We start from the raw sequence: 115343 nt of genomic DNA, 5'->3' as shown, positions 1-115343 counted from the left end.
TTTACTGAAAAGGCATCATCGGCAAAAATAAAATCAATTCGCACAGGAAAAAATTTAAAATCGTAAGTGCGTCCGAAACCATTTCCAGCTTTCTTAAAAGTATCGTTTAAGTCTCCTTTAATTTTCCGATAAACATAAGAGAATGCCGTATTATTAAAATCGCCACAGATTATCATTTTATATTTGCATTGCGATTTATGCATCAAAAAAAGCTCGGTTTGGAATTGTTGCATCTTAAATGTATTACCCACTCTTTTAAAAAGACGCTCAGAATCTTCTTTTTTTAAACTTTCAACGTTGGCGTTAATATGTAGTGATTCTAAGTGAATATTATAAACCCTAATCGTATCTGTATTCTTAAGTATATCTACAAAAACAGCATTATTTCCTGTATTTGGAAACTCAATAGAACCACTATTAACTATTGGAAATTGAGAAAAAATAGCTTGACCATACTTTGTTTTTTTTCCAGATAATTTTTCGAATTTATATTTAAAAAAAGATAAATCGATATTACTATGAGGATGATATTCCTGAATACTAAGAACATCGGGGGCTTCAGTTTTTATTAAATCAATAATTTTAGTTTCAACACCCTTCTCTGGAATCCAATCGTATAAATTAAATAGGCGCACATTATAATTCATTACTTTAAAATTACCGGCGCTTTCAATGTTTTCTGAAAGAGAAAATTTATATAGTGAACCAAAGAAAAAGTATCCAATTAAAAGTATCACAAATGATAGTATCAATTGCTTCTTTAGTTTTACCAACCAATAAACAAAAAATAAGACATTAGTTATAATAAGAAATGACACACCTAAATTAAGAACAGAAAGAACTGAAAAGGTCTTAGGTGGCAAGAAAGGCAGTGCATAAGACAATAATAATAAAATGGCAACACAAGCATTAATACTATATATAATTTTGTTTATGAAGCTTAATTTTTTCATGGTACTACTTACCTGCTTTAAACAAAAACTCCTTTTCTTCAGCAGTTAAACTATCATAACCACTTTTACTTATTTTGTCTAAAATAACATCAATTTTCTTTTGGTTATTAAACTCGTTAAAATCAGCTTTATTATAACCACCTACTTTACTTTTATTTTTATGAACTGTTTTTAATGGTCCTTTTTTGGATGTTTTGAAGAAGTTTGCAATTTTATCCATAAAACGTTCAAAACCTTTACCTATATCATTTCCTTTAATTAATTGTTTGGCATAAAAATATCCCAGTACTGCACCTCCCAAATGCGCTAAATTACCTCCAGTGTTATAACCGAAAAGTCCAAACAAATCGATTATAATAATAGCTACGCCAACATACCAAAGCTTTAAGTTAAATGTGAAAAAGCGCATGCCCTGATTTGGCATATAAGCACATAAAAATATTAGCAGCGCACGTACAGATGCGGATGCACCAACCAAGCGCGTTTTACCTAATAAATCTGGAAATAAGCTATACGCAAGTAAGTAAACTAGGCCTCCACAAATAGCTCCAAGAAAATAAATATTTAAAGCCAATTTTGGATTAAATAAATTGAGAAACCATTTCGCAATAACATATAGCCATATCATATTAAGAAGAATATGCAAAAAATCGTAGTGAACAAATGCATAGCTAATTATTGTCCAAGGCTGTATTATAAATTCTCCTAAAGTACTTGGTAATTCCAGCCAGCTAAGATTTGAACTAAATAGCAACCCTAAAACAAAAATCACAACGTTAATTGCGATTATTTTTTCTAAAACATTAAGTCTATTTAACTTATCCTTTATATCATCTGTCAAAGTCATAAGTCCCATCTATTTTTATTAAACTGTTTTTTTTTCCAATACCACATAATTAAAAAACCTGTTAGTGCTCCACCAACATGTGCGAAATGAGCTATGTTGCCGTATCCAAAAATTGATTGCCCGGATATACCCGAAATTAAATCAATTAATATGATTCCTGGAATGAAGTATTTGGCTTTTATTGGGATAGGAAGAAAAATCATCATTAGTTCTGCATTTGGATTCATCATAGCAAAAGCTGCCATAACCCCCATGATACAGCCCGAAGCCCCAACCATTGAAGCAAAGTATATTTCATTGAACTTTTGGCCTATAGCCGTAAAAACTTTTCCATCTTTAAATACATCAATAATTTGCTCATGTGTAGCTCCTAATTGTAGAGCTTGAGCCTCCATTGGAAGATACTGGAAATAGTAATATCCAATCTGCAATGCTACAGCACCCAAACCAGCAGAAATATATAAAAACAAAAACTTTTTGCCTCCAAGATATTGCTCTACAGGTGTGCCAAACATCCATAACGCAAACATGTTAAATAATATATGTGAAGGCCCACCATGCATAAACATATGTGTTATTATTTGCCATGGTTGGAAAGCTTCATTTTTGGGAAAATGCATAGCAAACCAATCATAAAACAATACACCATCTCCTATTGCTATGGTACCAATAAACATAATCACGTTAATGATTAATAAATGCTTAACGGTATCTGAAATTCTCATCATATATTATATAAATTTTTTATCCAACTCATCGACAGTTAATGTTATAAATGTTGTTCGATTAGTAGGTGAAACATTGGGTTCTTTACAGGCAAAAAGCTTGTTAACTAAATGTTCTTGCTCTTCTTTTAAAATAGATTGCCCTGGTTTTATAGCCAAACTTTTAGCCATCGATTTGGCTAACAAATCGGTAGTACTAAAATGACTATCTGGCACTTCATTTTCTATATCACTAATTAGTTGTTCTAATATAATTGATACTTCACTTTCTGGCACACTCAAGGGTACTCCTGTTATTTCAACCGTTTCTTCAGAAATGCTAGAGAATATAAATCCTGTATTCTCTAAATCTTCCTTTAAATTATCTATAATAGTTGTTTCTTGATTGGAAAAATGTAACTCTAAAGGAAATAATAATTGCTGACTAACCGCTTTTTTAACTGTAATATGCTGAAGAAAATCTTCGTACAAAATCCGTTGATGCGCCCTATTTTGATCTATGACCAATATGCCAGATTTAATAGTACTTACTATATATTTATTATGAAGTTGATAGGTGGAATTGCCGTTATCAATGGTTTTATCACTTTGGAAAATTGAAGCAGTGGCTTCTTCAGTTTCAAAATTAACATCTCCAAAGTCACTTTCAATATTATCATTATTAGTATCTAAACCTTGATACAAACTTTCCCACCCAGCCGAAGCTTCTTTCTTATAAGATATGGTGGATGTAAACGATCTTTTTTCCTCTTGAAATGGATTGAATTCTTTGTCAACTTCTACTTTTGGAACAGCGACAGCTCCTTGATTATACTTGTACGGTGTATCTAGAGTATTATCACGCTCAAAATCTAAAACTGGAGCAATATTAAACTGTCCTAAACTATGCTTAACAGCAGAACGCAGTAATGCATAAAGTGTATGCTCATCATCAAATTTAATTTCTGTTTTAGTTGGATGAATATTAATATCTATGGTTTGCGGATCGACTTCTAGGTTCAAAAAATAACTGGCGTGTGTTCCATTTTTCAACAAACCTTCAAATGCTGAAGCAATGGCATGATTTAAATAAGCACTTTTAATAAATCGATTGTTTACAAAGAAGTATTGCTCGCCCCTAGTTCGTTTAGCAAACTCAGGTTTACCCACAAATCCCGAAATTTTAAGCACTTCTGTTTCTTCTTCAACGGGTACTAATTTTTCGTTAGTCTTATTTCCAAAAATATTAACGATACGCTGTCTATAATTGCTAACAGGCAAACTAAATGTCTCACTTCCATTATTGTAAAGCGCAAACTGAATATTAGGATGTGCTAAAGCAACACGCTGAAACTCGTCGATTACATGTCTTAATTCTACAGTATTAGATTTCAAAAAATTACGTCTTGCGGGAATATTAAAAAACAAATTCTTTACAGCGATTGATGTTCCCTTGGGGGTTACAACCACTTCTTGACCTACAACATTACTACCTTCAATTTCTATGTTAGTTCCAACTTCGTCTTGCTCTTGTTTTGTTTTTAACTCCACATGTGCAATGGCTGCTATACTTGCCAAAGCTTCACCACGAAACCCTTTGGTATGTAATTTAAAAAGGTCGTCTGCAGTTCTAATTTTGGATGTCGCATGACGTTCAAAACTTAAACGCGCATCGGTTGTACTCATCCCCTTTCCGTCGTCAATAACCTGAACAAGGGTTTTTCCTGCGTCTTTTATAATAAGTTTAATTGTGTTGGCTCCAGCATCAATAGCGTTTTCAAGTAACTCCTTTACTACCGATGCGGGACGTTGAACAACTTCTCCAGCGGCAATTTGATTTGCAACATGATCTGGTAATAGCTGTATAATGTCTGCCATAAATTACTTAGAAAAGAATATAGATAAATCGAAATCGATTATGAAAAGAAAAACCAAAACTAAAGCAGCGATTATAATTATAATGCGTCTGTTGGCTTCTCTATCTGGGTTGTTTTTTAAATCGTCCAAAGCATTAGTAAACTTTGTTTTAAGTCCGTTATTGCTCCCAACGGTTTTTCTATAGTCATCAAATTTATGCTTGATTTCAAAAGGACTTCCTTCTTCGCTACCTTTATAATAACGCGGTGTATAATTAAATTTTTTGTTCTTACGAAGTTTTAAAATTCCCATGATTTCTAAGCTTTTAAATTAATTGATTTTTGAATCGAGTATAAACATACAAATCAATAATAATACCAAAACAATAATTAACGTCCGCATAGACATACCTCCTCTCCGCTTTCTAGATCTTCCCACTTTCCATCTAGAAACAAAATCTGGTTTATCCTTAGATTCATTTAAGGGGTTGCTTTCTTGATCTTGCGAAAACCTAGGTTTATAATTAAAGGTTTTATGCTTACGTTGTTTAAACAAAGTCTCTAGTGCTTATCTTTCAAAAATACTCAAAAAGGTGTAGAAACAGCGAATTGAAACGCTAAAAATTGTTAACAAAATACTTGAAGTAAATTCCAAATAAAGCAAAGAAGCTCAAGAATATATTTTTAGGATTTTAATAAAGCTTAACTATTTTTCCTTAGCTCTGCCATTTTAATAGCCGCAATGGCAGCTTCGGTTCCTTTATTACCGTGCTTACCTCCAGACCTTTCTTGTGCCTGTTGCAAGGTATTATCTGTAAGAACACAGAATATCACTGGTGTTTCGCGAATAATATTGAGGTCTTTTATTCCTTGCGAAACTGCTTCGCAAACAAAATCGAAATGTTTGGTTTCTCCTTGAATAACACTACCAATTGCAATTACGGCGTTTACCATTTGTTCCTGCATTTTCTTGCTACCATAAATTAATTCAAAACTTCCTGGAACATCCCATCGAACAATATTATTGGGTAAAACCCCATTTTCGATTAAAGTATTGTAAGCTCCTTGATATAGGCCTTCTGTAATGGTATCATTCCATTCTGAAACAACAATCCCAAACCGAAATTTATTCGCGTTTGGGATTGTTGTTTTATCGTAATCGGATAAATTTTTATTTACCGTAGCCATATTATTTATTCGCTAATACTTGCGCTTTTCCTATAAAGACATCAACAGTTGATGCTTCAGTAGAATTTGGAAATTCATCCTTAATGCGCTCAAAATATGCCAAAGCTTTATTTGCTTTTCCTAAATCTAAAGCAATTGTTCCAGCTTTATATAAATACATAGGTGTAGTATATTCGTTACTACGCATTGCAGCTGCTTGATCGTAATAACCTAATGCATCTTCTTGTTGATTTAATTGCACAAAGGCATCACCAATATTTCCTTTTGCCAAAGGCGCCAAAATTTCATCATCGCTTTCAAAATCACTCAAATGAGTAACAGCATTTTTATAATCTTTTAATCTTAAATAAGCAGTACCCGCATAATAACTAGCTAGATTAGCCGATTTAGTACCACCATATTCATTAATAATATCTAGTAAGCCAAATTTTCCTTCACCCCCATTTAATGCTAAATTGTAAAGCGAATCTTTCTCAGTTCCGTTTACAGCTTCATTAAAATATTTCTGCGCTTGGAACATATCGTTCATGGCTTCCACTTGTTTAGGTTTCGCTACATATTCATTATAACCTAAATAGCCTAAAACAATTGCAGCAACAATTCCTATGATAACAAATATATACTTCTGATTTTTCTCAACAAACGCTTCTGTTTTTGATGCTGTTTCGTCAAGTGTGTTAAAAACTTCAGCCGTTGTTGAGCCGGCTTCTATATTTTGTTCTTTCTCACCTTTAGTTTTTGCTTTGTATTTTTTCTTGTAAGTTGCCATTCTATACTTTCTAATTAATGTGGCGCAAAAATATAATTTTTCTTAAGAACTAAAAGGGTATTTATTTGATATTTTTCAATAATTTGCACTTCTTTTTAGGAGTTTAGCCACCAAATACGCTTTAAGTTGTTTTTTGTATGATTTTAAAATCACTTTCATTACTTAATTATAAAAATTTCGATAGTAAATCATTCATTTTCAACGAGAAAATAAATTGTATTGTTGGCAATAATGGTATTGGTAAAACTAATGTGTTGGATTCAATTTATCATTTATCCTTTGGAAAAAGTTATTTTAATCCTGTAGCCACACAAAATATTAAACATGGTGAAGATTTTTTTGTAGTCAATGGTGACTATCAAAAACTTGATAAGGAAGAAAAAGTTATTGTTAGTTTGAAACGAGGTCAAAAAAAAGTGATAAAACGCAATGCTAAAGTTTACGATAAATTTAGCGAGCACATTGGTTTTTTACCATTAGTAATAATATCTCCCGCAGACAGGGATCTTATTACTGATGGCAGTGATACACGCCGCAAATTTATAGACAGTGTCATATCTCAAAGTAACAAAAACTATTTAAGTAATTTAATAAAGTACAATAAAGTACTAGCACAAAGGAATGCTTTACTAAAATATTTCGCATTAAACCACACGTATAATAGCGATACCGTAGATGTTTATAACACCCAATTGAACGAATACGGAACAGAAATTTTTAAAAAGCGTAATGAATTTTTAGAAGCTTTTATTCCAATTTTTAAAATGCGCTATGAAGCGATTAGTAATGGTAAGGAGCTAGTTGATTTAGTTTATAGTAGCGATTTGCTTGAAGACCACCTTGATAGTCTTTTAAGACGTGCAATAAATAAAGACAAGGCTTTGCAATATACCAGTGTTGGTATTCATAAAGATGATTTACATTTTAATATAGGAGGACACCCTATTAAAAAGTTTGGTAGCCAAGGACAGCAAAAATCATTTTTAATTGCTCTAAAGCTGGCACAATTCGATTTTATAAAAGAACAAAGTGGTGTAAACCCTATTTTATTGCTTGATGATATTTTTGATAAGTTAGACGAACAACGTGTTTCTCAAATCATTAAATTAGTGGATGATGAAAACTTCGGACAAATTTTTATAAGTGATACACACGCAGAACGAACTGAAAATGCTGTGAAGCAAGTACATCAGTCTTATGAGATTTTTAAATTGTAATTTAGAATTATGGCAAAACGCAATAACGAACATAGAAGCATCTCTGATGCTTTAAAAGAATTTGTTGAAACCAACAAGCTTGAGAAAGGTTTGAATAAGGTGAATGTTGCAGATGCATGGGTAAAGCTTATGGGCAATGGTGTTAATAATTATACAACAGGTGTTCAATTGGAACGTAACACGCTATACATTCAATTAAGCTCTAGTGTTTTGAGGGAGGAATTAAGTTATGGAAAACAAAAAATTATAACCATGCTTAACGAAGAAATAGGTAAAGAAATCGTTAAGAAATTGATTCTACGATGATTACGAATAAAAAATATTTTTAAAAAAGATACCTAAAAGCGAAAACATATAGTTATTTATAGTACCTTTGCGGCTTAATTATTATTTAATACATATTACAATGAGTAAAGGTACCGTAAAATTTTTCAACGATTCTAAAGGATTTGGATTCATCGTTGAAGATGACAACAACAAAGAACATTTCGTACACATTTCAGGACTTATCGATGAAATTCGTGAAGGTGATGCAGTTGAATTCGATCTACAAGAAGGTAGAAAAGGATTAAACGCCGTAAACGTAAAAGTAATCTAAGATATATACTTTAACAATTACAAATTAAAAGTCTGTCAAATTTATTTGACAGACTTTTTTTTATTTATTATCTTTTCAAAGCATATTTAATGCGAATAATAATTTGGCACTAAGTTTGCAAAGTAATAAGTAATTAATTTAATATTTTTAAAACATGAGTAAAGGAACAGTAAAATTTTTCAATGATTCCAAAGGATTTGGATTCATCACTGAAGAAGGTTCAAGTAAGGAACATTTTGTTCACATTTCTGGATTAATCGACGAGATTCGCGAAGGCGATGAAGTTGAATTTGATTTACAGGAAGGTCGAAAAGGCCTAAATGCCGTAAACGTTAAAGTAATATAATATATATTTTATTTTTATCACTTTATTGAAAAAGAAAAGCCTGCAAATTGCAGGCTTTTTATTATTATTTTATTTCTATTGAATTAAAACATATCTCTTCCAGAAAAATGAAATGCACTTTCAATAGCAGCATTCTCATCACTATCACTACCATGTACCGCATTCTCACCCATAGAAGCTGCAAATAACTTACGAATTGTTCCTTCAGCCGCATCTGCTGGATTAGTAGCTCCAATTAAGGTTCTAAAATCATCTACCGCGTTTTCTTTTTCCAAAACCGCAGCCACAATAGGTCCACGTGTCATATATTCTACTAACTCACCAAAAAACGGACGCTCATTATGTATTGCATAAAATGTTTCAGCATCTGTTTTTGTCATTTGAGTTAATTTCATTGCTACAATTCTAAACCCTGAAGCTGAAATTTTATTTAATATTGCGCCAATATGCCCTTTTTCAACTGAATCAGGCTTAAGCATTGTAAATGTTCTATTTGTTGCCATTATAATTCTATTATTTTTTTGCAAAAATAACTTATTTCACATTATAAACAAGTTTATCCAATTTTAAAAAATTGTATATTCGCCTTCTATGAATACAGAAGAAATAGCAAGTATAAAACAACTACTTTCAACAGAAAAAAAGATAGTTATTGTACCTCATAAAAATCCAGATGGAGATGCAGTTGGCTCTACTCTAGGTTTATATCATTATCTTTTAAAAATCAATCATGACGCCTTAGTAATAGTGCCAAACGATTTTCCAGAATTCTTAAAATGGCTACCAGGAGAAGATTCCATTTTAAGATATGATGCCCAAACTGAAACCTGTGACAGTTTAATTAATGCCGCCGATATTATTTTTACCTTAGACTTTAATGCATTTCATAGAACAGGTAATATGGAGGGAGTATTAAGCGAAAGTAAGGGAATTAAAATTATGATTGACCACCATCAAGCTCCTGATGATTATGCCACTTATATGTTTAGCGATGTAGCAATGAGTTCTACCTGCGAAATGGTATATCATTTTATCCAAATGCTAGAAGATACAAGTAAAATAGATGCTGCAATAGCAACTTGTCTTTATGTTGGAATTATGACAGATACTGGTTCTTTCAGATTTAAATCAACCACAAGTACCACTCATAAAATTATAGCAGAACTTATTGATAAAGGAGCTGATAATACCGAAATCCATAATAATGTTTACGATACTAACGGCTATGAGCGTTTGCAACTTTTAGGATGCGCACTTAATAATTTAAAGGTGATTCCAGAATATAAGACCGCCTATATTTCTTTATCCCAAGAAGAATTGCATCGCTTTAATTATAAAAAAGGAGACACAGAAGGTATTGTTAACTACGGGCTATCACTAAATAATGTAGTTTTAGCAGCCATATTTATTGAAGACAAACAAGAAGGGATTATTAAGATTTCACTACGATCTAAAGGAAACTTCTCGGTTAATGAATTATCCAGAGCACATTTTAATGGTGGCGGACATACCAATGCGGCTGGTGGTAAAAGCTATGAATCGTTAAACAATACAATTGAAAAATTTATTAGTATATTGCCTAGTTATAATAAAGCCCTGAACGATGAATAAACTAATATCCATAGTACTTGTAGCACTTTCGTTAGCAAGTTGTAAGGCTCCTGAAGCACGCAAACCAGTAACTGTTAAAACAGGTTCTTTTATAGATGCCTCTGTGGAAAGAAATATAAAATTAAATGCTCAAGAAAAATCAAGTATAGCAAAAGTAATGGAGCAACAACCAGAAATGGATTTTATAGCTTCAAAAAGCGGTTTTTGGTATTACTATAATTTAAAATCTGAAATTGACTCTTTAAATACGCCAGATTTCGGAGATATCATTGATTATAATTACAATGTTAAATCTCTTAATGGATCACTCGTATATTCCAAAGAAGACCTTCAAACGCAACGCTATGTTATGGATAAGCAGGAATTGTTTACTGGTTTAAGAGAAGGATTAAAACTCATGAAAACTGGAGAAACTGTTACTTTTTTATTTCCTTCTCAAAAGGCATACGGTTACTATGGTGACCAAAATAAAATTGGCAGTAATATGCCTTTAATATGTGAAGTTACCGTACTCGCCATTAAAGAAAATCAATAGATTTAGCATGAAGCATATACAGTGTTCAATAAAATTTTTAGTATTTGCAATCCTTCTAAACCTTACTTCCTGCAAAGCCCAATATCCAGATCTTGAAGACGGTATTTATGCAGAATTTGTAACTACTAAAGGTATAATGGTTGCTAAATTAGAACATGAAAAAGTACCAGTAACAGTAGCTAATTTCGTTTCCTTAGCTGAAGGTACCAATACAATGGTTAACAGCATATATAAAGGGAAAAAGTTTTACAATGGTCTAACTTTTCATCGTGTAATGAATAATTTCATGATTCAGGGTGGTGACCCTTTGGCGAATGGTACCGGAAACCCAGGGTATAAATTTAAAGATGAATTCCACCCCGATCTAAAACATGACAAACCCGGTATCTTGTCAATGGCAAATCCGGGGAAAAACTCTAATGGTAGCCAGTTTTTTATAACTGAAATTCCAAAACCTCATTTAGACAATAGACATAGTGTTTTTGGGGAATTAATAATTGGATTAGACATACATGATTCTATTTCGAATGTTAAAGTAGAACGTGGAAATAAACCAGTCCAAGATATCCTAATTGAAGAATTAAATATTATAAGAAAAGGAAGCAAAGCCAAATCTTTCGATGCTCCAAATATTTTTGAAAATCATTTTGCTGAAGCTGAACGTTTTGAAAAAGAAAAAGCTGAAAAAGCCGCCAATATTCTTAAAACTACCAAAGAAAAATTTATCAAGCAGAAAAATAAATCGATTAAATTACCATCTGGTTTAGAGTATTTTGTTAGTGAAAAAGGAAGTGGCTCTGAATTAAATGAAAGATCGAAAGCTTTGACACATTATGCTGTTTATTTTGAGGATGGCAAACTACTCCAAACTAGTAAATTAGAAACTGCCGAAGCACTTGACGCTGTTAATGAAAAACAAAAAAAAGCTGGTGCCTACAAACCCATTGAAGCAGATTGTGGACCAGACGCTCGTATGATTCCTGGATTTAAGGAAGGACTACAGCAATTACAAGTAGGTGATAAAGCTACATTGTTTATTCCTTATCACCTAGCATATGGAGAAGCTGGCGGCAATGGAATTCCGCCTAAATCCAATATTATATTTGAAGTAGAAATTCTTGAACTTATAAAATAGCTGTAATAAAAAAATTATGTATTTATTAAAATTTGACTGGAATCCAGTAACAGGTATCGACATTGTAGGTAATTTTAAATTACACTTTTACAGCCTTATGTGGGTCATAGCCTTTGTAATTGGTTGGTATATTATGAAGCGTATTTTTACTAAGGAAAAAATATCTTTAGACTATTTAGATCCACTTTTTATTTACACAGTTTTAGCAACTATGATTGGTGCGCGTCTTGGTCATGTACTCTTCTATCAATCAGAATTAATATCACAAGATTTTTTTAGCATCTTCTTACCTTTCAAATTTAGAGGGGGATTTGAATTCACCGGTTTTCAAGGTCTAGCAAGTCACGGTGCAGCCATTGGGATAATTATTGGTATGTATTTGTATAGAAAAAAATATAAATACAAATCATTACTTTGGGTGTTAGATCGCGTTGTTATATCAGTCGCCTCTGGAGCTGTTTTTATAAGAATCGGTAATTTTATAAATTCTGAAATTATAGGAAAAGTAACAGATTCTAATATAGGTGTTCGCTTTATTCAAGATTACTATTATAAAAGCCAAATTACTCAATTAACAGGCATAAAAGATGTACAAAAAGCCTATAATGCTATAACAGATAATCCACAGTTTCAAAATTTATTGGAAGCTGTTCCATTTAGACATCCAGCTCAATTATACGAATCGTTTTCGTATGTTTTTGTGTTTTTAATACTATGGTATTTCTATTCTAAAACTACAAAAAGAGATCAAACAGGTTTTCTTTTCGGCTTATTTTTACTACTCCTTTGGACAGTGCGCTTCTTTGTGGAATTTGTTAAAGAACCTCAAGGTGATGAATATATTAACTGGTTGGGCTTTAATACAGGTCAATGGTTAAGTATTCCTTTTATTATTATTGGATTGTATTTTATGATTGCTTATAAGCCCAAAACAGAATTGAATTAATATGACACATAGAATTTTAAAATTATTTGATTACACACTTATAATAATTATTCTATTTGTATATACTTCATGTAAAGATGATAAAAAACCAATAAAGCAAACCGAAGTTTTCTTTAAAAAAGAGCGTGAGCTTACTTTGTATAAAATAACTTCAGATTCCACACTAATTAATTTAGACCTAGAGATTGCAGACACAGAATTTGAACGACAAACTGGGTTAATGTATCGAAATTCTATGCAAAATAACCAAGGAATGTTATTTGTTTTTGACGATGAACAAGAACGTTCATTTTACATGAAAAACACAAAAATTCCTTTGGATTTAATTTATGTAGATAGTGATTTAAAAATTGTTAGTTTTCAAAAGAATGCACAACCATTTAACGAAAACTCTCTTCCATCTAATGCTCCAGCCAAATATGTTTTGGAAGTTAATGCTGGCTTATCTGATAGTTGGCAGCTCTCTATTGGGGATAGTTTAGATTTTAAGTAAGATTTTATTAAGTTGCAACAGTAAATTTAATAATAGTTTCAAATCTCTTCCACTTTTTTAATTCCTCCTTTTATTATGATAAAAAAATATTGAAATTATTGTAACCGATTTTCTACTTAATTAGTCTTAATTTATAAGCAATTATTATTTCTTATAAATTCATGATTAAACTAAAAATAACTTGGCGCTACTGCTTGGCTTTTTACTGCATAATTATGCTTTATGTGTCATTGCATGAATTAGTTCATCATTTTGCTGGATATTTGATTTGTGGAGATTGGGGGATTAAAACATTTAACTATTTTGAAACAGCTTGCGATGATGAAAAAAAATCTTTTATAGCTACATACATAGGGCCACTATTTACATTTCTGATGATGTATTTTGGTAGGTATTTGCTTAAAGAAAAAAATACAGACTATAAAAAACATCTTGGATTTGCAATGATATTTGCACAATTGCCTTTTCAAAGAATGGTTTCTCCTTTTTTTAGAATGAACGATGAATTCTATGCCTCCTCACATTTATTTGGAAACACCTCTTTTGTTTATTGGTCCGTCATAATTATTATATGGTTAATTTGTTTGCCGCCACTTATCAAAGCTTATAAGGTAATTGGTAATAAAAATAAAGTCCTTTGGTTTTTATTTTATATAATACTATTTCCTTATCTATTATGGGGACCAATTTTTGGCGGACTTGAATATTTAATGGTAGAAAAAAAGTTTTTAGCTCAGTCAGTAATTGGCATAGGCCAATTATTTATCATAAACGAAATTATTACAATTATTGCCTATTACTTCACTAAAAAACAAATAAACCCTAACTCTAGGTATTAATTTTGATTAAATTTATTATTATTAATTTTCTTGCTAACCAACTGTAACAAAAACTAAATAATTTAATCTTTAAATTAAATTACTCGTGGAAACTATGAGTGTAATTATCTATAGCATGCTTAAGAAATTTGTTTTATTAATTAACCTATCGCTATTGGGATGCTTACCTTCTGAAGGCTTACAAGGTTGTAGTTCTTGTTCAGAAATAAAATTAGAATATAATAGCAGTCTAATTTTTGAACAAAATAAGTTACTTCAAAATGAACAAAATGCTATTGAAAGTGTTGTTAAAAAAACCTTATCTCTAGTTAATCAAAAAATGCCTATTGAAAATTTAAAAATTATTATTAGAGATTCACCTTCAAACACCCTCCCCGAAATTGGAATAGGTGGATATAATCCAAATGATCAAGAAGTTATTATATCAATTGACCAAAATTTCCCAAACTTAGAACATTCAATTTCTAATGAGCTTGCTCCAATGTTAGCTCATGAAATACATCATGCTAATCGCAGAAGACATGTAGGCTATGGCTCTACTTTACTAGAAGCATTAGTCTCAGAAGGATTAGCGGATTGTTTTGCAATGGAAGTTATGAATATTGAACCTCCAATATGGTCTGTTGCAATTTCTGGAAAGGAGTTGGAAAGTTGGGTTAAAACAGCAAAAGGTGTTTGGTTAGACAATTCATATAATCATCGTGATTGGTTTTTTGGTAATAGCGCTGAAATCCCTCGTTGGGTCGGTTATTCCATTGGTTACAAATTGGTAAAAGACTTCATGCAGATAAATACTACTAAAAAACCATCAAACCTTTTTAATGAATCTGCTAATTCATTTAAACAATAATTTATTTAAGCAACAAATCCTCCAAAGCAGGTTTTAAATGATGAAATTTAAAATAGAACCCTTTGTTTTCAACCTTTTTAGAGCTTACACGTTGGCTTTCGTATAATAACGCATGCATCTCTCCAAAAATAAATTTCATAAAAAACTTAGGGATGTTGGGCATAAAAAGAGGTCTCTTTAAAACATCAGCTATCGTTTTGGTTAATTCATTATTAGTGACAGGGTTTGGTGCCACACAATTATAAACACCTGATAACTTTTTTTCCAAAACATATAAAAACATACTTGCTAGGTCTTGAATATGTATCCATGATTGCCATTGTTTTCCAGTTCCAAAAGAAGCCCCCATTCCAAACTTAATAGGCTTAACCATTTCCTGTAACGCACCTCCATTATTAGACAAAACAAGCCCAATTCTAATTTTTGTAACAATTATATTTAAATCTGAAAAACCATGGACTGCTTTTTCCCATGAATGCACTACCCTACCTAAAAAAGCTTTACTATAATTATTACAAGATTGATCGTAATAATTGATAAGTGAATCTGGATAAATACCAATAGCACTAGCTGACACAATATGCTTTATGAAATGTGATTCATCTTTTAAACTATTAATTAGAAGTTCTGTTGATTCTATTCTACTTGACAAAATTTCTTTTTTATAAGATGTTGTCCAACGCTTTGAAACACTTGCCCCAGCCAAATGAATAATAGCATCTACGTCTTTAAAACATGTTTTATCTATCTCTTGCCTATTTGGGTTCCAATAAAATCCCTGATAATTCTTGCTTTTATGAATTTTTGAAGATCTAGTTGTTAAATAATTAACCTTAATTTTCTTTGCGTGGCATAGCTTAACAATCTCTTGCCCAACAAGTCCTGTAGCCCCAGTTATTAATACACGCATTTTATTTTTTTATAAAATTACAAAAAGCTGTCTAGGATAACTAACGTTTTATATTAGGTTTAACAGAATAAATAAACTGGTTGTCAATTCCTTAACAATCAAAATTATTATTTATCATTTTATACTATTTTTTGTAGCTCGTAACATTTCTCTCTTTCCTGGTGGACCAGGAAGCTTTTCAACACTAAACCCTACTGTTTTCATAGCACGACGAACACTTCCTTTTGCAGAATATGTTACCAAAATTCCTTTTTGTTTTAATGCATTATGCATCTTTTTAAAAACCGTTTCTGTCCATAATTCTGGCTGCACTCTTGCCCCAAAGGCATCAAAATAGATAATATCAAACTTTTCAAATTCTTCGATGTTATGAAATAATTTCTTTTGCTTTTCTATTGAAAAAAAATTGACTAACTGATGTTTTTCTTCCCAAGATACTTCATGTAAACTTTTAAATAAACCTTGCACCTTATCGTAATTTAATTCTTTAGAGTAATTCAATTGTTCTACTTCCTCCATTGCAACAGGATAGCCTTCAACTCCAACATAATCAATTGCAATCCCTAGTTTTTCAGCTTCAAGCAACGTGATGTAGGCATTTAGTCCTGTACCAAAACCTATCTCTAAAATTGAAACGGCCTCACGAGATTCTAAATCAATTTCAACAACTTTCACAGCAGAATTACAATAATGATTCAGCCCATGTTTTATAAAAACATGATATGCTTCTTGTATAGCTCCATGCTTCGAATGATATTGCTCATCCCATTCTGGCAAATGAATTGTAGAAGAACCATCACCAGTTATAACAATTTTTCGTTCCAAAATTATTGAATTACTAAAACACCATCTGCCTCAAATGAGTAGGTTCTATTTGGTTCTGTGATTTTGGCAATTTCCTCTGCCAATTTACCAGCATCTTCAGCATAATGCCGTTGCTCATCAACAGAAACTTCTTTTACATAAGCCTGTCCGTTTACAATAACTTCTTTACCTGAAATATTCTTCGGAACAAAAAAACCATAATCTTTAAACTTAACCATCACTTCACTCTCATCACCTATACTTAAAATCATCCAACAGCCTTTAACTTGACAAACCTCTTTCACTTTTGCTATCATTTTAGAATTGATACTATCGCCAGATTGCATTGTTTTATAATGTGTAGCCATTGAACTCGCTGCTATCGCATCATCAGCAATAATTGCTTTGCCAAAAGACGTATATTCTATCTTTTCTTCTTCTAGTTCTGCGTCAGTTTTATTAGTGCTTTTGTTTTTGCAAGAATTTAACACTAATACACTGATAATTAATAAGGTAATGCGCTTCATGGTATCAATATTTCAATTTTGAACTATTTATGTAAATATACCCCTTTTTTAAAAACGTTTTTGTATAAATTTGTAGTAATAAATTACTTGGCTTATGAATGCTATAATCAATGACATAGAGGTTATAAAAGCAAAAACTTCCAAAATTACAGAGGTTGACTTTAGCAACCTAAAATTTGGAAATACATTTTCAGATCACATGCTAGTTTGTGATTATAAAGATGGTAAATGGCATGCTCCTAAGGTGATGCCATATCAATCTATTTCTTTAGATCCGTCTGCAAAGATTTTTCATTATGGACAATCGGTTTTTGAAGGAATGAAAGCTTATAAAGATTCTGATGAAAATGTCTGGTTATTTCGCCCGTTAGATAATTTTAAGCGTTTAAATATTTCATCAAAGCGATTAGCTATTCCAGAACTACCTGAAAGTTCTTTTATGGATGGTTTAAAAACGCTATTACAAGTGGATAGTGATTGGATTCCTAAAAATGAGGGAAGTTCGCTATACATTAGACCTTTTGTATTTGCTTCTGGCAATGGTTTTCATGCATCACCTGCTAATGAATATAAATTCATTATTGCCACAGCACCATCTGGAGCTTATTTCTCTGGAAAAGTCAAGGTTTTAATTGAAGAAAAATACTCTCGTTCTGCTAATGGTGGTGTTGGATTTGCAAAAGCCGGAGGTAATTATGCTGGACAATTTTACCCAACACAATTAGCCGTTGAAAAAGGATATCAGCAAGTTATTTGGACAGATGATAATACACACGAATACATTGAAGAAGCCGGAGCTATGAATATTTTTGTTCGCATAAACGACACATTAATTACTGGCCCAACAAGCGATAGAATACTAGATGGGATAACCAGAAAAAGCATTATACAATTGGCAGAATCTGATGGTATTTCTGTGGAAGTTAGAAAACTTTCTGTTCGTGAAGTTGTAGCAGCAGCAAAAGACGGTTCTTTAAAAGAAATGTTCGGAGCAGGAACTGCAGCGGTGATTTCGCCTATTTCTGGTTTTGGCTATAAAGATGAAGATTATGATCTACCAGAATTGAAGGAGACTTATGCTAGTTACTTAAAAAAACGCATTACCGATATTCAAACTAATAAAGCCGAAGATCCATTTGGATGGCGTTATGCAGTTAAATAATTAACTGTTATTAAATAAAAAAAAGAGAAGCCAATTGACTTCTCTTTTTTCATACCTCTAAAATAGATTCGATATTAGGTTTAAAATAATTAGGGCCTTTTAAAACCTTTCCATCTTCTCTATAAATTGGCTGACCATCTTCACCCAATTTACTCATATTACTACGTTGGATTTCATCAAAAACTTCTTCTATTTTATGTTGCATCCCATGTTCTATAATAGTTCCGCACAAAATATAAAGCATATCTCCTAATGCATCGGCTACTTCAACTAAGTCGTTACTACTAGCTGCTTCTAGGTACTCTTCATTTTCTTCGCGCATCAATTTATAGCGTAACATATTTTTTGCCAAACCTAAATCTGCCTTAGGCGTTTCTCTATGTCCAATTTTGAATGCTGCATGAAATGCTTTTACGGCTTCTATTTTGTTCTTCATTAACAATATATTTTTTTCATTTCCTCAAAGAAGGAAATCTGTTTTCATTAAATTTGCATAAAAATAATCATATGTTTAGTAAAGGTCAAATCATTTTTGGAGTTTTATTTTTTATTGCCTTCGCTATAATAATTGCTTTTACTTATCGAAAAGATTTAAAACTACACAAACAGTTCTACGCTGGCAGTGTTTGGGTTCTTATTGCTTTTATTGCTTTTATCTTATTTATAACAGCTATTAAATTTTTCTTCAAATAAATTCTTTACCAATTTCACAATAAAAAGTCAAGTGACCTAGTAGGAGAATTGTTGTCTAAACTGTTATATTATTGTATAACCCTATTAATTAAACGCAACCAATCGTTTTAATTTGCATCTATTTAATCACTAAATGAAACTGGCAATGAAAATATTTTTACTCGTTACGGTACTTATTGTTATTAACCTACTTTTACTTGTTTTTAGCGTAAACAAAAGAACAGATCCTTGATTAAAGGATCTGTTCTTAAATAAGTTTGTAAAGCTATTATTTTTAATTTACCTCAGGTAAAAAATTGTAGTGTTTACTGTAAGCTAACATTTGTCCTGCAAAATTTTCTGGCTGAGTTACTTTTACTCCAATTATTTCTCCCGTATCATTAGTTTCAGGCACTAATAGTGGATTAATAAAACCACTGTAAGGAGGTGATGGGAACTGTTTATTTCTTTCTAAAACTTCCTTATGAATAGCTTGATCTACTTTTACACCATAACCTTCAACTAAGGCTTCAACAGCAGCATAATCGCCTTCAGATTTTATACGCTGTGTTTCACGCAGTAACTGTCCAAATAAATCATGAAGCTTATCATAATCATTAATATTAAAATATGTTTTTCCATCACGTGTAACTTTTTCAATCACATTATCAGCTTTTCCTTTTTCGTAAGCCCATGCAGAAACCCACTGTCTATTTCGCATATGCGCTTCTTCAACATCATCTCCTAAATTTAAACGTATTAATTGCGTCATTAATCCGTTTCTTATATAGCCATCGTAAGCTGCTATTCCAATTGATTTCCAATCTTCAACCAAACCTAACTCTTGAAGCTTAGAATTGTATAAATAATACAAACCAACTAAATCAGCACGTCCTTCTTCTAAAGTTGATGCATAATTTTTCAATGTCTCCTTTGTTTCTCCAACTCCTGGATTTAATTGCCCAGAAGCATGACCAATTACTTCATGCAAAGCAGTATGTAATTTATCTGCTAACTGCCCATGTTTTTCTTCTAATTCAAGCTCCTCTTTATCGTGAACAAACTCTTTAAGACGTCCTGAACTCGAAGCATTATTATAAGCATTTGTTATATTTCCTAAAGAAACTGACTTACTTCCAACAGATTTTCTAATCCAATTGGCATTTGGTAAGTTCACCCCTATTGGTGTGCTTGGTGAAGCATCACCTGCTTCTCCTGCCACACTAACTACTTTATAAGTTACACCAACGACATTCTTCTTTTTATGCTCGTCCATTAACGGTGAGCTATCTTCAAACCATTGCGCATTTTCAGAAAGTACAGCCATTTTTTGAGACATATCAAAATCATTAATCTGCACAATAGTTTCGTAAGACCCTCTATAACCCAATGGATCATTATATACTTCAACAAAACTATTTATGTAATCGATATCACCATCAGTAGCTCTTGTCCAAGCCACATTATAATCATCCCAAGTTTGTAAATCACCTGTTTTGTAATAATCAATTAATAAACCTAATGCATTCCCTTGTGCTTCATTTTCAGCAACGCCTTTAGCCAATTCTAACCACTTCACAACCTCATCAATTGCTGAACCATAAAGCCCTCCAGATTTGTAAACACGCTCTTTTAGCTCACCATTTTCTTTAACCAATTGAGAATTTAATCCGAACGATAAAGGTTTATCTGGATTAGGAGAAACTTTTGCTTTATAAAAACTTTCAACGTCAGCATTTGTAACATTTGGTCCATAAAAGTTAACTGCAGAAAGCGCTACATTATCAACACCTTTGGCTTGATTTACTTTTTTACTATCGGCGTCATTAAAAATAACACCAAACGCATCTCCATCCAAAGTAGTATTTGTCTCGGCTAGTAATTGATTTAAATAATCTGAAGAAAACTCAGGCCTTAATTTATCATTCGAATAATGGTGATGAATACCATTACTAAACCAAACGCGCTTTAGGTAGGTTTCAAAAGCACTCCAATCATCCGAAGATTTATCACCGTTGTAATTCGTATATACATTTTCAAGAGCCTTTCTAATTTTTAAATTGTGTCTATAATTTTGATCCCACATTATATCTCTTCCAGAAAGTCCAGCCTGCGTTAAGTAATAAACAAGTTTTTGTTGCTTCAACGAAAGGTTATCCCATCCAGGAATTTTATAACGTAGAATTTTAATATCGGCAAATTGCTCTACATTATGATTAAATTCGGTAGATTCAGCCATTGCTGGTTCTTCCTGTTTTTTAGATTTATCGTCCACACAAGACGAAAGAAAGATAGCAACTAATAAGATACTTAAGAATGATTTTAGTTTCATAGGAATATTTAATTTAAAGTTCTTCAAAATATGGATGATTAAACGGTTAAAATTATTGATTAATCTAAATTTTAGATGTTTAATTATTGAATATTTATTTTTAGAACAGCAAATGTAATAATTTATTAACGGAAATTTAAAAATGATTATATTTGATTTTACATTTTAACAAAAATAAAACCAAATCATGAAAGCTTTTAAGTACATCCTTTTTTTATTGTTAATTGCTATCATTGGGGGAGCCATTTATGTTGCTGTTCAACCTGATTCTTTTGATGTAACAAGAAGTAGAACTATAAAAGTCCCTGTCTCGGTAGCTTATAATAATATAATTGATTTTAAAAACTGGGAAGCATGGTCGCCATGGGTTGAAAAAGAACCCAGTACTGTCATCACATTAAGCGAGCAAACTAATGGTATAGAAGGCTCTTATACATGGGAAGACAAAGACGGTACAGGTACTATGAAAACTATCGCTTCTGAAGAAAATAAAACAATTACTCAAAAGATGCAATTTGCAGATTTCCCTCCTTCCGAAATAAATTGGACTTTTAACCCTAATGAAGATGGTTCTACTGAAGTCACTTGGAATATGAAAGGTAAAGATTTACCATTTGGCTTTAAAGTCTATACCGCATTTACAGGAAGTATGGACGAGCAGGTTGGTCCAGATTTTGAACGTGGACTAGAAAAATTAGAGAGTCTTTTAGTTGCTGATATGAAAGAATATCGTGTTGAAGTAAATGGAATCACACAACATGGCGGCGGCTATTATTTATACACCACAACCTCGTGTAAAATTTCTGAGTTAGCAAGTAAAATGCAAGAACTAATGCCAAAAGTTGGCCTATATGCTATGGATAATAATATAAAAATGGCTGGTGCCCCTTTTACACATTACCATAAATGGGATGAAGCTAATAATGCCGTCATGTTTTCAGCTTGTGTACCAACTACCGAAAAAGTTATTACTACAGATAGTGAGATATTAACAGGACAATTAGAACCTTTTAAAGCAGTTAAAACAACACTCAAAGGAAACTACGAAAACTTAAAAGAAGCTTGGGAAACAGTGATGAAATATATTCCAGATAATGGATTAGAATTTGCCGAAAATGGACCAATGCTTGAAGCGTATCTTAACGACCCAATGAGCAACCCAAACCCTGCTGATTGGCTTACCGAAATTTATATCGCTATAAAATAGTATGAAGCAATTATTATTAGTATTTGTTGGTGGTGGCTTTGGTAGTGTTTTACGTTTTATTGTCGGGAAATATTTAAATAGTACCGAAACTGGCATTCCTTATGGAACCTTCGCCGCTAATATTTTAGGAAGTTTACTTATTGGTATTATTTTAGGTCTAGCGGCAAAAAATAATTCCTTATCCCAAAGTCAAACATTATTGCTAGCGACAGGTTTTTGTGGTGGTTTCACAACTTTTTCAACCTTTGCTTACGAGAACCATATGTTTTTAAAATCTGGCGATTTCACAAGCTTTGCATTGTACACTATAGGAAGTTTTGTCGTTGGTTTTTTAGCTGTTTTTTTAGGGATGTTTTTGGTGAAATGAGGCTCGATTTTGTAAAAATATTAATTAACTTCAATCAATGCTTCCCAAAAGCCTTCACTCCTGCTTCTACTCTAATCTTTAAATAATTCTTCCTTGGTACAATAGGGCAAGAGTATTTATCATTATAGGCGCAATAAGGGTTATAGGCTTGATTAAAATCAAGAACCATCGTATCACCATCTGGAATTTGAGAATCAATATAACGCCCACCACCGTAACTTTCTAGTCCATTTGTTTCGTCTAAAAAAGGTAGAAACAGATAGTCTTCATAGCCTTCTTTTGCAATCAAAGCTTGATTTTGATATATATTCAATGTGAAATTCTCACCCTTTAAATTAAAATTAAGTTCACCATATTTCACATAAATAGGTTGTCTATCTGTAGTGGTCTTCATTTTAAAAGCTGCTTCATTTGGTGTTCTTTTAAAACTAGCTTCAACAACGTATGTAGAATCAAACTTAAAAAATTCCAGCCCTTCAAACATCTTACGATCTTTATCTTTTAACGGTGATTTACTGGCATCTTTAAACATGGCGTTCTGTTCTTTTTGAAAAGCAGTTTCACCTACTAGTGGTCTTTTTTTTTGAGCGCAACTTGTGAAACAAATAATTGATATAAAAACAGATATTGCAAATTTCATTTTAAAATAATTTGATTTCAAAAATACAACTTAAGAAAATTTTACATAGCTTTGACCTTTCAAAAGAAATAAAAATGCTTAGTAACGTCACAATTTATAGAAAGCAATGGACCTCTTGTTTAAAAACAAGTAGTTGGGCTTATGATATATTGTGGTGATATGAATATAAAATATTACAATATTAAAAAGTCCGACTTCACAGTCGGACTTTTTATTTTTAGTCCATTCTCGACTTAATTAAAACCAATAGATGAAAACAGAAACTTGAACAATTAGAACTAATGAAAACTTTACTCAATAATTACTTAAACACATTTAAAGGCCTATCGCAAGAAGTATGGTGGCTATCTCTAATAACACTTATAAATAGAGCTGGTACCATGGTAATTCCTTTTTTGTCGCTGTACCTAAGAGAAAGTCTAAATTTCTCTTTTAGTGATGTAGGTTGGGTAATGAGCGCTTTTGGTTTAGGTTCCGTTGGTGGTTCATGGCTAGGTGGTAAACTAACCGACAAAATAGGCTATTACAAAGTGATGGTTTATAGCCTGTTAGGAACAGGAATCTTATTTATAGCTTTACAATTTTTAACAACTTTTTCTGGATTTTGCTTTGGTATATTTCTGGTAATGTTAGTTGCAGATATGTTTCGTCCTGCTATGTTCGTAGCGTTAAGTGCCTACAGTAAACCAGAGAATAAAACACGATCTGTGACGCTAATTAGATTAGCCATAAATCTTGGTTTTTCTGCAGGACCAGCTATAGGTGGTATTATTATTACCACGCTAAGCTACGGTGGTTTATTTTGGGTTGATGGCATTACTTGTATCGCTGCTACTTTGGTGCTTATTAATGTTTTAAACCCGAAAACGACTAAAACTTTAGATAATGTTAAAACTGAAAATCCTAAATCGGCTTATGGAGATAAAGCATTTTTAATTTTTCTAGTTGCTATGGTGCTTTTCGGAATTGTATTTCTGCAATATTTTTCTACCATGCCATTGTATTATAAAGATGCACATGCATTAACCGAATTTGAAATAGGCATACTTTTAGGTATGAATGGATTTATCATTTTTGCATTAGAAATGCCATTAATAAAATGGTTAGAAAATACCACCTTTACAAAATCCGGATTAATGCTTTTTGGCGCTATTTTAACTGGTTTAAGTTTTTTAATATTAAACATGTCTAATTGGGCAGGTGTTTTAGTAATTGGTATGCTCTTAATGACTTTTGGTGAAATGATCGCTTTTCCGTTTTCAAATGCTTTTGCAATGGATAGAGCGAAAAAAGGGAATCAGGGAGAATATATGGCTCTTTATTCTATTTCATTTTCTATAGCGCATATCTTTGGACATAACGCTGGTATGCGAATGGTAGATAATCTAGGGTTTAATAACACTTGGTATATTGTTACAATACTTGCAGCACTTTGTGTATTTTTATTATTTATTTTAAGTCAGTATTTAAATATTAAGAAAAAGCAAAAAGTAAAAGATAAAGATAAAGAAAAAGAAAAAGAGATTTTATGGATTTAAACCAGATAACAATTCCGTCATTAGATGTTGCAAAGTCAACAGAGTTTTATAAAACTCTGGGTTTGCATCTTATTGTTGATGCAACCCCAGGGTATGTAAGATTCCAATGTCCAGTTGGGGACAGCACATTTTCTATTCATAAAGTAGAGGCAATACCTGAAAATTCTGGTATAAGTATTTACTTTGAAAATGATAATTTAGATACTCTTGTTGAAGAACTTCAACAAAAAGGAATCGTTTTTACAGAACTCCCAGAAGATAGACCTTGGTTATGGCGTGAAGCACGATTAAAAGACTTGGATGGAAACCTCATTATTCTATATCATGCTGGAAAAAACAGAAAAAATCCGCCTTGGCGTGTAAATTAAATTATGAAATATTTAATATCATTATTAATTGTTGGTGCTTTTTTTGGGTGTAATCATTTTGTGAAAAATGATAGCAAAAAGAAATTTGAACAACTTGAGCAAACCGTAAAAAAATCGTTTCCAAAGTTAGGACCAAATCGTTATAATGTTGCTTTTTTAATTATGGACGGTGTTTATAATACAGAACTCACTGCTCCCTATGATATTTTTCAACATACCATTTTTAGAGATAGTATTAAAGCCATGAATGTGTTTACTGTTGCAAATACTGATAATGCTATTACTACGTTTGAAGGCATGCGTATTTTACCCGATTTCAATTATGTGACAGATTCTCTTCCAAAAATTGATATTCTTGTTGTACCTAGTGCAGAACATCATTTGGACTCAGATTTAGAAGACGGAGCCATGATTAACTTTGTAAAAGAAGTGAATACTAATGCCAAATTTATTACTTCACATTGCGATGGTGCTTTTGTTTTAGCAAAAGCAGGTTTATTAAATAATTCTGTTTCTACGACATTTCCTAGCGATATTAACAAAATGCGAAGTATGTTTCCAAAATTAGATATTAGAAAAGATGTCTTATTTGTTCATGATGGTAAGTATATCACATCTGCAGGAGGTGCAAAAAGTTTTGAAGCTGCACTTTATTTATCCGAGTATTTATATGGCAAAGAAGTTGCACAGTCTTTAGCTGGTGGTTTAGTAATTGATTGGGAATTAGATGAAGTACCTCATCTAGTTATTAATAAACAATAATTTATTTAATAGGGATTACTTCCTTTTGTTTAATGACCCTAGATAATACAATTTGTGTTTTTGATTCACCATAACTTATAAGCTGATCGATAAAAGCTTCAAGATGATTTTGATTTTTCAGAACAACTTCCATAACAATATTTTCATCACCTGTAATACGGTAGCAATTTATAACTTCATCATATGTTTTTACCTTTTCTAAAAAAGGCTTTAGCTTCCCCATAAAAGCGCGAAGGGTAATAATTGCTTTTAATTGATAACCTATTTCAAAAGGAGATACAATAGTTTTATAACCTTCAATAATACCTAAATCCTCCATCTTTTTAATGCGCTCTGAAACGGCTGGCGAACTTATACCAACCTGCCTTCCTATTTCAGCATTAGAAAGACGCGCGTTTCCTTGTAAACACTTTAAAATCTTCGTGTTAAGCACATCTAAACTCATTTGAAAGAATTTTAACTTAAATAAATTAAATATTAAAGCAAATATAGCTATTTACATTAATATCTAAAGTAGTGTATGAAATCTTGTTACTAATTTTGGGTAATTCCTTATTGAAAAATGAATTATGTCAACTAATACCCCATTAAATCTATCGGAATTACCGATTTATAAACAAGCTCTAGAGATTTTCGCGCTTTCGCAAAACATTTCGGGCTATTTAAATCACGATTTGTCTTATCTAAAAGATGATGGTTCCGAGGATTCAGATATTTATTTTTCTGGAGATATTGTGCAACAATCAGTTTCTTTAGCACCAGAAATTCTTAATGCTGAATTAGAACGTCATTCTGAAAGAAAATATAAACATATTGCTTCTCTAAAAAGGTTAACAAATTTGCTCTATAAAAATTCTTACCGCTTAGAGCGTTCGAATAGCAACGGAAAAGATTTTCTGCCTATTTTGCGTAAAGAATTAAATAAATTCAAAAAGCTTCAAAGCTCTTGGATGATGACTTTGTAGTAATCACTAGCTTATTTTTTCATACTTTTCACCACAGCCTTCAAAACACAAATACCACAGAATCAAATGTCCATCTAATGATAGATTGAAGCCAATTCGCATTTCTTCAAAATCACAATTGTTAGGAGAAATTGTTCCTTCAAATTGCACGTCAACATTTGTGCCGCCTGTTATTTCGTAAATTCCAGAAGACATCTCACTAGGTTCACCACTCATAAAGCACATGACCTCATTTACGGTTACAGTACCATTACTAAAAAACTCAAAAGTTCTATCACTTATTACTGGTTGGAACGTCCCGCTACCGTCTCCTGGATCCATTAGTTGCTCAATGATTCTCCATTTACCTAAAAGATCTTCATTTTCGATTGGTGGTTTCCTATAATCTGATGAACAATTAAGTAAAATCAATACCACTATGACTATTAACTTTTTCATTTAAAATAAATTCAATTCTGTTTTAAGATGCGTTTTTATTCAAATAGTTGCGTTCAACATGATTTTTATTCAAAAGACACACAATAAAAAAGTGTTTTTTCAAAAAAAAAAAACAAAGAGTTGCTCTCTGAGATACTTCGGCAACGCTCAGCAAAAGAAATTCAAGTACTTTTTGGAAAAAGAGTGGTTTTCTGCTTACATATTTCTGCGATACTGACCTCCAACTTCAAACAGTGCATTCGTTATTTGACCCAATGAGCAAACCTTACAAACCTCCATTAAGGCCTCAAAAATATTTTCATTGTTTACTGCTTTTAGCTGAAGTTCTTTCAACAATTCATCCGTTTCATTTACTTTATGTAGATTTTCTAAAGTCTTTATTTGAGATTCCTTTTCTTCTTCTGTTGCTCTAATTACTTCAGCAGGTAAAATAGTTGGAGAGCCCTTGCTGCTTAAAAAAGTATTTACGCCTATAATTGGAAATTTGCCATTATGCTTTAATGTCTCATAATATAAGCTCTCTTCCTGTATTTTACTACGTTGATACATAGTTTCCATAGCTCCTAACACACCTCCTCTTTCTGTAATTCTATCGAATTCTAATAGAACCGCATCCTCAACTAAATCGGTTAGTTCTTCAATAATAAAAGATCCTTGAATTGGGTTTTCATTTTTAGCTAATCCTAATTCTTTATTGATAATTAATTGAATTGCCATAGCCCTACGCACAGACTCTTCAGTTGGTGTCGTAATAGCCTCATCGTAGGCATTAGTATGCAAAGAATTGCAATTATCATAAATAGCATAAAGTGCTTGAAGCGTGGTTCTTATATCATTAAAATCAATTTCTTGTGCATGCAAACTTCTTCCAGATGTTTGAATATGATACTTCAACATTTGTGCTCTGGCATTGGCTCCATATTTATGCTTCATAGCTTTAGCCCAAATTTTACGAGCTACACGACCAATAACAGCATATTCGGGGTCGATTCCGTTTGAAAAAAAGAAAGATAAATTTGGACCGAATTTATTAATATCCATTCCTCTAGAAAGGTAGTACTCCACATAAGTAAATCCGTTGGAAAGCGTTAATGCTAGCTGTGTAATTGGGTTAGCACCTGCTTCAGCAATATGATACCCAGAAATAGATACCGAATAAAAATTTCGTACGTTATTTTCGATAAAATATTCTTGAACATCACCCATCAATCGCAAGGCAAATTCTGTAGAAAAAATACAGGTATTTTGTGCTTGATCTTCTTTTAGTATATCTGCCTGCACCGTACCTCTTACTTGAGCTATAGTATTCTTTTTTATTTCTGTATAAATACTGCTAGATAAAACTTGATCTCCCGTTACGCCTAAAAGCATTAAACCAAGACCATTGTTTCCTTCAGGTAGTTTTCCATTATACTTTGGCCGTTCTTTCTCCTTATAAAGCTTAGATATTTTTTCTTCAACTTCTTTTTCCAGACCATTATCTTTGATATAAATTTCACATTGTTGGTCTATAGCAGCATTCATGAAAAAACCTAGAAGCATTGGTGCAGGACCATTTATTGTCATGCTAACAGAGGTCAATACATTAGCTAAATTAAAACCAGAATATAATTTTTTTGCATCATCTAAACAACAAATAGACACACCTGCATTTCCTATTTTTCCATAAATATCTGGCCTATAATCTGGGTCATTGCCATAAAGTGTAACACTATCGAAAGCAGTAGATAAACGTTTTGCAGGCAAGCCCATACTCACATAATGAAAACGCTTGTTAGTTCGTTCTGGCCCACCTTCTCCTGCAAACATTCTCGCTGGATCTTCTCCTGTTCTCTTAAACGGATATAAACCAGAGGTATACGGGAACTCTCCTGGTACATTTTCTTGTAAACACCATTTTAAAATATCTCCCCAAGCTTCATATTTTGGCAATGCCACTTTAGGAATCTGGCTATGTGATAAGGATTCGGTATGGGTTTCAATTTTAATTTCTTTGCCTCGTACTTTAAATGTATAAATTGGGTTTTTATATCTATTAACTTTATCAATCCAACTTATTATAATTTCCCAATTATGAGGATCTAGATTTAGCTTTACACGATCGAATTCTGCCATAAGAAGTTTTACAAAATCTTTATTGTCATTCTGAATAGAGTGAAGAATCTCTTCTTGATTAATACCAAACTTGTTTAAATAAGATTTCTCACTTTCGCTCGGAATCACAGCAACCGAACAAATAGTCTTATAAATTCCATAAAGCTTTTGGGTAACCTCAGTTTGCTCAATAACCTTCATATCATAAGCTCTGTTACTCTCTGAAATTTCAGATAAATAGCGTGTTCTTGAAGGTGGAATAACAAAAATCTTTTCGCTCATTTCATTTGAAATCGAAAAAGTAGATTTTAAATCTGCATTCGCTTTTTCAACCAACTTATCCATAACCGCTTTGTATAACGTATTCATTCCTGGATCGTTAAATTGTGAAGCAATAGTCCCAAAAACTGGTAAATCCTCTTGAGGTATATCCCAAAGATTATTATTACGCATGTATTGTTTTTTAACATCTCGTAACGCATCTAGAGATCCACGTTTATCGAATTTATTTATAGCAACCAAATCTGCAAAATCGAGCATATCAATTTTTTCTAGCTGGGTTGCTGCACCAAATTCTGGTGTCATAACATAAAGTGATACATTAGAATGCTCAATGATTTCTGTATCACTTTGTCCAATACCAGAAGTTTCTAAAATAATCAAATCATACTCAGCTGCTTTTAAAACTTCTACAGCTTCGTTTACATATTTAGAAAGTGCTAAATTAGATTGACGTGTTGCTAAACTACGCATGTAAACACGTGAATTGTTAATAGCATTCATTCGAATTCTATCACCCAACAAAGCACCTCCTGTTTTTCTTTTAGAAGGATCTACAGATACTATTCCTACTGTTTTCTCAGGAAAATCAATTAAAAAACGTCTTACCAACTCATCTACCAAACTAGATTTGCCAGCGCCTCCAGTTCCTGTAATTCCAAGAACAGGTGTCTTAGAATCTTTATTTTTTAGGTGAATTCTATCTAAAATTTCTTTAGCAACATCAGGAAAATTTTCAGCTGATGAAATCACTCTAGCTATAGATTTTGGATTTTTTCTCTTCAACGCTTCCAATTCAACATTAAGTTGATCGCCTATGGCAAAATCTGATTTTTCTACCAGATCATTAATCATACCTTGAAGACCCATTTCGCGACCATCATCGGGCGAATAAATTCTAGAAATTCCATAATCCATTAAATCCTTAATCTCTGATGGTAATATGACACCACCACCACCGCCAAAAATCTTAATATGCTCTGAATTTCTTTCCTTTAGAAGATCAAACATATATTTAAAATATTCGTTATGCCCACCTTGATATGAAGTTAAACATATAGCATTAACATCTTCTTGAATTGCGGTATTTACAACCTCTTCAACACTTCTATCATGTCCTAAATGAATTACCTCAACACCAGTAGCTTGAATAATTCGTCTCATAATATTTATGGAAGCATCATGACCATCAAATAACGACGCTGCAGTAACTATTCGAACTTTAAATTTTGGTTTATAAGGTGTTTGTTGTATCATTCGTAACAAAAGTTGTTTTTAAGTGCTGCAATTTACGAAATATTCAAAAAATACATGTATTTACAACCGAATATCTAAAATTAAACCAAATGAAAAATCATCTAAGTTTTTAGATTAATTTTATGCGCTAAATAATTCAGAATTAAATGAATAAAATAACCATACTCATTCATTGTAAAGATAAACCAAATATTATTGCGTCGGTAACTAATTTTGTTGCTGAAAAAGGAGGCAATATTGTTTATCTAGATCAGCATGTAGATAGAGAGCAAGATGTTTTTTTCATGCGCTTAGAAAGTGAGTTTATTTCTGATGATTTCTCTACCGAAGATTTTAAAGATACCTTTAAAATTATTTTAGCTGAAAAGTTTGAAATGAAATGGCGTATTTATTCTTCTAAGAAAAAACCGAAGATGGCTCTATTTATTTCTAAATACGACCATTGTTTATACGATTTACTTGGTCGCTATAATTCTGGTGAACTTAATTTAGAAATCCCCTTTATTATAAGTAATCATAATGATTTAAAATCGATTGCAGATAATTTTAAAATTCCGTTTTATCATATTCCCGTAACAAAAGACACGAAAGAAATTGCGGAAGAAAAACAATTAGCTCTTTTAAAAGAACACAAAATAGATTTTATTGTTTTAGCACGATACATGCAAATTATATCTAGCAAATTAATTAGCGAGTATCCAAATAAAATAATTAATATCCATCATTCATTTTTACCTGCTTTTGTTGGCGCTAAGCCTTATCATTCGGCTTACAAACGTGGTGTAAAAATCATAGGAGCTACCAGCCACTATGTTACAGAAGAGCTTGATGCTGGTCCAATCATTGAACAAGATGTTGCACATGTTTCACATACCTACTCTATCGAAGATTTAATTGCTAAAGGACGTGACCTAGAAAAAATTGTTTTAGCAAATGCCGTCAAACTTCATACCAATAGAAAAGTGATGACCTACAATAACAAAACTGTTATTTTTTCTTAACCTAATTAACAATTAACAAATACTAAATTATAATTGTTTTTATAAAATTAATTGTGACCTAAAAATTTTCCTAGTGTCATAAAGTTGTGGAAAAAATATAACCATTAACTTAATTATTAATTTATGAAAACAAATTTATTATTATGCTTAGCTTTTTTGTTAGGCATCGGCTTCTCACAAGCCCAAGACTTACCCGCAAATCCTGATCTAGGTAAATGCTATGTAAAATGTATTACTAAAGATGAGTTTAAAGATGTTGAAGAAACTATTGAAGTTTATCCGGCATATACGAAGTTAGAAGTAGTACCTGCAACCTATAGAACTGTTGAAGAACGTGTTTTAGTAAAAGAAGCTTCTAAAAAGTTCGTATATGTACCAGCAACTTACGAAACTATTGAAGTTCCTTACATTAAAAAAGAAGGAAGAACAGATTTAAGCATTAATCCTGCAACTTTTGGTTCTGACTCTAGAACTTTTGAAGTATATCCTAAAACATCTGGTTGGGAATACAAAGAAACTACTTGCGATTCACCGAATAAAGAAGATTGTGTTGTTGCATGTTTTGTTGAGTATCCAGCGCAATTTAGAGATGTAAGCTTTACTACTTTAGCTAATGATGCTGGTACTAGCAATATTCCAGTACCAGAAGTGCCTACAGCATACAAAAAACGTGTTATTAAAACACCAGCTAGAATGGATGAGATAGAAATTCCAGCAGAATACACAACTATCAAACGTCAAGTTGTAGCAAACCCTGCAACTACAAGAAGCGTAACTGTACCATCGAAATCTAAATCGGTAACAAGAACTGTTTTAGCTAAAAAAGGTGGTATTACTACTTGGGAAGAAGTTGATTGTGGGCTTTTAAACGCAAATGTTTTACCAATATTTTATGAATTGGCTAGTGCTAGAATTACGCCAGCATCTAAAAAGATAATTGATGAAACTTTGTTACCATTACTTAACAGCAAGCCTGTAAGCATTGAATTAATGTCTCATACAGATTCAAGAGGTAATGATGATTACAATATGTCTTTATCACAGCAACGTGCTAACTCTGTTGTAAACTACCTAGTATCTAAAGGTATTTCTAGAAGTAGATTATCTGCTAAAGGATATGGTGAGTCTAGATTAGTAAACCGTTGTGCAAATGGTGTTGAATGTTCTGAAGCAGAGCATCAAAAAAATAGAAGAACAGAATTTAGAGTTATAGGAAACTAAACTGTGAGGGTTAACTGAATTTTGTTTAGTAGTTTGTTAATTGGACGTCCTTCTCTTAGGGCGTCCTTTTTTTTATTTCATACTGTGGGTAACTAACATTTTTCTTAGCTATAGTTATCCCATAATTATCACTCATATTAGAAACCATTAGATCGAAATATTTATAGTGTATTTGCCAATCATGTAATTCTGTTACAAACTGAGTATTTTGAATTACTATAGGTGTATTTAACAAATTAGCCAATCTGTAACTAACGTCTTGTAGTGACACATTATCGGCTTGGATTTCTGAATCTCCAATTAAAAAATGTGGCGTTTCTGTCCCCCAATCTATTTGATTAGTATTCCAGAACCTAGGAGATTTAAAGTCAAATACGAGTGCTTCTCCAGCAATATCATAACTTACTTGGTCTAAACTCAAAGCATCTAAAATCGTGTTCGATTTATTGGAATAGGCTGAAGAATCTATATTAAATTGTACCTGATAAAAATTATTCAATTCTGAAGGTACCTTTATTTGATTTCGATACACATTAAATGAATATGCTAGAATATCTTGTAGATTACCTTTCAACTCTAAATAATTAGGATGCTTAATAATTTGAAACTCATTAGTCTGCTCTGTTGATTGTAATTTGGTAATACTAAAATCCTTTTTGGGAGTTTCCTTTACTTTTACAACTTCCTTTACATAGGAATTCAGTTTAAACATTTTCTCCTTAGAAATTTTCTTGCTGTTGTTGTTTAAAAACCTCTGTATGTGATAGTTTTTGAAATCCGCTGGATGACCTTCCCAAAGTTTCTTTCCATTAGCGTTAAATAAAATGCCTTGAGGTAGACTTTGTATATTATAGCTTTTAAATGTTTCTCCTTCAAAATCTATGGCTACAGCTAAATTCATTTTATGTTTTTTCATAAAACGTTTTACAACATCGGCGTTTTCTTGAGTAAGTGAAAGCACATAAAAATCATTTGGATATTGACTCTGTAAAGACTCTAAATACTTAGATACATGTATACATGGTTTGCACCAAGTAGCCCAGAACTCAACAAAATACAATGAATTATCAGTATCTTTTGCTATCTGAGAATCTTGAATATGTTCTGAAACTTTTATCTGTCCGAAAAAAAGTGTCGGAACTAATAGAAGCGTAAAACAAAGAGCTATTTTCTTTAAGTTCATTATTAATTTAAGATTTGGTAAACATTAAACTACTGATAAGCATATAACAATTATTATGCTAAAATAGTGTTTTCTGAAAATTAATGTCATTTTTCATAAAAGCAAACTATTACAAGTGACTAATTTCTTTTCTGGTGTCTCAATTATTAACACATGATGTTTTTTTATAATATGAAATCCAAACCATAACACTTATATTTGTTAAATACACAAAACCCAAAATCATGATTCGAAAATTTTTAGCATTCATCTTAATATTTAATCTTACTGCCTGTGCAGAATTACAAGAAGTTGTTAATCAATTACCTCAAGGAGGCACTTTAGGAAACGCCGAAATAGAATCAGGTTTAAGACAAGCCTTAGATTTTGGTATTGACAAACAAGTGACCAAACTCACCCAAACCGATGGTTTTTTTAAAAATGAATTGGTTAAGATTTTATTACCAGAAGAGTTGCGTAAAGTTGACAAAGCACTACGCGACATTGGACTTAGCAAATTAGCAGATGAGGGCTTAAAAGTACTTAATAGAGCTGCTGAAGATGCCGTTAAAGAAGCAACGCCAATTTTTGTTGATGCAGTTAAAGGAATTACGTTTGCTGATGCAAAAAACATCTTACTGGGTCAAGATAATGCTGCTACACAATATTTAACCTCAAAAACCGAAACAGCTTTATACGCTAAATTTAATCCTGTTATAAAAAACTCTTTTAGCAAAGTTGGAGCGGATGATATTTGGAACAATCTTATAAACAAGTACAACAATTTACCATTCACATCAGATGTAAATCCAGACTTAACAGATTATGTTACTGGTGAAGCTTTACAAGGCGTATATACCATGATAGCGGTAGAAGAAAAAGAAATCCGCAATAAAATATCTTCTAGAACTACAGATTTATTGAGAAAGGTATTTGCTTTGCAGGATTAAACACTAAAACATATGATATATCAAAAACCGAATATTTTTATTCGGTTTTTTTATACAATCCATTAAACGCAACAACAACTTCTCCATCTGTTATTGTTTCCCAAATCTGTCGCACAGTTCCATCATCATTAAAAGTCCAAGTAATTCTATTCACAAAAGGTTTTCCTTCTTTATTTAAAACCTCATCGGTTTTTAAAATCATTTGATTACCTACTCTATTTCCATTTAAATGTATACTTCCTCCCTGATTATCTAACCACATCTGCTCCCACTGTTCTTTTTTATTATTATAAAAATTTGTGCTCATACCCGTATAACCACTTGTAGCACTTTTCCAATTTTCACGTAAAATACAATTGCCTTGTATTTTATCAATAACACTTGTTCCTGCCAAATTCCCTTTTTGGTCAGTAACATTCCAAGATCCAATCCAAAAATCGAATTCGCTATTTTTCTCGGTACAACATTTACAATTATCCTCCTGAGCATTTATACCAATTGACACCGTAAACACTAAGACAAGAATTAAGACACGTTTCATAAGTATATAGTTTAGTTAGTATTTAAATTTATTAAATGCTTTGTATTCAACAAGTAACATTAACAAAATATTATTATTCAAAATCATACTGTAAATGTATCTCCTTAACATTTTTTAATATTAAATAAATAATGTATATTTAAGTACTTGTTATTCAGCACTTAAAATGAGTAGAATTGAAACTATAAAAGATAATCGAGTTAAACTCTATGAGCAATATAGATTGCTAATAGAGCAAGCCTATAATTTTAGACAAACGGATTCTGCATTAAGTGATTTCTCCGAATATAAAGCCATAAAACTCTTAAATAAACTTAACAAGTTAAAATACCTAGAAAGAGGACAATCACAGCTAGTGTAATAATTATCAATTCTTTAACATTTCCTTTACATCCAAATTACATAAACACCCGTACTTTATAGTATAAAGAATAAGTTATGGAAACACATTTTTGCAAAGTTGGAAAAATAAAGCCCAACTTAAACAAGCTGCTAAGCTTAAAAGAATTAGAAAACAAGATTTCAAATTTTGTTGATGACGTTAGCAAGGTTGAGTATCCTGAAGAGTTAAACGCAACTTTTTAAAATACTGAAAGGCTTTAACAAGTCTTGAGCCATACCAGGAGAACATCTCCCCATCTACCAAAATAATTTTGGCATTAGGATAGTATGTTTGTAATTCTTTTTTATGAGCGTCCTTAAAAGGAAAAGGTTCTGATGATAGTAAGACTAATTCAATTTTTGTATTGGTCTTTTGCTTAGGCAATTCAATTTCAGGATAGCGATCTTCGTTTCCAAATACATTTTCAAATCTATTTAATTGAAGTAAATAATTGATAAACGTATTATTTGCCGCGACCATCCAAGGATTTTTCCAAATGAAATAAGCCACCTTTAAAGTTGACTCATTATAAATAAAATTTTGAAATTCATGAGCTTCTTTTTTAATTAATTCAATTAACACCGATACTTCTTTTTGTCTTTCAAAAAGGTTTCCATATTGATATATAAGCTCAAAACTATCATCTAATGTAATAACATCAGAAACATGAACTTCACAAATTTGTTCGCATGCCTCGACAATGTCTTTGGTGTTTTCCTCTTTATTACAAAGAATAATATCAGGCTGTAATGCCCTAATTTTATCTAAATGAATTTGTTTAGTACCACCAACAACTGCAACACTGGCTTTAATATGATGCGGATGCACACAGAATTTGGTAAAACCAACTAAACTAGCTTCCAAACCTAAATCGCATAATAATTCGGTTTGACTAGGTACTAATGAAATAATGCGTTTTGGTATTTCTTTAAAATGAATAGTTCTATTTAACTGGTCTATTAGTTCCATAATGGATTCCTGCTTTCGTAGGAATGACAAAAATTAAGATTATTTACTATTCAAAATCACTTCCATCTCGTTTTGGAGTAATTCAGCTTTTAGGGCTGCAGCTTGGGCAAAATCTTTTTTCTTGGATGCATAAATAATACCTCTCGAAGAATTTATAAGTAATCCAATATTTGAAGTCATTCCGTATTTACATACATCTTGTAAATTACCCCCTTGTGCACCTACCCCAGGAACTAATAAAAAGTTATCTGGAATAATTTGTCTAATGTCTGCTAAGTATTCCGCTTTGGTAGCACCAACAACATACATTAAATTTTCAGCCCCTTCCCACTCTTTCGAAACCTCTAAAACTTCTTTATATAGTTCTTGGTTTTCAAGTGTTTTAGTTTGAAAATCGAAAGCTCCTTGATTCGAAGTCAACGCCAACAAAATAGTATGTTTATTTTCAAAAGCTAAAAAAGGTTCTACTGAATCTTTACCCATATAAGGTGCAACGGTTACAGAATCGAATGCTAAGTCTTCAAAAAAAGCTTTTGCATACATGGTACTTGTATTTCCTATGTCCCCACGTTTTGCATCGGCAATGGTAAAAACCTCTGGATGATTTTCATTTAAGTAATTAATGGTTTTCTCTAAAGCTTGCCATCCTTTAATTCCATAGGCTTCATAAAATGCCGTATTAGGCTTATACGCTACACATAAATGATTCGTTGCATCTATAATTGCTTTATTAAATGCGAAAATAGGGTCTTCCTCATTTAAAAGATGTTTAGGTATTTTATTTAAATCGACATCCAATCCTATACATAGGAAGGATTTCTTTTTTTTAATTTGACTGATTAGTTGTTCTGTTGTCACTTAGTATATTTTAAATAACATCATCATTAGCTTTTAACTTCTCAGTGTTTTCGGCTAACTGTAATTCGTCTATTATTTTTTGAATATCACCATTTATAATATTACCTAAATCGTAAAGGGTTAATCCTATTCTATGATCTGTAACACGACCTTGTGGGTAATTGTACGTTCTAATTTTAGCGCTTCTATCTCCTGAAGTTACCATAGTTCCTCTAAGAGCAGCATCCTCTTCCATCTTTTTAGCTAATTCTAAATCGTACAAACGTGAGCGTAATACTTTAAAAGCTTTCTCTTTATTTTTATGTTGCGATTTCTGATCTTGACATTGTGCAACTAAACCAGTAGGTATATGTGTTAAACGTACCGCCGAATAGGTCGTATTTACAGACTGACCACCAGGACCAGAAGAACAGAAAAAATCGATTCTTACATCTTTCGGATTGATTTCCACATCAAACTCTTCAGCTTCAGGAAACACCATTACGGTTGCTGCACTGGTATGCACACGCCCTTGAGTTTCAGTTTGAGGAACACGCTGTACACGATGCACACCCGCTTCAAATTTTAAAGTACCATAAACATCATCACCTGAAACTTCAAATTGAATTTCTTTGAAACCGCCATTAGTCCCTTCACTAAAATCTACGGTGTCTACTTTCCAGCCTCTGCCTTCACAATATTTGGTATACATTCTAAATAAATCCCCTGCAAAAATACTAGCTTCATCACCGCCTGTTCCTGCGCGTAACTCCACAACGGCATTTTTAGAATCTTCAGGGTCCTTTGGTATTAAAAGGACTTTAATTTCATCCTCTAGTTTTGGAATACCTTCTTTAGCTTCATCATATTGCATTTTAGCCATTTCAACCATTTCAGCATCACTACCGTCGGCAATTATTTCTTCAGCTTCAGCTAAATTATTGGTGAGTTCAATATAAGTCTCACGCTTATCCATTAAAATTCTTAAATCTTTATATTCTCGATTAAGCTCAACATAGCGCTTTTGGTCTGTGATGATATCAGGTTGAATAATCAAATCACTTACCTCGTCAAAACGCTGTTTTACTATTTGCAATTTCTCTAACATCTACCTTTTTTAATTGGTCACCAAAAATACGATAATTTATGAATTTTAAGGACTTACCGATAGCCAGAATAAACGAAAATCAAAAATAATATGATGTATTTGACGTTAATAAAGTTACTATGCAACAGTTATCATCAATCTTTCTGTTTTATAGACCTTTTGTTATTTGGTCTTTTGGAGTGAATATATTTCTATCTGTAATTGGCTTTACCTTATTACCATTGTTTTTAGTAAAACTTTTTCTTGTTATTTTTATCTGGTATTTAACAAATGAAACGCAGGCAAGACATAAATTGCTATTCTATAAGAACGCTGGTATTTCTGCTTTTAAATTATTTTCAATCTTCTTTTTTATTGATTTACTGCTAAGTATTCCATTTCTTTTAGTCTTAATGGAATTTGTTTAAATCTTAAAAATCCATCGCAAAACCTACGCCAAGAAACTGCTTCCATTGTATTTTTGCTCCTGCTTCATCAAATTCGCCTTCAATTTCTGTTTTTACTTGGGTTTTTACATCATCGTCATATCTTAGATGAGACCCTAAAGTTGCTCTTACAAAACTATTGACTTTAAAATCGAAATCGACGCGCCAATCTAAGTCGATATTGCCGAAATTATTTATATAATCGGAATACAAGCTCACCTGATGCTTTAAGCCTATATTTTCAACAATTTCCATTTCGTAACTATTGGTCATCAAAACACCTACTTCGTGACGAACGCGTTCCCCTCTTGTAATCATATTTCCAAGTGCATCAAAAGTTGCTGGTGTAACGCCAAACGCTCCAGAATTTGCTAGATCTTCGTCAAAAACGAAAGTAGCTTTTAATGTGAGAGGAGAAAAATAAAAAGACAATTCATCTATTTGTTTTCCATACTCCATCCCTCCTCCAAAAAACAAGTATCCAGGAGCCATTAATCTTGAAATAGGATTCTCTTTATTTGGATAATTATAACCATTGGTTAGCTGCGTTCTAAAGTTTAATTTTGCTGAATAAAACCAATTAGATAAACTATCTGGTTTGTAACCCATATTAGAGTTTAGCTCGATTAAATCATCTGTCTTTCTAAGTTCTCTGGCTTCTTGCTTGTTTACGCCATAGCGAAACTCTACATTATTGTTCCACACGAAAAATTTGTCTTTATAATTGAGTTTAGATTTTAATCCTAATAATCCAGAAATTGAATTGGTACCACCAGCATTCCAGTTTACAAAGGCTACCTCACTTAAATCAAATGAAACTTTGTTCTTTTGTGTCCATTGTGGCCCTGTATATTTTAGTGGATCTTCTTTTATAAAGAGTGAATCTGGTTGTGCAAAACTCAAATTAAAGAATAAACAAATAAGGATTACTTGAATATGTTTCATTGTTATGTAAGGTTATTTTAAAACTTCATCTTTCATCAAAAACTATTCCAATAGAATGAAACACAAAATAATTAATAACTAAACTCTCCGTACTCGGATTTTATTGTTAGCTTTTTGGTTTTTGAAGCTTCAACCCTACCTATAATTTTGGCGTCTACATTGAAAGATTTTGAAATCGATATAATATCGGCTGCTACTGCTTTAGGAACATAAAGCTCCATTCGATGTCCACAATTGAACACTTGGTACATTTCTTTCCAATCGGTTTTTGATTGCTCCTGAATTAATTTGAACAAAGGCGGAATAGGAAACATATTATCTTTTATAATATGAAACTCGTCTACAAAATGAAGAATTTTAGTTTGAGCACCTCCAGAGCAATGAACCATACCATGAATACTATCACTATTATATTGAGATAAAATTGCTTTTATAATTGGTGCATAGGTCCGTGTTGGTGACAACACTAATTTACCAGCGTCTATAGGTGCGTTTTCAACTGTATCGGTTAATTTAACACCACCTGAATACACTAACTCTTCTGGTACTGAAGGGTCAAAACTTTCTGGGTAATTTTCGGCAAGGTATTTACTAAATACATCGTGGCGTGCGGAAGTTAATCCGTTACTACCCATACCACCATTATATTCTTTCTCGTATGTTGCTTGACCGAAACTTTCTAATCCAACTATAACATCTCCAGCTTGTATGTTTGCATTATCAATTACCTCATTACGTTTCATTCTAGCTGTTACCGTAGAATCAACAATAATCGTTCGTACTAAATCACCAACATCAGCAGTTTCACCACCTGTAGAATGAATAGTTACACCAAATGACTTTAAATCTTCCAGTAATTCTTCCGTTCCATTAATAATTGCAGAAAGTACTTCACCAGAAATTAGATTTTTATTCCTACCAATTGTCGAAGACAACATAATATTATCTGTAGCTCCCACACATAATAAATCGTCTATATTCATTATTAAGGCATCTTGAGCGATTCCTTTCCAAACAGAAATATCTCCTGTTTCTTTCCAATACATATATGCCAGAGACGATTTTGTACCAGCGCCATCAGCGTGCATTATTAGACAATAATCGTCATCATTTGTTAAATAATCTGGAACAATTTTGCAAAACGCTTTTGGAAAAAGCCCTTTATCAATATTTTTTATTGCATTGTGAACATCCTCTTTGGACGCCGAAACACCACGTTGCGCGTAACGTTTAGATACTTCTTGACTCATAATCTAATAATGTGCTGCAAATTTACTTTTTTGAATCAAAAAATCCCTTATTTTAAGGCAAGAATTCAGAAACTTTAAGTACTATCGTGTAAATAACATCTCTCTGTACTTCGTTAATGGCCAAATTTCGTCATCAACTAAAAGCTCTAGTTTATCGCAATGATAACGAATTTCATCAAACATAGGCTTTACCTTGAAACAATAATTGAGCGCTTTCTTTTCTAAATCACTCATGGTATTCGCTTTTTTACGCTCGTCAATCATCTTTGTTACTTTGGAATTAATAGCTTCAATATGATTTGAAATTTCTTCTATTAAACTAATTTGTTCTTTTGAAACACCATTATATTTTTCTTCGAAAATCTCTTTTAGTCCTCTTACATTTTCAATTAAAATATTCTGGTACTTCACTGCTGTTGGTACAATATGATTTCGCGCAATATCACCCAATACGCGGCTTTCAATTTGAACATGCTTGATATAAGATTCCATTTCAATTTCATAACGTGCTTCAGTCTCTATTTTACTCATCACTTTCATTTCTTGAAAAAGAGCAATCGACTGTTTAGACACTCTAGCTTTTAATGCTTCAGGAGTGGATTTATTATTACTTAATCCTCTTTTCTTAGCTTCTTTTTCCCATGAATCACCGTATCCATTACCTTCAAATAAAATTTCTTTACAAGACTTTATATACTCACGAAGTACATTAAAAATAGCCTCATCTTTTTTAAGACCTTTTTCATCTATTAATGCGTCGACTTCAACTTTAAAATCTTTTAGTTGTTTTGCTACAATAGTATTTAAAACCGTCATTGGGCTTCCACAATTAGCAGTTGAACCAACAGCTCTAAATTCAAATTTGTTACCGGTAAATGCAAAGGGAGATGTTCTGTTTCTATCTGTATTATCTAATAAAACATCTGGGATTTTACCAATCACATTAAGTTTTAATTCTGTTTTTTCCTGAGGTGACAACTTACCTTTTGTAACTCCCTCTAATTCTTCTAATACTTTGGTTAATTGGTCACCAATAAAAATAGACATTATTGCTGGTGGCGCTTCATTAGCTCCTAGTCGATGATCATTACTTGCCGAAGCAATAGTTGCTCGCAATAATGCTTCATGTTTATGCACACCCTTAATAGTACTTATAAAAAACGTGAGGAATTGTAAATTGCTCATTGGGGTTTTTCCAGGACCTAATAAATTTACGCCAGTATCTGTGGTAAGCGACCAATTATTATGCTTTCCAGAACCGTTAACTCCTGCAAATGGTTTTTCGTGTAAAAGCACTTTAAAATTATGACGCGAAGCAACGCGTCCCATTATATCCATTAACAAGGAATTATGATCTACAGCTAAATTTGCTTCTTCATAAATTGGTGCTAATTCAAATTGATTAGGAGCCACCTCATTATGGCGTGTTTTAACTGGAATACCTAAAACAATACATTCTTTTTCCAATTCGCGCATAAAATTTAATGCTCTATTGGGAATAGATCCAAAATAATGATCGTCTAATTGTTGGCCTTTAGCAGAAGAGTGTCCTAATAATGTTCGACCGGTTAAGGCAATATCTGGACGACTCGCAGCCATTAACTTATCTATTAAAAAATATTCTTGTTCCCAGCCTAATGAAGATGTTACCTTTTTTACATTTTTATCAAAATATTTACAAATTGACGTTGCCGCATCATCTACAGCATGTAATGCTCTTAACAAGGGTGTTTTATAGTCTAATGCTTCACCAGTATAGGCTACAAATATGGTTGGAATGCACAAAGTAGTTTCGTATACAAAAGCTGGCGAAGTAGGGTCCCAAGCTGTATAACCTCTAGCTTCAAAAGTATTTCTAATACCACCACTAGGGAAACTTGATGCGTCAGGTTCTTGCTGTACTAGTTGTGCGCCATCAAATTTTTCAATAGCCAAACCATCACCAATTGTTTCAAAAAAGGCATCATGTTTTTCAGCGGTAGATCCTGTTAAAGGTTGAAACCAATGCGTGTAATGTGTTACACCTTTCGACAATGCCCAATCTCGCATTGATGAAGCTACCTGATCTGCTATTTTTCTATCTATTTTTTTTCCGTGTTGAATTGCATTTATAACCCCCTCAAAAGCATCTTTGGTCAAATATTGACGCATTTTCTGTTCGTTAAAGACATTTTTGCCAAATAAATCGGAACGTCTTTCTGTTTCTTCAATATAAATTGGCTTATATGCTAGGGACTCTTTTATGGCATGAAATCTTAATGTAGGCATCCTCTTAATAAATTGATTTAATATTAATTACAAAAGTAATTATCTTCAATAAATATAGAGAATAACTTAAAAATCTTGTTAACAATTTTGCAGTAATCACACAAAATAATATACTTTTTTTAAAATAAACCTTAAAAAAATAGGGTATGAATAAAAATAACGCATTGAAATATTAAAACACCCCTTTAAATTTATAGTCAAAACATAAAAATTTATATTTGTGTAATTATTTTTAATATTTCAATTATAATATATTCATTATGGCAAAAATTAAATTAGAATACCTTTGGTTAGATGGGTATTATCCGACTCAAAATTTGAGAAGTAAAACCAAGGTAGAAGAGCACGAAAACTTTCAAGGTACAATAGAAGAATTAGATAACTGGTCTTTTGACGGATCTTCAACGAGACAAGCTGAAGGTGGGTCTTCAGACTGTTTATTAAAACCTGTAGCTATTTACCCAGATCCAGACAGAATCAATGGATACTTAGTAATGACTGAAGTTTTAAACGCTGATGGAACGCCTCACGTATCAAATGGTAGAGCTACAATTGATGACGATGATAATGATTTCTGGTTTGGTTTTGAGCAAGAATACTTTATTATGGATACTAAAACACAATTACCTTTAGGTTTTCCTGTAGGTGGTTATCCTGCTCCACAAGGAATGTACTATTGTTCAGTTGGAGGAAAAAACACACACGGTAGAGATTTAGTTGAAGAGCATGCAGATTTATGTATTGATGCTGGCTTAAACTTTGAAGGAATTAACCAAGAGGTTGCTTCTGGACAATGGGAATTCCAATTGTTCGCAAAAGGTGCTAAATTGGCTGGTGATGAATTATGGATTGCTAGATATTTACTAGACCGTTTAACTGAGAAATACGGATACTATATTGATTACCACCCAAAACCACTTGGAAAAGATATGGATTGGAATGGTTCTGGTATGCACGCTAACTTCTCAAATACAATATTAAGAACTTGTGGAGATAAAGATGTTTATGCTGCAATATGCGAATCTTTCCGTGATGTTGTAGATGAGCACATAGCTGTTTACGGTGAATTTAACGATCAACGATTAACTGGCTTACACGAAACTGCTGCTATTACAGATTTTTCATGGGGAGTTTCAGATAGAGGAGCTTCTATTCGTATTCCAATTATTGCAGTAGAAAAAGGCTGGAAAGGTTGGTTAGAAGATAGAAGACCAGCTTCTAATGGAGATCCATACAAAATTGCTGGAAGAATTATTAAAACTGTTAAATCTGCTAAAATATAGCTTAACCTATAGTTTTGTTCATAAAAAAGCGCTTACAATTGTAAGCGCTTTTTTTATGAAGTGTTTTTATGAGGTTCATTAATTGAATTTGTATTATAAATCATCTAACTTCGTGATTCACAAATAGATTAAACTAACAAACCTCTGCTGTAATGAAACTATTTCAATATGCGATTTTGGCACTCTTATTTCTTGGGTGCAAAGCTAAAATAAAAACTCAATCCGAAGATTTTAAAAATTGGGCATTTCCATATTTTGAAAAAGTAGATAGTTTAAACCCTATTTTAAGCCCGACTCCAGATTTGAAATTTATAGACCCTATTACAAATAATGCAGTTAATTGGGAAGAACGCAATGTGCTTAACCCAACGGCTATTGTTAAAAACAATAAAGTCTATTTATTATACAGAGCTCAAGACTCTCTTGGAACTTCGCGAATTGGTATGGCGATTAGTGAAGACGGCTTACATTTTAAAAAAATGCCTGAGCCCATTTTTTTCCCTGACACCGACGCAATGAAAGTTTATGAATGGAATTATAAAAAAGATAAGACAGAACAAACAAATTCTGAAGAGTGTTACTTTTGTTATTTTGACGGTGTTGAAGACCCAAGAATTGTTGAGAGCGATGCGGGCGATTATTTCATGACTTACACATCGTACGACGGGAAAACAGCACGCTTGAGCATAGCTTCTTCAAAAGATTTAATGACATGGAAAAAACATGGTTTGGTTTTAAAAAGTGAAAAATATAAAAACACATGGTCTAAAGCTGGTGCTATAGTCTGCGAATTACAAGGCAATAAAATGGTTGCAAAAAAAATTAATGGAAAATACTGGATGTATTTTGGTGACACCAATATTTTTATGGCCTACTCTGAAGATCTTATTAACTGGGAAGTTGCAGAAAACTCGGAGAGTAAAAAAATGATTTCTGTATTGCACCCAAGAATGGGTTATTTTGATAGCAGACTTGTAGAGCCCGGACCTTACGCCTTGATAATAGACGATGGCATTCTGTTAATTTATAATGGCAGTAATAGCGAAAATTTTAATGATATAAGTTTACCAAAATTTACATATGCTGCAGGACAAGCCTTGTTTGATAAAGACACACCTTATAAATTAATTGATAGAACAAATAAATACTTTATACACCCCGACAAAGAATATGAAAAAGTTGGTGAAGTAAATGAAGTCTGTTTTGTTGAAGGATTAGTCTATTTTAAAGGCCAATGGTTTTTATATTATGGTACTGCTGATTCTAAAATTGCAGTTGCTGTATATAAAGATTAAAAAGAGACCCTATGCATATATTTATAAATATAAAAATGTTTTAAAACTTTCCAGAAGTGAAAACCAAAAACATAAATATTCCATAAGCAAAAACTAAGAAAAATCCTTTTGTTCTACTTATTTGTAATTTTTTAGGAATAAAAATCATAGGCAATAAGATTATTGCGAATCCAAGCATCCAAAAAATATCATTCGAAAGTATTTGTAATTCTGTTACTGGTATCGGTTTAATCATAGCTGTTAATCCCAAAACAGAACCTATATTAAATATATTCGAGCCAATTAAGTTTCCTAACGAAATGGCTTTTTCTTGTTTAGCAGCAGCAATAACCGAAGCAGCAAGTTCGGGCACACTAGTACCAATAGCTATTAGAGAAACACCTATAACAGCTTCGCTAACCCCTATTGAACGAGCTATTTCTTTAGATCCTGCGACTAACCATTCACTACCAAAATATAGTGCCAATGCACCAATAAAGAGCCATAATATAATTTTGAAGTTTGAAACAACAGATAAAGCCTCATCAACCTCATCAACAGCAATATCTTTCCTTGCATTTCTTATTAAAAACATTAAAAATAAAATGAGTCCTAAAAACAATAATCCGCCCTCTATTGCTGTCAATACATTATCATTCTTCAAAAAATAATACAGTAATACTGAAAAGAACATCATTACTGGCCAATTAACTTTATAGAACGATTTGTCTACAGAAATCACGCCAACCATAGCAGTAATGCCAAGTACTAGTCCAATATTAGCAATATTAGAGCCAATAACATTATTAATGGCAATTGCAGGAGATCCAGATAATGCTGCTTGTAAACTAACAAGTAATTCTGGCGCAGAGGTCGCGAATGATACTACTGTCATCCCGATAACCATTTTTGAAATATTAAACTTAAAGGATAGTGCCACGGATGAGCGTACTAGAAACTCTCCTCCTACTACTAAAAGTATAAATCCAAGAATTACCAATAGCAAACTCATAAAATATTTTTTTTGCGAAGATAAATGAAAGTCAAAAGTCAAAAGAGAAAAGTGAAAAGTTTTTTTAAAACTTAAAATTTAGTTAAATAACTACTATTTTAGTTGTATAACTACAAAAATAGTTATAGGTTTGTGATAAATTGATAAACGTCGATTAACGAACTAATATGGAGAAGCTTACAAATAAAGAAGAGGAAATCATGCATATATTGTGGAAGCTTGAAAAAGCTTTTGTAAAGGATGTATTAGCCGAAATTGTAGACGATAAGCCACATTACAACACCTTATCAACCATAATTAGGAATTTGGAAGATAAAGAATATGTTGCCTACAATGCCTACGGAAAAACCCACCAGTACTACCCCATTATAAGTAAAGAAGATTATAGAAAGAAGTTCATGAATACAGCAATAAACAACTATTTTAATAATTCATATAAAAATATGGTATCGTTTTTTGCTAAGGAAGAAAAAATAAGTGTTGACGAACTTAAAGAGATTATCAACCTTATTGAAAAAAACAAATAGTTATGGAATATTTACTTAAAGTGAGCGCCGTTGTAGCTATTTTTTATATTATCTATAAAGTCTTTTTAGAACGAGATACATTTTTTGAATCTAACAGATGGTTTTTGTTGTTTGGGTTAACAACAGCTTTCGTTATTCCTTTTTTAGTTATCCCGATTTATATTGAAAGTTCACCAACAATTGCTTCAGACTATTTATATGGAGCAACAAGCAATGTTGCAGAGCAAAGTACATCCTTAAATCTAATAGATATTATTGCTAGTATTTATTTGCTAGGTTTAGCCGTGTTCAGTATTCGATTTATAATACAAATCGCTGCTTTATTTTTAATTATAATTAAAAACAAAAAAAAGAAAGAAGGCCATTATATCTTTATTAGAACTAGAACCAACATTTCACCATTTTCATTTTTTAATTGGATTGTTTACAATCCGAAAGACTATTCGCAATCTGAGCTAAGTCTTGTAATAGCTCATGAAAAGGTGCATGCGCGTCAATTCCATTCTATTGATGTTTTGCTTACACAGTTAGCTTGCATTATACTTTGGTTTAATCCATTCATTTGGTTGTATAACAAAAATTTAAAACAAAATTTAGAGTTTATTGCCGATAAAAATGTACAACAAAATTCTAATTGTAAAAAAAGCTATCAATACACATTACTTAAAACAAGCATGTCAACTCATCAATTGGCGTTAAGTAATAATTTTTATAATTCATTAATCAAAAAACGAATCGTTATGTTACAGAAATCAAAATCAAAAAAAATCAATCAAATTAAGTATACTCTGGTTATACCTTTGTTGGCTTTTTTTTTAATGAGCTTTAATACCAAAACTATTTTTATAGAAAAAGAGATACCTTCTATGAAAGTCTTTACGCCAGTTAATTTTAACGAAGACAAGATCGAAGTTGACCAAGAAACTAACTTAATTTCTGAAGAACCAATAAAAAAGAAGGAATACAGTAATACCAAAGAAATTAAAAAAGAGTCCAAACCATCTATTACAAATTACAACGCTGTGATAGCTATTGATGTTCAAGATTTTATAATAACCAAAAAGAGTACTGATACAGATTTAGACAAATTGGTTGCAAAAATTAAAGCCGAGGGTGTTGACATAAAATTTAGAGGCATTAAAAGAAATAATAAAGGCGAAATCATAGCAATTAGGATAGAGGCCAAATCTAAAAAATCTAACGCTAGTTTCAACCTCAACTCGGATGAGGCTATCGATCCAATAAAAATCTCTTTTGAAAATGGCGGTAAAAGTATATCTATTGGAAATACGTCTACAATCCATCGGGATCATAAATCTGGAAAAGGTAACAATGTTTTCATCTATTCAGATGATAATCATAATGTCCACGAAACTCATAAAATACATGGAGATTCAAATCACTTTACTTACAAGACCAAAAAAGGCAAATACCATATATTAAAAAAGAATAAAAAAATAGAAATAATCTCTGATGATGATAATGAAGGTAATGTTGAGGTTATAATTGAAAGTGATGAAGATAATGACGAAGAGCATGATGAAAACGTTATTATCATAAAAAACGGAAAAACTATTACAACTTCAAATAAAGGAAATAATACTTTTAAAGTAAAGACCAAAGGGAATGCTAAAAGTGATAGTAAAGTACTTATTACTTCAGACGATAATGAGCAACCATTATTCATTGTTGATGGAAAAGAATACGAAAAAACAGAAATCGACGATATAAAACCAGATGACATTGAAAGTATTAATGTTTTAAAAGGCAATTCAGCAGAAAAAAAATATGGAGACAAAGGAAAAAATGGAGTTGTTGAAATTATAACAAAAAAGAAAAAATAACATTAGCTAAAAACGATTTTAAAGACACTCACATCAGAGTGTCTTTTTTTTATTTTTACATTTCAAAAAGATGAAAAGTTCAAAAAACAGCATTTTTAATATAAAAACATCCTTGTTTTGAAAACTTTTCAACAAAACAGCCCTATAATTATTACAATTATTAATATAATATATATATTATTATTTTAATTTGAAACTTAATCATAGAGCGTCACATCTATATTAAAATCAATTCTACTTTTTTACTTACAAATTCATATTTAAATTCATTGATTTAGGCAAAAACTCTTGGAAGATAGATTCCGAAAAATATATATTGGGAACTCATTCAAGAAACAATAATTAATTATTAACCTTAAAACCTAAAATTATGATGACACTTGCCACTCTTATAATCGACTTAATATTCTCGATTATATTCTAAACCAAAAAAGATAAAACTTAGTCTAGAATAAGTTTTACTATTTTTGTTAGATGCAAAAGCAGGTTTTCAAAATTTTAGCAAAGATTAATAAAATCATCCTACCAAGTTATTCTAAACAACAATTAGATTTAGCAGAAGCTAATAACCTGCAAATGGCTATTATTGGTTGGCGTTGGTTTATTACGAAAAATGCATTGGATTAGGTTTTAATTCATTTCAATATAAACTAATATTTAGTTTTAGATGAATAGTAGCTGACAACCTTCTTGATCTGCTCTACTATAAAAATCTCCTATGGTTAATATGCCATCTAATTCATCTATTAGATCTTCTTCTTTTAAATGAAACATATCTACTGCCAATTTACATGCCCAAAGTTTACAACCTGAATCCGAAAGGATTTCTAAAAACTCGCCTATAGGAGGCATATCAAGTTTTTCCATTTCTTTTTTCATCATTTTTGTAGCAAAAGCTTCCATTCCTGGTAAGCCACCAATCATGGTTGGTATATGCATTCCTGGATTTCCTACAGTAGCTACATGGAGATGCTCTAACTTTTTCTTCTGAATCGCTTCTAATCCAAAAAAGGTAAAAAATATTTCTGAGTCAATTCCTTCCATCCTTGCGCCATTAGCCATAACAAATGCGGCATAGGCATTCTCAATTGTTGCTTTTGACAGAATAAAAAGCATTTTTCTAACTTTAGTGCTCATAACTTATCTATTTTAAATTAAATACAACTTTTTGGTTTTGGAATTCCTGCTATCAGGGTGGATTTCTTTAGTGGGCCACCTGGAAAAAGGTTATAAAATTCCTTAATATTTATCACACCACTTTTTTTAATTCCTCTAATTGATAAAGGCTCTTCTTTTTGATACTTATCATGAATATATTCAACAACTTCCCAATGTTTTTCGGTCATTTTTATATCGCATTCACCTGCTATACACTCACCAATTTCTTTGGTCCATTGAGAAAATTGGATTAAATATCCTTCCTCGTTTACATCAATTTCCTTATTTGCTATTAGTTTTTTCATTATTTCTATATTTAAGTTGATTTATTTTACTTCTTCAAAATGTTTTCCTTTTTCACTCATTGTTGCCGATACGAATGGAATGTGTATACCTTTTATTAGCATATTCCAATAAATCCATCTAAAGGCCATCTTTCCCATATGATTGGTTCTACTCTCTTTTAAAAGTTGTAATGGGCCAACACCTGGAAATGGAAAAGTTCCTTCTACCGGTTCATGTGTGTAGTTAAAATCAATTAACAATGCTTTACCATTACCTGTTTCAATAAAACAATTGGCATGTCCGTCAAACTCTTCTTTTAAAGGTTCTCCCTTTATATATCGAAGTATGTTTTCTGTTAAAATTTCGGCTTCAAAATGAGCTACAGAACCAGCTTTAGACGCTGGTAAGTTGGTTGCATCACCAATTGCAAAAATATTTTCATAATCATTGGTCTGCAAAGTTGCTTTATTAGTAGGAACAAAATTAAAATCGTCTCCCATTCCAGAACGTTCAATTAATTCATCACCCACATTCGTTGGCACTGTTACCAGTAAATCGTATTCAACTTCTGTATCAATATAATCAACAATCTTTTTGTTCTCATAATCCACATGTTCAATATTAAATCCAGTAACCTCCTTAATATTCTTTTCTTCTAATAAATAGTGTAAAGCTTCAGTAGCTTTTGGCTTAGTAAATGCTCCATCTAAAGGTGTTACATAAGTTATATCAACTTTGTCCCTCATGCCTTTGTTTTTAAAGAATGAATCAGCTAAAAAAGCAAATTCTATTGGTGCAACTGGGCATTTAATTGGCATTTCGGTTATATGAACAACCAATTTACCCCCTTTCCAAACACGTAATTTATCTCTTAAAGCTTTTGCCCCTTCATAGGTGTAAAAATCGAAAATACTTTTATGCCATTCTGGACCAAACATACCCTCTGTTTCTTTTGGAGCAATTTTAGTTCCAGTTGCAACAATTAATACATCATAATATAAAGTATCCCCATTATCAAGCTTTATTTTATTATCTTCTGGCAGAATTAAATCAATTTTTTCTTGAATATATTTCACTTTTTTAGGAATAAACTTCTTGCCGTTCTTCTTTACTTGTTTTGTTGTATAAATATCGAAAGGAAGAAATAAAAACCCTGGTTGATAATAATGTGTTTTATATTGATCGACAATTGTAATATTCCAATCTTTTTTTGGAAGTTTTGAAACTAAGTGATTTGACATCATTGTTCCAGAAGTGCCTGCTCCTAATATTATTAAATTTTTCATTTTATTCGATTTTTAAAACTTCTTATAAAAATTTCTATAGTAGATTATTTCTTTGGTAAAAGTAAATGAATCAGAATTTAAATAATATGACAAAAATCATGTAAACCCTTATGTAACAATGGTTACACAAACATAAAACTTAATAATAAATCTCAAATAAAATGTAAAAAGTGACAATTGTCATAGTTAAAGATACCTTCTCAAAGTAGTTTTGCTTAAATTTAGAAACTATAACATCTTGTAAAAAGAGTTTAAGTAAATATATATATTTATAAGATGTTTTTAAATAATTATATCATGAATGCTAAACTAAGAATCTTATTATTGTTATTATTTTTTTCGCCAGCTGTATTTTCACAAGCTGGTCACATTATGCAAGGTGTAGGGGCTGTAAATATGTCTATGGGAGGAGCTTCAACAGCACAACCTCTAGATATTTCTGGAGCTATGCACTGGAATCCTGCCGCCACATCTGTTTTTAACGACAAAATTATAAAGCTTGATGTTGGCTTATTCTTTTCTTCTCCAGAATTAAGCTCGGGTTTACCTGCTAATATTCTTTGGCAACCGGGAGATTTTGGTCCTGGTTCTCCTGGAGCACCTTCAGTCTCTGGAATAACGAAAGATGATAGAGGAATGTCTCCGATGCCGGCTTTAGCTATGCTTTGGGGAAAAGAAGATAGCAAACATACCTTTGGTGTTTCGGCATTTGGAATTAGTGGTTTTGGAGTAACATTTCCACAAGACAATAATGCTCCTGTAGATGCACAAGGTAATCCAAACCCGAATTTTAATCCTATGGGTAATTCTAATCCAGTTAATTACCCGCAAGCTGCACAAGGATTTGGGCATATAGAATCTGATTATATGCTGTTACAAGTAGGGTTCTCTTATGCTTATGAAATAACCGATAAGTTCTCTATTGGCGTACAACCTAATATAGATTATGCTGCATTAGAACTAGCTCCTAATCCAACAGCAAAACCTAATATGTTTGGATATCCAAGCACAGATAGCGCAACGGCCATTGGTTTCGGTGCGCAATTTGGAGTGTTTTATGATTCAGGATTTGGACTAAAACTAGGAGCATCCTATAAAACAGTACAAAAATTTAGTGAATTTGAGTTCGATAACACATATCCAGACAATACCACTGGTAAAAATAAATTCCAAATGGATTACCCTGCTATTTTCTCTCTTGGAGTGGGATATTCACAAGGAGATATTGATTTAGCATTAGATTTTAGACGTGTTGATTACGAAAATACGGATGGTTTTGCAGAAACAGGTTGGGCTATTGATCAAAACATGTTGCCTTCTGTTGCTGGATTTGGATGGGAAAATATTTCCATTATTTCTGCAGGTATACAATTCAAAGGCATAAATAAATTACCTCTTCGTTTTGGCTATACATACAGTTCAAACCCTATTCCAAAGAATCTTGCATTTTTTAATATTCCTGCTACAGCAATTATTAAAAACGCCTACCAATTTGGTTTAAGTTATAAGGTAAATAATACTTGGAATATTGATGCCGTTTACCATTATGGAGATAGTAGCGAAGCAACCGAAGGTCAAATATTAAACCCCCGGAATATTTCTTCAGGAAATCCTACGGGAGCTATTCCAGGATCGTTTGTATCTTATGACATGACTACCTCAATGATTCAATTTGGTATTAGCTATACGTTTAACAAATAAAAAAGTTTATACCAAAAAAAAAGCAAGCGAAATCGCTTGCTTTTTTTTTGTGACCACGGCAGGATTCAAACCTGCAACCTCTTGAGCCGTAATCAAGTGCGCTATTCAGTTGCGCCACGTGGCCTTTTTTAATGGCTGCAAATATACTATTAATTAAAACTTTAACAAACAATTTATTTCAAATTTATAAATCCGTATTTTTGAACCATGACCAATGAAATATTACATCAAAAATTTAATCATACCCTCGATAACAATGTTTTAAATGACATTGCAAATGTGGGTACTTATAAATCTTTTTTAAAAAATGATATAATTATAGATATCGATCAGCCATTAGAAAATATACCACTCTTATTAAGTGGTCATATTAAAATACTAAGAGAAGATGGCCAGGGAAATGATTTACTTATTTATTTCTTAGAAGCTGGTGAAACTTGCACCATGTCACTTACTTGCTGTATGGGGACATCAAAAAGCAAAATAAGAGCTGTCGCAGAGCAAGATTCTAGCCTCATTATGATACCTATACAAAAGACGCAAGAATGGTTTCATAACAATGAGAGTTGGCGGAACTTCATTTTGAGTAGTTACCAAATTCGTTTTGATGAAATGCTTGATGCTATTGATAGTATTGCGTTTTTAAAAATGGATGAACGTTTACACAAATACCTAATTAACAAGACAGTACTAAATAGCTCTAATACTATTTTAATGAAGCACCAAGATATTGCTGAAGATTTACATACTTCTCGAGTTGTTATATCAAGACTCCTTAAACAACTTGAAAACGAGAATAAAATCAATCTTGGCAGAAATAAAATCGTGGTTTTATAAACCGTATATTATTCATACTAAACTTAACAACATATTTACATTAAACTATTATGGAATACATTTTAAACCCTTGGCCGTGGTATATATCTGGCCCATTAATAACCATTATAATGGCTTTGCTTTTATATTTTGGAAAAACCTTTGGCATGTCTTCTAATTTAAGCACAATGTGTACCATTTTAGGTGCTGGCAAGCGGGTAAACTTTTTTAATATGAACTGGAAGGATCAATCTTGGAACATAACTGTTGTTATTGGTGCCATTATTGGCGGTTTCATAGCTACCCAATATTTAAGCAATAATAGTATTACCAACCTGAATTCTACCACAGTAAATGAACTACAACAAATGGGCTTTAAAAACTCGGGTAGTTCCTTAGTTCCCGATCAAATATTTAAGTTAAGTTCTATAAAAGAATTACTAATCTTAATCGCGGGAGGTTTACTTGTTGGGTTTGGAACACGGTATGCTGGTGGATGCACTTCTGGGCATGCTATTTCAGGTCTAAGCAGCTTACAAAAACCTTCACTTATAGCGGTTATTGGATTCTTTATTGGTGGCCTAATTATGACTAATATTATTTTACCTCTAATATTTTAAATATGAAATACTTAAAATTTTTACTCGTTGGTGTTTTCTTCGGAATTATATTAGTCAAATCTGAAGCGGTTTCTTGGTATAGAATTTACGAGATGTTTAGATTTCAATCTTTCCACATGTATGGAATTATAGGTACCGCAATTGGTAGTGGCATTATATTTTTACAACTTTCGAAAAGAGGTTATATTAAAAGTATAAAAGGAGCAAATATTTTTGTTCCTAAAAAAGAAAAAGGGATTGTAAGGTACATAGTTGGGGGTATTGTTTTCGGCCTTGGATGGGCCTTAATAGGTACATGTCCTGGTCCAATGTATATATTATTAGGTACAGGCGTTTTTAGCATGCTTATTGTTATTGCTGCTGCCATATTGGGTACTTTTATATATGGTGTCTTAAAAAACAAACTCCCTCATTAAATGGATAACACCCAACTATTTGGATATATTGGTGCCTTAATAGTAGGACTAGTGCTAGGATTAATTGGAGGAGGCGGATCCATCCTAACAGTACCTCTATTGGTGTACTTATTAGGCTATAATCCAATTGTTGCTACTGCCTATTCTCTATTTGTCGTTGGCACTACATCAATGGTTGGCACTTTCCAGAAGTATAGGAGAGGGTTGGTAGACTTTAAAACGGGTTTAGCTTTTTCATTTCCATCTTTTATAGCAGTTTATCTTTCACGAAGATATTTGGTTCCCAATATTCCTGATAACCTTTTTAATATTTATGATTTCACATTTACAAAAGAAATGGGGATTATGATCTTTTTTGCAATCATAATGATTATTGCATCCTATTCTATGATTAGAAATCATACAAACAATAGTTCACCAATGGGAAAACAAGCATATTACAAAACTTTTATTCAAGCAATAATTATAGGAACAATTACAGGGATTATTGGTGCTGGAGGTGGTTTTTTATATGTCCCAGCCCTTGTAATTTGGGCAAATATTCCAATGAAAAAAGCAGTTGGCACATCATTAATAATAGTAACCATCAACTCATTAATTGGTTTTATTGGTGACGTACAAACCTTAGAGATAGATTGGGCATTCCTTTTATCGTTTACACTAATTTCTATAGTTGGTATAATTTTGGGTGTATTTCTTTCAAAATTCGTTAGCGGCAAAAAACTTAAAAAGAGTTTTGGATTTTTCACTTTAATAATGGCAATTTATATTATATATAAAGAAATCAATTAAAGCAATGTGACAAAAATCACAAATCAAACCAATATGATTTAGTACTTTTGAATGATTAAATTTTTAAAATGAAAATAGAGCAAATATACACCGGCTGTTTAGCACAAGGTGCTTATTACATAGAATCTAACGGAGAAGTTGCCATAATTGATCCACTCCGTGAAACACAACAATATGTAGACAAAGCCAATAGAGAACATGCAAAAATTAAATATATATTTGAAACACATTTTCATGCCGATTTTGTTTCTGGTCATGTAGATTTAGCAAAAAAAACTGGTGCTATAATTATTTATGGTCCAGGGGCAGAAACCAACTACGATATACATTGCGCTAAGGATGGAGAAGAATTCAAACTTGGTGATATTACTATAAAAGTTTTACACACTCCAGGACATACGTTAGAATCTTCTACTTACCTATTAATTGATGAATCTGGAAAAGATCATGCTATTTTTTCTGGAGACACTTTGTTTTTAGGCGATGTAGGAAGACCAGATTTAGCAATAAAGACCGACCTAACAAAAGAAGATTTAGCAAGTATGCTATACGATTCACTTCGTATTAAAATAATGCCATTAGCAGATGATGTTATTGTTTATCCCGCTCATGGTGCTGGTTCTGCTTGTGGAAAAAGCTTAAGCAAAGAAACCGTTGGCGTTTTGGGTAATGAGAAAAAAAGTAATTACGCATTAAGAGCAGATATGACCAGAGCTGAATTTATTGAAGAAGTGCTTGATGGCATAGCACCACCACCACAGTATTTTGCAAAAAATGCTATGATGAATAAATCTGGGTATGATACTTTTGAAACAGTTTTAAAAAAGGGAGATAACGCGTTAGAACCTGATGACTTTGAACATTTAGCAAACGAAGAAAATGCTTTAGTTCTTGATGTAAGACATGAAAAAGAGTTCGTTAAAAGTCATATTCCTAACTCCATTTTTATTGGTATCCATGGCGGATTTGCACCTTGGGTAGGTGCTTTAATCAGGGACTTAAAACAACCCATTTTATTAGTCACCCCAAAAGGTAAAGCAAAAGAAACTGTCACTAGATTATCGCGTGTAGGCTATGATAACACGCTTGGCTATTTAGAGGGTGGTATCGAAGCCTGGGCGGCTTCTGGAAGAGATATTGAAACTTTAGCCTCTATTTCGGTTGATGCATTTTCAAAAGCATTTAAGAATGAAAACATCCATGTTTTAGATGTTAGAAAAGATGGTGAATACAAATCGGAACATCTAGATGGTAATTCTGTTCAGCACTTTGCCTTAGATTACATAAATGACAACATGAACAAAGTCGATTCAAATAAAACATATTACATTCATTGTGCAGGGGGTTATCGATCTGTAATTGCGGCTTCTATACTTAAAGCCCGTGGTTTCAATAATTTAATAGATGTTGCTGGTGGTTTTGGAGCCATGAAAAAAACGGATTTACCTACGACTGATTTTGTTTGTCCTTCAACTTTATAAATAATTTTTAATATCAAGTTGATAAAGAAATATAAAATGAAAACAAGTTTAGAAATACAAAACCTAAAATGTTCTGGTTGTGCTAATACCATTACGAAAAAAATTTCTGGCTTAAAGGATGTCACTTTATTAAAGATTCATACCGACACTAATACTTTATCTTTTCAATATAAAAACGAAACTACTGTTGCCAAAATAAAAGAGCTTCTTTCCAGTATTGGATACCCTGTTGTTGGTGAAAAAAATGCATTCACAACTAAGGCAAAGTCTTTTGTAAGTTGCGCAATTGGGAGAATAAAATAATTAGATTTTAAACAATTTCGGCACTTAAACCAGCTTCCAATAACATAGAACAACGTGGTTTTAAATCGTCATACAAACCAGTTTTAACAGTACATTTTCCTTTATAATGGACTATCAAGGAACATTGTTCGGCTTGTTCTGAAGTATGATCACAAGCATGTATTAACGTTTCAATAACATAATCGAATGTATTAACATCATCGTTGTATAAAACAATTTCGTTTTGTGTTGATACTTCTTCTTGAAGTAATAATTCTACCGATGTTTTTTCTTGTGAACTCATAATCTCATTATCTTTCAAACATTTCCTATAAGAGAAAAGCTTTTATTTAATTATAGTACTAATTTAAAAATTTTAATGAAACCCAATTATTTCTTTCTAACTTTTCTTGAAATTTTAACAGATGTTTTTCACATATGCTTTGAATCATAGGAATATCATCCTTATAAAACCCACTTAAAAACAAGCTCCCTCCTTTATTCAAACAAGAGACATACATTTCCATATCTTGCAATAAAATATTCCGATTAATATTAGCTATTATAATGTCGTACTTATTGTTTCTTAATACCGATGCATCACCCTCTATAACTGTAATATTATCACATTTATTACGTTCTACATTTTCCAAACTGTTTAAATAACACCAGTTATCATAATCTACAGCATCAATGGTTATCGCTCCCTTCATTTCAGCTAGAATAGCCAGAACTCCCGTACCACAACCCATATCTAAAACTGATTTATTTATAAAGTCATTTTTTAAAATATGCTGAATCATCATGTGAGTAGTTTCATGATGCCCTGTACCAAAACTCATTTTTGGTTCAATAATAATATCGTATTCTGTATCAGATTTATTATGAAATGGCGCACGAACCGCACATAATTTGTCCACTATTATTGGGCTAAAATTCTTTTCCCATTCAGCATTCCAATTGGTTTGTTCAATATCTTCAAAAGTGTAGGTAATATTAAATTCTTCAGATTTTAAAATTTGAATATCATCAAGAATTGATTTATGCCATTCTTCCTTTTGAATATACGCTGTCACCCCATCTTCTGTTTCTACAAAACTTTCGAAACCAGCAAATCCTAATTCTGCTATAAGAATTTCTACTCCCGGTTGTATAGGCTGTACTTTAAAGTAAAAACCAATATAGATTGTATTAGACATTGCTTAGAAACGTAATTTGCGGGTAAACCCACGTTAGCGATTGTAGTGCAAAGCCCACCGTTAGTCCCGATAATTATCGGGACTAACGAGGACATGTAACGTAAAGCGCGACCTCGCTTTTTTTTCGGGGTAACGCCCTTATTATATTTATGTAATTAAAATGCGTTTACTATCGCAAAGAAATCGTCTGCTTTAAGCGCAGCGCCACCAATTAAGCCGCCATCTACATCTGGTTTAGAGAAAATCTCCTCAGCATTTGCAGGTTTCACACTACCACCGTAAAGAATTGACACTTCGTCTGCAACATTATTACCATACTTATCTGCTAACGTCTTTCTTATAAATGCGTGCATATCTTGTGCTTGCTCTGGACTTGCAGTTTCACCTGTACCAATAGCCCAAACTGGCTCGTAAGCCAATACAATGTTTTGAAATGCGACCGCTTCTAGATGAAATAACGCATTTTTAATTTGACCACCAACGACAGCTTCTTCATTACCAGATTTTCTGTCGGCTAATTCTTCACCAAAACAAAAAATAACGCGCATACCATTTGCTAAGGCAGCATCTACTTTTTTAGCTAGAAGCTCATCTGTTTCATTAAAATATTCGCGACGTTCGCTATGGCCTAAAATAACTGTTTCTACACCTACACTTTTTAACATACTAGCACTAATTTCTCCAGTATAAGCACCGTTCGCTGCAAAATGCATATTTTGAGCAACAACTTCAATATTTGAAGTTCTTAATGCTTCATAAGCATGGTATAAATTAGTAAAAGTAGGCGCTACCATTACTTCTGCATTGGAAGATTGTGTTTGCTTTTTTAAATCTGATAATAACGCTTCAGTCTGCGCTAAATCATTATTCATTTTCCAATTTCCGGCAACAATTTGTTTTCTCATAATATTAATTTAAACTTCTATAAAAGAAGGTATTTAAGTATTGACTAATTCAATGCAAAAATACTTAATTTCTCAAAGCTTTTATCAACTTATCATCATCAGCTTCAATAACATTAAATACAACGATTTCGCCAGCTTTATTTATAACCATATATCTAGGAATCCAGCTAATATTTACAAAATCGGCAAAATCACATTTCTTTTGATTTTGCATGTAATAATGCTCTCCCTCTACGCCATACTTTTTTATACCGCGTTTCCAACGATCCTCTCCTCTATCTAATGATAAAAAGACATATGCCACATCGGTATATTCTTTTTGAAGCGCTTTTACTTTAGGCATACCTTTAATGCAATCGCCACACCATGAAGCCCAAATATCTATTACAATAGTCTTGCCTTTATGCTTCTCTAAAATTGATTTAAAGGAAACTTGATTACCTTCTAAAGTAGTAAAAGTATCATTGAGTGCTGCCTCTGAAAACTTCGAAGGTTCTACAGTATTACAACTTAAAAAACTGACTAATAATACTAATATATAACTCATTTTTTTCATAATTTTTTATTGCAGTTTAACTTTTGGATCTAACCAAACATAGATTAAGTCGACAAAAATATTGATAATTACAAACATAGTCGCAATAATTAAAACTGCTCCCATAATTACTGGTAAATCAAGTGTGTTTAAAGAATTAACTATTTCTTTCCCGAGACCATTCCAACCAAAAATATATTCTACAAAAACTGCTCCTGCCAACATGGATGCAAACCAACCTGAAATTGCTGTAACTACAGGATTTAAAGCATTTTTTACTGCATGCCTTTTAATGATTTGAAATTCACTAAGTCCTTTTGCTCTTGCCGTTCTTATATAATCTTGGTTAAAAACTTCTAATAAAGAATTACGCATCAATTGAATAACCACCGCTAATGGACGAATACCTAATACTATAGCAGGTAATATTAAATTTTTCCATTTAATATGCATTGCTTCCCCAAAATCGTCCAATTCATAAAGACTTCCTGTCATTTCTAAATTGGTGTATTTATGAAGCAAATATCCAAAGAACCAAGCAAATAAAATAGCACTAAAAAATGATGGTATACTCATGCCTAGTGTACTTAAAATCTGAATTGTTTTATCTAACCAATTGTCCTTAAACAAAGCAGAAATAATTCCTAAAAAAATACCCAAAATAATGGCAATTACAATAGCTGCAATAGCCAATACAAAAGTATTAGGGAGTGTTTCTTTTAAAACCTGACTTACTTGTTTTCCTTGTTTTGTAAAAGACTCTCTTAAATAAGGTAATTTTAATACTGTCGTTGCCCCTCCAATTGAAAACAATTTAGTCGCAGCGTATTTTCCTTCTTTTAAAAATGTATAATCTTCATTATTATTTGAATGAAAAGAAACTGGAGATAAATCGTTTAGATAATAAAGGTATTGTGTAGAAATAGACTTATCAAATCCATATTTCTGTTTTACTAAAGCTAACTGCTCGCTATCTTCATTTTGTCCAAGCATCATTTGTGCGGGATCACCCGGAAGCACATTAAATAATAGAAAAATAACAGTTACTACTCCAAATAATGTGAATAAGGAATATGTGATTTTATTAAGTAGATAGCTAATCAAATATTTTATTTGTTGATATGTTTATTTATATGTGTACTAAAACCAAAAACTATAATTTTAAATCATCTATATCATTCCAATGTGTCTTTTGTTTTACAGTACCTTGATCTAATTCTAAAATCCCTGGATTAGAACGTACTACCGTTTTTAAAGCTTTTTCATCGCACAAATACCAATCGAAGTCAATATTATAGGCCTCTTTAATACGCTGTTTTGCCTCATCTCCAGATGCGGTTAATCCAATAATTTCATAACCATTTTTAATAGCTTGATTATGCAATTCTCTTAACTTTAAAGCACCATCACTTTCTATTTTTTCTAGACTATAAGAAACGACCACAATTAAGTTTTCTTGTTCTAAAAAATGTGAAGTTAAATCTTCATCATTACTTTCAATAGAGAAATCTACAACAGGCGGTGTATATCCTTCTTGTATAACTTTAGTTTCTACACTAACAAAATCACCTTCTATAGATGGGTATTGACCATTTGTTTTAATGACCTTTTCTTCTCCACCAATATTAAATTTCCAACTGTATTCTTGAATAGGTTTGGGAGCATCCTCAGGAATTTCCATACCTTCTTTAATGTTGTTGCCTATTTTATAAGCTCTAAAATCTATTGAAGGCAAATGCATTAATACATGATAGCCAAACCATAAACTTAAAATGAATCCTAAAAGTGCAAATACCGTTGTGGGAAGTTTTCCAAATACGGGTTTTATGTGTTTAACTCCAATAAAGAGTATAACAATTAAAACCAAAAGGACAACATCTTTCCAAAAGGATTCCCAAGGTTTAAGCTTTAAGAAATCACCAAAACACCCACAGTCTTTTACTTTTTCGAAATAAGCCGCATAAAAAGTTAGGAAGGTAAAAAACACTATCATTCCTAATAGACTCCAAACCGTAAATTTAGGCTTATAGCCTATAAGTAAAAACACGCCTAAAACAACCTCGAATACAACTACAAAAATCGAAATCATTAATGCATAAGGTTCCAAAGAAGGAATATTTAAAACATCTTGACTAAAATATTCTTGAAGTTTATACGAGAATCCCAATGGGTCATTGAGTTTTATAAAACCGGAGAATATAAATAATACACCTACTAATATTCTTGATATGCTTACTAATGCTTTCATAATTATTGTTCATTTAAATGAATCATGGCAAAAACAGCATAATTTATCATGTCTTGATAATTAGCATCAATACCTTCACTCACCAATGTTTTTCCTTTATTATCTTCAATCTGCTTTACGCGTAATAGTTTTTGCAAAATTAAATCAGTTAAACTGCTAACACGCATATCTCTCCATGCTTCACCATAATCATGATTTTTATCCATCATGAGTTGTTTTGTGATTGCAACTTTTTCTTCGTAAAGGTTAGTCGCCTCATCAGTAGTCATATCTGGTGTTTCAACAACACCTTTTTCCAACTGAATTAGAGCCATGACGCAATAATTTATAACACCAATAAACTCGCTCATTTCACCTTCATCTACCTTTCTAACATCGTTTTCTTGCAGACCTCTAATACGTTGTGCTTTAATGAAAATTTGATCGGTTAACGACGGTAATCGCAATATTCTCCAGGCACTACCGTAATCGGACATTTTCTTGGTAAATAATCTTTTGCACGTATCGATGACGGCATCATATTGTTTTGAGGTATCTTGCATAAAGTAAAATCAATTTTCCGTAAATTTCGCATAAATAATTAGAAAGTTCAAAGTTTAAGGTTTAAAGTTTTAAACTATGTACAAACACTCAAGAAAACTGTATAAATGACTATAAACTGCAAAGGAGAATTGATTGATTTAGCTTCACCAAAAGTCATGGGAATCTTGAATATTACCCCAGATTCTTTTTACGATGGAGGTAAGCATAAAAATGAAACAGCTATTTTAAAACACACTGAATCAATGCTTAACCAAGGCGCTACCTTTATAGATATTGGCGCTTACAGCTCCCGCCCTAATGCCGATAATGTTGATGAAAATGAAGAATTAAAGCGAATTATTCCTATTGTAAATTTAATTCTTAAAACATTTCCTGAAACGTTATTATCAATTGACACTTTTAGAAGTAAGGTTGCTGAAGCATGTATTCAATCTGGCGCAGCTATGATTAACGATATTTCTGCGGGTAAATTAGATGACAACATGCTCCAAACTGTTGCTGATTTGAGCGTACCATACATAATGATGCATATGCGAGGGACACCGCAAACCATGCAACAACAAACTAATTATGATGATTTAATTAAAGACATAATCTATTATTTTTCTGAAAGAATTGCCGAAGCTAGATTATTAGGAATTATAGATATAATAGTCGATCCTGGTTTTGGATTTGCTAAAACTTTGGAACAGAATTATGAGTTGCTCAACAAATTTGAATTACTAAAGATGATTGACAAACCAATATTAGCTGGTGTTTCAAGAAAATCTATGATATATAAAACCTTAAAAACCTCGGCTGATGAGGCCTTGAATGGCACTTCAATTTTAAATACCGTTGCGCTACAAAAAGGAGCTTCCATATTAAGGGTTCATGATGTTAAAGAAGCTGTTGAATGCGTTAAATTGATTGAATCTTTAAGACATCGATCCCTATGAAAATTAATTACCAACACCTCCCTTGCTCGCTCCTTCTTATAAGGGAAACTGTTATACTAATTTTTATATCATTTATTTGTTTTTCCTGCGGAAAAGAAAAAGTTATAATACTGCCAGAAATAAGTCATTCAGACATCACAGAATTAAATGATGTTTCTGCGGCCTATTTATTTTATGATGAATCCAAACCTGACAGTGTTGAGCTGAATAGAAAAAACTTAATAAGCACAACAAACTGGTTAATAAATGTAGATAAACGTTTGACATTAAAACAAGTAATTCCCCATATTAAATTTCTCCAGGAAAAAAAGGCGAATTCAAGCCATAAAAATAGAAAAGCTAAAAATTATTTTACCTGTAATGATACTAGTAGAAAAGAATTGGGGTTTATTGAGTTTACTAATACTAACTTCCTTAAAGAAAATTTAAGGAAGTTAGACAGAATTAAAAAGCATAAAAAAGATTCAGACCGCAGTATTTATCTAAAGGTAATTACACTCGACTCAATTGCTATAAATTTTAGTCCATATAAAGATAAACCTCAATACACAAATAATGATAATTTAAAAAAGTTTATCCAATCAGTAAATCAAAATCTTAGCAGTACAATAATAGAATTAGGCTTTAATTCAGATCTTACTTTTCAGAATTACATTAATATGAAATCGACATTAAGTAGTTTTGACATTGAATATGTTAAAATATCAGATGATGAATTCATTTCTAATTAACCATATTTTACTAAATTTACAAAAACCCATCGCCATTGGAAATATTTGATGACCTTTTAAAATTCACAGTTGTAGATATTATCGATGTCGTACTTGTGGCGCTACTACTTTATTACCTCTACAAACTTGTAAAAGGCACAGTAGCCATCAATATTTTTATTGGAATCATCATAATTTATGGAGCTTGGAGACTTACCGATTTCTTAAACATGGAGCTACTAACAGGTATTTTTGGCGGTTTTATGAAAGTAGGAATCATTGCCCTTATAGTTGTCTTTCAGCCAGAAATCAGGAAGTTTTTGTTGATGGTTGGCTCTACCAATTTTAATAGAAGGCGCAAGTTTTTAAAGCAATTTAGCTTTCTAAAGACTGAAACACTTAATGAAACTGATGTTGATGCTATTATTTCGGCTTGTAGTAAAATGTCGATGTCTAAAACAGGGGCACTTATTGTTTTAGAACGAAACAACAACCTTGATTTTTTATCTTCTTCTGGCGATGAAATGAATATTAAAGTTACACAGCCAATTATTGAAAGTATCTTTTTTAAGAATAGCCCGCTGCATGATGGCGCCATAATTGTTAGTAATAATGTTGTAAAAGCCACCAGGGTTATTCTTCCAGTTAATAACGAAAAAAATATTCCGCAACGCTTCGGCTTACGTCATAGAGCCGCTATTGGTATTACAGAAAAAACAGATGCTTTAGCACTTGTTGTTAGTGAAGAAACAGGACATATTTCATATATAAAAGATGGTGAGTTTGTCGTTTTTGAAGATAACAATCAACTAAACCAATTGATAAAAAACGATTTAGTTTAATGCATTGTAAAAATTGCAATACCTCACTATCAGCACTAAGTGATTACTGCAACACTTGCGGAGGAAAAGTAATTCGTAATAGATTAACACTTAGAAATCTTTTCGAACATTTTGGCGAAACCTTTTTAAATTATGATAATAAATTCCTCCAAACTTTTATTACGCTTTTAACAAAACCTGAGGGTGTTATTGGTTGTTATATTAACGGTACTCGAAAAAAATACGTGAATGTTATTAGCTATTTTGCTTTAGCGCTAACTATTACAGGACTCGAATGGTTTATTTTGAAAAAGTATTTCCCTGAATCTATAGATTTATCTAATCTTACTTTTGGTGCAAGTGATAACATGTCCAATAATATTTTTCAAACAATTCAAGAGAACATGTCCATAGTTATGATGCTCTTTGTTCCAGGATATGCTGTTATTTCAAGGTTGGTTTTTTTTAACCGAAAAGAGTTCAACTATACTGAACACATAGTAATTTTTATGTACATATTAGCTCAACTTTCTATTCTGGGAGCTATTTTAAACCTAGCAGGAGTAATGACTGGCACTTCTATAGGTCAACTTGCTTACATCAATTTACCTTTACAAATTTTGTATTCTGCTTATTGCCTAAAACGCCTGTATAAGCTTTCATTTAAAGACATTGTTATAAGAACGCTTCTTTTTGTTGCTGTATTTTTAATCTTATATATAATTGTCATTATTGCAATTTTAGCAATTATGTTCTTAATTGAAGGACCCGATTTTTTTAAAAATATAATTGAAGCTCAAAAGGCCGCAAAGGAAAGTTAAGCAACTTCCTCTTGCAAAAACTGAACCTCGTACAAATTTTTGTAATAACCATTTGCCTTTTTAAGTAATTCAGTGTGTGTGCCTTGCTCAACAATTTCTCCGGCATCCATAACTAGGATTTTATCAGCTTTTTTTATGGTCGCCAATCTGTGAGCAATGACAATAGAAGTTCTTCCCTTGGTGATTTTATCAGTAGCATTTTGGATTAATTGTTCAGAATATGAATCTACTGAAGATGTGGCTTCATCTAAAACCAAAATACTGGGGTTTGTAACATAAGCTCTTAGAAAAGAAATAAGCTGTCGTTGTCCAGAAGATAGCATAACACCGCGCTCTTTCACATTATAATGATAACCATTTGGAAGCGTTATTATAAAATCGTGTATACCAATATCCTTAGCTGCTTGATGTACCAGGTCCTCAGTAATTTCTGGATTATTGAGTGTAATATTATTTAAAATAGTATCTGCAAATAAAAATACATCCTGCAATACAACCGCAATTTGGGTTCTTAAAGATGACAAAGTAACCTCTCTAATATTCGTGTTATCAACTAAAATTTCACCAGCATTTATTTCGTAAAAACGATTCAACAGATTAATAATAGTCGATTTACCAGCACCTGTTGCTCCAACAATAGCAATAGTTTCTCCTGCATTTACATCAAAAGATATACCTTTTAATACTTCCTCATCTTTAACATAACTAAAATGCACATTTTTAAATTGAATCGTGCCTTTAAAGTGTTCTGCCACATGTATTCCAGTATCGTCAATTTGAGATGTTGTGTCTAGTACTTTAAAAACTCTTGTCGCAGCTACCATTCCCATTTGAAGCGTATTAAACTTATCGGCTATTTGACGAAGCGGTCTAAAAAGCATTGGAATAAACATTATGAAGGCTATTAAATCACCTTCTGAAACTGTGCCTTCCAAAACCACATTTAAACCTCCATACCACGCTACAAGCCCAATGGTTATAGATCCGGATAAATCGGCAATAGGAAAGAAAATGGAATTATACCAAACCGTTTTTAACCATCCTTTTTTATGCCGCTCGTTTATATTTTTGAAATTTTTATACTCAATTGTTTCTCGCGTAAAAAGCTGCAAAATTTTCATTCCCGTTAACCGCTCTTGAACAAATGAATTCAGGTTAGAAACTTCTGTTCTTACTTCTTCAAAAGCTCTCTTCATATACTTTTGAAATATACGTGTTGCATATAATAAGATAGGAAGCATAATAAAAACAATAAGGCTCAACTTCAAATTTATATAAAACATGACACCAAAAACCACAGTCATTGTCAATAAATCTCTAAAAATCATGAATAGTCCTTGACCAAAAATATCAGCAATACGCTCCATATCGGTCACAGCCCTTGTTATTAATACGCCAACTGAGGAATTATCGAAATACTTCATTTTAAATCGAAGTAAATGATCAAAAAGTTTTACCCTCACATCCATGACTAAGTTTTGCCCTAGAAAAGCAGCATAATAAATAAATGATAACTGAAATACTGTTTGCATCATTAACACTGCTAGCAGAATTAAGATGTAAAAAAGAAAATCCTTTGATTCTTTGCTTGCTATACTATCATCAATAGCAAACTTTGTTATATATGGTGTTGAAGCACTTAAACCAGCCAATAAAATTACCAATACAATAAGCCCAAAAAAGACTCCTTTATAAGGCCTTATGTATTGAAACAGTCGTTTAAACAACTTAAAGTCAAAAATATTTTCTTTTTTCTTCGTCATTTATATTTTTATATCTTTTGGATATACAATTTTTGTTAAATATAAGGCATGAGCTGGAACTGAAAAACCTGCTTCACTCCTATTTTTAGATTTTATAATGGTGTGTAAATCTTCTATATTAATTTTTCCTAAGCCTATATTTATCATCGTTCCTACAATAGCGCGTACCATGTTGCGTAAAAATCGGTCTGCCTGAATTACAAAATGAAGTTCATCGTTTTCATAAACCCACTCTGTTTTCATGATATTACAATTATACGTTTTAACATCGGTTTTACTTTTAGAAAAGCATTGAAAATCTTTATACTCTAATAAAACACGTGAAGCTTCTTTCATTTTTTCTAAATCCAAAGCTTGTTTAACATAATAAGCATTATTGTATTCAAAAACATTCTTACTTAGGCTTATTCTATATAAATAGGTCCTACTGAGTGCATCAAAACGTGCATGTGCTTCATCTTTAACTCTAAAAATATTTTTAATAGCAACATCTTCTTTTAAAAATGAATTTAGCTTAAAAATTAGATTTGAAGTTTCAAAAGTTTTTTCAGTATCAAAATGGGCGAACATTTGTTCGGCGTGCACACCTGTATCTGTTCTACCAGCTCCCATTATAGTTGTTTTTTTACCTAATAATGTTGTCAACCCGTTCTCAACAACTTCCTGAACAGAAACCGCATTGGGTTGATTCTGCCATCCATGATAAGCACCACCATTATAAGAAAGCTCTATAAAATATCGCAATTTGTTTAATACTTTTGTAAAAGCGCAAAGATAGATAGTTTTGTGATTCCTTTTAAGAAGGTAATCTTAATTATATATTAAAAGTTTAGGCAGAAATTAAGCATGAAAAAAATACTCCTACTTTCAGACACTCATAGTTTCATTGATGAAGATATCTTAAAATATGTAAAAGAAGCCGATGAAGTATGGCACGCAGGAGATATAGGCGATTTAAAAGTTACCGACACTATAAAAAAATTTAAACCGCTTAAAGGCGTATATGGTAATATTGATGACGCTAAAATAAGAGTCGAGTACCCAGAAAACAACCGTTTTATGTGTGAAGATGTCGATGTCTGGATAACTCATATTGGTGGATATCCAAATGCTTACAACGTTAGGGTTAGAGAAGAGATAAAAGCAAACCCTCCTAAACTATTTATAAGTGGTCATTCTCATATTTTAAAAGTTATGCCAGATAAGAAGTTAAATTTACTTCATATGAACCCAGGTGCGGTTGGAAAACATGGTTTTCATAAAAAACGAACAATGCTACGCTTTACTATTGATGGCAATAAAATTGAAAATTTAGAAGTAATAGAATTTAATAAGAGATAAAAAAGCCCAAGGTTTTCACCTTGGGCTTACGCACTAATACTACTAAGATGTTAGGTTTATCGTAATCTATCTACAGATTTTACAAGATCTTCATCCTTCTTAATGGCCTTATTGGCTAAAGCCAAAAATACGATAGAAATGATAGGAAGAAGCATCCCAATACCTTTCTCAGAAACCGCCGTTTCTCCAGATATATTTAGAGATTGATATACAAAAAATCCTAGTAAAAAAAAGTTTAATATGATGTTAAGTCGTCCCAACATAAATTGTGACTTCCTATTCTTATATCTAAATATGGCTACAATTGACAAGAAAGCTGATACTAAGAATGCAGCAAAAACATAATTAACATCATCGGCAAATACCTTAATATTATTTGATGATATCCATAATTCAAACACATAAATAAGTCCAGCAGAAACACCTGCGGAACATAAAAGATAGATAGTTTGAATACGTTGTAGCATATAATTTTTAAAAACTAGACCGCAAAAATAATAGATTTAATGCTAAAAATTAAAATAAAGTTGTATAATTGCAGTAATAATTCACAACGATCGCAATAACAAGCGGTTATTTCTTCAGAATAAAATCATTTTTTTCAGAATAACTCAAGTTTGTATTCAAAATAAAATATTCAAAATATCCAATTAAACATAAATGTTTGAAATTTCACAATTAAAAGAAAAGAAACTCACTGATTTACAGGAGATTGCAAAAAAATTAAACGTTCCAAAATACCGTTCGCTTAAAAAATTAGATTTAGTATACCAGATATTAGATCAGCAAGCTGCAGACCCGAAAGCAGTTACATCTGTAGTTGCACCAGAAAAACTAGAGAGAAAACCTAGACAGCGTGTACAAAGAGAGGTTCCAGCTAAAAACACTGGTGAGAATAAAGCTAAAGAAACTACGCAGGATAAGCCTAAAGAGTCTTCAGCTCCAGAAGTAAAAGTAGCTGAAGTCGTTACAGAAGAAAAAAAGCCTGTCCATAAGCCTAACCCGCGACCTTCTAATGATAATAATAAAGATGGTCAAAACAAGCAAAACCAAAAAAGAGACAATAACCCTCAACATAAAAACCAGCATAAAAATCAAAAAAACGGCAATGTGGATAGAGGGAATAAAGATGGTAGAAATCGCTATCGCGAGCCAGATTTTGAATTCGATGCTATTATTGAAAGTGAAGGCGTTTTAGACATTATGCAAGATGGTTATGGTTTTTTAAGATCATCTGATTATAATTATTTATCATCACCAGATGATATTTATGTATCTCAATCACAAATTAGATTATTTGGTTTAAAAACTGGGGACACTGTTTTAGGGCATGTACGTCCACCAAAAGAAGGGGAAAAATATTTCCCTTTAATTAAGGTTAGTAAAATTAATGGTCAGAGTCCAAATGTAGTAAGAGACCGTGTGTCTTTTGAGCATTTAACGCCATTATTCCCTCAGGAAAAATTTACCTTGGCCGAAAAACAAAGTACCATTTCTACTAGAATTATGGACTTATTCTCTCCTATTGGAAAAGGACAACGTGGTATGATTGTATCTCAACCAAAAACAGGTAAAACTATGTTGTTAAAGGATGTAGCTAATGCTATCGCCGCTAACCATCCTGAAGTTTATCAAATGATATTATTAATTGATGAACGCCCTGAAGAAGTAACTGATATGCAGCGTAATGTACGAGGCGAAGTTATTGCTTCTACTTTTGATAAAGAAGCACATGAACACGTAAAAATTGCTAATATCGTTTTAGAAAAAGCAAAACGTTTGGTAGAATGTGGACATGATGTTGTAATTCTTTTAGATTCTATTACACGTTTAGCAAGAGCATACAATACCGTGCAACCAGCATCTGGTAAAATATTAAGTGGTGGTGTAGATGCTAATGCCCTACACAAACCTAAGCGTTTTTTCGGAGCTGCTCGTAATATAGAGAATGGAGGATCACTTACAATTATTGCAACAGCACTTACAGAAACTGGTTCAAAAATGGACGAGGTTATTTTTGAAGAGTTTAAAGGAACAGGTAATATGGAACTTCAATTAGATAGAAAAATATCTAATCGAAGAATTTTCCCTGCTATCGACTTGACATCTTCAAGTACGCGTCGTGATGATATTTTATTGGATGCAAACACAATACAACGTATGTGGGTAATGCGTAAATACCTTGCAGATATGAACCCTGTTGAAGCCATGGAATTCATTAATGATCGTTTCAAACAAACAAGAAATAACGAAGAGTTTTTAATTTCCATGAACGGATAATTAAAAACTGTACAAATACTAACTATAACTTTGAAAGCCTTAACCAATAAATTGGTTAAGGCTTTTTTTAAATCAAATTTTATAAATACTCTCTTCTCTATTTAAATTCATTTCTGGGAATAGTAAACAAAAAAGCCTCTCATTTCTGAGAAGCTTTCATATATTTTAAAATTTTAATCTAATTAAAGCGCAGCAATGTGATTTGCTAAACCAGATTTAAGGTTAGCAGCCTTATTAGCATGAATAACATTTTTCTTTGCTAATCTATCTAACATAGAAACTACAGAAGGAAACATTTTTTCAGCTTCTTTCTTATCAGTTAACTCGCGTAATTTTTTAATCGCATTACGAGTCGTTTTATGCTGATACTTGTTAGTTAAGCGTTTTGCTTCGTTACTTCTAATTCTTTTTAATGCTGACTTATGATTTGCCATTTTATTTTTTCTTAATTTTTTAATTGTAGCCCGTAGGGGAATCGAACCCCTCTTACCAGGATGAAAACCTGGCGTCCTAGCCGATAGACGAACGGGCCATTATTTTTTTGAATGCGCAAATATAAATTTTTAAAATCTAAACTTGCAATCGTTTCAAATAACGTACAACGTTTCCATTGCGGATGCAAAAATACAACTATTTTTAAATGTTGCAAGACCTATATAATCTTTTTTTAAAAAAAATTGTTTTGCCTTTATTCTTTAAAAGAATTAATACGCTTTCGCGAACAATACTCTACGTTTAGAAGGATTTCCAGTATAGACACAAACACCTATTTCTTCCTTAGTTTCTAATGGAATACACCTTATTGTAGCTTTAGTTAATTCTTTTATTTTATCTTCTGTTTCTGGAGTACCATCCCAATGTGCCGAAATAAAGCCAGTTTTAGTTTCTAAAACTTCTTTAAATTCATCAAAGTTATCAACCTCAGTAATATGGTTATTTCTAAAATCTAAAGCTTTACTAAACAACGCTTCTTGAATTTCCTTTAATAACCTTTCAATTTTTTCAGATAAACCATCTAAAGCAATCACTTCCTTTGTCAAAGTATCTCTACGTGCAATTTCTACAGTTCCATTGGCCAAATCTCTTGCTCCAATAGCAATTCTCAAAGGCACACCTTGTAATTCGTGCTGCGCAAATTTAGCACCTGGCCTATGCGTAGTTCTATTGTCGTATTTAACCGTAATATTTTTTCCACGTAAGTCACTTAAAATACCATTAGCAACTTCGGTGATTGCATTTAAGTCTTCTTCACTTTTATATATTGGAACAATAACAACTTGGTTTGGTGCTAAACTCGGTGGTAAAACCAATCCATAATCATCACTATGAGTCATAATCAATGCCCCCATTAAACGCGTAGAAACACCCCATGAAGTTGCCCAAACATAATCTTGCTTACCTTCCTTATTAGCAAACTTTACATCAAAAGCCTTAGCGAAGTTCTGACCTAAAAAATGCGAAGTCCCAGCTTGTAATGCTTTTCCATCTTGCATCAAGGCCTCTATACAATATGTTTCTTCTGCCCCTGCAAATCGTTCGCTTTCCGTCTTTAATCCTTGAATTACAGGAATTGCCATAAAATTTTCAGCAAAGGTTGCATAGACATTATTCATTAATGCAGCTTCAGCTAATGCCTCTTGTTTCGTTTCATGGGCAGTATGTCCTTCTTGCCATAAAAATTCTGCAGTTCGTAAAAATAAACGAGTACGCATTTCCCAACGTACCACATTTGCCCATTGGTTGATTAAAAGTGGTAAATCTCTGTAAGATTGAATCCACCCCCTATAAGTATTCCAAATAATAGCTTCACTAGTTGGCCTTACAATAAGTTCTTCTTCCAACTTTGCTTCAGGATCTACTCGTAACTTTCCAGGTTTATCTGGGTCGTTCTGTAATCTATAATGAGTTACAATAGCACATTCTTTAGCAAAACCTTCAGCATTTTTTTCTTCAGCTTCAAATAAACTTTTAGGAACAAAAAGTGGAAAATAGGCGTTTTGATGCCCCGTTTCTTTAAACATTTTGTCCAATTCTGCCTGCATTTTCTCCCAAATAGCATAGCCATAAGGCTTGATTACCATACAACCTCTAACAGCCGAATTCTCCGCTAGGTCTGCCTTGACAACCAATTCGTTATACCATTTCGAATAATCTTCTGCTCTACTCGTAAGTTTTTTACTCATATTATTGTTTTGGCACAAATATTGTGACTAAGTTAAATAGAAAAATAGTTCAGCAAAACTAACTATTTTTGTTATGTTCAACAATTAAATTCTTGAGATATGCAATTAAATAACTACCTAAAAAGAAAAATGCCTTTAATAGCCATTTTTGGATTACTAGTTAGCTTAGTATCCTGTGGCTCTTACCAATATGTGGGCGTTGATAATGATGGTATTTACGGCACTAGCGAAAACACAAATCAGTATGAAGAAGCGGTTGTTGAAATACCAAACCAATCTAATAGCAATTATTATAAAAATTATTTCAGAAATAAATCTTTAGAAGCAGAAAATATTTCTGCCGAAGATGCCATTTTTACTGATATAGATTCGTATGAAAGTGGTAATTATGATGAAGCCGATCCTCTAGCTAATGATTACCAAGGTAATGCTGGTTGGGGTCAAAATAGCAATAATGTTACCATAAATTATATAGATAACGGTTGGAACAACTGGGGTTGGAACACTGGCTTTAATTGGGGATGGAATAATTGGAGATGGAACCGTTGGAACAGATGGGGATGGAATTCATGGGGCTGGAACAGCTGGGGATTCAACGATCCTTTCTGGTGTCCACCTTATTATGGTGGCGGTTTTGGCTGGGGCTGGAATACTGGAATTGGTTGGGGCTACAACAACTGGGGCTGGAATGGCTTATATGGCAATAGATATTATGGTAGAAATTATGCTTATAGTGGTAGTAGAAGAGGCTCTTATTACGGAAGAAACGGGTCTGGTATAAGTAGAAACAGTTCAATATCAAGAAGATCAAGTGTCAATGGACGTAATACAAGAACAAATTCTAAATATTATACTTCTAGACGTAGTAGTGTTGCTTCAAGCACTAACAGGTCTCGTTTAAATTCAAATACAACTAGAAGAAACAATAGCACATATTCGTCACCAAACAACAGGTATAACAGTCAAAATTCTCGAGGTACTTCAACCATGAGACGAAGTCGTTCTGTTACACCTTCTTCTAATTCGAGAGCGCGATCTTCATCATCTACAGCAAGAAGAAATTCTAGTTCGGTGTATAGATCGTCACCTTCATATAATAGAAATTCTTCTTCAAATAACAATTCAACTTACAGTAGAAGAAGTAGTTCGTCTAGCAATAATCGCAGCTACTCACCAAGTAGGAGCAGCAGTAAATCTAGATCAAGTTCTGCTTCAAGATCGTCAAGTAGTAGAAGAAGCTCAGGAGCGTCAACCAGCAGAAGACGCGGATAAAATCATTAAAAATAATAAACTTAACAGATGAAAAAGTTACAAATACTCTTCATAAGCATACTCTCTATGTCTACAATATACGCTCAAGACATTACAGATGCCTTACGTTATTCGCAATATGAAATTCAAGGAACAGCTCGTTTTAGAGCTTTAAGTGGTGCCTTTGGCGCGCTTGGTGGCGACATGAGCGCTGTAAGCATCAACCCCGCTGGATCTGCAGTATTTAGCCAAAGTCATGCTTCCTTTAGTTTATCGAATGCAGAAATTACAAATAACACACGGTACTTTAACGGTTTAGGATCATCAAGTGAATCTAATTTTGATATTCATCAAGGTGGTGCTTCATTTGTTTTTGCAAGTAATAGTAATTCACCATGGAAAAAATTCACCATAGGTGTGGCTTACGAAAGGACCAATAATTTTGATGATAATTGGTTCGCTTTTGGCACAAATACAAATAGTAATAATTTCAACAATACCATTGGAAGTTATTTCTTCGATTATGCACAAGGACTAAGATTAGATGAGATTTCCGCTTTTCCTGGAGAAGGTCTTGGTCAAGCCTATCAAGAAATTGGAACTTCTTATGGTTTTGCCCATCAACAAGCTTTTTTAGGATTTGAGTCTTTTATTATAGATCCCGAAATTGATGCCGATGATAACACATCATATTTACTCAATTTAGGTGAGGGTAATTTCGATCACGATTACACCAAAACCTCAACAGGATACAATGGTAAAATATCTTTTAACGTTGCTGCTCAATATGAGGAAAACCTATACTTAGGATTAAATCTTAATTCTCATTTTATAGATTATCAGCGTTCTATTTTACTTTTTGAGGAAAACTTTAACGGTTCGGATATAGATTTTATTGAGTTCGAAAATAACTTATCAACCACAGGTACTGGCTTTTCATTTCAATTAGGTGGTATTTTAAAATTAAGCCCTGAATTTCGAGTGGGATTAACTTATGATTCTCCAACTTGGTATACTATTGAAGAAGAAACGACGCAATATTTAGGTACTGACGGTATTAATGGATTTATAGAAATAAATCCTCAAGTGGTAAACATATTCCCAGAATATAAAATAAAAACACCTTCAAAAATCACAGGTAGTTTTGCATACATTTTTGGACAACAAGGTTTGATTAGCTTTGATTATTCAAGAAAAGATTATAGCAAAACTGAATTTAGACCGACATCTGACCCAGCTTTTGCAGACGAAAATAATTTTATTAGCACTACCCTAACAGATGCGGCTACATATCGTTTAGGTGGTGAATACAAGCACAAAGAATTTAGTTTTAGAGGTGGTTATCGTTTCGAAGAAAGCCCCTATACCAATGGGCTTACCGTAGGTGATTTAAACGGTTACTCCTTAGGATTAGGGTATAACTTTGGAAACACAAAATTAGATATTACTTATGATCAGTCAGAACGGTCGTTCGAAACGCCACTTTATAGTCTTGGTTTAATTGACACCGTTTCAATTGATAGAACAAATTCTAATATAACTTTATCTTTAAGTTTTAACATATAACAAGAACAACTTCATTATACCAAAAGCTTGAACCTAAAAAATTCAAGCTTTTTCTTTTAATTGTAATAAGAACCATATAAATGAGACTAACAAGCCATATTACAAATTGTTTATTTATGCAAAGTGAAATGCTTATCTTTGCAGACTAAAAACGTTATTTTTTACAGATGAAAATTGAGAATAATTTTGAAGATTTTGACTCTTTAGGAAACGAACATATTGGTACATCGGAGAATACTCCAATGCGCGGTGATGCTTTTAAGCTAAATAATGATGAGAAAATAGACATTATTAAGGATGATGTGCGCCATATCCTTGAAACTCTAGGACTCGATTTAAGTGATGATAGTTTGAATGGTACCCCAAATCGTGTAGCAAAAATGTTTGTTAACGAGATTTTTGGAGGTTTAGACCCTAATAAAAAACCAAGTGCTTCTACTTTTGATAATAAATACAAATATGGAGAAATGCTTGTTGAAAAAAACATTACTGTTTATTCAACCTGTGAGCATCATTTATTACCTATAGTTGGAAAAGCACATATCGCCTACATTTCTAATGGAACAGTTGTGGGTTTATCTAAAATGAATCGTATTGTTGATTATTTTGCTAAACGTCCGCAAGTTCAAGAACGTTTAACCATACAAATAGTTAGAGAACTTCAAGAAGTGTTAGATACTAAAGATGTAGCATGTGTTATCGATGCTAAGCATTTATGCGTGAACTCAAGAGGAATTAGAGATATTGAAAGTAGTACAGTAACTTCTGAATTTGGAGGGAAATTTAAAGATATGGGTACACGTCGCGAATTTCTTGATTACATCAAGCTAGATACTAAATTCTAAATGTGTTTGATGTTTAGTCGTAAAGCCGTAAAGTTGAACAGAAATAATCAACTTATCAACTAAACGACAAACAACTAAACAATATAAACATGCACTTATACTCGTTTGAAAAATTAGAGGTTTGGAAAGAAGCTATTCAACTTGGAGTTAAAACGTATAAAATCACAGACTTATTTCCAAAAGAAGAAAAATTCGGATTAATTTCACAAATGAGGCGATGTTCCGTTTCTGTTTCCTCTAATATCGCAGAAGGAACAGCGCGATTAACAAATAAAGATAAGGCACATTTTATGACAATGGCCTATAGCTCTGCCCTAGAATTGTTAAATCAAGCTATAATTTCAAAAGAACTCGAATTTATTTCCGAAGAAAACTATAAAAATATTAGATTTGAAGTTGAATCTATAACCAACAAGATTAATTCATTACGAAATCATTTTCTAAAGTCCTAACGACTTAACAACTATGCAACTCTACAAAGAACATCAAATTAAATTATATAACTCGCTTACTGGCAAAAAAGAAAACTTCAATCCTATTAACGAAGGTCACATAGGCATGTATGTATGCGGACCTACAGTTTATAGCAATGTTCATTTAGGTAATGTAAGAACCTTTATGTCTTTTGACATGGTTTTTCGCTATTTGAAACATTTAGGTTATAAAGTAAGATATGTTAGAAATATAACGGATGCCGGCCATTTAGAAAATGATGCAGACGCTGGGGAAGATAAAATCACTAAGAAGGCACGCCTAGAGCAAATTGAACCTATGGAAGTGGTTCAGCGTTATACAGTAGATTTTCATAACGTACTTAATACATTTAATTTTTTATCACCAAGTATAGAACCCACTGCAACAGGACATATTATTGAACAGATTGAATTGATAAGTAAAATTATTGAAAATGGTTTTGCTTACGAGGTTAATGGCTCTGTATATTTTGATGTACACAAGTTTGATGAAACAAACGAATATGGTAAATTAAGTAAGCGCAAGCTTGAAGATTTAATACATAATACGCGTACGCTTGACGGACAAAGTGATAAAAAGAATCCGCAAGATTTTGCACTTTGGAAAAAAGCAGAACCCCAACATATTATGCGTTGGCCTTCACCTTGGAGTGATGGCTTTCCAGGTTGGCATCTAGAATGTACAGCCATGAGCACAAAATATTTGGGAGAACAGTTTGATATTCACGGTGGTGGTATGGATTTAAAGTTTCCGCATCACGAATGTGAAATTGCACAAAATGAAGCAGCCAAAGGGGTTAGTCCTGTAAATTATTGGATGCATGCCAATATGTTAGAGTTGAACGGGCAACGCATGTCTAAAACAACAGGAAACACAGTTAATCCTGATGAATTATTATCTGGAAATAACAAATTCTTCAGTAAAGCTTATGCGCCTAGTGTTATTCGATTTTTTAATGCACAATCATCTTACCGAAGCGTCTTAGATTTAACCGATGATGGATTACTAGCAAGTGAAAAAGGATTTTATAGACTCATGGATGCTGTAAATCTTTTAGATAGTTTAAAAGCATCAACAACGTCGTCTATAAATATTCCTGCATGGAAACAGACATGTTATGATGCTATGAATGACGATTTTAACTCCCCTATTTTAATCGCTCATTTATTTGAAGCAGCAAAATATATTAACCAAGTTAAGGAAGGGTCTGAAACGTTATCTACTGATGATTTAAACTTACTAAAAGAAACGATTAACAATTTTGTTTACGATATTTTAGGTTTAGAAAACAACGCTAAAAGCGATTCTGGAACCGATAAACTTTCTGGAGCTGTAGATGTATTAATAAGACTAAGGCAAGATGCGAGAGCAAATAAAGATTTTGCCATGTCTGATAAAATTCGAGACGAACTCGCTGCCGTTGGTATTCAACTTAAGGATGGTAAGGACGGGACAACGTTTAGCGTGAACTAAATGGCTTTGTCATTCCGCACTTGATGCGGAATCCATTTTAAATTAGAACTCAAATTAAGAAGATTCCTGCCTTCGCAGGAATGATAAACACAGATGTTAAAGAAAATACTCATAGCGCCATTTTTGTTTTTGATAAAAGTGTACCAAACGCTTATATCACCGTTAACACCTGCAACCTGTAGATTTCAACCAACTTGTTCACACTACTCTAAAGAAGCATTACAAAAGCACGGATTATTTAAAGGTGGATGGTTGGCTATAAAAAGAATATTCAAATGCCATCCTTGGGGAGGTTCTGGTTATGATCCTGTACCTGATAATAATAAAAAGTAAAAAGCAATTTTTTGAATGTTTCTTTTTAGAGGCTGATTTGGGTGCTTACTTTATGTTTCACTCAAAAAATGCTTTTAACAGTTTATTTTTGGTTGTTAACAAATATATATAAAATTATCCATGAAACGCAAATTTTATCGATAAAATGTATTTTCATGATTATTTACAAGGAATTTCTTTCAAAATCTCTAACACAAATTTCCAATATTTTTGAGCCGATGATATTTGTGCGCGCTCATCGGGAGAATGGGCTCCTTTAATATTTGGTCCAAAACTTATCATATCCATATCTGGATAATTTTGTCCAAGAATACCACACTCCAAACCAGCGTGACAAGCAGCAACATGAGGTTTTTCTCCATTTAAATCTTCGTAAAGTTTAGCCATCACTTTTAAAATAGCCGAGTCCATATTAGGTTTCCATCCAGGATAATCGCCCGAAAGATCTACTTCACAACCTGTGAGTTCAAAAGTAGCACGTAAAGTGTTTGCTAAATCCATTTTAGAACTTTCTACTGAAGATCGTGTTAAACAGCCTACCTTAATATTACCGTCTTTTACAATAACTCTTGCTACATTATTTGAAGTCTCTACTAAACCTGGAATATCTGCGCTCATTCTATACACTCCATTGCATGCCGCATATAAAGCTCTAGTAAACCCTTCTTGTACTCCTAAATCCATTATTTTATCTGGAGTATCTGTTTTAGAAACTGTAATTTCTAAATCGGGTTCCATAGTTTTTAATTCAGTTTTTATAATGTCTGCTTGCAATGCCATTTCTAAGGCAAAAGCTTCCTCATGAACAGCATCAATTACAACTATCGCACTACTTTCTCGTGGTATGGCGTTGCGTAAACTACCACCATCAATTTCAGAAATTCGTAAACCAAAATTTTCAAAACCATCAAACAATAAACGATTCATAATTTTATTGGCGTTACCCAAACCTTCATGAATTTGCATACCTGAGTGACCACCTTGTAAGCCTTTTACTTTAATTTCAAAGCCTATTTTAAATTCGGGAGTTTCTTCTTCTTCATATGTCCTAGTGGCTGTAACGTCTATTCCACCAGCACATCCTACGCCTATTTCATCATCTTCTTCGGTATCTAAATTCAACAAAATACCACCCTCTAACAATCCGCCTTTTAAACCCATGGCACCTGTCATCCCCGTTTCTTCATCAATAGTAAATAATGCTTCAATAGCTGGATGCGGAATATTGGTGCTTTCTAGAATTGCCATAATAGTTGCTACTCCTAGCCCATTGTCTGCACCTAATGTGGTTCCTTTTGCTCTTACCCAATCGCCGTCTACATACATTTCAATACCCTGAGTATCGAAATCGAAATTAGTATCCCCATTTTTTTGATGTACCATATCTAAATGCGACTGCATCACAACTGTGGTTCTGTCTTCCATACCAGTAGTTGCAGGCTTTTTAATGATAACATTCCCAACTTCATCTTCAATAGTTTCTAAACCCAAGTTCTTGCCAAAATCTTTCATAAAAGCGATAACGCGTTCTTCTTTTTTTGATGGTCTTGGAACTGCGTTTAAATCGGCAAATTTATTCCACAATGCTTTTGGTTCTAATAGTCTTATTTCTGAATTCATAATCTTAAAAATCTAGTTGAACAAAGATACATTTTACTTGAGAGGATTAATAAACATTTTCCTATTTTTGATTTATGCTGAAGAAAACAAAATTAGTAATAGCACTAAGTCTAGTTCCGCAATATTTACTTATAAAATTACTTTCAAATTTCCCAGAATTTGTTGAACAGTATTACAGTAATGGATTATATCCATCACTGTCCAAAATTTTTAGATATGTGTTTGGTTGGGTTCCATTTTCTTTTGGAGACGTATTCTATGCTTTAGCTATTATATATGCTATTCGATGGTTTTATAAAAACAGAAAGCGACTAAGAAAGGATACTAAAAATTGGTTTATAGATATTATTGCTGTTATTTCTATTATCTATTTTGCCTTTCATGTTTTATGGGGAATGAATTATCATAGGTTACCATTACACAAGAATCTAAATTTAAAATCGGAATATTCGACCGAACAATTAATAGACGTCACTAATAAGTTAATTGAAAAATCTAATTCAATACACTTAAAAATAGCAGATAACGATACGGTTAAAATAGATTTACCTTTAAGCAAACTTGATATACTTAAGTTAGCACCTAATGGTTACGAAAACTTAAAAGAACGCTTTCCGCATTTAGAATATCACCCAAGAAGTATAAAAAAATCATTATTTAGTTACCCCTTGACATATATGGGTTTTAGTGGCTATTTAAATCCGTTAACAAACGAAGCTCAGGTAGATGGTATTATTCCTGTTTTTAAATTTCCTACTACCACTTCTCATGAAATGGCACACCAACTAGGTTATGCTGCTGAAAATGAAGCTAACTTTATTGGCTTTATGGCCGCCACAAATCATGATAATATTTATTTTAAATATGCTGGATACACTTTTGGTTTACGCTTTTGCCTAAATGAAATTTATATGAGAGACGAATGTTTATTTGAAGACATGGCCGCCGATGTAAATAAAGGCATACTAAAAAACTATAAAGAAACTCGTGAGTTCTGGGAAGCTCATAAAAATCCCATAGAGCCCTTCTTTAAACTTTTTTATGGTAATTTTTTAAAAGCCAATAACCAAGGCAAAGGCATGGAAAGCTACAGTTATGTTGTTGCTTTATTAGTAAACTATATCGAAAATCAATCTTTATAACATTACTCTATCAGTATCGCACCTTCGGGAACTTCAAAAATTTCAGAATTGGGTTTTTCTTTTGAAAGCTTAATGTTTGTAAACTTTAAATCGTTCCGTTTTGTTGTTGGTAAATTATTTTCATAGTTATACCATGTTAAAGTTTCTGGTAACAATAAACCTTCTACAGTTTGCCAATTACTATATCTTATAAAATGCCATTCTTTACTTTTTTCTTTGGTAAAATAAGTTACAGTATAACCTAACCATTCCATTTTATTAGTTTCAGAATCGTAATATAGAATGTATTCGTCTTCTGGAGATTCTCCTACGCCACTTTCGTAAGAAATTTTTATTCCTGGGTATGTTTTACCTTCAAATTCTAAGGGAGATACATCCTCATAAATAATACCATCATCGGCCAAAATAAAAGGCATGGCATAAAAATAGAACATCAAATTATAATAAAATCTGGGGTTCCCTTTATAAGTCGTTGTGTCTTTTGAATGCAACCAAACATCTTCACCATTAAAACCAATAATATGACTAGACATTTCAATTAATGATTTTCTGTTTTTTAAATTGGTTGTAGTAACCTCATTCCCATTAGGTTTTTGCATTGTGAATTCTAAGGAGTTCATGGTGTTCCAATTATCCAAACCACCATGCGAATCAAATATTTTTGTAATATTATCTGGGTATATACTAGTAGTTACATCTAGGTTCTCTTCTGAATAATCTACCGTTGGAGCTGTTTTGTTTTTACAAGCTAATATTAAAATTGCGAAGGTTAAAAGGAGTGCTTTTTTCATTAGAAATATTTAAAACGATTTACTTCTTTGACGAAGTTAATGTAATATAATTACACAAAAACAATTACTTTTGTTTCACTTGTATGAAACAGATAACTAGTTCACAAAACGCTTATATAAAACAACTTATTCAATTAAAAGATAAGTCGCGTGAGCGTAAAAAAACTGGCACTTTCTTAATTGAGGGCGAACGTGAAATTTCTTTGGCTTTAAAAGGTGGTTATGAGTTAGAAACAGTTTTATTTTATCCTGAATTGTTTTCTGAAGTTCAACTCAATAAATTAATTGATAACGTCAGGCTGAGCGCAGTCGAAGCTCAACTCAAAAGTATTGAAGTTTCAAAAGACGTTTACCAAAAATTAGCCTATCGCGATACTACTGAAGGTATTCTAGCAATTGCTAAAAGTAAAATTCATAACATTAATAATTTAAACTTAAAACTAACGAACCCGTTAGTTTTAGTTGCTGAAGCACCAGAAAAACCAGGAAACATTGGTGCTATTTTAAGAACTGCTGATGCGGCAAATGTGGACGCTGTGATTATTGCTAATCCAAAAACCGATTTATACAATCCTAATATTATTCGTTCTAGTGTGGGTTGTTTATTTACAAATAACATCGCTACAGGAACTACAGCAGAGATTATTAAATTCCTTAAGACTAAAAATATAAATATTTACTGTGCAGCATTGCAAGCGTCTTCGGATTATCACTTACAGGATTACTCTAAACCAACTGCTATTGTTTTAGGAACAGAAGCAACAGGCCTCAGTAATGAGTGGTTAGAAAACGCAACTAAAAATATTATTATCCCCATGCAAGGTGAAATTGATTCTATGAACGTGTCTGTTGCAGCAGGAATTCTTATTTTTGAGGCCAAACGCCAAAGAAATTTTCTTTAAAATTTCTCGTAAATCAAATTACAAATCCCAAATTCCAATTGGAGTCCTTTTGGAATTTAGAATTTTAATATTGGAATTTTATTTTTTATGACATCAACAACACTATTTTACATCATTATTGCTATCATTATTATCAATTTTATAGTTGATAAAGTTTTAGATGCTTTAAATGCAAAACACTACAATGACGCACTTCCTGAAGATTTACAAGATGTTTATGATGAAGCTGAATATAAAAAATCGCAAAATTATAAAGCAACAAATTATAAGTTTGGATTACTAACTTCTACGTTTTCTATCATTCTAACTTTAGGGTTTTTAATTTTTGATGGTTTTGAATTCGTAGACAATATTGCTAGAGGTTATAGTGAAAACCCAATGATCGTTGCACTTATTTACTTTGGAATTATTATGATTGGTAGTGATATTTTAACAACACCATTTTCATATTACAGCACCTTTGTTATAGAAGAAAAATTTGGATTTAATAAAACAACTAAAAAATTGTTTTTTATTGATAAAATTAAAGGCTGGTTGATGATGGCTATTGTTGGTGGCGGTATTTTGGCGTTAATTATTTGGTTTTATGAGTCTACAGGACAATATTTCTGGTTGTATGCTTGGGGATTAGTTGCCGTGTTTACCTTGTTTATGAATATGTTTTATTCTAAACTTATTGTGCCACTATTTAACAAACAAACCCCTTTAGAAGAAGGTACATTGCGCGATAAAATTTCGGCATATGCGAAAACTGTTGGTTTTAAATTGGATAAGATTTTTGTGATTGATGGCTCTAAACGTAGTACAAAAGCCAATGCTTATTTTTCTGGTTTTGGTAGTGAAAAACGTGTAACGCTTTATGACACCTTGATTAATGATTTAGAAGATGAAGAAATTGTTGCAGTTTTAGCTCACGAGGTTGGGCACTACAAGAAAAAACATATCATCTTTAATTTGTTTGCTTCTATTCTATTAACTGGATTGACGCTTTATATTTTATCTTTATTTATTTCAAACCCATTATTATCTCAAGCTTTGGGTGTTGAAATACAGAGTTTTCATATTGGATTAATTGCTTTTGGACTCCTTTACTCGCCTATTTCTGAAATTACTGGTTTAATTATGAATCTATTTTCTAGAAAATTTGAATACCAAGCAGATGATTATGCTAAAAACACGTATAAAGGCGAACCTTTAATTACTTCACTTAAAAAACTATCTAAAAATAGTTTAAGTAATTTAACGCCCCATCCTGCTTATGTGTTTATGCATTATTCGCATCCTACGCTTTTGGAACGGATTGGGAATTTGAGGAAGTAACTACTCATCGATTAATCGGTCTGTTAGAGTTTCCGAGAAAAAGAGAACCAGCAGTGAAAACCAGTTAAAAGCCAAAAATTGATAATCCAAATAATAGTGTATCTTTGCCGCTTGAAACTCGAGAAGAGTTTAAATTCCTCAGAGTGAGGATGTGTTATTAGAAGTTTAGGTTTAAGTATGTCGATTCACTTCTTTATGTAACACTGCATAATAAATCGCATACATTAAATTAAAATGAGCACATTCCAAGATTTAGGTCTTAATGACGACCTATTACAAGCAATTACAGATTTAGGGTTTATAAAACCCAGTGAAGTACAAGAAAAAGCAATTCCAATATTATTAGAATCTGAAACCGATTTAGTAGCACTGGCCCAAACAGGAACTGGTAAAACAGCTGCCTTTGGTTTTCCAATGTTAGAAAAAATTGATATCAATAGCAGAACAACGCAAGGCTTAATTCTATCGCCCACTCGCGAGCTTTGTTTACAAATAACCAACGAAATGAAACAATATGGTAAGTACTGTAAAGGGCTTAACGTTGTCGCTATTTATGGTGGATCTAGTATTACCGATCAAGCACGTGAGGTGAAACGTGGCGCACAAATTATTGTGGCAACTCCAGGTAGAATGAAAGATATGATAAGTCGACGTTTGGTTGATATATCTAAAATTCAATATTCAGTTTTAGATGAAGCCGATGAGATGTTAAACATGGGCTTTAAAGAGGATATTACTGATATTTTATCGCACACACCAGATGACAAAAATACTTGGTTGTTTTCTGCAACGATGCCTCGTGAAGTTGCAACTATTGCTAAAAAATTCATGAATAATCCACAAGAAATAACTGTTGGAAATAAAAATGAAAGCACGAACCAAGTATCACATGAGTACTATTTAGTAAATGCCAGGGACCGTTACCAAGCATTAAAACGTTTATCGGATGCAAATCCAGATATTTTCTCGGTTGTATTTTGTAGAACGAAACGTGATACACAAAAAGTAGCTGAAAATTTAATTGAAGATGGCTATAATGCTGGAGCACTACATGGAGATTTAAGTCAGAATCAACGTGATTTGGTAATGAAATCTTTTAGAAACAAGCAAATACAAATGCTTGTAGCTACTGATGTTGCTGCACGTGGTATTGATGTTGACGATATTACACATGTTATAAATTATCAATTACCAGACGAACCTGAAATTTATACACACCGTTCTGGTAGAACTGGACGTGCTGGTAAAACAGGAATTTCAATGGTGATAGTTTCCAAAAGTGAAGTGCGCAAAATTAAAAGTATCGAGCGCATAATTAAAAAGCAATTCGAAAAAAAGGAAATTCCTGATGGTGCAGATATTTGCGAAGTACAATTGATGTCACTGGCTAATAAAATTCATAACACAGAAATAAATCATGAAATTGATAAACATTTAAGCAGTATTAATGAATTATTTGCTGATACGGATAAAGATGAATTGATTAAAAAATTCTTCTCTGTTGAATTTACACGTTTTTATAACTACTATCAAAAATCTAAAAACTTGAATGTTTCCGAAAGCTCTAGAGATAGAGAGGGAGGACGTGAAGGTGGCAGAGATTTTGGTGGCAAAAATGATTCTACGCGTTACTTCATTAATGTTGGTGGCAAAGATGGTTTTGATTGGATGAAATTAAAAGATTTCTTAAAAGAACAATTAGACCTTGGTAGAGATGATGTTTTTAAAGTAGAAACAAAAGATAGTTTTTCTTTCTTTAATACTGAAAATGAATTAAAAGAGAAGGTTTTAGCGTTTTTTACTGATTTTAAATATGAAGGTCGTTTTGTAAATGTTGAAGTTTCTGAAAACCGTGGCGGTGGCGGAAGACGTGATAGAAAAGGTGGTGGAAGACGCGATGGTGGAAGAAGAGATGATAGACGTGGTGGCGGAAGACGTGACGACAGAAAAGAGGGCTCTGGAAATAGAAGTGACAGAAGGCGAAGTGATAATTCTTCTAAACCAAGACGTTCAGATTCTGGTAACTCAGGTATTTCTAGACCTAGACGTTCTAGACGCTAGTTATGCTCTTTTTTTTGTTAATTTTAAGTCAAAATAAAACATACAACATAGAATTGACGTTTTGTTTATTACTTTAGCCTTGAAATTGATTGCATGAAAAAATACCTGCTTATTTTTATTTTAACACTAGTAGTCTCACCATTTTGTTTTGCTCAAAGTGATGATAAGGTTTCTGCTATAGTTATAAATGCAGCAGATGACACACCGCTAGAGAGTGTAAACATTGTTAATCTTAATCAAGTTCTTGGAACAACTACTAATAGCAAAGGTGAATTTGAAATTCGAGCAAAAACAAATGATACGCTGCACTTTTCTTATCTAGGTTTTAAATCGATTAAAGTTCGTGTAACAAACGACTGGTTAAAGTTTGGAAATGCAACGATAGAATTAACAGAGTTAGCACTTGCTCTCGAAGAGGTTGTTGTAAATCAATTAAAACTTACAGGCTATTTAGAAGTCGATATAAAACAGGTACCTATTATTAATGATAATTATCGTTATAGCATATCGGGACTTCCTAGCACGGGTTATGAAGCTGGCAAAAAATCAGCCTTGACCAAAGTTATTGGTTCCATTTTTAATCCTGCAGATTTCTTGTATCGTATGTTTGGAAAAAAACCAAATGAGTTACGTAAGCTGAGAAAGATGAAGCAGGATGATGAAATTAGAAATTTATTGGCTTCACGTTTTGATCGAGAAATGCTTACTGTTTTACTTCAAGTAGATCGTGTCGATTTAGATGAAATAGTAAGCCAGTGTAACTACTCAAAGGGGTTTATTCAAACAGCTAACGATTTGCAGATACTTGATGCAATTAGTGAGTGTTATGAAGAATACAAACTACTAAGTAGAGGTAGAAGTAAACGTCTGTAGCACTTTAAATAAGTCGTTTTAAAATCTATTCTGAAATAATATGTCGCATTAAACTCGGTACAGATATTCTAAAAATAGGTGTCTAAAGATTTTCATCAGCGATTATATTAACTATTCAAGCTCCTTTTACGACAACTTCTTTTTTTGATTTATAATATTTCAATTGATGTAATAAATTACGTAAAAAAGATAAATAAATTATTGTAGATTATTAATTTATAACTATTTTTGCACCCAATTTCGGGTTAACCTCTGGCGAGAATCGTGAATGTTGTTTCGAATCAATCATTATTAAATTTAAAGATATGGAATCTTTAGTAAAATTTGTTCAAGACGAATTTGTAACAAGAAAAGACTTACCAGAGTTTGGAGCTGGTGATACAATTACAGTTTATTACGAAATTAAGGAAGGAAGTAAAACACGTACTCAGTTTTTTAGAGGTACTGTAATCCAGAGAAGAGGGTCTGGATCTTCTGAAACATTTACAATTAGAAAAATGTCAGGATCAATTGGTGTAGAGCGTATTTTTCCAATTAATTTACCTGCATTACAAAAAATTGAAGTTAATAAGCGCGGTAAAGTTCGTAGAGCAAGAATCTACTATTTTAGAGGGCTTACTGGTAAGAAAGCTAGAATCACAGAACGTAGACACTAAGTGTTATAATAACTATACAAAAAAGCCTTTTACTTAAGTCAAAGGCTTTTTTTATTAACAAAAGTTAATAAGTATGGTTTATAAATGGTTAATATCTAATCATTTAAAAAATTTGTAATTCTCGATTCTTGATTTATATTAGCAGAAGAATTAATAACAACTTCGGTTGGTTTCATTTGAAAAAGTGAGACATTTTAATTCTTATTAAAGTAACGTTCTTTATATAAATTGTTTTTTGAGGTTTAGTTGTGCCATGTGTATGCATGTGTGAGCAAGAGACCAAGATTCTGTAAAAAGCCCCAAATACGCAAGTAGGTGGCAGCTAGTGCAGATGAAAGTTCAAAAAAATAGCAGAATCGAAAGTGAACGCTATAAATGAGAGCAATGCTTAAAATCAAACAGACATGAAAATGAATGTGAGATGATAAGTTTCAAGAAAAACAGTTAACAGGAGTATTTTAGTAATAGGTCAATGCAAATTGAAAATTACAATAAGGTACTTCTTTGAAATGACCGAACTTGAATTGAAAAGGTTTGATGAAAATTTAAACCAATGTTAGTAGCAATACTAAATAGATCACGGGAAGTTATTTCAAAAAAAGCCATGTCAACGCAGATTAAATTCTACAGTGATATGGCTTTTGTTATTTTATAAACTTTTCAAAATATATTTAAATAATCCCCATTTGCATTGTTGTTTTTTAGCATTATGCTAAATGCGTTCTGTTAATGCATTTTCATTAACCATTAGCACATTTATAAAACTCTATTTTTGTATATTCGCAACGCTAAAAATGGAACTAATATTTTACTACAGTTTCTAGCATAGTAATAATTCAAAAAAATATTGACACTAATGTCTAAAATAATTTACACGAAAACAGACGAGGCACCAGCGTTAGCAACTAGATCGTTCTTACCTATTGTAAAAGCTTTTGTAAAATCTTCAGGTATTCATATTGAAACTAAAGATATTTCCTTAGCCGCACGTATTTTAGCTGTTTTTCCAGATTTTTTAAATGAAGACCAACGCGTTTCTGACGATTTGGCATTGTTAGGTGAGCTAGCAAAAAAACCTGAAGCCAATATTGTAAAATTACCTAACATTAGTGCCTCTATTCCGCAATTAAAAGATGCAATTAAGGAACTACAATCTAAAGGATTTAATATTCCTAATTATCCAAATAATTCTGAAAGTGATTCAGAAAAAGACATAAAATCTCGATACGACAAAATAAAAGGTAGTGCAGTAAATCCAGTATTACGTGAAGGTAATAGTGATAGGCGCGCACCAAAAGCTGTAAAGAACTACGCAAAGAATAATCCACATTCTATGGGTGCTTGGTCAAGCGATTCTAAAACCCATGTAGCTACAATGTCTGAAGGAGATTTTGCTCACAACGAAAAATCTGTTACTTTATCTGAAGCAACCGATATTTCAATTGAACATATAGACCATAATGGTGTATCAACAATTTTAAAAGATAGTTTCTCCTTATTAAAAGGTGAAATAATTGATGCTACCGTAATGAGCAAAAAAGCTTTAGTAAGTTTTTTAGATACGCAAGTTGCGGATGCACGAAAAAAAGGTGTGCTGTTTTCTCTTCACATGAAAGGAACGATGATGAAGGTGAGTGACCCAATTATTTTTGGTCACGCGGTCAAAATATTCTTTAAAGATGTTTTTGACAAGCATTTTCAAGTTATTGAAGACCTTGGAGTAAATGTAAATTCAGGCCTAGGGAATCTACTAGAACGTATTCAAGAGTTACCGGAGAACAAACGCAAAGAAATTGAAGCTGATATTGAATCAACTTATAAAAAAGGACCTTCAATTGCCATGGTGAATTCTGATAAAGGAATTACCAATTTACATGTACCAAGTGATGTAATTATTGATGCCTCTATGCCTGCTATGATTCGTACATCTGGACAGATGTGGAATGCAGAAGGAAATTTACAAGATACAAAAGCTGTAATTCCAGATAGTAGCTATGCAGGTATCTATGCCGCTACAATAGATTTTTGCAAGGAAAATGGCGCATTCGATCCTACAACTATGGGGACGGTTCCTAATGTTGGTCTTATGGCTCAAAAAGCTGAAGAATATGGTTCTCATGACAAAACATTTGAAATCATTTCAAATGGTATTGTAAAAGTAATTGATGCTTCTGGAAATGTTTTGTTACAACACAAAGTTGAAACTGGCGATATTTGGAGAATGTGTCAAACAAAAGACGCTCCAATTCAAGACTGGGTAAAATTAGCGGTCTCTAGAGCTAGAGCATCGCAAACTCCTGCTGTTTTTTGGTTGGATAAAAATAGAGCTCATGATGGACAAATAATTGATAAAGTAAATACATATTTAAAAGACCACGATACTTCTGGATTAGATTTAAGAATCTTATCCCCAATTGAAGCTACCATTTTCACTTGTGAAAGACTCATAAAAGGACAAGATACCATCTCGGTTTCTGGTAATGTTTTACGTGATTATTTGACAGATTTATTTCCTATTCTCGAAGTAGGCACCAGTGCAAAAATGTTATCAATTGTCCCATTAATGAATGGCGGTGGTCTCTTTGAAACTGGAGCTGGAGGATCGGCACCAAAACACGTACAGCAATTGCTTGAAGAAAACCATTTACGTTGGGATTCTTTAGGTGAGTTTTTAGCATTAGCAGTTTCTTTAGAACACTTTAGTGAGGTAAATAATAATCCGAAAGCTAAAGTTTTGGGTGAAGCGCTTGATGATGCTACAGATAAGCTATTGGAAAACAAAAAAGGGCCTTCAAGAAAAGCAGGTGAATTGGATAATAGGGGAAGTCATTTTTATTTAGCTATGTATTGGGCACAAGAATTAGCTAATCAAACTAAAGATAATACCTTAAAAGAAGAATTTACTCCAATTGCTAAGCAACTAGCAAGCAATGAAGAAGTAATAGTTAAAGAATTAAATGTTATACAAGGCAAAGCAGTGAGTATTGGAGGTTATTATGAGCCTGACGAATCACTAATAAATGAGGTAATGCGCCCAAGTAAAACATTTAATACTATTCTAAGCTAAAGATTAAAATAAACTATATTTTAAAAGCTCCTTTATTAGGGGCTTTTTTTATATTTTTATAAAAAAAAGAAAATTTGCTATCGAATGAAAAACCTTCTTTTATGGTTTATTTTTGGCCTATGTATTAATATTACTTCACTACAAGCTCAAGAAAAATTCACCTTAAGTGGTACAATTTCAGAAGAAAAAAGTAACGAGACTCTTATTGGAGTGAATATCCTTTTTCCAGAAATTCAAGCTGGTACAACCACCAACGAGTATGGTTTTTTTTCTATCACACTTCCAAAGGGAACCTACAATATTTCCATAAGTTATTTAGGGTTTAATACCATAAATGAAGCTATTGCTCTAACCCAAGATATTAGCAAGAATTTTAGTCTAATAGATAATTTAGAAAGCCTCGATGAAATAGTTATTACAGAAAATATTGAAAAACTCAATATTAAGACACCTCAAATGAGTGTAAATAAGTTAACCGCTGGGAGTATAAAAGATATTCCTGTGGTTCTTGGTGAATCTGACATTATTAAGGCCATCACCTTACTACCTGGCGTAACTAGTGCAGGAGAAGGTGGTTCTGGTTTTAATGTGCGTGGTGGTGCAGCCGATCAAAACTTAATACTCTTAGATGAAGCCACCATTTACAATTCATCACATCTATTTGGTTTCTTTTCTGTATTTAATCCAGATGCTATCAAAGACCTACGCCTATACAAAGGAGGTATTCCTGCACGATATGGCGGTAGAGTTTCTTCCGTTTTAGATATTTATCAAAAAGAAGGAAATAGTAAAGAATTCCATATGAATGGTGGCATTGGCTTTGTTTCAAGTAGATTACTTGCCGAAGGTCCAATAAAAAAAGAGAAAGGGTCTTTCTTATTTGGGGGGCGCTCTAGTTATGCACACCTATTTTTACCGCTTTTCGATATTGATAACATCGCATATTTTTACGATTTAAACACAAAATTAAGTTATAAACTAAACGATAGAAACAATATTTATTTATCTGGTTATTTTGGGCGTGACGTTTTTAGAATTGAAGATACTTTTGAAAACACTTACGGCAATTCCGTTTTAAACTTTAGATGGAACCATTTATTTTCAGATAAATTATTCTCAAATTTATCTTTAATCTACTCTGACTATTACTATGATTTAAAATTAAATTTTGTTGAATTTGATTGGGTTTCAGGAATTCAAAATTTTAATTTAAAATACGATTTTAAACACTATCTAAGCGATAAAATAAAATTACAATATGGTTTAAATAGTATCTATTATAAATTTAATCCAGGAGACATTAAGCCTACAGTTCCATCTTCGGGCATTAATCCTTTTAAATTAATTGATAAATATGCATTTGAAAATGCTATTTATTTAGACGTTGAACATAAAGTTTCCAATAAATTAGCTTTGTCATATGGTATGCGTCTAAGTTCTTTCCATCGCTTGGGGCAAGATGAGCTTAATGTATACGAAAATAATCTTGCAGTTATTTTTAATGAAGATTTTCAAATTTATGAAAAAGCCAACCCGATAGATACTGAATCGTTTAAGCGAAGTGATGTTATCGCAAAATTCTTCAATTTAGAACCAAGAGCATCTTTAGCTTATCAATTAAACTCAGAAAGTTCCATAAAACTAAGTTATAATCGTATGAGTCAGTATTTACATCTTCTTTCAAATACCAACTCTCCTACGCCATTGGATATATGGACACCAAGTGGAAAATTTATTAAACCACAATTACTCGATCAATTTGCAATTGGTTATTTCAAAAATTTTAGTGATAGTAACTACTCAATAGAACTTGAAAGCTTTTATAAAACAGTAAAAAACAGGATCGATTATATTGATGGAGCCGATTTAATAGCCAATAATGCAATTGAACAAGTCATACTAAACGGTAAATCTAGAGCTTACGGTTTGGAGGTTTTACTTCGTAAAAACGAAGGTAGATTTAAAGGTTGGTTCGCTTATACGCTATCCAAATCTGAACAACAAACAAAAGGCCGAACAGTCAACGAATTAGGTATTAACAATGGTGAATGGTATAAAACGCCCTTCGATAAAACCCACGATATTTCTATTACAGGAAGCTATCAATTAAACAAAAAATGGAAAATAAATAGCAATTTCTTATTCCAAACAGGTCAACCTGCTACCTTTCCAAACAGTCAATATGAATATAATGGCTTAAACATTCCAAATTTTAGTGGCAGAAATTCAGACAGACTACCATCCTATAACAGGTTAGATATAGCATTTAACTACACGCCAAAACCTAACAAGAAAAATGGTTGGCAAAGTTATTGGGTGTTTAGTATTTACAACATTTATAATCGGCGAAATGCAGCTTCTATATCATTTGGGCAAAACACAAATACTGGATTAAATGAAGCCACTAGATTAGCCATTTTCGGTATTGTACCATCAATTTCTTATAATTTTAAACTTTAAGATTATGAAAAAACTAACATATTTAATACTTCTTAGCTTTTTTACCATAGTATCTTGTGAGGATGTGATAGATGTAGATGTAAATTCGGCAGAACCAAAATTAGTTATTGATGCCTCTTTAAACTGGATAAAAGGAACAGCAAGCAATAGGCAATTCATTAAACTAAGCCTAACCGCTCCTTATTTTGACAATACTATTCCACCTGCAACGGGAGCAATTGTAGCAGTATCAGATTCTAATAACAATACCTTTAATTTTATTGAAGAATCTAATACCGGTATTTATATTAATGAGATATTTAACCCAGAAATAGATGTTACCTATAACCTTAGCATTAGTTATAATAATGAAGTATACACAGGTACTGAAACACTATTACCAATAGCACCCATTGAGTTTGTTGAGCAAAAAAATGAAGGTGGTTTTTCTGGTGATGAAATTGAAATAAAAGCTTTTTATACTGATCCTGGAAACATTGAAAATTTTTACCTATTCGAGTTCATTGTTTTTTCTAGAAATGAGCTAAGCCTTGAAGTTTATGACGATGAATTCACAGATGGGAATCAGATTTTTGCTTTTCATTCTGATGAAAACTTAGAAAAAGGCGACGAATTAGTTATTAGAAGTTCTAGTATCTCAGAACGTAATTATGAGTTTTTAAATATTTTATTACAGCAAACAGATGATGAATCTGGTGACCCTTTCGAAACACAACCTGCTACAGTAAGAGGTAATTGCATCAATCAAACTAATCCAAGTAATTTTCCATTAGGTTATTTTAGAGTTTCAGAAACAGATGTTTTCACCTATCTCATTGAATAATTAAAATCCTTTAAACATCTTATCTATTTTCTAACTAGTAATACAGTCAACTAAAAAATTACTTACTTTTGAAGCATGAGTTTTATTAAAACTACCGAACAAGATTCCAACTACAATCATCTTGAAAAGATGTCCATTTCTCAATTGCTAGAAAGCATTAATAATGAAGATAAAACAGTTCCACTTGCAGTTGAAAAGGCGTTACCGCAAATAGAAAAATTAGTAGAGCAAATTGTAAATAAATTAAAAAAAGGTGGTCGCTTATTCTATATTGGTGCTGGGACAAGTGGTAGATTAGGAATATTAGATGCTTCGGAATGCCCGCCTACTTTTGGTGTTCCGTATGAATTAGTAATTGGATTGATTGCAGGCGGAGACTCAGCAATTAGAAAAGCTGTAGAATTTGCAGAAGATTCAACAACGCAAGGATGGAAAGATCTACAAGACTATAAGATTAGCAAAAATGATATTGTATTTGGCATTGCAGCATCTGGAACAACACCTTATGTAATTTCGGCATTAGAAGCTTGTAATCAAAATGGAATCATTACTGGTTGTATTACCTGCAATCATAATAGCCCATTATCTCAAACAGCACAATTTCCAATAGAAGTTATTGTTGGACCAGAATTTGTTACTGGCAGCTCCAGAATGAAAGCCGGTACAGCTCAAAAATTGGTTCTTAATATGATTACAACTGCGACAATGATTCAACTTGGTCATGTAAAGGGCAACAAAATGGTAGACATGCAGCTTAGTAATAATAAATTAGTAAATAGAGGAACTAAGATGATAATGGCAGAACTAAATGTGTCTCAACTGGAGGCCCAAGATTTATTAAACAAATATGGAAGTGTTCGCTTAGCTGTTGAAAATTATACTAATGAAAACAAATAGAACAAACAAGGAAATCTTAGTGAAGGGAATTCAATTCATGGGTGGCTCTCTATCTTTAATGTTTTTAGGTCCTACACTTATTTATATTTCGCAAACAAAATTAAACTCCCCTATTGATACTATTGTATTAATTTTAGCAATAATAATCTGCTGCTTAGCAATATTTTTAGCTTTTAAAGGAATTAATACTATACTGGATAGTATGTTTAAAAAGAATGAACAAAAATCAACTGACTGATACCTTCTTAGGCGTGGTTGGATTATAGCCAAAATCGGAATCATTAAAACTAATTCCTAATCGTTCAAAAATATAATTAATTATAGCGTAATGATGAATGGTATGGCTATTAGCTTGAGCTAATAAAGCCCCATAAGTATAGGAGATTTCGATTTTACCTAACCCTAAATCATCCCAAACTGAAAGCTCCTGATTAATATTAATACTTATTGTATTTAATTTGAAGATAATTTCTTCTAAATAATTCTTCGCACAATTACATTTGCATTCTACATCACTATTTCTGCTTCTTGCTGTTAAATCAATTTTATTTTCTGCTGTAACATTAAAAATACAATCATAAAAATCTAAAATATGCCTTATATGAGTCCCTATACTTGAGTAATAAGGAGGTACAGAAGCATCGCATAGCTGCTCATCTGTTAAGTTCATTAATAAATTTTCAGCCTTTTGAAGCGTTTTAAGTGTAGATTGGATAATAATATTCATGGAATTAAATATAATAAATAATTTAAATCAACGACACATTAGTCTTAAATCTTATTAACCCTTACATCATCATTTTAAATTTAAATCTTATTTTAAGTTTATTAACTTTACATTTATCTATTAACCAACTTATTAGGCGTGAAAATAATTAGTTTTTTATTATTCGGCGTTCTAGCGCTTCCGCTCTTTGGCCAAAAAGATTCAAATATTGAATCTCAATTAACGCCACCACAAAAACAAATAGCTTTTCATAATCTTAGTGTTGATCAAGGTCTATCTCAAAATAGTGTTGTCAGTATCGCTCAAGATAGTATTGGTTATCTATGGTTTGCTACTCAGGATGGATTAAATAAGTACGATGGAAAATCTTTTAAATATTATAACAAACAATTTGAGGACGTTACGAAACTGACCTACAGTAAATTGGGTAAGATTTATATTGACAAAACAAATACCATGTGGTTAGTTGCAAATTCTGGAAAACTAGAGAAATATAATTCAATAACCGACAATTTTTCACACGTAAAAAGTATCCCTAATGTAAGTACATTATATCAAGACCATAATTTTAATCATTATGTTGGCACATATAATCACGGATTATTTTTAATCAATTCTAAAACAAATGATACCACTCAATTACTAAATAAAGAAGACCGAACTCAAACCATAAATAATTTTCTAGAACTTGAAGATGAAATAATGGTATCTGGATCCAATATGCTTTTAAAGGTTTCTAAAACTGATTTCAGCTATAAAAAAATTGTTTCAGATAGAGAAACCAATATAAACTATAGCACGCTCACAAAGTTATCAAATGATACAATTGCGATAGGGACATACAGTTATGGCTTATTTGTAATGAATAACAAAGACAACACTTTTTTTAAATTTACGGGCTTCAAAGACAACCCCCTTCCCGATAATTTGAACATTGAAGCAACACTTCTTGATAAATATAATCGCTTATGGATAGCGACCTACGGTAGAGGTGTATATGTTGTTAACTTTAAAGATAAAATCATTGAAAATTTTATGGTACAAGGCCATAATCCTTATGCGCTTCATTACAATGACAACTTATCCCTTTTTGAAGATTTCACCGGAAATATCTGGGTGGGATCAGATGGTGGTGGATTAAGTTATTACGACGAAAATCTTTTAAAATTTAATGTCCTTACCAACGACCAATTACCTCGAAATGCTTATGTAGATGTTGCTAGAGCCATTAGTGTAAACCCAATGAATAATACTATTTGGGTAGGAACATCAGGTAAAGGCCTAACTAGAATAGACTATCAAAATAAAATCTTTAATACTCTAAACACAGAAAATTCCAATTTAAAGTCCAATAGGATTATGAGTCTTAAACACATTAATAATGAACTTTGGATTGGTTATCAAGATAAAGGCTTGGATATTTTAAATAAGAATGAAAAGCGTATACCTATAAATACAAAGGCAGAAGAAGAATTAATTTCCACACCAATATGGAGTATTTGTAAGGATTTTTCCAATAATATTTGGCTGGGAACAGGTGGTAAAGGGCTTTTAAGATTCAATAAAACAAAAGGAATAACTAATAGGTTCCTTCATGACACTTATGACAATTCAACGATTACTAGTAATAATATAAGATCTATTACCGAAGGTAAAAACGGAATTCTCTGGATTGGAACTGAAGATAAAGGATTATGTGTTCTCAATACTGAAACTGAAAAAGTCAACAGAATTCTCAACATACCAGACAAAATCAAATCACTTTATTACAATGCTGAAACAGATATTCTGTGGATTGGCACCAATGGAAATGGGCTAAAAAAGTTTAATACCAATACGCTTGAGGTTAAAGTCTATTCAACCGAAGATGGTTTACCTAACAATGTAATCTATGGAATAATACCAGATGGAAACGATAATTTATGGCTAAGCTCCAATAGGGGTATAACCATGTTTCAAGAAACAAATTCTGAGCCACATTTGGTAAATTACGATCAATATGATGGATTACAAGCTTTTGAGTTTAATACTGGAGCTTACTTTAAGGATCATAACAATATTATTTATTTTGGTGGACTTGATGGCATAAATTGGTTTAAACCAGAGCAATTAACCTTAAATCAGGAAAAACCTCGAACTGTTATCAATGAATTGCAATTATTCAACAGTTCAATTCCGTTAGAAGAAGGAAAAGTTTTTAATCATAACGAAAACACAATAAGCATTAGTTTTTCTGGGCTACATTTTTCTCAACCTGGTCTTAATAATTATAAATATCAACTTGTAAACCACGATAATAATTGGGTTGAATCAGGTAATAACAATACCGCTAATTACAGTAATTTAAGCCCCGGTGAGTATACATTTAGAGTTATATCTAGCAACTATGATGGTGTTTGGAATGAAACTCCGGCAGAACTTTCATTCAATATAAAAAAAGCATGGTATAACACTGGAATAGCAAGAATAATCTATGTGGTTTTAGTTATTCTTACTGTATTTTTCGTTTACAGATACTTCAAATGGCGATGGTACATCAATACAAAACTAAAATTGGAGCATGCCGAAACAGAACGACTTAAAAGTTTGGACGAATTCAAATCGAAACTATTCACAAATATCTCCCATGAGTTTAGAACACCGCTTACGTTAATTTTAGGTCCTGCAGAGCGTCAGTTAGCCGAAGAAAAACTAACGAATGAAAATAAGGAAGATTTAAACTTAATAAGCCAAAATGCGAAACGCCTACTCAATTTAGTGGACCAATTAATCGATTTGAGTAAATTAGAAACAGGTCATTTAAAATTACAAATAGAAAAAGGGAATTTATCTAATCTAATCCACCAGTTAATTAGTGCTTTTAAATATCAAATAAAAGAAAAGGAATTAAAGTTAAAAGTGAAGATAGATAATATTGACAGCGTCTGGTACGATAGAGATATTATTGAAAAAATAGTAGTCAACCTACTCGCCAATGCTGTAAAATATACGCCTAAAAAAGGGTTTATAAATTTTAATGCGATGTTGCAAGATAACCATGTTGTTGTAACTATTGTTAACAATGGAAATACCATCAAATCAGAAGAAATTAATAACTTGTTTACCCGATTTTACCAAGTAAACTCCAATGCAGATGGTGTAGGCATTGGTTTAGCTTTGGTAAAGGAACTCGTTACTTTAACCAATGGAAGTCTAATTGCAAATACCATTAACGACGATGAACTTCAATTTACTGTTACCCTTCCAATTTCTAAAGAAGCATTTAAAGAACAAGAAATCATTGAACAACCACAAATTGTAACCAAAGAAACTTACACCAATGACACATCACATATTGAAGAAGAGGAAGACATAAATCTAAATTCGGATAAACCTATAGTTCTTGTAGTAGAGGACAACCTACAATTGCGTCAATACATTAAATCAATTCTAAAAGAGAAATACAAAGTACTGTTAGCTATAAATGGCAAAAAAGGTCTAAAAAAAGCTTTAAATAAAATTCCAGACCTCATTATTAGCGATATTATGATGCCCGAAATGGATGGTATAGAGTTGTGTAATACGCTCAAGAATAATACCCTTACAAGTCATATTCCAGTCATATTATTAACTGCTAAAACAGGTGAAAGTAATGAATTGAAAGGCTTGGAAGTAGGTGCGGATGACTTTATATCTAAACCATTTAACTCAAAAATATTAGTAAAGCGGGTTGAAAATTTAATCAATTTTAGTAAGTCCCTTCAAAAGCGATATACACAGCATAGTAGTTTAAAACCAAAAGACATTGCAGTTACCAATGTAGATGAAGTTTTTCTGGCAGAGGTTGAAACTATATTTAATAAACATTTATCCGAACCAGATTTCAATTCACAAAATTTTAGTGAGCTAATGGGCATGAGCAGGATGCAGCTGCATCGAAAACTAATGGCATTAACAGGACTATCCACATCTCAATTTATACGATCTCAACGATTAAAAATGTCAATAAACTTACTTCAGGAATCCGATTTAACAGTTTCAGAAGTTGCTTATCAAGTTGGATTTAATACTGTTTCCTACTTTATTAAGTGTTTTAAAGAAGCATATAACAATACGCCCAACGCTTATATAACAAAGGATTAACCGTTTTGTTACATATCTTCTATCATTTGTTACATATCTGATATCCGTTTAGATATTCTCCGCATACTTTTACATCACAATCAATTCTTAATTCCATTGAAAAATGACACATGAAAATGTTTTAGAAAAAGAAAATGGTAAAAAGAATATAATTTATCTAAGCATAGACCACCTTAAAAAAGGCACCTATAATCTTAGAATAACCCAAAAAAACAAAGTTGTAAAGTCTATCTTTTTCGATAAAGAAAAACTATAAAGATGCTATTAATCGGGAGAAAAATGGGAATAATGAAATTTAACTAAAGTAGTTATTCCCTTTTTTATTTAATTATTAGCAAACAGCCTCTCCAAGTCAATAAATAGCCCTTAACAAACTTTTTTGTTTCACTTATTAATAAACAAGATCATGAATTTTAAGTTTCTATTAATTATAGTATTCCTTTTTAGCTATAATCTATCTCAAGCACAATTACTGAAAAAATTAAAAAAACGAGCAGAAAATGCAGTAGAACGAAAACTAGAAGAAAAAGTTGAGAAAGAAACTTCCAGAACAATGGATTCTGTACTTAATCAGAGTAAACAAACAAAGAAATCAGAATCGCCAGATTCCTCAGAATCTGAAAGTGACCAGCCTAATAAAAAGGTATTGGTAAGAGGCGGTAATGAAAACAATACATCTTCAAATGATGAAGGTCCAAATCAACCAACCAAAATATCAAATGTAAACCACCAACCTTGGGCAAAATATAACTTTGTTCCTGGAGACCATATCATTTTTGAAGATGACTTAAGGGTTGAAGAAAGTGGTGAATTTCCATCCCGTTGGGATTTATTCCAAGGAACTGCCGAAAACGCTTCTTTAGGTTCTGAAAACATTATCAATTTTGAAAACAGAGCCATTATTACACCTCTAATGGATAAAGACGATTATTTACCGGAAGCTTTTACCATAGAATTTGACGCCTACTTTGAAGATGTACCAGGTACATGGCAAAGTTACAGACTTAGGTTTTGGGAAGGCCATAGTTATTTAAGTCTAGGAAGAGAAGAAAATTATCATCCTTTACATATTCAAAACAACGGGGCAAAATTTCAGATTCGTGCCAAAGGAAAAGACAGAAAATATAATGGCGAGGGAGAACAGTTTAAAGAAAATATACCTGGGTGGCGTCATGTCGCCATTGCATTTAACAAACGTACTTTAAAAGTATTTTTAGATCAGCATAGAGTCCTTAATATTCCAAATCTTAACCTCAAGCCAGAAATTATAAGTGTTGAAGGCTACTCATATAGAGACGGCATAAGAGCCATTAAAAATATTCGTATTGCCGAAGGTGGAAAAAAACTGTATGACCGTGTGATGTCTGAAGGAAAATTTGTAACACGAGGTATCCTTTTTGATGTTAATAAAGCCTCCATTAAAAAAGAGTCCATGGGAGTTCTTAATCAAGTAGCTAAAATGATGCAACAATATCAAGACCTTAATTTTAGAATAGAAGGGCATACCGATAGTGATGGCGCTAATGATTACAATCTACAACTCTCACAAAAACGAGCTGATGCTGTTAAAGCTGCTTTAACAAATTTAGGAATCAACGCTTCCAGAATGCAAACCAAAGGTATGGGCGAAACCATTCCCGTATCAGAGAATAACACACCCGAAGGTAAAGCAAATAATCGGCGTGTAGAATTTATTAAATTTTAAACCCACTAGAAAATGAAATCTGTACTATCAATTTTTTTATCATTTCTTTGCCTGTATTTGCAAGCTCAAACATATTTTTCAGATCCTCCATCAGGGAAGCAAGGTGACTTCCCCCCTAATTGGGACTTAGTTAGAGGGAGCGCCGAAATTGCTTCACTAAATGGCGAGTCCATTATTTATTTATCCAATAAGGCCATTATTTCACCGAAAATTGAAGGCAATAATTATCTAAGCAATTCATTTACTCTAGAATTTGATGCATTTTATGATGAGTTAAGTAAAATAGCAATACACCAATACTATGAAGTTCGTTTTTGGGAAGGAGATAGCTATTACGTACCAAATAAAAGCAGTAACTTTTTTAACCCCTTATACCTGTATTGTCATGGAGGTAAAATAGATGGTAGATTTAATGGACCCAAAGTAAAGTTCGATGGTTATAAGCCATCAATGAATACTGCAAAAAATGAATGGAGGCATATTATTATTTCTTACAACAATGGTGCTTTCAAATTAAGTATAGATGGTTTTCAAGCTATTAATATTCCAAATCTCCCGTTTACTCCAAAAATGCTTTCTATTGGAGCGTTCTCTCATGAATATGGTGATTTTATTCGTGCTATAAAAAATATAAATATTAAAGGGATAAAGAATAACTCCAATAATAATGATGATGTTAATGGAACAAGAATAGTACTTGTAATTGATAATAACACAAAACAAGTCAGAAATATAGAGTTATTCGAATCGATGCAAGATCCAGAACTAGTAAATAAAAAATATCCTAATAGCTCATTATATCTAGGTATGCTCTATGGTAACTATGTTATCCAACCATTTCAAAATACTGCGCTTTCTTTTAACACAATAAATAAATATATCCCAGGTGACCAATTTATACCAGGGGATCAGTTCATTCCGGGAGACCAATTCATACCAGGTGATCAGTTTATTCCTGGTGATCAATTCATTCCGGGCGACCAGTTTATCCCAGGAGATCAGTTTATTCCTGGAGATCAGTTTATTCCAGGTGATCAGTTCATTCCAGGCGACCAATTCATACCAGGTGATCAGTTTATTCCTGGTGATCAGTTTAATCTTAAATCCATAAACACAAAAATAATTGCAACTAAAGATGGTAAAGTCCTCTTAAGGACAATTAAAAATTAATTACATGAAACTCTTAATAAACATCACAAAAAAGACGGGTCTGGTTATACTAGCATCTCTCTTAATAAGTAGTGTATCTACTCCAGAAAAAGAGGTACATAAAATCATCAAAATTTTAAAATCTGGTAAAACACAAAAAATAGAAAAATACTATTTAGAAAAGTCGGAGTTTATAGATATGGTAAATCATATGGACCCTAAACCTTCGCAAGAACAAATCGATGGATTATTAGAAGGTTATGAAGCAAGTAAAGAAAACTATTTAAAAGGGTTTGAAGACACAGCAATAGAAAACTGGAGCAATATAGAAATAGATCGTATGGAATACGATTATAAAATAGGAAAGCCAGGACAAGACGAGGAAATTCAATGGCCAAAATCTAAAGACTATCAAGCAGTTTACAAAAATACCGAAATGACAAAGGTTAAATTCTTCATCTTCCTTAAAGACAAAGACGAAAAATATATGATGCGTATGGAAATGATGAATTATAAAGGTAAATGGAAACTATCTCATATGCTAAAGCCATTGTATGTCCAAAAAATAGATAAAGAATAGAATATGAAACATCGATAACTAAAACTTGATACTCAAGGAAATGATTAAAAGGATGTCGCATGTGACCTATAAAAAACAATAGACATTACGCATGAAAACTAAACTTAAATTAACAGTTCTTATTTTATTGATTGCATCAAACTTTTCAAATGCGCAAACGCCTGAACAGCAAAAGCAGATTGAAGAGGCTATGCGCATGCAAGACAGCATCATGAACTTACCACAGTATAAAGACATGATGCAACAAATGCAACAAATGCAACAAATGAAAGATATGCAGGACATACAAGAGGCTCAAAAAAATAAGCAGAAACCGAAAACCGTACAAAAAAAATCAGTTCAAAAGAAACCTAGTAATAACGATTGGTATTGGGAAAATACCATAGCCAGTACTAATAATAAATTTAAAAATTGGACTGCTGGAACTGCAGATATTGTAATTGCATATAAAGGCCCGGGATTAACCGTTTTTAAAATTGGTACCATCAATGAAGATGGAAATGTTGTATTTAATTTACCCGATAATTTTAAAACCCAAATTTCTTTAGAGCAGCAAATAGGACCTCAAGGGATGTTTTTTGATATTAATGATAATGCATTGGTAAACTATACAAATAAAGATACTGGATTTATAACAAATACTAGTTTATTGGTTATGAGAGCCGATAAACAAATAGGAACTTTGACTATTGGTAATTCAGTAAGTGTTACTAAAAATCTAACAACTCAAAGTGGCGTTGACTCTGGTGACGAAGGCTATATATTGTATTGGGCCTACTCCAATGAAAATTGTGGACTAACCCTAGACCAAAACTGGAAAGGAAAAGTGCGAAAGGATGGCACAAATGAAAAGGAGGTTGAAACCAACGTGAATTACAATCTTAATTTTAAACCGGGTTGGAATCTTATAAAAACCGAGGTCTTAGGTAAGTATCCATTAGAACACGAACGAGGTCTTGACGTCTCTTGGTTTAAAAGGCATACACATGAAGTTATACCAACATTACCTACAGATGCTATTCATTATTATAGAGCAAAAGCCGAATATTAAGATTGAATAGTTTAAAGAATAACTGTGTAGAATTTGTAAAAACTAAAATTTAAGTAAATGAAAACAAAAGTAATTTTAGCAGGCATATTCGTTTTATTCTCAAGTTTTCATATGGAAGCTCAACTTCTAGAAAAACTAAAACAACGTGCGAAAGAAAAAGGACTCGAAACCAGAGAAGTATCCTTTGATAGTTCTGCTAATGAAGCAAATAGAAATTCATCAAGCGAAGTAGAGGAATTAGTTCTTAATGCGGCTAACGAATTCTTTAACAAAGACGTTGTATTAAAATTAATCGATGACAAAGGAAAGCTAATACAAACGTTATTTTTTGATAAAGAGGTGATTGCCATGCGTACCGAACAAAGCAATATTCCTAATCCAATATACCACGACAGTAAAGGTAATTTTTACGCTTATAATAAGGACGAAGGCTATTATGAAAAAGCATCTCTTCTGCCCCCAAGCTTAATGGGGTTTATGATGGCTGGTATGATTCCTCAGGCATACAATCTACCCCCAGAACCTTATTTAGAAGCATTTCAAGCATTAACAGACATCGATTCTGGTCTTAACTTTATGGTATTAGAAATGACTTTTATTTATAAACCTGAACATTTTGAAGATGACGACAATTATACCCTCCAAAATATCACCTTTCCAGATGTCTGCAAACGCTTTAATTATAACGATCCCGAATACGAAGGAAGTTATATTCAGTTTGATGACCAAGGAAGATTGGTTGAGCTAAATATAAAAACAACAAAAACATTCGGCAAAGAACAACAAAATTCGAACACGCCAAAAACAAAAGAACCTACTTCAGGACAATATGTTTTTACTTATCAAGATTGTAATGTAACACTTCCAGAGGCTGTTGAACGATCCATGGTACCTGGCCCATTAGGCAAACTCATCCCACTAGAAAAAGGATTAGAACCTTGGAAACACAATAAAAAAGACAAACAAAAAAATTAAAACTCAATCATTATGAAAACCAAGACTATACTATTAATCGCATTATGTTTCAGTATTTGCATAGCCGCCAAAGCTCAAGATCCTAGTCAAAAACTATTACAAGGCCTCATGGGTAAGGGTAAACCAGATAAATCAAAACTACCAGACGCATATATTTTTGACTGGGAATTTAAAACCGAAATTAAGGCAGCAAAAAATGAAACGATTACGATGGACTATCTCATCAATTCCAATAGTAAAGATTATTTTGGTATGAATATGTCTTCAAAAGAATTAAAAGGCCAAGGCACCATGTCTATAATTATGGACGCCAAGCAAAAAACGATGGCGATGTTTATGTCTATGAGTGGCCAAAAAATGTTGCAGTTGTCTAAAATACCTGAACCAAAATCTGGTGAAAAAGAGCCTAAGTACAGCTACAAAGAAATTGGCACCAAAACCATATTAGGTTATGAATGCTATGGGATGGAGATTGAAGACGCAGATTACATTGCTAACATATATTTTACTCTGGATGCTCCCGTAAATTTTAGTGCCTTTTTTGCTTTTTCAAACAATAAAAATAGCCCAAAAGGGTTTGACCCCGCTTTACTCCAAGTGCTTGAAGAAGATGCATTGCTTATGGAAATGACTGCTACTCATAAGAAAAAAAGTAAACAAAATTTCACAATGACAGCTTTAAGTCTCGAAAAAAAAGAAACAAAAATTAATACCAAAGAATATAGAACCATGGGGTTTTAATAAAACCTAATGAATAAAATTATGTAATCCAATAATAATACTAACCAACTATTTTAAATATTATGAAAACTAATGCTACCTTATTATTACTCATTCTCATATTGACACTCTCCTGTAAGACAGATAAAAAAAGTAATGCTGTAATAGAAGATGTTCCTGTTACTGAAACCCCAAAAGCGAAATCTAATATTATTGAGATTGTCACTAATGTGATGGATTTTCAAACTGTTGATACCGTACCATCTGGCTGGAACACCTTTAAATACATAAATAAATCGACAGAGCCACATTTTGTGTTATTCGATGATTACCCTGAAGGTAAAGGTGAAGAAGACGCAAAGAATATAGTGGCACCTGTGTTTGAAAAAGGGATGCAACTAATTATTCAAGGTAACATGGATGAAGCTATGGCCGCATTTGGTGAACTTCCTGAATGGTTTGGTCAAATTGTTTTTGTAGGTGGGTCAGGATTAATTTCTCCAAGTCAAGAAAACACTTTTACATTAAAACTTAAACCTGGAAATCATGTCATTGAATGTTATGTAAAAATGGAGAACGGGATGTTTCATACCTCCATGGGAATGGCAAAAAATATTTGGGTTACAGAAGCAGATAGCGGAAATTCTGCACCTAAAGCAGATATAAATATTTCAATTTCGAGTACCGATGGCATTCAATATCAAGAGGAATTAACCAAAGGAACGCATACGATTGCAGTGCATTATAAAGATCAAATAGTACACGAGCACTTCGTTGGTCATGATGTTAATTTAGTAAAACTAAATAGTAATGCTAATCTAGATGAATTAGAAGCTTGGATGAATTGGTCGCTGCCTAAAGGCTTATCCAACCCCGCTCCAAAAGGTGTCACATTTTTGGGTGGAACAAATGATGCACCAGCCGGTACTACCCAGTATTTCAAAGCAAACTTAACTCCTGGTAATTATGCCTTTATTGCAGAAGTACCAAACTCTAAAGAAAAAGGTATGCTCAAGACCTTTACAATAGCAAATTAGCTTAAAATTCATCGTGTTACATATGTTCTATCATTTGTTACATATGCAGCATACTTTAGCTTAAAGATTCTCTAATTTCGAATCTCTCCCTTATTAATGACTTGTTAATAGCACCGCTTTTTTCAAAAGCAACCCTCTATCTTATTGTACCGTATTTTCAAAAGTTACCATGAACTATAATTTATGGCTAACACTTAATTAATATTAACAACAAAAATAATAAATTATGAAACCAATCAATTTACTTTCAAAAACCCAAAAAAGTGTATCTTTTTTATGCACAATGTTCATGCTACTAGTAGCACAATCAGGATTTTCTCAAACCGTACATACCGTAGATAACCGCCCAGAGTCTGGTGCGATGTTCACCACTGTTTCAGCGGCAATTGCAGCGGCGGTAGCTGGAGATATTATTCACATTCACCCATCTCCAACAAGCTATGGGAATGTTACAATAAATAAAACACTAACCTTAATTGGCTTAGGACATAATCCTGCTAATGAAGATGGCTTAAGAGCCTCAATAACTAATCTTACTATTAATGGTGTCTGTCCAAACTCAGTAATAAAAGGATTAAATATTGGGACTATTAATGGGAATACAGGAACAAATCATGATGGCATCCAAATCATTAACAACCGATTAACTAGCTATGTTGGAGGCTCTCAGGTTGTTGGTCGTGCCGATGACTGGGTTATTGAAGGTAATTATATGACCTCTACTGCCGTCGCTTTTTATGGATACGCTGGAGATAACTGGAGAATAAGTAACAATTGGATGAGAGGATCATTTTCTTCTTTGAAAAATACTACAGTAATTATTAATAATGTTATTGTAAATAGCTCGAGTGGAACACCTAACATTTTTGCTAGTTGTAATTCTCCTGTTGTGGCCAATAACATTTTTTTATTTACAGGTACTGCCAATGGAGTTGGCTTATCTAGCTCAACAGTGAATTTTAACAAATGTCTAACCTATAGTTATGCGGGAACAACACTAACGGTATTAGGAGGAGGTGTAAATTTCGATAATACCGATCCCGTATTTACAAACGTACCAACTAGTTCAGTTACCGATTTTTACAATAACGATTTTAGTCTTGCTGCTGGATCTACAGTTATAGGTCAAGGAACTGATAATACCGATTTAGGTATTTTTGGACGCTCTTTTAGTTTCGACATTAATGGTCGTCCAGATTTAAGCCCATACCCAACGTCTATTTTTATTACAAATAACGTCATAGCTCCAGGACAAGATTTAAACGTGGAGTTTAAAGCATCTATAAAACAATAATGATGAAAAAAATACTATATATATTTTGTATATGTATACTGTATTCATCAATAAGTTGGGGGCAAATTACAGAGGCTGAATATTTTGTAGATAGTGATCCGGGAGTAGGTGGTGCTACAGCACTAAGCATTACCTCAGGAAACACCATTGATGAAACATTTAGCATTTCTACTGCTGGAATTCCCGACGGTTTACACGTATTACATATAAGAGTTAAAGAGGGTGGTGTATGGAGTTTGTTTTACAGACAGCACTTCTATGTACTTGCCAATGGATCAGCAGCACCAGCTGCTAAGCCTATTGCAGCTGCCGAATATTTTGTGGATTCAGATCCAGGAGTGGGAAGTGGAACACCGTTAACAACTTCAGGAAATACCATAGATGAAACATTTACAATTCCTTCAACAGGAATTGCCGATGGCTTACACGTATTACACATAAGGGTAAAAGATGAAGATGACAATTGGAGTTTATTTTATCGCCAGCATTTCTTTGTACTTGCCAATGGATCAGCAGGACCACCTGCTAAACCTATTGCAGCTGCCGAATATTTTGTGGATTCAGATCCAGGAGTGGGAAGTGGAACACCGTTAACAACTTCAGGAAATACCATAGATGAAACATTTACAATTCCTTCAACAGGAATTGCCGATGGCTTACACGTATTACACATAAGGGTAAAAGATGAAGATAACAATTGGAGTTTATTTTATCGTCAGCATTTCTTTGTACTTGCCAATGGATCAGCAGGACCACCTGCTAAACCTATTGTAGCTGCCGAATATTTCATTGGAGAAGACCCAAGAGGAGCTACTCTAGATCCAGGAGTTGGTAATGGAACACCACTAGCCGTAACTTCAAATTTTGATATAGATGAAACTTTTAATATCACTATTCCAGCAAATATGGCAGAAGGAAATTATACCATGCACATTAGAGTTAAAGATGATGATGGAACATGGAGCTTATTCTATAAAGGTGCTTTTCAAGTTGGAGCTGCAGATACCGATAATGACGGCATTCTAGACGTAGACGATAACTGTATAGATGTGGCCAATGCAGATCAGGCCGATACTGATACAGACACCGTTGGTGACGTTTGTGATAACTGTCCAGACGATGCTAATACAGATCAGGCAGATATGGATGCTGATACTGTAGGTGATATTTGTGATACCTGTCCTGGTTTTGATGATACAGTTGATGGAGATTCTGATGGATTCCCTGAAGGTTGTGATTGTGATGATACTAATGCCAGCATAAATGATGATGCTACCGATATTCCTGATAATGGCATTGATGAAAACTGTGATACTTTCGATTTAAAAACTTGGTATCAAGATAGCGATAGTGATACCTTTGGTAATCCAAGCGTTAGCACAACTGCAAATACGCAACCAACTGGATATGTATCTGATAATACTGATTGTGATGACACCAATGGAAGCATAAATCCAGGAGCATCAGAAATCGCAGATAATGGGATTGATGAAGATTGTGATGGTGCCGATGCACTCACATGGTATCAAGATTCAGATAATGATACATACGGAAATTCTAGTGCCAGTGCAGTAGCTAATACACAACCAACAGGTTATGTAGCCGACAATACAGATTGTGATGACACTAATGGAAGTATTAATCCTGGAGCAACAGAAATACCTGGAAACAGTATAGATGAAGACTGTGACGGTTCAGATGCTTTATTATGGTATCAAGATTCTGATAGCGATGGTTTTGGTAACCCAAATATAAGTCAGGAATCAAATACACAACCTACGGGTTATGTTAGTAACAATACTGATTGTAATGATAATGAAGGAAATGCTTATCCAGGAAATACAGAAGTCTGTGATGGTATAGATAACAATTGTGATGGTCAAATAGATGAGGGTGTATTATCTACATTCTATGCAGATACAGATGGTGATGGATTTGGAGATGCTAATGATTCTACACAAGCATGTTCTGCTCCTAGTGGCTATGTTTCAGACAATACAGACTGTGATGATGCACAAGCTGCTTCTTATCCCGGCAATACCGAAATATGTGATGGCATAGACAACGATTGTGATGGTCAAGTAGACGAAGGTGTACTTTCAACATTCTATGCAGATAGTGACAGTGATGGCTTTGGAGATTCTAACGTAACAACACAAGCATGTTCTGCGCCTAGTGGTTATGTTGCAGATAATACAGACTGTGATGACAATCAAGCTAACAACTTCCCAGGAAACACAGAAGTATGCGATGGTATAGATAACGATTGTGACGGTGAAGTGGATGAAGGGGTTCTTAATACCTTTTATGCAGATTCAGATGGTGATGGTTTTGGTGATGCTAATGATTCCACACAAGCGTGTTCTGCACCTAGTGGTTACGTAGCAGACAATACAGACTGTGATGATACTGAAGCTAGCAATTTTCCTGGAAATACAGAAGTATGTGATGGTATCGATAACGATTGTGATGGAGAAGTCGATGAAGGTGTTCTTAATACCTTCTATGCAGATTCAGATGGTGATGGTTTTGGTGATGCTACTAATGCAATGACATCTTGTAATGCACCATCTGGATATATTACAGATGATAGTGATTGTAACGACTCAGATGACAATGTATATCCTGGAGCTACAGAAATTCCTAACGACGGAATTGACCAAGATTGTAACGGTAGTGATCTCGTTATTGGAGATGCTGATAATGATGGTATTCTAGATGATGTAGACAATTGTATTGATACCCCTAATTCAAATCAGCTAGATACTGATAGTGATGGTATTGGGGATGTTTGTGATGTTAAGGGTATTGTAGTTCCTGAAGGATTCTCTCCTAATGGCGATAATATTAACGACACTTGGGTTATTGAAAATATTACTTCATTCCCAAGAAACAACGTTAAAGTATTTAACCGTTGGGGAAACAAAGTACTTGAAGCCAATAACTATCAAAACAATTGGAATGGTAAATCTACCGAAGGTGGAAGTTCAAGTAAATTACCTGTAGGACCCTATTTGTACATTATTGATTTGAATGAATCTGGAATAAAACCAGTTCAAGGATGGATTTACATTAACTATTAATACAATAAAGATGAAACATATAACAAACAATAGTCTTATAGTGATTGTATTACTAGTAGTAAACTCATTATATGCACAACAAGATCCGGCATTTACACTATATAATTACAATATGAATATTGCAAACCCTGCATATGCTGGTATTGAAGATCTAACGGAGTTAAATATTAATTTTAGAAGTCAATGGGTGAATCTTGAAGGTAGTCCAGAAACTAAAAGTTTAACGTTGAGTACACCTATGAATGACAGAGTTGGTCTAGGATTATCAATTATGAACGATAATATTTTCGTTCTTAATCAAACCGATGTTTATGCCGATTTTTCATATAGAATACCTGTCTCTGATAACACCAATTTTTATATGGGTATTAAAGCCGGTGGGACATTTATTGATATTGATTTAAACAAATTAGGTGTTATGAATGATCCTGTATTTGCTGAAAATGTCAATCAGTTTAATCCTAATATAGGTATAGGTTTTTTATTGAAAAGTGATAAGTACTACATAACCGTTTCTGCTCCTACTTTATTAAAAAGTAAGCGGTATGAAAAAGATGGTTTTGTCGTAACTGATGCTACCGATAAATTACATGCTTATTTTGGGGCTGGTTATATATGGAAACTAGGTGATCAGTTATCTTTAAAACCTTCAGTAATGAGCCGCTATGTCTCTGGAGCGCCTATGTCTATAGATATAAATGCTATGATTGATTTTGAAGCTTTAGAATTAGGGATATCTCATAGGATTGATGAATCGGTAAGTGGTATAGTGTTACTTAAACTATCTGATTGGGCCCATTTTGGATATGCCCACGAAAGCACCACTACCGATGTAAAAGACTATAGTAGAGGTTCGCATGAAGTACTCTTAAGGTTTAGGTTTTAGACCTTTTATTAGTTATTAAAAACAAAAAACCCTTCATATTTCTATGAAGGGTTTCTAAAAAAGGCGACGACCTACTCTTCCACAAATGTAGTACCATCGGCGCTAATGGGCTTAACTTCTCTGTTCGG

The 115343-nt window shown here is 32.6% G+C and carries 114 protein-coding genes and 2 tRNA genes (1 of these 116 running past the window's edge); 70 read left to right on the top strand and 46 right to left on the bottom strand.

Features of this window, described 5'->3' with window-relative positions; translation table 11 throughout:
• The 7 genes from AC2D6V_RS08380 to AC2D6V_RS08350 form a co-directional block, all read right to left on the bottom strand.
• A protein-coding gene (locus AC2D6V_RS08380) for an endonuclease/exonuclease/phosphatase family protein (protein WP_484647641.1) crosses the window boundary here: on the bottom strand, window positions 1-953 show its 5' portion. The gene continues 73 nt to the left of window position 1, outside the view; the window shows 953 of its 1026 coding nt (coding positions 1-953); it begins with the start codon at window positions 951-953; its stop codon lies beyond the left edge, outside the window.
• A 4-nt stretch (window positions 954-957) separates the two neighbouring features.
• On the bottom strand, window positions 958-1800 hold the full coding sequence (locus AC2D6V_RS08375; RefSeq protein ID WP_484647640.1) for a rhomboid family intramembrane serine protease: 843 nt from the start codon (window positions 1798-1800) through the stop codon (window positions 958-960).
• Window positions 1797-2528 carry a rhomboid family intramembrane serine protease gene (locus tag AC2D6V_RS08370; protein WP_484647639.1) on the bottom strand — a complete coding sequence of 244 codons (732 nt, stop codon included), beginning with the start codon at window positions 2526-2528 and terminating at the stop codon, window positions 1797-1799. The genes AC2D6V_RS08375 and AC2D6V_RS08370 overlap by 4 nt, the downstream gene beginning before the upstream one ends.
• 3 nt (window positions 2529-2531) lie before the next feature.
• Window positions 2532-4382 (bottom strand): DNA mismatch repair endonuclease MutL, encoded by a 1851-nt coding sequence (gene mutL / locus AC2D6V_RS08365; protein WP_484647638.1) that lies wholly within the window; start codon window positions 4380-4382, stop codon window positions 2532-2534.
• 3 nt (window positions 4383-4385) lie between these two features.
• A complete protein-coding gene (locus tag AC2D6V_RS08360) occupies window positions 4386-4673 on the bottom strand; it encodes a riboflavin synthase subunit beta (protein ID WP_484647637.1) in 288 nt (95 codons plus the stop codon).
• Between the two features lie 389 nt (window positions 4674-5062).
• Window positions 5063-5548 (bottom strand): 6,7-dimethyl-8-ribityllumazine synthase, encoded by a 486-nt coding sequence (gene ribH / locus AC2D6V_RS08355; RefSeq protein WP_484647636.1) that lies wholly within the window; start codon window positions 5546-5548, stop codon window positions 5063-5065.
• A 1-nt stretch (window position 5549) separates the two neighbouring features.
• Window positions 5550-6317, bottom strand: coding sequence for a tetratricopeptide repeat protein (locus AC2D6V_RS08350; RefSeq protein WP_484647635.1), 768 nt, complete (start codon window positions 6315-6317; stop codon window positions 5550-5552).
• A 137-nt stretch (window positions 6318-6454) separates the two neighbouring features.
• Between AC2D6V_RS08350 and recF the strand changes: the two genes are divergently transcribed.
• From recF to AC2D6V_RS08330, 4 genes are all read left to right on the top strand, one after another.
• The gene (gene recF / locus AC2D6V_RS08345; protein WP_484647634.1) at window positions 6455-7534 is read left to right on the top strand and encodes a DNA replication/repair protein RecF; all 1080 of its coding nucleotides are present in this window, start codon (window positions 6455-6457) and stop codon (window positions 7532-7534) included.
• 9 nt (window positions 7535-7543) lie between these two features.
• A complete protein-coding gene (locus AC2D6V_RS08340) occupies window positions 7544-7840 on the top strand; it encodes a DciA family protein (RefSeq protein WP_484647633.1) in 297 nt (98 codons plus the stop codon).
• 100 nt (window positions 7841-7940) lie between these two features.
• Complete coding sequence (locus AC2D6V_RS08335) at window positions 7941-8132, top strand: cold-shock protein (protein ID WP_042242688.1); 192 nt, start codon at window positions 7941-7943, stop codon at window positions 8130-8132.
• 154 nt (window positions 8133-8286) lie between these two features.
• On the top strand, window positions 8287-8478 hold the full coding sequence (locus tag AC2D6V_RS08330) for a cold-shock protein (protein ID WP_484647632.1): 192 nt from the start codon (window positions 8287-8289) through the stop codon (window positions 8476-8478).
• A gap of 83 nt (window positions 8479-8561) precedes the next feature.
• Here the strand turns inward: AC2D6V_RS08330 and AC2D6V_RS08325 are convergent, their stop codons facing one another.
• The gene (locus AC2D6V_RS08325) at window positions 8562-8981 is read right to left on the bottom strand and encodes a nucleoside-diphosphate kinase (protein WP_484647631.1); all 420 of its coding nucleotides are present in this window, start codon (window positions 8979-8981) and stop codon (window positions 8562-8564) included.
• 88 nt (window positions 8982-9069) lie between these two features.
• On the opposite strand from AC2D6V_RS08325, the gene AC2D6V_RS08320 reads away from it, so the two are divergent.
• The 7 genes from AC2D6V_RS08320 (at window position 9070) to AC2D6V_RS08290 (ending at window position 14887) form a co-directional block, all read left to right on the top strand.
• A complete protein-coding gene (locus AC2D6V_RS08320; protein ID WP_484647630.1) occupies window positions 9070-10089 on the top strand; it encodes a DHH family phosphoesterase in 1020 nt (339 codons plus the stop codon).
• Complete coding sequence (gene gldI / locus AC2D6V_RS08315) at window positions 10082-10624, top strand: gliding motility-associated peptidyl-prolyl isomerase GldI (RefSeq protein WP_484647629.1); 543 nt, start codon at window positions 10082-10084, stop codon at window positions 10622-10624. The genes AC2D6V_RS08320 and gldI overlap by 8 nt, the downstream gene beginning before the upstream one ends.
• A 7-nt stretch (window positions 10625-10631) precedes the next feature.
• Complete coding sequence (locus AC2D6V_RS08310; protein ID WP_484647628.1) at window positions 10632-11759, top strand: peptidylprolyl isomerase; 1128 nt, start codon at window positions 10632-10634, stop codon at window positions 11757-11759.
• Between the two features lie 16 nt (window positions 11760-11775).
• Complete coding sequence (gene lgt, locus AC2D6V_RS08305) at window positions 11776-12705, top strand: prolipoprotein diacylglyceryl transferase (RefSeq protein ID WP_484647627.1); 930 nt, start codon at window positions 11776-11778, stop codon at window positions 12703-12705.
• 1 nt (window position 12706) lies between these two features.
• Window positions 12707-13198, top strand: a complete 492-nt coding sequence (locus AC2D6V_RS08300) for a DUF192 domain-containing protein (RefSeq protein WP_484647626.1) — start codon at window positions 12707-12709, stop codon at window positions 13196-13198.
• 161 nt (window positions 13199-13359) lie between these two features.
• Entirely contained in the window at window positions 13360-14037 is a 678-nt protein-coding gene (locus AC2D6V_RS08295) for a hypothetical protein (RefSeq protein WP_484647625.1), read from the top strand.
• A gap of 94 nt (window positions 14038-14131) precedes the next feature.
• A complete protein-coding gene (locus AC2D6V_RS08290) occupies window positions 14132-14887 on the top strand; it encodes a DUF2268 domain-containing putative Zn-dependent protease (protein ID WP_484647624.1) in 756 nt (251 codons plus the stop codon).
• Window position 14888: 1 nt separating this feature from the next.
• On the opposite strand, the gene AC2D6V_RS08285 is transcribed toward AC2D6V_RS08290, so the two are convergent.
• The 3 genes from AC2D6V_RS08285 to AC2D6V_RS08275 form a co-directional block, all read right to left on the bottom strand.
• On the bottom strand, window positions 14889-15797 hold the full coding sequence (locus AC2D6V_RS08285; protein WP_484647623.1) for a TIGR01777 family oxidoreductase: 909 nt from the start codon (window positions 15795-15797) through the stop codon (window positions 14889-14891).
• Between the two features lie 114 nt (window positions 15798-15911).
• Window positions 15912-16622, bottom strand: a complete 711-nt coding sequence (gene mnmC2, locus AC2D6V_RS08280) for a tRNA (5-methylaminomethyl-2-thiouridine)(34)-methyltransferase MnmC2 (protein ID WP_484647622.1) — start codon at window positions 16620-16622, stop codon at window positions 15912-15914.
• Window positions 16623-16624: 2 nt separating this feature from the next.
• On the bottom strand, window positions 16625-17128 hold the full coding sequence (locus AC2D6V_RS08275) for a DUF4920 domain-containing protein (protein ID WP_484647621.1): 504 nt from the start codon (window positions 17126-17128) through the stop codon (window positions 16625-16627).
• 94 nt (window positions 17129-17222) lie between these two features.
• Here AC2D6V_RS08275 and AC2D6V_RS08270 point away from each other — a divergent pair, with 94 nt between their 5' ends.
• Window positions 17223-18290: a branched-chain amino acid aminotransferase gene (locus AC2D6V_RS08270; RefSeq protein WP_484647620.1), complete on the top strand. Its 1068-nt coding sequence runs from the start codon at window positions 17223-17225 to the stop codon at window positions 18288-18290.
• Between the two features lie 49 nt (window positions 18291-18339).
• Here AC2D6V_RS08270 and AC2D6V_RS08265 read toward each other — a convergent pair whose 3' ends face one another.
• Window positions 18340-18726 carry a pyrophosphohydrolase domain-containing protein gene (locus tag AC2D6V_RS08265; protein ID WP_484647619.1) on the bottom strand — a complete coding sequence of 129 codons (387 nt, stop codon included), beginning with the start codon at window positions 18724-18726 and terminating at the stop codon, window positions 18340-18342.
• 531 nt (window positions 18727-19257) lie between these two features.
• On the bottom strand, window positions 19258-21294 hold the full coding sequence (locus AC2D6V_RS08260) for a dipeptidyl-peptidase 3 family protein (RefSeq protein WP_484647618.1): 2037 nt from the start codon (window positions 21292-21294) through the stop codon (window positions 19258-19260).
• A gap of 187 nt (window positions 21295-21481) precedes the next feature.
• Between AC2D6V_RS08260 and AC2D6V_RS08255 the strand changes: the two genes are divergently transcribed.
• Together AC2D6V_RS08255 and crcB are read left to right on the top strand one after the other, a co-directional pair.
• Entirely contained in the window at window positions 21482-22501 is a 1020-nt protein-coding gene (locus AC2D6V_RS08255) for an SRPBCC family protein (RefSeq protein WP_484647617.1), read from the top strand.
• A gap of 1 nt (window position 22502) precedes the next feature.
• Window positions 22503-22868 carry a fluoride efflux transporter CrcB gene (gene crcB, locus AC2D6V_RS08250; protein ID WP_484647616.1) on the top strand — a complete coding sequence of 122 codons (366 nt, stop codon included), beginning with the start codon at window positions 22503-22505 and terminating at the stop codon, window positions 22866-22868.
• A gap of 34 nt (window positions 22869-22902) precedes the next feature.
• On the opposite strand, the gene AC2D6V_RS08245 is transcribed toward crcB, so the two are convergent.
• Window positions 22903-23508: a DUF1684 domain-containing protein gene (locus tag AC2D6V_RS08245; RefSeq protein WP_484647615.1), complete on the bottom strand. Its 606-nt coding sequence runs from the start codon at window positions 23506-23508 to the stop codon at window positions 22903-22905.
• A gap of 281 nt (window positions 23509-23789) precedes the next feature.
• Here AC2D6V_RS08245 and AC2D6V_RS08240 point away from each other — a divergent pair, with 281 nt between their 5' ends.
• The 3 genes from AC2D6V_RS08240 to AC2D6V_RS08230 are packed head-to-tail and all read left to right on the top strand — an operon-like array spanning window position 23790 to window position 26176.
• Window positions 23790-25046 (top strand): MDR family MFS transporter, encoded by a 1257-nt coding sequence (locus AC2D6V_RS08240; protein ID WP_484647614.1) that lies wholly within the window; start codon window positions 23790-23792, stop codon window positions 25044-25046.
• Window positions 25037-25414 (top strand): VOC family protein, encoded by a 378-nt coding sequence (locus AC2D6V_RS08235; RefSeq protein WP_484647613.1) that lies wholly within the window; start codon window positions 25037-25039, stop codon window positions 25412-25414. The genes AC2D6V_RS08240 and AC2D6V_RS08235 overlap by 10 nt, the downstream gene beginning before the upstream one ends.
• 3 nt (window positions 25415-25417) lie before the next feature.
• A complete protein-coding gene (locus tag AC2D6V_RS08230; RefSeq protein WP_484647612.1) occupies window positions 25418-26176 on the top strand; it encodes a DJ-1/PfpI family protein in 759 nt (252 codons plus the stop codon).
• 1 nt (window position 26177) lies between these two features.
• Here AC2D6V_RS08230 and AC2D6V_RS08225 read toward each other — a convergent pair whose 3' ends face one another.
• On the bottom strand, window positions 26178-26621 hold the full coding sequence (locus AC2D6V_RS08225; RefSeq protein ID WP_484647611.1) for an Lrp/AsnC family transcriptional regulator: 444 nt from the start codon (window positions 26619-26621) through the stop codon (window positions 26178-26180).
• A gap of 124 nt (window positions 26622-26745) precedes the next feature.
• Between AC2D6V_RS08225 and AC2D6V_RS08220 the strand changes: the two genes are divergently transcribed.
• A complete protein-coding gene (locus AC2D6V_RS08220) occupies window positions 26746-27141 on the top strand; it encodes a hypothetical protein (RefSeq protein WP_484647610.1) in 396 nt (131 codons plus the stop codon).
• Between the two features lie 6 nt (window positions 27142-27147).
• Here AC2D6V_RS08220 and AC2D6V_RS08215 read toward each other — a convergent pair whose 3' ends face one another.
• Complete coding sequence (locus AC2D6V_RS08215; protein WP_484647609.1) at window positions 27148-27579, bottom strand: hypothetical protein; 432 nt, start codon at window positions 27577-27579, stop codon at window positions 27148-27150.
• A gap of 195 nt (window positions 27580-27774) precedes the next feature.
• Window positions 27775-31209: a methylmalonyl-CoA mutase family protein gene (locus tag AC2D6V_RS08210; protein WP_484647608.1), complete on the bottom strand. Its 3435-nt coding sequence runs from the start codon at window positions 31207-31209 to the stop codon at window positions 27775-27777.
• Window positions 31210-31355: 146 nt separating this feature from the next.
• Between AC2D6V_RS08210 and purU the strand changes: the two genes are divergently transcribed.
• On the top strand, window positions 31356-32210 hold the full coding sequence (purU, locus tag AC2D6V_RS08205) for a formyltetrahydrofolate deformylase (protein ID WP_484647607.1): 855 nt from the start codon (window positions 31356-31358) through the stop codon (window positions 32208-32210).
• A 123-nt stretch (window positions 32211-32333) separates the two neighbouring features.
• The gene (locus tag AC2D6V_RS08200) at window positions 32334-33431 is read left to right on the top strand and encodes an OmpA family protein (RefSeq protein ID WP_484647606.1); all 1098 of its coding nucleotides are present in this window, start codon (window positions 32334-32336) and stop codon (window positions 33429-33431) included.
• A 55-nt stretch (window positions 33432-33486) separates the two neighbouring features.
• Here AC2D6V_RS08200 and AC2D6V_RS08195 read toward each other — a convergent pair whose 3' ends face one another.
• Entirely contained in the window at window positions 33487-34614 is a 1128-nt protein-coding gene (locus AC2D6V_RS08195) for a TlpA family protein disulfide reductase (RefSeq protein ID WP_484647605.1), read from the bottom strand.
• Between the two features lie 224 nt (window positions 34615-34838).
• On the opposite strand from AC2D6V_RS08195, the gene AC2D6V_RS08190 reads away from it, so the two are divergent.
• Window positions 34839-35543, top strand: coding sequence for a DUF4197 domain-containing protein (locus AC2D6V_RS08190; protein WP_484647604.1), 705 nt, complete (start codon window positions 34839-34841; stop codon window positions 35541-35543).
• 37 nt (window positions 35544-35580) lie between these two features.
• On the opposite strand, the gene AC2D6V_RS08185 is transcribed toward AC2D6V_RS08190, so the two are convergent.
• A complete protein-coding gene (locus AC2D6V_RS08185) occupies window positions 35581-36084 on the bottom strand; it encodes a hypothetical protein (protein WP_484647603.1) in 504 nt (167 codons plus the stop codon).
• A 166-nt stretch (window positions 36085-36250) separates the two neighbouring features.
• Here AC2D6V_RS08185 and AC2D6V_RS08180 point away from each other — a divergent pair, with 166 nt between their 5' ends.
• Window positions 36251-36445 (top strand): Lacal_2735 family protein, encoded by a 195-nt coding sequence (locus AC2D6V_RS08180; protein WP_484647602.1) that lies wholly within the window; start codon window positions 36251-36253, stop codon window positions 36443-36445.
• 180 nt (window positions 36446-36625) lie between these two features.
• On the opposite strand, the gene AC2D6V_RS08175 is transcribed toward AC2D6V_RS08180, so the two are convergent.
• Genes AC2D6V_RS08175 through prfA form a run of 3 tightly spaced genes read right to left on the bottom strand, consistent with a single transcriptional unit; the run spans window position 36626 to window position 39380 of the window.
• Window positions 36626-37435, bottom strand: coding sequence for an ABC transporter substrate-binding protein (locus tag AC2D6V_RS08175; RefSeq protein ID WP_484647601.1), 810 nt, complete (start codon window positions 37433-37435; stop codon window positions 36626-36628).
• A 39-nt stretch (window positions 37436-37474) separates the two neighbouring features.
• Window positions 37475-38293 (bottom strand): orotidine-5'-phosphate decarboxylase, encoded by an 819-nt coding sequence (pyrF, locus tag AC2D6V_RS08170; RefSeq protein ID WP_484647600.1) that lies wholly within the window; start codon window positions 38291-38293, stop codon window positions 37475-37477.
• A gap of 10 nt (window positions 38294-38303) precedes the next feature.
• A complete protein-coding gene (prfA, locus tag AC2D6V_RS08165) occupies window positions 38304-39380 on the bottom strand; it encodes a peptide chain release factor 1 (protein ID WP_484647599.1) in 1077 nt (358 codons plus the stop codon).
• A gap of 119 nt (window positions 39381-39499) precedes the next feature.
• Between prfA and AC2D6V_RS08160 the strand changes: the two genes are divergently transcribed.
• Window positions 39500-39787, top strand: coding sequence for a hypothetical protein (locus AC2D6V_RS08160; protein WP_484647598.1), 288 nt, complete (start codon window positions 39500-39502; stop codon window positions 39785-39787).
• Between the two features lie 3 nt (window positions 39788-39790).
• Here the strand turns inward: AC2D6V_RS08160 and AC2D6V_RS08155 are convergent, their stop codons facing one another.
• The 3 genes from AC2D6V_RS08155 to AC2D6V_RS08145 all read right to left on the bottom strand — a co-directional run bounded on the left by AC2D6V_RS08155 (window position 39791) and on the right by AC2D6V_RS08145 (window position 44268).
• Window positions 39791-40750 carry a DUF3078 domain-containing protein gene (locus AC2D6V_RS08155; RefSeq protein WP_484647597.1) on the bottom strand — a complete coding sequence of 320 codons (960 nt, stop codon included), beginning with the start codon at window positions 40748-40750 and terminating at the stop codon, window positions 39791-39793.
• A gap of 71 nt (window positions 40751-40821) precedes the next feature.
• The gene (locus AC2D6V_RS08150) at window positions 40822-42000 is read right to left on the bottom strand and encodes an AIR synthase related protein (protein ID WP_484647596.1); all 1179 of its coding nucleotides are present in this window, start codon (window positions 41998-42000) and stop codon (window positions 40822-40824) included.
• Window positions 42001-42081: 81 nt separating this feature from the next.
• Window positions 42082-44268: a glutamine synthetase III family protein gene (locus AC2D6V_RS08145; RefSeq protein ID WP_484647595.1), complete on the bottom strand. Its 2187-nt coding sequence runs from the start codon at window positions 44266-44268 to the stop codon at window positions 42082-42084.
• A 260-nt stretch (window positions 44269-44528) separates the two neighbouring features.
• On the opposite strand from AC2D6V_RS08145, the gene AC2D6V_RS08140 reads away from it, so the two are divergent.
• Complete coding sequence (locus tag AC2D6V_RS08140; protein WP_484647594.1) at window positions 44529-45551, top strand: glutamine synthetase beta-grasp domain-containing protein; 1023 nt, start codon at window positions 44529-44531, stop codon at window positions 45549-45551.
• Between the two features lie 152 nt (window positions 45552-45703).
• Window positions 45704-46846 (top strand): glycoside hydrolase family 130 protein, encoded by a 1143-nt coding sequence (locus tag AC2D6V_RS08135; RefSeq protein ID WP_484647593.1) that lies wholly within the window; start codon window positions 45704-45706, stop codon window positions 46844-46846.
• Between the two features lie 40 nt (window positions 46847-46886).
• On the opposite strand, the gene AC2D6V_RS08130 is transcribed toward AC2D6V_RS08135, so the two are convergent.
• Complete coding sequence (locus AC2D6V_RS08130) at window positions 46887-47837, bottom strand: calcium/sodium antiporter (RefSeq protein WP_484647592.1); 951 nt, start codon at window positions 47835-47837, stop codon at window positions 46887-46889.
• Between the two features lie 167 nt (window positions 47838-48004).
• Here AC2D6V_RS08130 and AC2D6V_RS08125 point away from each other — a divergent pair, with 167 nt between their 5' ends.
• The 3 genes from AC2D6V_RS08125 (at window position 48005) to AC2D6V_RS08115 (ending at window position 50835) form a co-directional block, all read left to right on the top strand.
• Window positions 48005-48364, top strand: a complete 360-nt coding sequence (locus tag AC2D6V_RS08125; protein ID WP_484647591.1) for a BlaI/MecI/CopY family transcriptional regulator — start codon at window positions 48005-48007, stop codon at window positions 48362-48364.
• A 2-nt stretch (window positions 48365-48366) separates the two neighbouring features.
• Window positions 48367-50208: a M56 family metallopeptidase gene (locus AC2D6V_RS08120; RefSeq protein WP_484647590.1), complete on the top strand. Its 1842-nt coding sequence runs from the start codon at window positions 48367-48369 to the stop codon at window positions 50206-50208.
• A 474-nt stretch (window positions 50209-50682) separates the two neighbouring features.
• A complete protein-coding gene (locus tag AC2D6V_RS08115; RefSeq protein ID WP_484647589.1) occupies window positions 50683-50835 on the top strand; it encodes an SsrA-binding protein in 153 nt (50 codons plus the stop codon).
• A gap of 36 nt (window positions 50836-50871) precedes the next feature.
• Here AC2D6V_RS08115 and AC2D6V_RS08110 read toward each other — a convergent pair whose 3' ends face one another.
• From AC2D6V_RS08110 to sqr, 3 genes are read right to left on the bottom strand one after another with little or no spacing between them, the layout of a single operon-like run.
• Window positions 50872-51345, bottom strand: coding sequence for a DsrE/DsrF/DrsH-like family protein (locus tag AC2D6V_RS08110; protein WP_484647588.1), 474 nt, complete (start codon window positions 51343-51345; stop codon window positions 50872-50874).
• Window positions 51346-51362: 17 nt separating this feature from the next.
• A complete protein-coding gene (locus tag AC2D6V_RS08105; RefSeq protein ID WP_484647587.1) occupies window positions 51363-51671 on the bottom strand; it encodes a TusE/DsrC/DsvC family sulfur relay protein in 309 nt (102 codons plus the stop codon).
• Between the two features lie 21 nt (window positions 51672-51692).
• Window positions 51693-52937, bottom strand: a complete 1245-nt coding sequence (gene sqr, locus AC2D6V_RS08100; protein ID WP_484647586.1) for a type III sulfide quinone reductase, selenoprotein subtype — start codon at window positions 52935-52937, stop codon at window positions 51693-51695.
• 297 nt (window positions 52938-53234) lie between these two features.
• Between sqr and AC2D6V_RS08095 the strand changes: the two genes are divergently transcribed.
• On the top strand, window positions 53235-54638 hold the full coding sequence (locus AC2D6V_RS08095; protein WP_484647585.1) for an OmpP1/FadL family transporter: 1404 nt from the start codon (window positions 53235-53237) through the stop codon (window positions 54636-54638).
• A gap of 50 nt (window positions 54639-54688) precedes the next feature.
• On the opposite strand, the gene AC2D6V_RS08090 is transcribed toward AC2D6V_RS08095, so the two are convergent.
• Window positions 54689-54762, bottom strand: a tRNA-Arg gene (locus tag AC2D6V_RS08090).
• 83 nt (window positions 54763-54845) lie between these two features.
• Between AC2D6V_RS08090 and AC2D6V_RS08085 the strand changes: the two genes are divergently transcribed.
• The 6 genes from AC2D6V_RS08085 (at window position 54846) to AC2D6V_RS08060 (ending at window position 59066) form a co-directional block, all read left to right on the top strand.
• Complete coding sequence (locus AC2D6V_RS08085) at window positions 54846-55475, top strand: Crp/Fnr family transcriptional regulator (protein WP_484647584.1); 630 nt, start codon at window positions 54846-54848, stop codon at window positions 55473-55475.
• A gap of 50 nt (window positions 55476-55525) precedes the next feature.
• Window positions 55526-56074, top strand: coding sequence for a YeeE/YedE family protein (locus AC2D6V_RS08080; protein WP_484647583.1), 549 nt, complete (start codon window positions 55526-55528; stop codon window positions 56072-56074).
• Window positions 56075-56076: 2 nt separating this feature from the next.
• On the top strand, window positions 56077-56490 hold the full coding sequence (locus AC2D6V_RS08075) for a DUF6691 family protein (RefSeq protein ID WP_484647582.1): 414 nt from the start codon (window positions 56077-56079) through the stop codon (window positions 56488-56490).
• On the top strand, window positions 56491-57282 hold the full coding sequence (locus AC2D6V_RS08070; protein ID WP_484647581.1) for a sulfite exporter TauE/SafE family protein: 792 nt from the start codon (window positions 56491-56493) through the stop codon (window positions 57280-57282).
• Between the two features lie 68 nt (window positions 57283-57350).
• Window positions 57351-58763: an MBL fold metallo-hydrolase gene (locus AC2D6V_RS08065; protein WP_484647580.1), complete on the top strand. Its 1413-nt coding sequence runs from the start codon at window positions 57351-57353 to the stop codon at window positions 58761-58763.
• A 36-nt stretch (window positions 58764-58799) separates the two neighbouring features.
• Window positions 58800-59066: a heavy-metal-associated domain-containing protein gene (locus tag AC2D6V_RS08060; protein WP_484647579.1), complete on the top strand. Its 267-nt coding sequence runs from the start codon at window positions 58800-58802 to the stop codon at window positions 59064-59066.
• 7 nt (window positions 59067-59073) lie between these two features.
• Here AC2D6V_RS08060 and AC2D6V_RS08055 read toward each other — a convergent pair whose 3' ends face one another.
• The 7 genes from AC2D6V_RS08055 to AC2D6V_RS08025 form a co-directional block, all read right to left on the bottom strand.
• The gene (locus AC2D6V_RS08055; protein ID WP_484647578.1) at window positions 59074-59349 is read right to left on the bottom strand and encodes an ATP-dependent Clp protease adaptor ClpS; all 276 of its coding nucleotides are present in this window, start codon (window positions 59347-59349) and stop codon (window positions 59074-59076) included.
• Window positions 59350-59407: 58 nt separating this feature from the next.
• Window positions 59408-60244 (bottom strand): 50S ribosomal protein L11 methyltransferase, encoded by an 837-nt coding sequence (gene prmA, locus AC2D6V_RS08050; protein ID WP_484647577.1) that lies wholly within the window; start codon window positions 60242-60244, stop codon window positions 59408-59410.
• 155 nt (window positions 60245-60399) lie between these two features.
• Window positions 60400-61149 (bottom strand): triose-phosphate isomerase, encoded by a 750-nt coding sequence (gene tpiA, locus AC2D6V_RS08045; RefSeq protein WP_484647576.1) that lies wholly within the window; start codon window positions 61147-61149, stop codon window positions 60400-60402.
• A 64-nt stretch (window positions 61150-61213) separates the two neighbouring features.
• Window positions 61214-61696 carry a TlpA family protein disulfide reductase gene (locus tag AC2D6V_RS08040; protein ID WP_484647575.1) on the bottom strand — a complete coding sequence of 161 codons (483 nt, stop codon included), beginning with the start codon at window positions 61694-61696 and terminating at the stop codon, window positions 61214-61216.
• A 15-nt stretch (window positions 61697-61711) separates the two neighbouring features.
• A complete protein-coding gene (locus AC2D6V_RS08035) occupies window positions 61712-62788 on the bottom strand; it encodes an ABC transporter permease (protein ID WP_484647574.1) in 1077 nt (358 codons plus the stop codon).
• Between the two features lie 49 nt (window positions 62789-62837).
• Window positions 62838-63932 carry a BT_3928 family protein gene (locus AC2D6V_RS08030; protein WP_484647573.1) on the bottom strand — a complete coding sequence of 365 codons (1095 nt, stop codon included), beginning with the start codon at window positions 63930-63932 and terminating at the stop codon, window positions 62838-62840.
• Between the two features lie 2 nt (window positions 63933-63934).
• A complete protein-coding gene (locus AC2D6V_RS08025) occupies window positions 63935-64474 on the bottom strand; it encodes a DUF1599 domain-containing protein (protein WP_484647572.1) in 540 nt (179 codons plus the stop codon).
• Window positions 64475-64579: 105 nt separating this feature from the next.
• On the opposite strand from AC2D6V_RS08025, the gene folP reads away from it, so the two are divergent.
• Genes folP through AC2D6V_RS08005 form a run of 4 tightly spaced genes read left to right on the top strand, consistent with a single transcriptional unit; the run spans window position 64580 to window position 67765 of the window.
• Entirely contained in the window at window positions 64580-65413 is an 834-nt protein-coding gene (gene folP, locus AC2D6V_RS08020) for a dihydropteroate synthase (RefSeq protein WP_484647571.1), read from the top strand.
• On the top strand, window positions 65410-66144 hold the full coding sequence (locus AC2D6V_RS08015) for a hypothetical protein (RefSeq protein ID WP_484647570.1): 735 nt from the start codon (window positions 65410-65412) through the stop codon (window positions 66142-66144). Before folP ends, AC2D6V_RS08015 begins: the two co-directional genes overlap by 4 nt.
• A 35-nt stretch (window positions 66145-66179) precedes the next feature.
• The gene (locus AC2D6V_RS08010; protein WP_298239130.1) at window positions 66180-66965 is read left to right on the top strand and encodes a diadenylate cyclase; all 786 of its coding nucleotides are present in this window, start codon (window positions 66180-66182) and stop codon (window positions 66963-66965) included.
• Complete coding sequence (locus tag AC2D6V_RS08005; RefSeq protein WP_484647569.1) at window positions 66965-67765, top strand: DUF3667 domain-containing protein; 801 nt, start codon at window positions 66965-66967, stop codon at window positions 67763-67765. The genes AC2D6V_RS08010 and AC2D6V_RS08005 overlap by 1 nt, the downstream gene beginning before the upstream one ends.
• Here AC2D6V_RS08005 and AC2D6V_RS08000 read toward each other — a convergent pair.
• Together AC2D6V_RS08000 and truA are read right to left on the bottom strand one after the other, a co-directional pair.
• Entirely contained in the window at window positions 67762-69528 is a 1767-nt protein-coding gene (locus AC2D6V_RS08000) for an ABC transporter ATP-binding protein (protein ID WP_484647568.1), read from the bottom strand. The two genes, AC2D6V_RS08005 and AC2D6V_RS08000, sit on opposite strands and share 4 nt — an antisense overlap.
• Complete coding sequence (gene truA, locus AC2D6V_RS07995; protein WP_484647567.1) at window positions 69529-70272, bottom strand: tRNA pseudouridine(38-40) synthase TruA; 744 nt, start codon at window positions 70270-70272, stop codon at window positions 69529-69531.
• A gap of 102 nt (window positions 70273-70374) precedes the next feature.
• Between truA and AC2D6V_RS07990 the strand changes: the two genes are divergently transcribed.
• Window positions 70375-70869 (top strand): metallophosphoesterase family protein, encoded by a 495-nt coding sequence (locus AC2D6V_RS07990; protein ID WP_484647566.1) that lies wholly within the window; start codon window positions 70375-70377, stop codon window positions 70867-70869.
• A gap of 56 nt (window positions 70870-70925) precedes the next feature.
• Here AC2D6V_RS07990 and AC2D6V_RS07985 read toward each other — a convergent pair whose 3' ends face one another.
• Window positions 70926-71336 carry a DUF4293 domain-containing protein gene (locus tag AC2D6V_RS07985; RefSeq protein ID WP_484647565.1) on the bottom strand — a complete coding sequence of 137 codons (411 nt, stop codon included), beginning with the start codon at window positions 71334-71336 and terminating at the stop codon, window positions 70926-70928.
• Window positions 71337-71529: 193 nt separating this feature from the next.
• Here AC2D6V_RS07985 and rho point away from each other — a divergent pair, with 193 nt between their 5' ends.
• Complete coding sequence (gene rho / locus AC2D6V_RS07980) at window positions 71530-73149, top strand: transcription termination factor Rho (protein ID WP_484647564.1); 1620 nt, start codon at window positions 71530-71532, stop codon at window positions 73147-73149.
• A 182-nt stretch (window positions 73150-73331) separates the two neighbouring features.
• Here rho and rpsT read toward each other — a convergent pair whose 3' ends face one another.
• From rpsT to proS, 3 genes are all read right to left on the bottom strand, one after another.
• Complete coding sequence (gene rpsT, locus AC2D6V_RS07975) at window positions 73332-73583, bottom strand: 30S ribosomal protein S20 (protein WP_484647563.1); 252 nt, start codon at window positions 73581-73583, stop codon at window positions 73332-73334.
• Window positions 73584-73609: 26 nt separating this feature from the next.
• Window positions 73610-73681 (bottom strand) — tRNA-Glu (locus tag AC2D6V_RS07970).
• A gap of 172 nt (window positions 73682-73853) precedes the next feature.
• Window positions 73854-75332: a proline--tRNA ligase gene (gene proS / locus AC2D6V_RS07965; protein ID WP_484647562.1), complete on the bottom strand. Its 1479-nt coding sequence runs from the start codon at window positions 75330-75332 to the stop codon at window positions 73854-73856.
• 99 nt (window positions 75333-75431) lie between these two features.
• On the opposite strand from proS, the gene AC2D6V_RS07960 reads away from it, so the two are divergent.
• From AC2D6V_RS07960 to yidD, 6 genes are all read left to right on the top strand, one after another.
• Window positions 75432-76604, top strand: coding sequence for a hypothetical protein (locus tag AC2D6V_RS07960; RefSeq protein ID WP_484647561.1), 1173 nt, complete (start codon window positions 75432-75434; stop codon window positions 76602-76604).
• A 27-nt stretch (window positions 76605-76631) separates the two neighbouring features.
• Window positions 76632-78149, top strand: a complete 1518-nt coding sequence (locus AC2D6V_RS07955; protein ID WP_484647560.1) for an OmpP1/FadL family transporter — start codon at window positions 76632-76634, stop codon at window positions 78147-78149.
• 167 nt (window positions 78150-78316) lie between these two features.
• Window positions 78317-78994 (top strand): GTP cyclohydrolase I FolE, encoded by a 678-nt coding sequence (gene folE / locus AC2D6V_RS07950; RefSeq protein WP_484647559.1) that lies wholly within the window; start codon window positions 78317-78319, stop codon window positions 78992-78994.
• 89 nt (window positions 78995-79083) lie between these two features.
• On the top strand, window positions 79084-79446 hold the full coding sequence (locus tag AC2D6V_RS07945) for a four helix bundle protein (RefSeq protein WP_298239142.1): 363 nt from the start codon (window positions 79084-79086) through the stop codon (window positions 79444-79446).
• Between the two features lie 13 nt (window positions 79447-79459).
• Complete coding sequence (gene cysS / locus AC2D6V_RS07940; RefSeq protein ID WP_484647558.1) at window positions 79460-80941, top strand: cysteine--tRNA ligase; 1482 nt, start codon at window positions 79460-79462, stop codon at window positions 80939-80941.
• 93 nt (window positions 80942-81034) lie between these two features.
• Window positions 81035-81274: a membrane protein insertion efficiency factor YidD gene (yidD, locus tag AC2D6V_RS07935; RefSeq protein WP_484647557.1), complete on the top strand. Its 240-nt coding sequence runs from the start codon at window positions 81035-81037 to the stop codon at window positions 81272-81274.
• A 159-nt stretch (window positions 81275-81433) separates the two neighbouring features.
• Here the strand turns inward: yidD and AC2D6V_RS07930 are convergent, their stop codons facing one another.
• Window positions 81434-82894, bottom strand: coding sequence for an aminoacyl-histidine dipeptidase (locus AC2D6V_RS07930; protein ID WP_484647556.1), 1461 nt, complete (start codon window positions 82892-82894; stop codon window positions 81434-81436).
• A 74-nt stretch (window positions 82895-82968) separates the two neighbouring features.
• On the opposite strand from AC2D6V_RS07930, the gene AC2D6V_RS07925 reads away from it, so the two are divergent.
• On the top strand, window positions 82969-84036 hold the full coding sequence (locus tag AC2D6V_RS07925) for a DUF3810 domain-containing protein (protein WP_484647555.1): 1068 nt from the start codon (window positions 82969-82971) through the stop codon (window positions 84034-84036).
• A gap of 2 nt (window positions 84037-84038) precedes the next feature.
• On the opposite strand, the gene AC2D6V_RS07920 is transcribed toward AC2D6V_RS07925, so the two are convergent.
• Window positions 84039-84827, bottom strand: a complete 789-nt coding sequence (locus AC2D6V_RS07920; RefSeq protein ID WP_484647554.1) for a DUF6503 family protein — start codon at window positions 84825-84827, stop codon at window positions 84039-84041.
• Between the two features lie 83 nt (window positions 84828-84910).
• Here AC2D6V_RS07920 and AC2D6V_RS07915 point away from each other — a divergent pair, with 83 nt between their 5' ends.
• The 10 genes from AC2D6V_RS07915 to AC2D6V_RS07870 all read left to right on the top strand — a co-directional run bounded on the left by AC2D6V_RS07915 (window position 84911) and on the right by AC2D6V_RS07870 (window position 98124).
• On the top strand, window positions 84911-85729 hold the full coding sequence (locus tag AC2D6V_RS07915; protein WP_484647553.1) for a TrmH family RNA methyltransferase: 819 nt from the start codon (window positions 84911-84913) through the stop codon (window positions 85727-85729).
• 87 nt (window positions 85730-85816) lie between these two features.
• The gene (locus AC2D6V_RS07910; protein WP_484647552.1) at window positions 85817-87049 is read left to right on the top strand and encodes a M48 family metallopeptidase; all 1233 of its coding nucleotides are present in this window, start codon (window positions 85817-85819) and stop codon (window positions 87047-87049) included.
• A gap of 234 nt (window positions 87050-87283) precedes the next feature.
• Window positions 87284-89110, top strand: coding sequence for a DEAD/DEAH box helicase (locus AC2D6V_RS07905; protein WP_484647551.1), 1827 nt, complete (start codon window positions 87284-87286; stop codon window positions 89108-89110).
• A gap of 93 nt (window positions 89111-89203) precedes the next feature.
• A complete protein-coding gene (locus tag AC2D6V_RS07900) occupies window positions 89204-89983 on the top strand; it encodes a carboxypeptidase-like regulatory domain-containing protein (RefSeq protein ID WP_484647550.1) in 780 nt (259 codons plus the stop codon).
• A 305-nt stretch (window positions 89984-90288) separates the two neighbouring features.
• Window positions 90289-90639, top strand: coding sequence for a 50S ribosomal protein L19 (rplS, locus tag AC2D6V_RS07895; protein ID WP_484647549.1), 351 nt, complete (start codon window positions 90289-90291; stop codon window positions 90637-90639).
• An 856-nt stretch (window positions 90640-91495) separates the two neighbouring features.
• Complete coding sequence (locus tag AC2D6V_RS07890; protein ID WP_484647548.1) at window positions 91496-93706, top strand: NADP-dependent isocitrate dehydrogenase; 2211 nt, start codon at window positions 91496-91498, stop codon at window positions 93704-93706.
• An 84-nt stretch (window positions 93707-93790) separates the two neighbouring features.
• The gene (locus tag AC2D6V_RS07885; RefSeq protein ID WP_484647547.1) at window positions 93791-96166 is read left to right on the top strand and encodes a TonB-dependent receptor; all 2376 of its coding nucleotides are present in this window, start codon (window positions 93791-93793) and stop codon (window positions 96164-96166) included.
• A gap of 4 nt (window positions 96167-96170) precedes the next feature.
• The gene (locus AC2D6V_RS07880) at window positions 96171-96989 is read left to right on the top strand and encodes a DUF4249 family protein (RefSeq protein WP_484647546.1); all 819 of its coding nucleotides are present in this window, start codon (window positions 96171-96173) and stop codon (window positions 96987-96989) included.
• Window positions 96990-97064: 75 nt separating this feature from the next.
• Window positions 97065-97886, top strand: a complete 822-nt coding sequence (murQ, locus tag AC2D6V_RS07875) for an N-acetylmuramic acid 6-phosphate etherase (protein WP_484647545.1) — start codon at window positions 97065-97067, stop codon at window positions 97884-97886.
• Window positions 97873-98124, top strand: coding sequence for a DUF6095 family protein (locus AC2D6V_RS07870; protein ID WP_484647544.1), 252 nt, complete (start codon window positions 97873-97875; stop codon window positions 98122-98124). Before murQ ends, AC2D6V_RS07870 begins: the two co-directional genes overlap by 14 nt.
• Here AC2D6V_RS07870 and AC2D6V_RS07865 read toward each other — a convergent pair.
• Entirely contained in the window at window positions 98113-98613 is a 501-nt protein-coding gene (locus tag AC2D6V_RS07865; RefSeq protein WP_484647543.1) for a hypothetical protein, read from the bottom strand. The two genes, AC2D6V_RS07870 and AC2D6V_RS07865, sit on opposite strands and share 12 nt — an antisense overlap.
• A gap of 138 nt (window positions 98614-98751) precedes the next feature.
• Between AC2D6V_RS07865 and AC2D6V_RS07860 the strand changes: the two genes are divergently transcribed.
• The 12 genes from AC2D6V_RS07860 (at window position 98752) to AC2D6V_RS07805 (ending at window position 115215) form a co-directional block, all read left to right on the top strand.
• The gene (locus AC2D6V_RS07860; protein WP_484647542.1) at window positions 98752-102735 is read left to right on the top strand and encodes a hybrid sensor histidine kinase/response regulator transcription factor; all 3984 of its coding nucleotides are present in this window, start codon (window positions 98752-98754) and stop codon (window positions 102733-102735) included.
• Window positions 102736-102838: 103 nt separating this feature from the next.
• Window positions 102839-102991: a hypothetical protein gene (locus AC2D6V_RS07855; RefSeq protein ID WP_484647541.1), complete on the top strand. Its 153-nt coding sequence runs from the start codon at window positions 102839-102841 to the stop codon at window positions 102989-102991.
• A gap of 150 nt (window positions 102992-103141) precedes the next feature.
• Window positions 103142-104440 carry an OmpA family protein gene (locus AC2D6V_RS07850; protein WP_484647540.1) on the top strand — a complete coding sequence of 433 codons (1299 nt, stop codon included), beginning with the start codon at window positions 103142-103144 and terminating at the stop codon, window positions 104438-104440.
• 12 nt (window positions 104441-104452) lie between these two features.
• Window positions 104453-105610: a hypothetical protein gene (locus AC2D6V_RS07845; RefSeq protein WP_484647539.1), complete on the top strand. Its 1158-nt coding sequence runs from the start codon at window positions 104453-104455 to the stop codon at window positions 105608-105610.
• Window positions 105611-105614: 4 nt separating this feature from the next.
• On the top strand, window positions 105615-106169 hold the full coding sequence (locus tag AC2D6V_RS07840; protein ID WP_484647538.1) for a hypothetical protein: 555 nt from the start codon (window positions 105615-105617) through the stop codon (window positions 106167-106169).
• Between the two features lie 91 nt (window positions 106170-106260).
• Window positions 106261-107220: a hypothetical protein gene (locus AC2D6V_RS07835; protein ID WP_484647537.1), complete on the top strand. Its 960-nt coding sequence runs from the start codon at window positions 106261-106263 to the stop codon at window positions 107218-107220.
• A 57-nt stretch (window positions 107221-107277) separates the two neighbouring features.
• The gene (locus AC2D6V_RS07830; RefSeq protein WP_484647536.1) at window positions 107278-108195 is read left to right on the top strand and encodes a hypothetical protein; all 918 of its coding nucleotides are present in this window, start codon (window positions 107278-107280) and stop codon (window positions 108193-108195) included.
• Window positions 108196-108207: 12 nt separating this feature from the next.
• Window positions 108208-108936: a DUF4412 domain-containing protein gene (locus AC2D6V_RS07825; protein ID WP_484647535.1), complete on the top strand. Its 729-nt coding sequence runs from the start codon at window positions 108208-108210 to the stop codon at window positions 108934-108936.
• Window positions 108937-108998: 62 nt separating this feature from the next.
• Window positions 108999-109952 carry a hypothetical protein gene (locus AC2D6V_RS07820; RefSeq protein WP_484647534.1) on the top strand — a complete coding sequence of 318 codons (954 nt, stop codon included), beginning with the start codon at window positions 108999-109001 and terminating at the stop codon, window positions 109950-109952.
• Between the two features lie 226 nt (window positions 109953-110178).
• Window positions 110179-111246, top strand: a complete 1068-nt coding sequence (locus tag AC2D6V_RS07815; protein WP_484647533.1) for a right-handed parallel beta-helix repeat-containing protein — start codon at window positions 110179-110181, stop codon at window positions 111244-111246.
• 2 nt (window positions 111247-111248) lie between these two features.
• Window positions 111249-114329: a T9SS type B sorting domain-containing protein gene (locus tag AC2D6V_RS07810; RefSeq protein WP_484647532.1), complete on the top strand. Its 3081-nt coding sequence runs from the start codon at window positions 111249-111251 to the stop codon at window positions 114327-114329.
• Between the two features lie 10 nt (window positions 114330-114339).
• Window positions 114340-115215 (top strand): PorP/SprF family type IX secretion system membrane protein, encoded by an 876-nt coding sequence (locus AC2D6V_RS07805; protein WP_484647531.1) that lies wholly within the window; start codon window positions 114340-114342, stop codon window positions 115213-115215.
• Window positions 115216-115343 lie beyond the last annotated feature (128 nt).

It is taken from the genome of Algibacter sp. YIN40, assembly GCF_057219435.1.
The sequence above is the reverse complement of the archived record's forward strand: the minus strand, read 5'-3'. Positions and strand labels throughout refer to the sequence as shown.

Bases quoted from the DNA above. Each gene is read 5' to 3' on its own strand.
- AC2D6V_RS08375 (WP_484647640.1), bottom strand. From the start codon at position 1,800: ATGACTTTGACAGATGATATAAAGGATAAGTTAAATAGACTTAATGTT.
- AC2D6V_RS08370 (WP_484647639.1), bottom strand. From the start codon at position 2,528: ATGATGAGAATTTCAGATACCGTTAAGCATTTATTAATCATTAACGTG.
- mutL (WP_484647638.1), bottom strand. From the start codon at position 4,382: ATGGCAGACATTATACAGCTATTACCAGATCATGTTGCAAATCAAATT.
- AC2D6V_RS08360 (WP_484647637.1), bottom strand. From the start codon at position 4,673: ATGGGAATTTTAAAACTTCGTAAGAACAAAAAATTTAATTATACACCG.
- ribH (WP_484647636.1), bottom strand. From the start codon at position 5,548: ATGGCTACGGTAAATAAAAATTTATCCGATTACGATAAAACAACAATC.
- AC2D6V_RS08350 (WP_484647635.1), bottom strand. From the start codon at position 6,317: ATGGCAACTTACAAGAAAAAATACAAAGCAAAAACTAAAGGTGAGAAA.
- recF (WP_484647634.1), top strand. From the start codon at position 6,455: ATGATTTTAAAATCACTTTCATTACTTAATTATAAAAATTTCGATAGT.
- AC2D6V_RS08340 (WP_484647633.1), top strand. From the start codon at position 7,544: ATGGCAAAACGCAATAACGAACATAGAAGCATCTCTGATGCTTTAAAA.
- AC2D6V_RS08335 (WP_042242688.1), top strand. From the start codon at position 7,941: ATGAGTAAAGGTACCGTAAAATTTTTCAACGATTCTAAAGGATTTGGA.
- AC2D6V_RS08330 (WP_484647632.1), top strand. From the start codon at position 8,287: ATGAGTAAAGGAACAGTAAAATTTTTCAATGATTCCAAAGGATTTGGA.
- AC2D6V_RS08325 (WP_484647631.1), bottom strand. From the start codon at position 8,981: ATGGCAACAAATAGAACATTTACAATGCTTAAGCCTGATTCAGTTGAA.
- AC2D6V_RS08320 (WP_484647630.1), top strand. From the start codon at position 9,070: ATGAATACAGAAGAAATAGCAAGTATAAAACAACTACTTTCAACAGAA.
- gldI (WP_484647629.1), top strand. From the start codon at position 10,082: ATGAATAAACTAATATCCATAGTACTTGTAGCACTTTCGTTAGCAAGT.
- AC2D6V_RS08310 (WP_484647628.1), top strand. From the start codon at position 10,632: ATGAAGCATATACAGTGTTCAATAAAATTTTTAGTATTTGCAATCCTT.
- lgt (WP_484647627.1), top strand. From the start codon at position 11,776: ATGTATTTATTAAAATTTGACTGGAATCCAGTAACAGGTATCGACATT.
- AC2D6V_RS08300 (WP_484647626.1), top strand. From the start codon at position 12,707: ATGACACATAGAATTTTAAAATTATTTGATTACACACTTATAATAATT.
- AC2D6V_RS08295 (WP_484647625.1), top strand. From the start codon at position 13,360: ATGATTAAACTAAAAATAACTTGGCGCTACTGCTTGGCTTTTTACTGC.
- AC2D6V_RS08290 (WP_484647624.1), top strand. From the start codon at position 14,132: ATGAGTGTAATTATCTATAGCATGCTTAAGAAATTTGTTTTATTAATT.
- AC2D6V_RS08285 (WP_484647623.1), bottom strand. From the start codon at position 15,797: ATGCGTGTATTAATAACTGGGGCTACAGGACTTGTTGGGCAAGAGATT.
- AC2D6V_RS08275 (WP_484647621.1), bottom strand. From the start codon at position 17,128: ATGAAGCGCATTACCTTATTAATTATCAGTGTATTAGTGTTAAATTCT.
- AC2D6V_RS08270 (WP_484647620.1), top strand. From the start codon at position 17,223: ATGAATGCTATAATCAATGACATAGAGGTTATAAAAGCAAAAACTTCC.
- AC2D6V_RS08265 (WP_484647619.1), bottom strand. From the start codon at position 18,726: ATGAAGAACAAAATAGAAGCCGTAAAAGCATTTCATGCAGCATTCAAA.
- AC2D6V_RS08260 (WP_484647618.1), bottom strand. From the start codon at position 21,294: ATGAAACTAAAATCATTCTTAAGTATCTTATTAGTTGCTATCTTTCTT.
- AC2D6V_RS08255 (WP_484647617.1), top strand. From the start codon at position 21,482: ATGAAAGCTTTTAAGTACATCCTTTTTTTATTGTTAATTGCTATCATT.
- crcB (WP_484647616.1), top strand. From the start codon at position 22,503: ATGAAGCAATTATTATTAGTATTTGTTGGTGGTGGCTTTGGTAGTGTT.
- AC2D6V_RS08245 (WP_484647615.1), bottom strand. From the start codon at position 23,508: ATGAAATTTGCAATATCTGTTTTTATATCAATTATTTGTTTCACAAGT.
- AC2D6V_RS08240 (WP_484647614.1), top strand. From the start codon at position 23,790: ATGAAAACTTTACTCAATAATTACTTAAACACATTTAAAGGCCTATCG.
- AC2D6V_RS08235 (WP_484647613.1), top strand. From the start codon at position 25,037: ATGGATTTAAACCAGATAACAATTCCGTCATTAGATGTTGCAAAGTCA.
- AC2D6V_RS08230 (WP_484647612.1), top strand. From the start codon at position 25,418: ATGAAATATTTAATATCATTATTAATTGTTGGTGCTTTTTTTGGGTGT.
- AC2D6V_RS08225 (WP_484647611.1), bottom strand. From the start codon at position 26,621: ATGAGTTTAGATGTGCTTAACACGAAGATTTTAAAGTGTTTACAAGGA.
- AC2D6V_RS08220 (WP_484647610.1), top strand. From the start codon at position 26,746: ATGTCAACTAATACCCCATTAAATCTATCGGAATTACCGATTTATAAA.
- AC2D6V_RS08215 (WP_484647609.1), bottom strand. From the start codon at position 27,579: ATGAAAAAGTTAATAGTCATAGTGGTATTGATTTTACTTAATTGTTCA.
- AC2D6V_RS08210 (WP_484647608.1), bottom strand. From the start codon at position 31,209: ATGATACAACAAACACCTTATAAACCAAAATTTAAAGTTCGAATAGTT.
- purU (WP_484647607.1), top strand. From the start codon at position 31,356: ATGAATAAAATAACCATACTCATTCATTGTAAAGATAAACCAAATATT.
- AC2D6V_RS08200 (WP_484647606.1), top strand. From the start codon at position 32,334: ATGAAAACAAATTTATTATTATGCTTAGCTTTTTTGTTAGGCATCGGC.
- AC2D6V_RS08195 (WP_484647605.1), bottom strand. From the start codon at position 34,614: ATGAACTTAAAGAAAATAGCTCTTTGTTTTACGCTTCTATTAGTTCCG.
- AC2D6V_RS08190 (WP_484647604.1), top strand. From the start codon at position 34,839: ATGATTCGAAAATTTTTAGCATTCATCTTAATATTTAATCTTACTGCC.
- AC2D6V_RS08185 (WP_484647603.1), bottom strand. From the start codon at position 36,084: ATGAAACGTGTCTTAATTCTTGTCTTAGTGTTTACGGTGTCAATTGGT.
- AC2D6V_RS08180 (WP_484647602.1), top strand. From the start codon at position 36,251: ATGAGTAGAATTGAAACTATAAAAGATAATCGAGTTAAACTCTATGAG.
- AC2D6V_RS08175 (WP_484647601.1), bottom strand. From the start codon at position 37,435: ATGGAACTAATAGACCAGTTAAATAGAACTATTCATTTTAAAGAAATA.
- prfA (WP_484647599.1), bottom strand. From the start codon at position 39,380: ATGTTAGAGAAATTGCAAATAGTAAAACAGCGTTTTGACGAGGTAAGT.
- AC2D6V_RS08160 (WP_484647598.1), top strand. From the start codon at position 39,500: ATGCAACAGTTATCATCAATCTTTCTGTTTTATAGACCTTTTGTTATT.
- AC2D6V_RS08155 (WP_484647597.1), bottom strand. From the start codon at position 40,750: ATGAAACATATTCAAGTAATCCTTATTTGTTTATTCTTTAATTTGAGT.
- AC2D6V_RS08150 (WP_484647596.1), bottom strand. From the start codon at position 42,000: ATGAGTCAAGAAGTATCTAAACGTTACGCGCAACGTGGTGTTTCGGCG.
- AC2D6V_RS08145 (WP_484647595.1), bottom strand. From the start codon at position 44,268: ATGCCTACATTAAGATTTCATGCCATAAAAGAGTCCCTAGCATATAAG.
- AC2D6V_RS08140 (WP_484647594.1), top strand. From the start codon at position 44,529: ATGGCAAAAATTAAATTAGAATACCTTTGGTTAGATGGGTATTATCCG.
- AC2D6V_RS08135 (WP_484647593.1), top strand. From the start codon at position 45,704: ATGAAACTATTTCAATATGCGATTTTGGCACTCTTATTTCTTGGGTGC.
- AC2D6V_RS08130 (WP_484647592.1), bottom strand. From the start codon at position 47,837: ATGAGTTTGCTATTGGTAATTCTTGGATTTATACTTTTAGTAGTAGGA.
- AC2D6V_RS08125 (WP_484647591.1), top strand. From the start codon at position 48,005: ATGGAGAAGCTTACAAATAAAGAAGAGGAAATCATGCATATATTGTGG.
- AC2D6V_RS08120 (WP_484647590.1), top strand. From the start codon at position 48,367: ATGGAATATTTACTTAAAGTGAGCGCCGTTGTAGCTATTTTTTATATT.
- AC2D6V_RS08115 (WP_484647589.1), top strand. From the start codon at position 50,683: ATGCAAAAGCAGGTTTTCAAAATTTTAGCAAAGATTAATAAAATCATC.
- AC2D6V_RS08110 (WP_484647588.1), bottom strand. From the start codon at position 51,345: ATGAGCACTAAAGTTAGAAAAATGCTTTTTATTCTGTCAAAAGCAACA.
- AC2D6V_RS08105 (WP_484647587.1), bottom strand. From the start codon at position 51,671: ATGAAAAAACTAATAGCAAATAAGGAAATTGATGTAAACGAGGAAGGA.
- sqr (WP_484647586.1), bottom strand. From the start codon at position 52,937: ATGAAAAATTTAATAATATTAGGAGCAGGCACTTCTGGAACAATGATG.
- AC2D6V_RS08095 (WP_484647585.1), top strand. From the start codon at position 53,235: ATGAATGCTAAACTAAGAATCTTATTATTGTTATTATTTTTTTCGCCA.
- AC2D6V_RS08085 (WP_484647584.1), top strand. From the start codon at position 54,846: ATGACCAATGAAATATTACATCAAAAATTTAATCATACCCTCGATAAC.
- AC2D6V_RS08080 (WP_484647583.1), top strand. From the start codon at position 55,526: ATGGAATACATTTTAAACCCTTGGCCGTGGTATATATCTGGCCCATTA.
- AC2D6V_RS08075 (WP_484647582.1), top strand. From the start codon at position 56,077: ATGAAATACTTAAAATTTTTACTCGTTGGTGTTTTCTTCGGAATTATA.
- AC2D6V_RS08070 (WP_484647581.1), top strand. From the start codon at position 56,491: ATGGATAACACCCAACTATTTGGATATATTGGTGCCTTAATAGTAGGA.
- AC2D6V_RS08065 (WP_484647580.1), top strand. From the start codon at position 57,351: ATGAAAATAGAGCAAATATACACCGGCTGTTTAGCACAAGGTGCTTAT.
- AC2D6V_RS08060 (WP_484647579.1), top strand. From the start codon at position 58,800: ATGAAAACAAGTTTAGAAATACAAAACCTAAAATGTTCTGGTTGTGCT.
- AC2D6V_RS08055 (WP_484647578.1), bottom strand. From the start codon at position 59,349: ATGAGTTCACAAGAAAAAACATCGGTAGAATTATTACTTCAAGAAGAA.
- prmA (WP_484647577.1), bottom strand. From the start codon at position 60,244: ATGTCTAATACAATCTATATTGGTTTTTACTTTAAAGTACAGCCTATA.
- tpiA (WP_484647576.1), bottom strand. From the start codon at position 61,149: ATGAGAAAACAAATTGTTGCCGGAAATTGGAAAATGAATAATGATTTA.
- AC2D6V_RS08040 (WP_484647575.1), bottom strand. From the start codon at position 61,696: ATGAGTTATATATTAGTATTATTAGTCAGTTTTTTAAGTTGTAATACT.
- AC2D6V_RS08030 (WP_484647573.1), bottom strand. From the start codon at position 63,932: ATGAAAGCATTAGTAAGCATATCAAGAATATTAGTAGGTGTATTATTT.
- AC2D6V_RS08025 (WP_484647572.1), bottom strand. From the start codon at position 64,474: ATGCAAGATACCTCAAAACAATATGATGCCGTCATCGATACGTGCAAA.
- folP (WP_484647571.1), top strand. From the start codon at position 64,580: ATGACTATAAACTGCAAAGGAGAATTGATTGATTTAGCTTCACCAAAA.
- AC2D6V_RS08015 (WP_484647570.1), top strand. From the start codon at position 65,410: ATGAAAATTAATTACCAACACCTCCCTTGCTCGCTCCTTCTTATAAGG.
- AC2D6V_RS08005 (WP_484647569.1), top strand. From the start codon at position 66,965: ATGCATTGTAAAAATTGCAATACCTCACTATCAGCACTAAGTGATTAC.
- AC2D6V_RS08000 (WP_484647568.1), bottom strand. From the start codon at position 69,528: ATGACGAAGAAAAAAGAAAATATTTTTGACTTTAAGTTGTTTAAACGA.
- AC2D6V_RS07990 (WP_484647566.1), top strand. From the start codon at position 70,375: ATGAAAAAAATACTCCTACTTTCAGACACTCATAGTTTCATTGATGAA.
- AC2D6V_RS07985 (WP_484647565.1), bottom strand. From the start codon at position 71,336: ATGCTACAACGTATTCAAACTATCTATCTTTTATGTTCCGCAGGTGTT.
- rho (WP_484647564.1), top strand. From the start codon at position 71,530: ATGTTTGAAATTTCACAATTAAAAGAAAAGAAACTCACTGATTTACAG.
- rpsT (WP_484647563.1), bottom strand. From the start codon at position 73,583: ATGGCAAATCATAAGTCAGCATTAAAAAGAATTAGAAGTAACGAAGCA.
- proS (WP_484647562.1), bottom strand. From the start codon at position 75,332: ATGAGTAAAAAACTTACGAGTAGAGCAGAAGATTATTCGAAATGGTAT.
- AC2D6V_RS07960 (WP_484647561.1), top strand. From the start codon at position 75,432: ATGCAATTAAATAACTACCTAAAAAGAAAAATGCCTTTAATAGCCATT.
- AC2D6V_RS07955 (WP_484647560.1), top strand. From the start codon at position 76,632: ATGAAAAAGTTACAAATACTCTTCATAAGCATACTCTCTATGTCTACA.
- folE (WP_484647559.1), top strand. From the start codon at position 78,317: ATGAAAATTGAGAATAATTTTGAAGATTTTGACTCTTTAGGAAACGAA.
- AC2D6V_RS07945 (WP_298239142.1), top strand. From the start codon at position 79,084: ATGCACTTATACTCGTTTGAAAAATTAGAGGTTTGGAAAGAAGCTATT.
- cysS (WP_484647558.1), top strand. From the start codon at position 79,460: ATGCAACTCTACAAAGAACATCAAATTAAATTATATAACTCGCTTACT.
- yidD (WP_484647557.1), top strand. From the start codon at position 81,035: ATGTTAAAGAAAATACTCATAGCGCCATTTTTGTTTTTGATAAAAGTG.
- AC2D6V_RS07930 (WP_484647556.1), bottom strand. From the start codon at position 82,894: ATGAATTCAGAAATAAGACTATTAGAACCAAAAGCATTGTGGAATAAA.
- AC2D6V_RS07925 (WP_484647555.1), top strand. From the start codon at position 82,969: ATGCTGAAGAAAACAAAATTAGTAATAGCACTAAGTCTAGTTCCGCAA.
- AC2D6V_RS07920 (WP_484647554.1), bottom strand. From the start codon at position 84,827: ATGAAAAAAGCACTCCTTTTAACCTTCGCAATTTTAATATTAGCTTGT.
- AC2D6V_RS07915 (WP_484647553.1), top strand. From the start codon at position 84,911: ATGAAACAGATAACTAGTTCACAAAACGCTTATATAAAACAACTTATT.
- AC2D6V_RS07910 (WP_484647552.1), top strand. From the start codon at position 85,817: ATGACATCAACAACACTATTTTACATCATTATTGCTATCATTATTATC.
- AC2D6V_RS07905 (WP_484647551.1), top strand. From the start codon at position 87,284: ATGAGCACATTCCAAGATTTAGGTCTTAATGACGACCTATTACAAGCA.
- AC2D6V_RS07900 (WP_484647550.1), top strand. From the start codon at position 89,204: ATGAAAAAATACCTGCTTATTTTTATTTTAACACTAGTAGTCTCACCA.
- rplS (WP_484647549.1), top strand. From the start codon at position 90,289: ATGGAATCTTTAGTAAAATTTGTTCAAGACGAATTTGTAACAAGAAAA.
- AC2D6V_RS07890 (WP_484647548.1), top strand. From the start codon at position 91,496: ATGTCTAAAATAATTTACACGAAAACAGACGAGGCACCAGCGTTAGCA.
- AC2D6V_RS07885 (WP_484647547.1), top strand. From the start codon at position 93,791: ATGAAAAACCTTCTTTTATGGTTTATTTTTGGCCTATGTATTAATATT.
- AC2D6V_RS07880 (WP_484647546.1), top strand. From the start codon at position 96,171: ATGAAAAAACTAACATATTTAATACTTCTTAGCTTTTTTACCATAGTA.
- murQ (WP_484647545.1), top strand. From the start codon at position 97,065: ATGAGTTTTATTAAAACTACCGAACAAGATTCCAACTACAATCATCTT.
- AC2D6V_RS07870 (WP_484647544.1), top strand. From the start codon at position 97,873: ATGAAAACAAATAGAACAAACAAGGAAATCTTAGTGAAGGGAATTCAA.
- AC2D6V_RS07865 (WP_484647543.1), bottom strand. From the start codon at position 98,613: ATGAATATTATTATCCAATCTACACTTAAAACGCTTCAAAAGGCTGAA.
- AC2D6V_RS07855 (WP_484647541.1), top strand. From the start codon at position 102,839: ATGACACATGAAAATGTTTTAGAAAAAGAAAATGGTAAAAAGAATATA.
- AC2D6V_RS07850 (WP_484647540.1), top strand. From the start codon at position 103,142: ATGAATTTTAAGTTTCTATTAATTATAGTATTCCTTTTTAGCTATAAT.
- AC2D6V_RS07845 (WP_484647539.1), top strand. From the start codon at position 104,453: ATGAAATCTGTACTATCAATTTTTTTATCATTTCTTTGCCTGTATTTG.
- AC2D6V_RS07840 (WP_484647538.1), top strand. From the start codon at position 105,615: ATGAAACTCTTAATAAACATCACAAAAAAGACGGGTCTGGTTATACTA.
- AC2D6V_RS07835 (WP_484647537.1), top strand. From the start codon at position 106,261: ATGAAAACTAAACTTAAATTAACAGTTCTTATTTTATTGATTGCATCA.
- AC2D6V_RS07830 (WP_484647536.1), top strand. From the start codon at position 107,278: ATGAAAACAAAAGTAATTTTAGCAGGCATATTCGTTTTATTCTCAAGT.
- AC2D6V_RS07825 (WP_484647535.1), top strand. From the start codon at position 108,208: ATGAAAACCAAGACTATACTATTAATCGCATTATGTTTCAGTATTTGC.
- AC2D6V_RS07820 (WP_484647534.1), top strand. From the start codon at position 108,999: ATGAAAACTAATGCTACCTTATTATTACTCATTCTCATATTGACACTC.
- AC2D6V_RS07815 (WP_484647533.1), top strand. From the start codon at position 110,179: ATGAAACCAATCAATTTACTTTCAAAAACCCAAAAAAGTGTATCTTTT.
- AC2D6V_RS07810 (WP_484647532.1), top strand. From the start codon at position 111,249: ATGAAAAAAATACTATATATATTTTGTATATGTATACTGTATTCATCA.
- AC2D6V_RS07805 (WP_484647531.1), top strand. From the start codon at position 114,340: ATGAAACATATAACAAACAATAGTCTTATAGTGATTGTATTACTAGTA.